This window comes from Acinetobacter legionensis, assembly GCF_048551735.1.
In the GTDB taxonomy this organism is placed as follows: domain Bacteria; phylum Pseudomonadota; class Gammaproteobacteria; order Pseudomonadales; family Moraxellaceae; genus Acinetobacter.
In genome coordinates this window covers 1-115,343 of record NZ_JBIMBV010000008.1, presented here as the reverse complement: position 1 = coordinate 115,343, position 115,343 = coordinate 1, and the positions used below count along the sequence as shown (strand labels likewise).

The 115,343-nt window shown below is 39.2% G+C and carries 105 protein-coding genes and 2 pseudogenes (1 of these 107 running past the window's edge); 60 read left to right on the top strand and 47 right to left on the bottom strand.

The window, feature by feature from the left end:
- Positions 1-483 carry the end of a TonB-dependent receptor gene (locus ACG9ZL_RS09240; protein WP_419359781.1) on the top strand. The gene continues 1,845 nt to the left of window position 1, outside the view, so the window shows 483 of its 2,328 coding nt (coding positions 1,846-2,328); the start codon falls outside the window, past its left edge; it ends in the stop codon at positions 481-483.
- A gap of 225 nt (positions 484-708) precedes the next feature.
- Here the strand turns inward: ACG9ZL_RS09240 and ACG9ZL_RS09235 are convergent, their stop codons facing one another.
- Positions 709-1,092, bottom strand: a complete 384-nt coding sequence (locus ACG9ZL_RS09235; RefSeq protein ID WP_336951924.1) for a hypothetical protein — start codon at positions 1,090-1,092, stop codon at positions 709-711.
- 364 nt (positions 1,093-1,456) lie between these two features.
- Here ACG9ZL_RS09235 and ACG9ZL_RS09230 point away from each other — a divergent pair, with 364 nt between their 5' ends.
- Complete coding sequence (locus ACG9ZL_RS09230; protein ID WP_336951923.1) at positions 1,457-2,464, top strand: T6SS immunity protein Tli4 family protein; 1,008 nt, start codon at positions 1,457-1,459, stop codon at positions 2,462-2,464.
- Between the two features lie 2 nt (positions 2,465-2,466).
- On the top strand, positions 2,467-4,374 hold the full coding sequence (locus ACG9ZL_RS09225; protein WP_336951922.1) for a Tle4 family T6SS lipase effector: 1,908 nt from the start codon (positions 2,467-2,469) through the stop codon (positions 4,372-4,374).
- Between the two features lie 130 nt (positions 4,375-4,504).
- Here ACG9ZL_RS09225 and ACG9ZL_RS09220 read toward each other — a convergent pair whose 3' ends face one another.
- From ACG9ZL_RS09220 to betI, 6 genes are all read right to left on the bottom strand, one after another.
- A complete protein-coding gene (locus tag ACG9ZL_RS09220) occupies positions 4,505-5,713 on the bottom strand; it encodes an MFS transporter (RefSeq protein WP_336951921.1) in 1,209 nt (402 codons plus the stop codon).
- A gap of 190 nt (positions 5,714-5,903) precedes the next feature.
- The gene (locus tag ACG9ZL_RS09215) at positions 5,904-6,491 is read right to left on the bottom strand and encodes a TetR/AcrR family transcriptional regulator (protein ID WP_336951919.1); all 588 of its coding nucleotides are present in this window, start codon (positions 6,489-6,491) and stop codon (positions 5,904-5,906) included.
- Positions 6,492-7,070: 579 nt separating this feature from the next.
- Complete coding sequence (locus ACG9ZL_RS09210) at positions 7,071-7,865, bottom strand: TorF family putative porin (protein ID WP_419359780.1); 795 nt, start codon at positions 7,863-7,865, stop codon at positions 7,071-7,073.
- 67 nt (positions 7,866-7,932) lie between these two features.
- Entirely contained in the window at positions 7,933-9,627 is a 1,695-nt protein-coding gene (gene betA / locus ACG9ZL_RS09205; RefSeq protein WP_336951917.1) for a choline dehydrogenase, read from the bottom strand.
- 89 nt (positions 9,628-9,716) lie between these two features.
- Complete coding sequence (gene betB / locus ACG9ZL_RS09200) at positions 9,717-11,189, bottom strand: betaine-aldehyde dehydrogenase (RefSeq protein WP_336951916.1); 1,473 nt, start codon at positions 11,187-11,189, stop codon at positions 9,717-9,719.
- Positions 11,182-11,805 (bottom strand): transcriptional regulator BetI, encoded by a 624-nt coding sequence (gene betI / locus ACG9ZL_RS09195; protein ID WP_336951915.1) that lies wholly within the window; start codon positions 11,803-11,805, stop codon positions 11,182-11,184. The genes betB and betI overlap by 8 nt, the downstream gene beginning before the upstream one ends.
- A gap of 263 nt (positions 11,806-12,068) precedes the next feature.
- Here betI and ACG9ZL_RS09190 point away from each other — a divergent pair, with 263 nt between their 5' ends.
- Positions 12,069-13,661, top strand: a complete 1,593-nt coding sequence (locus ACG9ZL_RS09190) for a BCCT family transporter (protein WP_336951914.1) — start codon at positions 12,069-12,071, stop codon at positions 13,659-13,661.
- 305 nt (positions 13,662-13,966) lie between these two features.
- Here ACG9ZL_RS09190 and ACG9ZL_RS09185 read toward each other — a convergent pair whose 3' ends face one another.
- The 4 genes from ACG9ZL_RS09185 to lipA all read right to left on the bottom strand — a co-directional run bounded on the left by ACG9ZL_RS09185 (position 13,967) and on the right by lipA (position 20,755).
- Positions 13,967-16,135, bottom strand: coding sequence for a TonB-dependent siderophore receptor (locus tag ACG9ZL_RS09185; RefSeq protein ID WP_336951912.1), 2,169 nt, complete (start codon positions 16,133-16,135; stop codon positions 13,967-13,969).
- Positions 16,136-16,648: 513 nt separating this feature from the next.
- Positions 16,649-17,566 carry a siderophore-interacting protein gene (locus ACG9ZL_RS09180; protein WP_419359832.1) on the bottom strand — a complete coding sequence of 306 codons (918 nt, stop codon included), beginning with the start codon at positions 17,564-17,566 and terminating at the stop codon, positions 16,649-16,651.
- A gap of 807 nt (positions 17,567-18,373) precedes the next feature.
- Complete coding sequence (locus ACG9ZL_RS09175; protein ID WP_419359779.1) at positions 18,374-19,471, bottom strand: transcriptional regulator; 1,098 nt, start codon at positions 19,469-19,471, stop codon at positions 18,374-18,376.
- Positions 19,472-19,762: 291 nt separating this feature from the next.
- On the bottom strand, positions 19,763-20,755 hold the full coding sequence (gene lipA / locus ACG9ZL_RS09170) for a lipoyl synthase (protein ID WP_336951910.1): 993 nt from the start codon (positions 20,753-20,755) through the stop codon (positions 19,763-19,765).
- Between the two features lie 362 nt (positions 20,756-21,117).
- Between lipA and ACG9ZL_RS09165 the strand changes: the two genes are divergently transcribed.
- The 15 genes and pseudogenes from ACG9ZL_RS09165 (at position 21,118) to ACG9ZL_RS09095 (ending at position 38,479) form a co-directional block, all read left to right on the top strand.
- A complete protein-coding gene (locus ACG9ZL_RS09165) occupies positions 21,118-22,080 on the top strand; it encodes a thiamine pyrophosphate-dependent dehydrogenase E1 component subunit alpha (protein WP_336951909.1) in 963 nt (320 codons plus the stop codon).
- Positions 22,081-22,095: 15 nt separating this feature from the next.
- On the top strand, positions 22,096-23,115 hold the full coding sequence (locus ACG9ZL_RS09160) for an alpha-ketoacid dehydrogenase subunit beta (protein WP_004717558.1): 1,020 nt from the start codon (positions 22,096-22,098) through the stop codon (positions 23,113-23,115).
- A gap of 1 nt (position 23,116) precedes the next feature.
- Positions 23,117-24,652, top strand: a complete 1,536-nt coding sequence (locus tag ACG9ZL_RS09155; protein WP_336951908.1) for a dihydrolipoamide acetyltransferase family protein — start codon at positions 23,117-23,119, stop codon at positions 24,650-24,652.
- Positions 24,653-24,662: 10 nt separating this feature from the next.
- Positions 24,663-26,063 (top strand): dihydrolipoyl dehydrogenase, encoded by a 1,401-nt coding sequence (gene lpdA, locus ACG9ZL_RS09150; RefSeq protein ID WP_419359778.1) that lies wholly within the window; start codon positions 24,663-24,665, stop codon positions 26,061-26,063.
- An 11-nt stretch (positions 26,064-26,074) separates the two neighbouring features.
- Positions 26,075-26,860, top strand: coding sequence for an acetoin reductase (locus ACG9ZL_RS09145; protein ID WP_336951906.1), 786 nt, complete (start codon positions 26,075-26,077; stop codon positions 26,858-26,860).
- A 22-nt stretch (positions 26,861-26,882) separates the two neighbouring features.
- Positions 26,883-27,941: a 2,3-butanediol dehydrogenase gene (locus ACG9ZL_RS09140; RefSeq protein ID WP_336951905.1), complete on the top strand. Its 1,059-nt coding sequence runs from the start codon at positions 26,883-26,885 to the stop codon at positions 27,939-27,941.
- Between the two features lie 104 nt (positions 27,942-28,045).
- Positions 28,046-28,477: pseudogene (locus ACG9ZL_RS09135) on the top strand (TonB-dependent siderophore receptor); the annotation flags it as partial.
- A gap of 286 nt (positions 28,478-28,763) precedes the next feature.
- Complete coding sequence (locus ACG9ZL_RS09130; RefSeq protein WP_336951904.1) at positions 28,764-29,822, top strand: ABC transporter substrate-binding protein; 1,059 nt, start codon at positions 28,764-28,766, stop codon at positions 29,820-29,822.
- Positions 29,823-29,837: 15 nt separating this feature from the next.
- On the top strand, positions 29,838-30,548 hold the full coding sequence (locus ACG9ZL_RS09125) for a class II aldolase/adducin family protein (protein WP_336951903.1): 711 nt from the start codon (positions 29,838-29,840) through the stop codon (positions 30,546-30,548).
- A 33-nt stretch (positions 30,549-30,581) separates the two neighbouring features.
- The gene (locus tag ACG9ZL_RS09120) at positions 30,582-31,775 is read left to right on the top strand and encodes an LLM class flavin-dependent oxidoreductase (protein ID WP_336951902.1); all 1,194 of its coding nucleotides are present in this window, start codon (positions 30,582-30,584) and stop codon (positions 31,773-31,775) included.
- Positions 31,776-31,787: 12 nt separating this feature from the next.
- Positions 31,788-33,365: an ABC transporter substrate-binding protein gene (locus ACG9ZL_RS09115; protein ID WP_336951901.1), complete on the top strand. Its 1,578-nt coding sequence runs from the start codon at positions 31,788-31,790 to the stop codon at positions 33,363-33,365.
- Positions 33,366-33,367: 2 nt separating this feature from the next.
- On the top strand, positions 33,368-34,519 hold the full coding sequence (locus ACG9ZL_RS09110) for an ABC transporter permease (protein WP_419359830.1): 1,152 nt from the start codon (positions 33,368-33,370) through the stop codon (positions 34,517-34,519).
- Positions 34,516-35,370, top strand: coding sequence for an ABC transporter permease (locus ACG9ZL_RS09105; protein ID WP_336951900.1), 855 nt, complete (start codon positions 34,516-34,518; stop codon positions 35,368-35,370). The genes ACG9ZL_RS09110 and ACG9ZL_RS09105 overlap by 4 nt, the downstream gene beginning before the upstream one ends.
- Positions 35,367-37,184: a dipeptide ABC transporter ATP-binding protein gene (locus ACG9ZL_RS09100; protein WP_419359777.1), complete on the top strand. Its 1,818-nt coding sequence runs from the start codon at positions 35,367-35,369 to the stop codon at positions 37,182-37,184. Before ACG9ZL_RS09105 ends, ACG9ZL_RS09100 begins: the two co-directional genes overlap by 4 nt.
- A gap of 26 nt (positions 37,185-37,210) precedes the next feature.
- Positions 37,211-38,479 (top strand): acyl-CoA dehydrogenase family protein, encoded by a 1,269-nt coding sequence (locus ACG9ZL_RS09095; protein WP_419359776.1) that lies wholly within the window; start codon positions 37,211-37,213, stop codon positions 38,477-38,479.
- Positions 38,480-38,874: 395 nt separating this feature from the next.
- Here ACG9ZL_RS09095 and ACG9ZL_RS09090 read toward each other — a convergent pair whose 3' ends face one another.
- Positions 38,875-39,930 carry an ABC transporter substrate-binding protein gene (locus ACG9ZL_RS09090; protein WP_336951896.1) on the bottom strand — a complete coding sequence of 352 codons (1,056 nt, stop codon included), beginning with the start codon at positions 39,928-39,930 and terminating at the stop codon, positions 38,875-38,877.
- Positions 39,931-40,216: 286 nt separating this feature from the next.
- On the opposite strand from ACG9ZL_RS09090, the gene ACG9ZL_RS09085 reads away from it, so the two are divergent.
- The 4 genes from ACG9ZL_RS09085 (at position 40,217) to ACG9ZL_RS09070 (ending at position 47,844) form a co-directional block, all read left to right on the top strand.
- Positions 40,217-42,040, top strand: a complete 1,824-nt coding sequence (locus ACG9ZL_RS09085) for an ABC transporter ATP-binding protein (protein WP_419359775.1) — start codon at positions 40,217-40,219, stop codon at positions 42,038-42,040.
- Positions 42,037-43,869, top strand: coding sequence for an ABC transporter ATP-binding protein (locus ACG9ZL_RS09080; RefSeq protein WP_419359774.1), 1,833 nt, complete (start codon positions 42,037-42,039; stop codon positions 43,867-43,869). The genes ACG9ZL_RS09085 and ACG9ZL_RS09080 overlap by 4 nt, the downstream gene beginning before the upstream one ends.
- Before the next feature lie 166 nt (positions 43,870-44,035).
- Positions 44,036-46,528 (top strand): TonB-dependent receptor plug domain-containing protein, encoded by a 2,493-nt coding sequence (locus tag ACG9ZL_RS09075; protein ID WP_419359773.1) that lies wholly within the window; start codon positions 44,036-44,038, stop codon positions 46,526-46,528.
- A 53-nt stretch (positions 46,529-46,581) separates the two neighbouring features.
- Positions 46,582-47,844, top strand: coding sequence for a lipase family protein (locus ACG9ZL_RS09070; RefSeq protein ID WP_419327115.1), 1,263 nt, complete (start codon positions 46,582-46,584; stop codon positions 47,842-47,844).
- 128 nt (positions 47,845-47,972) lie between these two features.
- Here ACG9ZL_RS09070 and ACG9ZL_RS09065 read toward each other — a convergent pair whose 3' ends face one another.
- The gene (locus ACG9ZL_RS09065) at positions 47,973-49,064 is read right to left on the bottom strand and encodes an LLM class flavin-dependent oxidoreductase (RefSeq protein ID WP_419327116.1); all 1,092 of its coding nucleotides are present in this window, start codon (positions 49,062-49,064) and stop codon (positions 47,973-47,975) included.
- Between the two features lie 317 nt (positions 49,065-49,381).
- Between ACG9ZL_RS09065 and ACG9ZL_RS09060 the strand changes: the two genes are divergently transcribed.
- Positions 49,382-50,452: a sigma-54 interaction domain-containing protein gene (locus tag ACG9ZL_RS09060; protein WP_419327117.1), complete on the top strand. Its 1,071-nt coding sequence runs from the start codon at positions 49,382-49,384 to the stop codon at positions 50,450-50,452.
- A 42-nt stretch (positions 50,453-50,494) separates the two neighbouring features.
- Here the strand turns inward: ACG9ZL_RS09060 and tatC are convergent, their stop codons facing one another.
- The 7 genes from tatC to ACG9ZL_RS09025 all read right to left on the bottom strand — a co-directional run bounded on the left by tatC (position 50,495) and on the right by ACG9ZL_RS09025 (position 55,461).
- Complete coding sequence (gene tatC, locus ACG9ZL_RS09055; protein ID WP_419359772.1) at positions 50,495-51,232, bottom strand: twin-arginine translocase subunit TatC; 738 nt, start codon at positions 51,230-51,232, stop codon at positions 50,495-50,497.
- Positions 51,229-51,645 carry a twin-arginine translocase TatA/TatE family subunit gene (locus ACG9ZL_RS09050; RefSeq protein WP_004717498.1) on the bottom strand — a complete coding sequence of 139 codons (417 nt, stop codon included), beginning with the start codon at positions 51,643-51,645 and terminating at the stop codon, positions 51,229-51,231. Before ACG9ZL_RS09050 ends, tatC begins: the two co-directional genes overlap by 4 nt.
- Positions 51,646-51,658: 13 nt before the next feature.
- Positions 51,659-51,874, bottom strand: a complete 216-nt coding sequence (locus ACG9ZL_RS09045; protein WP_004823388.1) for a Sec-independent protein translocase subunit TatA — start codon at positions 51,872-51,874, stop codon at positions 51,659-51,661.
- Positions 51,875-51,970: 96 nt separating this feature from the next.
- Positions 51,971-52,726 carry an ABC transporter ATP-binding protein gene (locus ACG9ZL_RS09040; RefSeq protein ID WP_004717493.1) on the bottom strand — a complete coding sequence of 252 codons (756 nt, stop codon included), beginning with the start codon at positions 52,724-52,726 and terminating at the stop codon, positions 51,971-51,973.
- A gap of 30 nt (positions 52,727-52,756) precedes the next feature.
- Positions 52,757-53,545 (bottom strand): ABC transporter permease, encoded by a 789-nt coding sequence (locus tag ACG9ZL_RS09035; protein ID WP_004717492.1) that lies wholly within the window; start codon positions 53,543-53,545, stop codon positions 52,757-52,759.
- Positions 53,545-54,384 carry an ABC transporter permease gene (locus tag ACG9ZL_RS09030; RefSeq protein WP_419359771.1) on the bottom strand — a complete coding sequence of 280 codons (840 nt, stop codon included), beginning with the start codon at positions 54,382-54,384 and terminating at the stop codon, positions 53,545-53,547. The genes ACG9ZL_RS09035 and ACG9ZL_RS09030 overlap by 1 nt, the downstream gene beginning before the upstream one ends.
- A gap of 3 nt (positions 54,385-54,387) precedes the next feature.
- Positions 54,388-55,461 carry an ABC transporter substrate-binding protein gene (locus ACG9ZL_RS09025; protein WP_336951889.1) on the bottom strand — a complete coding sequence of 358 codons (1,074 nt, stop codon included), beginning with the start codon at positions 55,459-55,461 and terminating at the stop codon, positions 54,388-54,390.
- A gap of 316 nt (positions 55,462-55,777) precedes the next feature.
- On the opposite strand from ACG9ZL_RS09025, the gene ACG9ZL_RS09020 reads away from it, so the two are divergent.
- From ACG9ZL_RS09020 to ACG9ZL_RS09005, 4 genes are all read left to right on the top strand, one after another.
- Positions 55,778-56,911, top strand: a complete 1,134-nt coding sequence (locus tag ACG9ZL_RS09020) for an LLM class flavin-dependent oxidoreductase (RefSeq protein WP_419359770.1) — start codon at positions 55,778-55,780, stop codon at positions 56,909-56,911.
- Positions 56,912-57,102: 191 nt separating this feature from the next.
- Positions 57,103-57,930 (top strand): energy transducer TonB, encoded by an 828-nt coding sequence (locus tag ACG9ZL_RS09015; protein ID WP_419359769.1) that lies wholly within the window; start codon positions 57,103-57,105, stop codon positions 57,928-57,930.
- Between the two features lie 27 nt (positions 57,931-57,957).
- Entirely contained in the window at positions 57,958-58,698 is a 741-nt protein-coding gene (locus ACG9ZL_RS09010) for a MotA/TolQ/ExbB proton channel family protein (protein ID WP_096734860.1), read from the top strand.
- Positions 58,698-59,102: an ExbD/TolR family protein gene (locus tag ACG9ZL_RS09005; RefSeq protein ID WP_419359768.1), complete on the top strand. Its 405-nt coding sequence runs from the start codon at positions 58,698-58,700 to the stop codon at positions 59,100-59,102. Before ACG9ZL_RS09010 ends, ACG9ZL_RS09005 begins: the two co-directional genes overlap by 1 nt.
- A gap of 309 nt (positions 59,103-59,411) precedes the next feature.
- Here ACG9ZL_RS09005 and ACG9ZL_RS09000 read toward each other — a convergent pair whose 3' ends face one another.
- Complete coding sequence (locus ACG9ZL_RS09000; protein ID WP_419359767.1) at positions 59,412-61,001, bottom strand: ABC transporter substrate-binding protein; 1,590 nt, start codon at positions 60,999-61,001, stop codon at positions 59,412-59,414.
- Positions 61,002-61,284: 283 nt separating this feature from the next.
- Here ACG9ZL_RS09000 and ACG9ZL_RS08995 point away from each other — a divergent pair, with 283 nt between their 5' ends.
- From ACG9ZL_RS08995 to ACG9ZL_RS08975, 5 genes are all read left to right on the top strand, one after another.
- Complete coding sequence (locus ACG9ZL_RS08995) at positions 61,285-63,897, top strand: TonB-dependent receptor (protein ID WP_419359766.1); 2,613 nt, start codon at positions 61,285-61,287, stop codon at positions 63,895-63,897.
- Between the two features lie 263 nt (positions 63,898-64,160).
- Positions 64,161-66,488, top strand: coding sequence for a TonB-dependent receptor (locus tag ACG9ZL_RS08990; RefSeq protein ID WP_419359765.1), 2,328 nt, complete (start codon positions 64,161-64,163; stop codon positions 66,486-66,488).
- Positions 66,489-66,505: 17 nt separating this feature from the next.
- Positions 66,506-67,699 carry an LLM class flavin-dependent oxidoreductase gene (locus tag ACG9ZL_RS08985; RefSeq protein ID WP_151956364.1) on the top strand — a complete coding sequence of 398 codons (1,194 nt, stop codon included), beginning with the start codon at positions 66,506-66,508 and terminating at the stop codon, positions 67,697-67,699.
- 401 nt (positions 67,700-68,100) lie between these two features.
- The gene (locus ACG9ZL_RS08980; protein WP_419359764.1) at positions 68,101-68,931 is read left to right on the top strand and encodes an alpha/beta fold hydrolase; all 831 of its coding nucleotides are present in this window, start codon (positions 68,101-68,103) and stop codon (positions 68,929-68,931) included.
- Between the two features lie 209 nt (positions 68,932-69,140).
- Positions 69,141-70,379, top strand: a complete 1,239-nt coding sequence (locus tag ACG9ZL_RS08975) for an NADH:flavin oxidoreductase/NADH oxidase family protein (protein ID WP_419327125.1) — start codon at positions 69,141-69,143, stop codon at positions 70,377-70,379.
- Positions 70,380-70,630: 251 nt separating this feature from the next.
- Here ACG9ZL_RS08975 and ACG9ZL_RS08970 read toward each other — a convergent pair.
- Positions 70,631-71,044 (bottom strand): annotated as a pseudogene (locus tag ACG9ZL_RS08970) (MerR family transcriptional regulator).
- A 91-nt stretch (positions 71,045-71,135) separates the two neighbouring features.
- Between ACG9ZL_RS08970 and ACG9ZL_RS08965 the strand changes: the two are divergent.
- The gene (locus tag ACG9ZL_RS08965) at positions 71,136-71,834 is read left to right on the top strand and encodes a type 1 glutamine amidotransferase domain-containing protein (protein WP_336951880.1); all 699 of its coding nucleotides are present in this window, start codon (positions 71,136-71,138) and stop codon (positions 71,832-71,834) included.
- 74 nt (positions 71,835-71,908) lie between these two features.
- On the opposite strand, the gene ACG9ZL_RS08960 is transcribed toward ACG9ZL_RS08965, so the two are convergent.
- From ACG9ZL_RS08960 to folE2, 3 genes are read right to left on the bottom strand one after another with little or no spacing between them, the layout of a single operon-like run.
- Entirely contained in the window at positions 71,909-73,264 is a 1,356-nt protein-coding gene (locus tag ACG9ZL_RS08960) for a dihydroorotase (protein WP_419327126.1), read from the bottom strand.
- Positions 73,254-73,814 (bottom strand): gamma carbonic anhydrase family protein, encoded by a 561-nt coding sequence (locus ACG9ZL_RS08955; protein ID WP_336951878.1) that lies wholly within the window; start codon positions 73,812-73,814, stop codon positions 73,254-73,256. The genes ACG9ZL_RS08960 and ACG9ZL_RS08955 overlap by 11 nt, the downstream gene beginning before the upstream one ends.
- Positions 73,815-73,864: 50 nt before the next feature.
- Positions 73,865-74,767: a GTP cyclohydrolase FolE2 gene (gene folE2, locus ACG9ZL_RS08950; protein WP_419359763.1), complete on the bottom strand. Its 903-nt coding sequence runs from the start codon at positions 74,765-74,767 to the stop codon at positions 73,865-73,867.
- Positions 74,768-74,877: 110 nt separating this feature from the next.
- Here folE2 and ACG9ZL_RS08945 point away from each other — a divergent pair, with 110 nt between their 5' ends.
- Together ACG9ZL_RS08945 and zigA are read left to right on the top strand one after the other, a co-directional pair.
- Positions 74,878-75,636 (top strand): D-Ala-D-Ala carboxypeptidase family metallohydrolase, encoded by a 759-nt coding sequence (locus ACG9ZL_RS08945; RefSeq protein ID WP_336951876.1) that lies wholly within the window; start codon positions 74,878-74,880, stop codon positions 75,634-75,636.
- 305 nt (positions 75,637-75,941) lie between these two features.
- Positions 75,942-77,168 carry a zinc metallochaperone GTPase ZigA gene (zigA, locus tag ACG9ZL_RS08940; RefSeq protein WP_336952135.1) on the top strand — a complete coding sequence of 409 codons (1,227 nt, stop codon included), beginning with the start codon at positions 75,942-75,944 and terminating at the stop codon, positions 77,166-77,168.
- Between the two features lie 97 nt (positions 77,169-77,265).
- Here zigA and ACG9ZL_RS08935 read toward each other — a convergent pair whose 3' ends face one another.
- The 3 genes from ACG9ZL_RS08935 to ACG9ZL_RS08925 form a co-directional block, all read right to left on the bottom strand.
- The gene (locus tag ACG9ZL_RS08935) at positions 77,266-79,506 is read right to left on the bottom strand and encodes a TonB-dependent siderophore receptor (protein WP_419359828.1); all 2,241 of its coding nucleotides are present in this window, start codon (positions 79,504-79,506) and stop codon (positions 77,266-77,268) included.
- 280 nt (positions 79,507-79,786) lie between these two features.
- Positions 79,787-79,975 (bottom strand): hypothetical protein, encoded by a 189-nt coding sequence (locus ACG9ZL_RS08930; RefSeq protein WP_262086650.1) that lies wholly within the window; start codon positions 79,973-79,975, stop codon positions 79,787-79,789.
- Positions 79,976-80,171: 196 nt separating this feature from the next.
- The gene (locus ACG9ZL_RS08925) at positions 80,172-80,750 is read right to left on the bottom strand and encodes a DJ-1/PfpI family protein (RefSeq protein WP_336951875.1); all 579 of its coding nucleotides are present in this window, start codon (positions 80,748-80,750) and stop codon (positions 80,172-80,174) included.
- Positions 80,751-80,899: 149 nt separating this feature from the next.
- Here ACG9ZL_RS08925 and ACG9ZL_RS08920 point away from each other — a divergent pair, with 149 nt between their 5' ends.
- Positions 80,900-81,373, top strand: a complete 474-nt coding sequence (locus ACG9ZL_RS08920) for a hypothetical protein (RefSeq protein WP_419359762.1) — start codon at positions 80,900-80,902, stop codon at positions 81,371-81,373.
- A 160-nt stretch (positions 81,374-81,533) separates the two neighbouring features.
- On the opposite strand, the gene ACG9ZL_RS08915 is transcribed toward ACG9ZL_RS08920, so the two are convergent.
- Together ACG9ZL_RS08915 and ACG9ZL_RS08910 are read right to left on the bottom strand one after the other, a co-directional pair.
- Complete coding sequence (locus ACG9ZL_RS08915; RefSeq protein WP_004823357.1) at positions 81,534-82,052, bottom strand: chromate transporter; 519 nt, start codon at positions 82,050-82,052, stop codon at positions 81,534-81,536.
- 6 nt (positions 82,053-82,058) lie between these two features.
- Complete coding sequence (locus ACG9ZL_RS08910) at positions 82,059-82,640, bottom strand: chromate transporter (protein ID WP_336951873.1); 582 nt, start codon at positions 82,638-82,640, stop codon at positions 82,059-82,061.
- Between the two features lie 163 nt (positions 82,641-82,803).
- Here ACG9ZL_RS08910 and ACG9ZL_RS08905 point away from each other — a divergent pair, with 163 nt between their 5' ends.
- From ACG9ZL_RS08905 to ACG9ZL_RS08895, 3 genes are all read left to right on the top strand, one after another.
- On the top strand, positions 82,804-83,688 hold the full coding sequence (locus ACG9ZL_RS08905) for a LysR family transcriptional regulator (protein WP_336951872.1): 885 nt from the start codon (positions 82,804-82,806) through the stop codon (positions 83,686-83,688).
- Positions 83,689-83,935: 247 nt separating this feature from the next.
- On the top strand, positions 83,936-86,008 hold the full coding sequence (locus ACG9ZL_RS08900; RefSeq protein ID WP_336951871.1) for a M13 family metallopeptidase: 2,073 nt from the start codon (positions 83,936-83,938) through the stop codon (positions 86,006-86,008).
- 267 nt (positions 86,009-86,275) lie between these two features.
- Positions 86,276-87,307, top strand: a complete 1,032-nt coding sequence (locus tag ACG9ZL_RS08895) for a hypothetical protein (RefSeq protein WP_419359761.1) — start codon at positions 86,276-86,278, stop codon at positions 87,305-87,307.
- A gap of 54 nt (positions 87,308-87,361) precedes the next feature.
- Here the strand turns inward: ACG9ZL_RS08895 and ACG9ZL_RS08890 are convergent, their stop codons facing one another.
- On the bottom strand, positions 87,362-88,354 hold the full coding sequence (locus ACG9ZL_RS08890; protein ID WP_336951869.1) for a putative solute-binding protein: 993 nt from the start codon (positions 88,352-88,354) through the stop codon (positions 87,362-87,364).
- Between the two features lie 372 nt (positions 88,355-88,726).
- Between ACG9ZL_RS08890 and ACG9ZL_RS08885 the strand changes: the two genes are divergently transcribed.
- The 5 genes from ACG9ZL_RS08885 (at position 88,727) to ACG9ZL_RS08865 (ending at position 92,004) form a co-directional block, all read left to right on the top strand.
- The gene (locus ACG9ZL_RS08885) at positions 88,727-89,248 is read left to right on the top strand and encodes a hypothetical protein (protein WP_336951868.1); all 522 of its coding nucleotides are present in this window, start codon (positions 88,727-88,729) and stop codon (positions 89,246-89,248) included.
- A 276-nt stretch (positions 89,249-89,524) separates the two neighbouring features.
- A complete protein-coding gene (locus tag ACG9ZL_RS08880) occupies positions 89,525-90,019 on the top strand; it encodes a DinB family protein (RefSeq protein ID WP_336951867.1) in 495 nt (164 codons plus the stop codon).
- Between the two features lie 151 nt (positions 90,020-90,170).
- Positions 90,171-90,917, top strand: coding sequence for a hypothetical protein (locus tag ACG9ZL_RS08875; protein ID WP_419359760.1), 747 nt, complete (start codon positions 90,171-90,173; stop codon positions 90,915-90,917).
- A 431-nt stretch (positions 90,918-91,348) separates the two neighbouring features.
- Positions 91,349-91,600 (top strand): DUF6364 family protein, encoded by a 252-nt coding sequence (locus tag ACG9ZL_RS08870; RefSeq protein WP_336951866.1) that lies wholly within the window; start codon positions 91,349-91,351, stop codon positions 91,598-91,600.
- Positions 91,597-92,004 (top strand): PIN domain-containing protein, encoded by a 408-nt coding sequence (locus ACG9ZL_RS08865; protein WP_336951865.1) that lies wholly within the window; start codon positions 91,597-91,599, stop codon positions 92,002-92,004. Before ACG9ZL_RS08870 ends, ACG9ZL_RS08865 begins: the two co-directional genes overlap by 4 nt.
- Positions 92,005-92,140: 136 nt before the next feature.
- Here the strand turns inward: ACG9ZL_RS08865 and gatB are convergent, their stop codons facing one another.
- The 3 genes from gatB to gatC are packed head-to-tail and all read right to left on the bottom strand — an operon-like array spanning position 92,141 to position 95,467.
- Positions 92,141-93,622, bottom strand: coding sequence for an Asp-tRNA(Asn)/Glu-tRNA(Gln) amidotransferase subunit GatB (gene gatB / locus ACG9ZL_RS08860; RefSeq protein ID WP_419359759.1), 1,482 nt, complete (start codon positions 93,620-93,622; stop codon positions 92,141-92,143).
- On the bottom strand, positions 93,622-95,100 hold the full coding sequence (gene gatA / locus ACG9ZL_RS08855; RefSeq protein WP_336951863.1) for an Asp-tRNA(Asn)/Glu-tRNA(Gln) amidotransferase subunit GatA: 1,479 nt from the start codon (positions 95,098-95,100) through the stop codon (positions 93,622-93,624). The genes gatB and gatA overlap by 1 nt, the downstream gene beginning before the upstream one ends.
- Before the next feature lie 52 nt (positions 95,101-95,152).
- Positions 95,153-95,467: an Asp-tRNA(Asn)/Glu-tRNA(Gln) amidotransferase subunit GatC gene (gatC, locus tag ACG9ZL_RS08850; protein ID WP_336951862.1), complete on the bottom strand. Its 315-nt coding sequence runs from the start codon at positions 95,465-95,467 to the stop codon at positions 95,153-95,155.
- A 134-nt stretch (positions 95,468-95,601) separates the two neighbouring features.
- On the opposite strand from gatC, the gene ACG9ZL_RS08845 reads away from it, so the two are divergent.
- The 6 genes from ACG9ZL_RS08845 to ACG9ZL_RS08820 all read left to right on the top strand — a co-directional run bounded on the left by ACG9ZL_RS08845 (position 95,602) and on the right by ACG9ZL_RS08820 (position 100,381).
- Positions 95,602-96,642, top strand: a complete 1,041-nt coding sequence (locus ACG9ZL_RS08845) for a rod shape-determining protein (protein WP_004717418.1) — start codon at positions 95,602-95,604, stop codon at positions 96,640-96,642.
- 31 nt (positions 96,643-96,673) lie between these two features.
- Complete coding sequence (mreC, locus tag ACG9ZL_RS08840) at positions 96,674-97,531, top strand: rod shape-determining protein MreC (protein WP_004717416.1); 858 nt, start codon at positions 96,674-96,676, stop codon at positions 97,529-97,531.
- Positions 97,518-98,015, top strand: coding sequence for a rod shape-determining protein MreD (mreD, locus tag ACG9ZL_RS08835; protein ID WP_336951861.1), 498 nt, complete (start codon positions 97,518-97,520; stop codon positions 98,013-98,015). The genes mreC and mreD overlap by 14 nt, the downstream gene beginning before the upstream one ends.
- Entirely contained in the window at positions 98,003-98,569 is a 567-nt protein-coding gene (locus tag ACG9ZL_RS08830) for a Maf family nucleotide pyrophosphatase (protein WP_336951859.1), read from the top strand. The genes mreD and ACG9ZL_RS08830 overlap by 13 nt, the downstream gene beginning before the upstream one ends.
- 51 nt (positions 98,570-98,620) lie before the next feature.
- Positions 98,621-100,075: a ribonuclease G gene (gene rng / locus ACG9ZL_RS08825; RefSeq protein ID WP_336951858.1), complete on the top strand. Its 1,455-nt coding sequence runs from the start codon at positions 98,621-98,623 to the stop codon at positions 100,073-100,075.
- A gap of 132 nt (positions 100,076-100,207) precedes the next feature.
- On the top strand, positions 100,208-100,381 hold the full coding sequence (locus tag ACG9ZL_RS08820; RefSeq protein WP_004717412.1) for a PA1571 family protein: 174 nt from the start codon (positions 100,208-100,210) through the stop codon (positions 100,379-100,381).
- An 83-nt stretch (positions 100,382-100,464) separates the two neighbouring features.
- Here the strand turns inward: ACG9ZL_RS08820 and ACG9ZL_RS08815 are convergent, their stop codons facing one another.
- Together ACG9ZL_RS08815 and ACG9ZL_RS08810 are read right to left on the bottom strand one after the other, a co-directional pair.
- The gene (locus tag ACG9ZL_RS08815; protein ID WP_336951856.1) at positions 100,465-101,916 is read right to left on the bottom strand and encodes a WS/DGAT/MGAT family O-acyltransferase; all 1,452 of its coding nucleotides are present in this window, start codon (positions 101,914-101,916) and stop codon (positions 100,465-100,467) included.
- Positions 101,917-102,322: 406 nt separating this feature from the next.
- Complete coding sequence (locus ACG9ZL_RS08810; RefSeq protein WP_336951854.1) at positions 102,323-103,057, bottom strand: phosphoadenylyl-sulfate reductase; 735 nt, start codon at positions 103,055-103,057, stop codon at positions 102,323-102,325.
- 321 nt (positions 103,058-103,378) lie between these two features.
- Between ACG9ZL_RS08810 and thrH the strand changes: the two genes are divergently transcribed.
- Entirely contained in the window at positions 103,379-103,996 is a 618-nt protein-coding gene (thrH, locus tag ACG9ZL_RS08805; protein WP_004717409.1) for a bifunctional phosphoserine phosphatase/homoserine phosphotransferase ThrH, read from the top strand.
- A gap of 186 nt (positions 103,997-104,182) precedes the next feature.
- The gene (locus ACG9ZL_RS08800; protein WP_004823334.1) at positions 104,183-105,133 is read left to right on the top strand and encodes a tyrosine-type recombinase/integrase; all 951 of its coding nucleotides are present in this window, start codon (positions 104,183-104,185) and stop codon (positions 105,131-105,133) included.
- On the opposite strand, the gene ACG9ZL_RS08795 is transcribed toward ACG9ZL_RS08800, so the two are convergent.
- The 11 genes from ACG9ZL_RS08795 to ACG9ZL_RS08745 all read right to left on the bottom strand — a co-directional run bounded on the left by ACG9ZL_RS08795 (position 105,108) and on the right by ACG9ZL_RS08745 (position 110,253).
- Complete coding sequence (locus ACG9ZL_RS08795; protein WP_004823333.1) at positions 105,108-105,359, bottom strand: hypothetical protein; 252 nt, start codon at positions 105,357-105,359, stop codon at positions 105,108-105,110. The two genes, ACG9ZL_RS08800 and ACG9ZL_RS08795, sit on opposite strands and share 26 nt — an antisense overlap.
- Complete coding sequence (locus ACG9ZL_RS08790) at positions 105,356-105,592, bottom strand: hypothetical protein (RefSeq protein WP_004823330.1); 237 nt, start codon at positions 105,590-105,592, stop codon at positions 105,356-105,358. Before ACG9ZL_RS08790 ends, ACG9ZL_RS08795 begins: the two co-directional genes overlap by 4 nt.
- Positions 105,589-106,311, bottom strand: coding sequence for a phage antirepressor KilAC domain-containing protein (locus ACG9ZL_RS08785; protein WP_004823329.1), 723 nt, complete (start codon positions 106,309-106,311; stop codon positions 105,589-105,591). The genes ACG9ZL_RS08790 and ACG9ZL_RS08785 overlap by 4 nt, the downstream gene beginning before the upstream one ends.
- Entirely contained in the window at positions 106,308-106,736 is a 429-nt protein-coding gene (locus ACG9ZL_RS08780) for a hypothetical protein (RefSeq protein WP_004823328.1), read from the bottom strand. The genes ACG9ZL_RS08785 and ACG9ZL_RS08780 overlap by 4 nt, the downstream gene beginning before the upstream one ends.
- A 10-nt stretch (positions 106,737-106,746) precedes the next feature.
- Positions 106,747-107,295: a beta clamp domain-containing protein gene (locus tag ACG9ZL_RS08775; RefSeq protein WP_004823326.1), complete on the bottom strand. Its 549-nt coding sequence runs from the start codon at positions 107,293-107,295 to the stop codon at positions 106,747-106,749.
- Positions 107,295-107,876, bottom strand: coding sequence for a hypothetical protein (locus tag ACG9ZL_RS08770; RefSeq protein ID WP_004823323.1), 582 nt, complete (start codon positions 107,874-107,876; stop codon positions 107,295-107,297). Before ACG9ZL_RS08770 ends, ACG9ZL_RS08775 begins: the two co-directional genes overlap by 1 nt.
- The gene (locus tag ACG9ZL_RS08765; RefSeq protein WP_035371059.1) at positions 107,873-108,106 is read right to left on the bottom strand and encodes a hypothetical protein; all 234 of its coding nucleotides are present in this window, start codon (positions 108,104-108,106) and stop codon (positions 107,873-107,875) included. Before ACG9ZL_RS08765 ends, ACG9ZL_RS08770 begins: the two co-directional genes overlap by 4 nt.
- A complete protein-coding gene (locus tag ACG9ZL_RS08760) occupies positions 108,099-108,440 on the bottom strand; it encodes a hypothetical protein (protein WP_244013615.1) in 342 nt (113 codons plus the stop codon). The genes ACG9ZL_RS08765 and ACG9ZL_RS08760 overlap by 8 nt, the downstream gene beginning before the upstream one ends.
- The gene (locus tag ACG9ZL_RS08755; RefSeq protein ID WP_244013613.1) at positions 108,437-108,730 is read right to left on the bottom strand and encodes a hypothetical protein; all 294 of its coding nucleotides are present in this window, start codon (positions 108,728-108,730) and stop codon (positions 108,437-108,439) included. Before ACG9ZL_RS08755 ends, ACG9ZL_RS08760 begins: the two co-directional genes overlap by 4 nt.
- A complete protein-coding gene (locus ACG9ZL_RS08750) occupies positions 108,723-109,202 on the bottom strand; it encodes a hypothetical protein (RefSeq protein ID WP_244013611.1) in 480 nt (159 codons plus the stop codon). The genes ACG9ZL_RS08755 and ACG9ZL_RS08750 overlap by 8 nt, the downstream gene beginning before the upstream one ends.
- A 268-nt stretch (positions 109,203-109,470) precedes the next feature.
- Positions 109,471-110,253 (bottom strand): XRE family transcriptional regulator, encoded by a 783-nt coding sequence (locus ACG9ZL_RS08745; protein ID WP_244013610.1) that lies wholly within the window; start codon positions 110,251-110,253, stop codon positions 109,471-109,473.
- Positions 110,254-110,351: 98 nt separating this feature from the next.
- Between ACG9ZL_RS08745 and ACG9ZL_RS08740 the strand changes: the two genes are divergently transcribed.
- From ACG9ZL_RS08740 to ACG9ZL_RS08710, 7 genes are all read left to right on the top strand, one after another.
- Entirely contained in the window at positions 110,352-110,534 is a 183-nt protein-coding gene (locus tag ACG9ZL_RS08740) for a helix-turn-helix domain-containing protein (protein ID WP_244013608.1), read from the top strand.
- Between the two features lie 54 nt (positions 110,535-110,588).
- A complete protein-coding gene (locus ACG9ZL_RS08735; RefSeq protein ID WP_244013607.1) occupies positions 110,589-110,864 on the top strand; it encodes a hypothetical protein in 276 nt (91 codons plus the stop codon).
- On the top strand, positions 110,861-111,970 hold the full coding sequence (locus tag ACG9ZL_RS08730; protein ID WP_244013605.1) for a DUF1376 domain-containing protein: 1,110 nt from the start codon (positions 110,861-110,863) through the stop codon (positions 111,968-111,970). The genes ACG9ZL_RS08735 and ACG9ZL_RS08730 overlap by 4 nt, the downstream gene beginning before the upstream one ends.
- Entirely contained in the window at positions 111,960-113,336 is a 1,377-nt protein-coding gene (locus ACG9ZL_RS08725; protein ID WP_244013603.1) for a replicative DNA helicase, read from the top strand. The genes ACG9ZL_RS08730 and ACG9ZL_RS08725 overlap by 11 nt, the downstream gene beginning before the upstream one ends.
- A gap of 109 nt (positions 113,337-113,445) precedes the next feature.
- Positions 113,446-113,898, top strand: a complete 453-nt coding sequence (locus tag ACG9ZL_RS08720) for a hypothetical protein (RefSeq protein WP_004823310.1) — start codon at positions 113,446-113,448, stop codon at positions 113,896-113,898.
- Between the two features lie 332 nt (positions 113,899-114,230).
- On the top strand, positions 114,231-114,407 hold the full coding sequence (locus ACG9ZL_RS08715) for a hypothetical protein (RefSeq protein ID WP_004823309.1): 177 nt from the start codon (positions 114,231-114,233) through the stop codon (positions 114,405-114,407).
- Between the two features lie 104 nt (positions 114,408-114,511).
- Positions 114,512-114,745, top strand: a complete 234-nt coding sequence (locus ACG9ZL_RS08710; RefSeq protein ID WP_004823308.1) for a hypothetical protein — start codon at positions 114,512-114,514, stop codon at positions 114,743-114,745.
- The last annotated feature ends 598 nt before the right edge of the window (positions 114,746-115,343 follow it).

Here is a 115,343-nt window from a genome sequence, read left to right as displayed (position 1 = left end):
TGGACCCAGACAGATGCTGAAATTACTGGATTTGAAATTGATTTAAAACAAAAGTTTGAACTCAATCAGTATGGTAATCTTTTGATCTCTGCTTTTGCTGATTTGGTGAAAAATAAAAACTTGAATCCAAACAAAACCAGTTTAGCAAATGATGGAAATTACTTACCTAATATGCCAACGAACCGTTATGGGCTAAATCTTGAATGGAATAAAAATGATTGGTTAGCACGCTTATCCAATATTTACTATGATCAAGCTCAGTATTTAGGCAAAAATGTGTCTAAAGAAATTCCATTGCCGTCTTATAACTTGCTGGATCTACAAATTCAGAAACACTTCAAATTACAAAATGCCAATTTTGATGTTTTCCTCAATGGATCTAATTTGTTAAATGAAGATGCACGACCACAGAACTCGCCATTAAAATACATTGCACCTCTTCCTGGGCGTGGGGTACAGCTGGGTATAAGTATGAAAATTTAATCGCTTAACTTTTGTTGGCTAAATTTTATATGCGAGATCTTAACTTAAGATTTATTATCGGGGGCAATAAGTTGCTGTTGTCTAGAAGACTTCAAGCAACATGTTGGCCCCTTTATTTTGATAGATTGAGAGTAACAAATTGATGTGATTAAATTAAAAAATAGCTGTTAAAAATAGTCTATTCGATTCAATCATTACAGCTTGATTTATTACAGCGTGAATTGTTTAACATGCGATTGCTGCTTCACGTTCAAAAATAGATTCAACACTTTCAAATACCAAATGACAAGTTTGGTTTTGATATTGTCGCGCATAGCTGTTTACTGCATTTTCAAGCACTTGTAAAAAATCATTATAATTCTGTTCAAAGTCTAATAAGTCGAGTAAATCTGATTTTTTGCTGTTATGGCAGTTATATTTTTGAATAAAATCAAGCATTATTTTTTGAATAGGGGCGTGAGTAAAATAAATTAAATAAGTCGCTGCCGAACCACAATGCAAACAACCTTGTTCAAGATAAATTTCTTCACTGTTTAACCAGCAACATTGTAAGGTAAAAAATGCTCGAATCGCTTCAGTCGCTAGAGTAGGCTGTTCCAAAGTGTTCACCAATCTTTAGATAATGAAATTGATAATCATTATCAATTATATTTTGCAAAAAGTCTATTTGATAATCATTAAATTTCTTAAATGGTGTGCTGAAAGCTATATTGTGAAATTTAAAAAGCTTTTATAAGAAAAAATCGATTTAACAAAGACTGCAACTACAGAGTCCAAATATGCCAATTATTTTTAATAGCTTAATAATTAAATGATATTTATTGTTTTTTTGAGATTATTTACATTTTGTGTTAAGTTTTGCTTATTAATTTTAGGCTATAAGAATAAATAAATGTTGAACAATATTTTTACTTTCTTCAATAGCTAAGAATACTTATACATCTGATAACGCTTATCTAAAAAGGAAATATTAATGAATAAACTATTTTCTTCTTTATTACTCACCACTTGCATGATCACGACAAGTTGCGCATTTGCACAATCAGCAATAAAAAATACTGGAAATAATATGATCAATTTAGAAAAAACTAAAACTTATTGTATTGGGCGTTATGTGGTGGATATTCCTGCTGAGGCTAATCCATTAGAACGTTATGATAAATATGATTCTTTTACTATTAAGGTTCAAACTAAAGCAACACGTCAAGATTTTGATGAAGCAGTTCAAAAAGTGAGAAAAGAATATTCTGAAGACGGTTGGTTTATCACTGATGATCCTCAAGAACAAAAAATTGATAGTCGAGTCACTAAAATTATCAAAGGTAAGACATCAAAACATAAAGGCGATCCTTTAGATGTCTTTGGCTTTGTACTTGATAAAAATACTTTATATTTAATTGAAGGAGGACATAGTGACTCCCCTGAAAGAACCAAGAGAAGTAACGAGGCGATTCATAATTTAGTGAAAAACTTACGCTATCGTAATGAACATGAGATTCCTAAGGAAGCAGGACAATGTATTTACCAAGGCTTTATCAAAGATCAAACCAAACAGTACCGCTATAGTATCCAAAAGCTTGGTTTTAGATTTAAGGACTATCCAACAGTGGTGTTACGTTTTGAGGCAGAAACAAATGATGAATATGTCTTGCCAATGATTCCACGGATAGAAAAAAAGTTTAAAGAGGTCGGGCAAAGCCAGCGTCAAATTGATAAAGGCAATATTCGTAAAGGTGAAAAAAATACTGGGCATTTAACGGGACAAGAATGGATTTCAGTAGAAAAAATGAAAGGAAAAAATGGCATTAGTGCCTTATGGGAACATACAGGCAGTGCCAATAATAACCAAGATCCATTGATTAGTTTTGAGGTAGATACGGCACGTTCTTCACCTCTTACACAGAGCAGTAGCCTAGAACAATATGATGCCTTAAAACTATATGAATCGATTCTAAAAACCATCCGTAAATTCGGAGAATAATAATGTCAAATAATGTCCATCGTCATGAAGCCTATGAAATACTTTACGAATCTGGAAGTGTGTCTTATGTTTCATATACCACACCAGAGAGTGTTAATTCCGAGTGTGTAATTCCTGCACCTGTCAAATATGTCGTGCCGATTATTTTTATTCCAGGGATTATGGGGTCAAATATTAAAGATACCGCTGATGATAAAGAGGTTTGGTATCCCCGAATATCACTGTCTACAATTATTGAATACAGTAAACGAGATGCACGAGAACGACAGATTGCCCTGAACCCAGCAACAACTCAGGTTGGGTACGATGGCGATGTAAAAATAAGTAAAAAAGCAATTCCACATATGACCAAAGACTTGGCTTTGGCACGCGGTTGGGGTTCAGTGATTACCATGGGTTATGCAAATTTACTGATTTATTTGGAGAGTAATTTAAATCAACCCTTCAAGAAATTAAAAGATCAAGAGAAGGATAAGTTTAATGGTACAGCTGAATGGGAAAAAATTGTCCAACCCGGCAATGCAGATACGGAAAAAATACTTAAAAATTGGTCGTCGCAAAAAACTGTTGAATTATTAGGTCTAGAACAGCATGAGGAATTGGCAGATTATGCTTTTCCAGTGTTTGCCTGTGGCTATAACTGGTTACAAAGTAATATGAAGTCAGCAGATCATGTTGCAGACCGACTGAATAATCAAGTTATGGCGCAAGTTAAAAAAGAATTTCCTACAGCAAAATTTAAAAAATTTATTATCGTTAGCCACTCTATGGGGGGCTTAGTGACTCGCGCCCTGATCCAAAATGCTAAGGTTAAAGATAAGATTGCTGGTGTGATACATGGTGCGATGCCTGCCAGTGGTGCGCCAGCAGTATATCAACGCCTCACTGTAGGCTGGGATGGTTGGAAAGCCTCAACAGGACTTTTCAAAAGTGCTGTAGCTTGGGCAACCAAATTTATGTTTGGGAATACTTCTGAACGTCTCACCGCAACATTGGCAAATGCGCCCGGTGGCTTAGAGTTATTGCCTTTTTCAAATTATTCCAATGTTGGGGATTTTCCCAAAAATTCTCAAGCATGGTTGGTCATTAAAGCGAAAACGCCTACAGGTGAAATGACTGCCACATTGCCAAAAAGCAATGATCCTTATAATGATCTCTATAAAAGAAAAGACTGTTGGTGGGCGATGATCAATCCTGATTTTATCGATCCTGCTGGATTGGTTGCAAAAACGGTAGATAAAGAAGGATATGATAGTATTTTTGATGTTTATAGTAAGAATATAAATATAGTCAAAAAATTGCATGATCATATAAAAGATACCTATCATGCCAATACTTATGCAAGCTATGGTGCTGACGAAGGGTTTAAAGCATTTGGTCAAGTGGTGTGGCGTTGTAAAGAAGAGTTAAATATTAGCAGTGAAAATGAACTAATTGAATTAATGAACTTATATGGCAAGAAAAATTTAATTGAACTTCCAGATATAAAAGATCGAAGTGATATAAAAGAAGACGATGTAAAACATGTTCAGGAAGATGATGCTGAATTAAGTATAAAAGGTTCGAAAATCCATAATTTACTAGACAATGCCTATAAAAAAGATGGCATAAGGGAAGTCTTGCTAGATGAAAAGTCCAAAATTTCTAAAACCAATAAAGCCACATTTTATTTAGATATTAAGCCAACTTCAAAGGGAGACGGAACGGTTTGTTATCAGTCTGGACAGGATGTGCGTGCTGATGGTCGTAGTCCAATTGAAACATTTATTATCAATGGTTATGAACATGCAAGTAGTTATGATAATGCGCATGTTCAATTAAATACCATCTACTGTATCGCAAATATTGTTGACATTATGAAGCAAGCTTCAGCAGCAGAAGTGTGTAAAAGTGAAATAAACAGACCATAAGCTAACTTTAGTAAACCAAACCATAGCTGTTGTTTAAGAAATTGATCAAACAGCACAGTCAACGATGATGGCGCTGTTTAATCCAATAGATTTTGTCATAAGAACATGCAGTTAAATGACGGTTTTAAACTTATTTGCTGTTTAAACGATGCCCTGATTTAAAACCATTTTCACTTGCTAAAAATACAATACATAACCCCAATAATGATAAGGCGATGATACAAACAAAAAATGAGTCTATTCCTACATTTTGCAGTAGGATGCCGCCAAAAATACCGCCCCCTGCAACAGCAAGATTGAACACTGTCACCAGCATTGATTGGGCAATATCTACATTTTCACCTGCAACATCTGCCAGCGCAGTTTGTAGTAGGGTTGGTGCACCACCAAAAGTCATTCCCCAAAGTACGATACCTAGCATCGCAAGCCAGATGTGATGACCGCTCAAGCCCATCAAAAGAGCAGCGATTGCAAAACCTGTTAAACTGATCAGGATTAATTTGCGTAATGATCTATCTATCCAAATCGCTGTAATCCAAATGCCGAATATTGAAGAAAGACCAAAAATAAGCAGGATAAGATCAATATGCTCACTCAGCTGGACAGCTGATAAATAAGGAGAAATAAAGGTATAAAGTATGTTATGTGCCAAAATCCAAACAAAAATAACTGTCAAAATTGCGCCTATACCAGGGTGAACCAAGACTTTGAGGATAGACTGTTGCTTACTCGGGGGTTGTCCAGCCAAATGAGGAAGGCTTACTTTAATCCAGATGATTAGGATTAAGGCAAGCCCTGAAATCATCCAGAAAACCCCACGCCAGCCAAACAGATTGCCCAACCAAATGGCTAAAGGCACACCCATACATAATGCGATGGGTTGACCAACCCCAACGATTGCCATCGCTCTGCCTTGTAGATGGGCAGGAACCAGATTTCGAGCATAACCAGCCAAGATACCCCAGATAATTCCAGCAGACATTCCGGCAATAAATCGTGAAATCAGGATGACGATATAGCTAGAAGATAGCGCTGTTAGACTATTGAAGATAAACAAGCCGGCGATTGCCAATAATAATAAAGGTTTTCTTGACCAACTTCGTGTTGCAGCAACCACAGGGATCGCCGCAATGACCGATCCTAAGGCATAAACTGAAATCATTTGCCCTGCTAAAGCTTGAGAAACTTCTAAGTCATGACTGATTAATGCCAATAAGCCAGCTGGTATGATTTCCGTCATAATGGTAATAAAACCTGCAACCGTAAAGGCCAATAATTTCCAAATTGGTAAGCTTGACGCAGATCGATTCAGCTCTGGTCTGTTGTTGAGCTGATTCATGCGTTATACCTCTGTGTATGATTGACAGAAAGATCATCTCGGTTAAGGAATATAGGCATCACAAAATATTGAAGATAAATATCCATACTAAACACCATGTTGTCATTATAACGGAACGATCGTTCCATTTTAGGGTAAATAAAATCCTCAGCATTGCAAATTGGACAGTCTGCTAAGGGGTAACTCGAAATTAATACAAGATATTCAATGCTACTTCAGCAACATTCTCTAGATATTGCTGACGATTTTCTGGGCTACAGCCTTTGCTTAAAACGCGAATGCCTTGAATGGTATTCACAAAAAAAAGAGCTAAAGCTTGTGGCGAACTATGTAGGATGATTTCACCAGATTGCTTTCCTCTGATTATGAGCTGTTCTAGTGCAAGTTGTAATCGTTCAAAATTATACGTGACAGATTCAGCTGTCTTTTGATCATGTCCTGCTAACTCCAAACAGGCATTGGCCATTAGGCAGCCCCGTTGTTGCGGATCGTTTAATTCATCTTCAATGATACGAGATAGTAATTGTTGGATGATACTTTTGACTGATCCATCACTGGATAATAAGTCGATATTTGATTTACTAATCAGGCGTTGATAGCGAGATAAGGCTTGTTGGTATAGCTGCTCTTTATTGTTAAAGGAACTATATAAACTGCTGCGTGAAAGTCCAGTTTCCTCAACCAAATCTTGAATGGATGTCGCTGCAAACCCTTTACGCCAGAAAACTTGCATAACGGCATTTTCAACTTCTTCTGGATCAAACGCTTTAGTGCGCATAATGTTAATTCATACTGGAACAATCGTTCCTGATACTTTATACAAACAATCAATGGCTGTCTAATGATAATTCAACAGTATGGGGAGATTTGAGTTTGCTTTATTGAATTAAGCCAAGATATAAGTCAACCTGTCAAAAAAGCTCAGACATAATAATATAATTTTTTTTAATGAATATTTTTAATTAAATCAATTGCATGAGAAAATAAATTATTTAATTATAAAAAGCTTGCAATGCCACACCTTACATTCAAAGTTTAAATAGCTTTGCGTAGGCGATGCCTCACTTTCGTAAGAGGTGCCAAACCTTGCGCTTCAAACAAAGCAGTGCTTTGTTTTTGCTCATGTTGGGCGAGGGGTAGGATCACCATCTATAATTCAAAAGTAAAAAAATGAATTGATAACCAACAGTTTCTAAAAGCACATACAAAAACATAAGTTCATTTCTGATCAATGACTTGATAGAAATCACTTGTATGAATAATTAGGGGGGTGACTATAGACATTAAAAAACCACGCTCTTGGAGGGCATAGTTTTTGGTTAATCTATAACAGGTTACTAAATATCTAAACTTTAGCTTAAAACTTTTTAGTGAGTGAAAAAGTGAGGGTGGAATCAATTGGATTTGAAACATTGGCATTGGGATTGCCATTGCTGTATTTTTGATAATATCCGTTTTTGTCCCATGCTTTGCTATAACTTAAACTGGAAGATAAGCCATAAGGTAGCACTTTATTAATGGCAAAACTGGCATCTTGAAAGCTTGCGGCAGAAAAGTTTTTTATACGTTGATTGCCATAATGCATATTCACCGACCAGCCTTGAGCGATGGGTTGTAACCAATTTACATCTAAATAGCCTGAACCTCGAGAGTGCTTATTGGAACCAATTGCTAAAGTGTCAGAATTATTGCCAAAATAATCTTGGGTATAGGTGATTGCATATTTAACACTCAGCGGACCATAGCTGATTTCTGGAATAATTTCACCATAATCAAAACGGGTATGACCTGTTTCAGCAGTGGTTTTTGCCCCAGGATAGTAGTAATAAGCGACTTTAGTAGCCAGATTTAACTGACCGAAACTACGGCTATAACCAGTATAGACATCCCATTCAACATTGGCATCACGGATGAAGTCATCACTCACAGTAGAAGCCCAAGTTCCTGCATAAAAACCATTGGGATGTGCATAATCAAATCCGCCTTGTATAGCAGGGTTGCCCCAGGTCTGTTGAAAACCACGTGAGATATATTGGCTGGCCACTGTCAAATTTGCACTATAAGGAGATGGTGTTTCTACACCTGATTCATTGGCATGTATGGTTTGAAAAAATAGACTCAAAGGGATGGTCAATAATAATTTTTTTCTCATTTTATTCGTCCTTGCAAGATGCGACACACTCAGTCAAAACTCAGGTGTCGCTAAAATATGAATACTTTTACACGATCGGACGTAAAGGTGCTTTGCGCACGGGTGCAGTGCCAGCTTTGTAATAACCCGCTTCAGAACGTGGCAATTTTTGACCACGAATTTGATCTGCGATTTTTTCAGCGATCATGATCGTTGTGGCATTTAAATTTCCAGTAATGATCAGTGGCATTATCGAAGCATCAACAACCCGCAAGCCTTGTAGACCGTGTACACGACCTTGACCGTCAACCACTGCCATTTCGTCTTCACCCATCTTGCAACTACATGAAGGATGGTATGCCGTTTCAGCATGGTTGCGCACGAAGTCATCCAGTTCCGCATCAGTTTGCACCTGTTTTCCAGGACTGATTTCCTCGCCACGATATGCATCCAGTGCAGGCTGTTGCATGATTTCACGTGTGATACGAATGGCATCACGGAATTCACGCCAGTCTTGCTCAGTCGACATATAGTTGAACAGGATGCTTGGATGCTCAAAAGGATCTTTTGATTTCAGCTTAATTCTACCACGTGAAGGTGAGCGCATAGAACCGACATGGGCTTGGAAGCCATGTTCTTTGACGGGATTACTGCCGTTATAGTTAATCGCAACAGGTAAGAAGTGATATTGAATATTTGGCCAGTCAAATTCATCTGAGCTGCGGATAAAACCACCTGCTTCAAACTGATTACTTGCGCCAATACCAGTCCCATTAAATAACCATTCAGCGCCAATCGCAGGCTGGTTAAACCATTTTAAAGCGGGGTAGAGTGAAACAGGTTGCTTACATTTGTATTGTAAGTACATTTCCAAATGGTCTTGTAAGTTTTCACCGACACCCGGTAAATCATGTACCACGTCGATGTCCATCGATTTAAGGAAATTACTTTCGCCAACACCCGAACGTTGTAAAATTTGTGGGGATGCAATCGCGCCTGCACAAAGCAAGACTTCACGGTTTGCGCGTGCTTGTGTGAGATTGGCTTGATCTGCACCAATAATATATTCCACACCAATGGCATGTTTTTGATTAAATAAAATTTTATTGGTGGTGGCATGGGTCACGATAGTTAAATTAGGGCGACCCTTTGCCATGTCTAAATAACCACGCGCAGTACTAGAGCGACGGCCTTTTGGTGTCACAGTACGATCCATTGGACCGAAACCTTCTTGTTGATAACCATTCAAGTCATCTGTACGTGGATAGCCTGCTTGTACACCTGCTTCAACCATGGCATGGAACAAGACATTATTGCCATTTTTAGGGGTTGCCACAGATACAGGGCCATCGCCACCGTGGTAGTCATTGCCACCAATATCGCGGGTTTCAGCTTTTTTATAATACGGTAAGCAGTCTGCATAGCTCCAGTCTTCTAGCCCTTTGAGCGTCGACCAGTGATCTAAGTCCATCGCATTACCGCGGATATAACACATCCCGTTAATCAATGATGAACCACCTAAACCTTTACCACGGCCACATTCCATACGGCGATTATTCATATGTGGTTCAGGATCAGTGAGATATGCCCAGTTGTAACGGCGTCCTTGTAGTGGATAAGCCAACGCTGCTGGCATTTGAGTACGGAAATCTAAACGGTAGTCTGGGCCACCTGCTTCCAAGAGTAAAACTGTAATGTCTTTGTCTTCAGTTAAACGTGTTGCGAGCACATTTCCGGCAGATCCTGCGCCGATGATAATGTAGTCATATGCTAGAGTATTCATAATTATCCTTTTTGTATTTTTAAAAGTGCCAATGCAATCAGGTGATGACATGGCACATAGGATTGATATACGGAGAAAGCCTGAGTGCATTAAAAAATGCTTTGATACTCACCTAACTCAACTTGAACTGACTTGATACGGGTGTAATGTCCAAGTGTGGTTAAACCATTTTCACGGCCGACACCTGATTGTTTATAGCCACCCACTGGCATTTCAGCAGGGGATTCGCCCCAAGTGTTGATCCAGCAAATACCTGCTTCGATTTGATGAATAATACGATGTGCTTTGGTGATGTCTTGTGTGACAACACCTGCCGCTAAACCAAAAGTGGTGTCATTGGCACGACGAATGACTTCTTCTTCAGTTTCATAACTGAGAATGCTCATGACAGGGCCAAAGATTTCTTCTTCAACGATGCGCATATCATCTTGGCAGTCACTGAAAACTGTCGGCAACACATAAGCACCTTGCGCCAATTCAGCTTCTGTCGCACGACCACCGCCAATCAACAGTTTGGCACCTTGTTGTTTACCTGACTCAATGAACGACAAGACTTTTTCCATATGTGGGAAGCTGGTGAGTGGACCAAAGTTGGTTTGCTCAGCCATTGGATCACCAATACGGATCCGTTTTACCCGTTCTACAATAGCGGCTTCAAAATCTGCCAACAGGGCTTTTGGAACAAAAACACGTGTACCATTGGTACATACTTGACCTGAACTAAAGAAGTTAGCCATCACCGCAATGTCTGCTGCTCGATTGAGGTCAGCATCATCACAAATAATTAAAGGGGATTTACCGCCGAGTTCCATGGTCACTTCTTTGAGTGTAGAGCCTGCGGCACTTGCCATAACTTTCTTGCCTGTTTCAACACCACCAGTGAAAGAAATTTTTTCAATAACAGGATGTTCAGTTAACCATTGTCCAATCTCACGGCCTGCACCTTGTACCACGTTAAATACGCCATCTGGTAGTCCCGCTTCAGTATAGATTTCAGCAAGTTTGAATACGCTCAGCGGTGTGGTTTCACTTGGTTTAAAGATCATGGCGTTCCCAGCAGCTAGAGCAGGGGCAGATTTCCATAATGCGATTTGAATTGGATAGTTCCAAGCACCGATTCCCGCGACAACACCAAGTGGTTCACGACGGGTATAGAAAAAGCTTGATTCACGAAGCGGAACTTGCTCTCCCTGAATTGCAGTCGCGAGACCTGCGTAATATTCGAGGACATCAGCACCTGTGACAATATCAACGGTCGATGTTTCGCTAAAGGCTTTACCTGTATCGAGGGTTTCTAAGCGAGCGAGTTCATCATTACGCTCACGTAAGATGTCGACAGCGCGACGTAAAATACGAGAACGTTCCATCGCTGTCATTGCGGCCCAAATTTTTTGACCTTGTTGTGCGCTTTGAACAGCCGCTTCGATGTCTTGTTGTGATGCTTGTTGAAGGGTTGCAATCACTTCACCATTGGCAGGGTTAATACTGGTAAAGGTCTTACCACTGGTCGCTGCTACATAGCGACCATGGATGTACAATTGATGAACTTGTGAATCACTCATTCTGTCTCTCCTGCAAAGGCTTTTCCGCAAATTGTAATTGCGTTTTTACATAATCGTAAGCAATGGAACGTGCCAGTTGGCTGTCAAATTCATCATGACTGCTTAGACTGCCACGTAACCATAATCCGTCAATCAATGCCGCTAAACCACGAGCGGCAATGCTTGCCTGTTCTTTGTCCAATAACTTGAGAAAGTGAAACTTCAAGTTTGAGTACAGGCGTTGATCATTAATTTGTTGCAAGCGCCCAAGTTCGGGTAGATGCATGCTTGCAGACCAAAAGTCTAACCAGATGCGCATGGCTTGTTTATTGACCTGACTAATATCAAAGTTAGAATCAATAATCGCTTTAAGTTGGCTTTCTGGATGCTCGTCTGCTTCAGTTTTATTTTGGTCGGTTTTGCGACGTAAAACATTCAACATTTCTTGCATGCAGGTATTTATTAATCCCTGTTTATCACCAAAATAGTGACTCACAATACCTGTGGATAGCTCGGCTTTCTTTGCGATTTGTGCAATGGTCATATTGGATAAACCCACTTCATAAATCACATCAAATGCGGCGTTAATAATTTCTTCACGTCGCACATGCTCTGGTTTGACTCTACGTTTTGTCATGTATATCCACTTAAAGTGCTGAAAAGGCACTTTTTATTTAACATTACTCAATGTAGAACATCTTAGCATTTTTTTATAATACTTTTTATTGATTGAACGTTCAATCAATAAAAAGTATAATCTACAAAAATCAATAATTTTTTGATGAGTAATAAGAAATGTAAGTGTATACATCAACATTCTGATCCATCAGAATGTTCAGTAAAAAGAGTACATATCCTATTATTTTTTAAGAAAATACACCAATTGCAAGGAGCAATAGCATGGTGTCAAATAGCCATAAAGGATATTCATCCGAACGGATTCGGTTAAATTTATTTGTGTTTGGAAGTTCTGCAATCAGTATCGGTATTTTTGGTCTATTGTTTGTTTTATTTCCAAAAAAAAGTCAGTTTTGGCTAACCTATGTACAAGAGCAGGCCAATCAACTCTTTGGTTGGTATTACATGCTGGTGATTGTGGCATGTCTAGGTTTTGTTGGATGGTTGGCTTTTTCTCGTGCTGGACAACTTCCACTTGGAAAAGATGGCGATAAACCTGAGTTTGGTTACTTGGCTTGGGTATCTATGCTGTTTTCCGCAGGTATCGGTATTGCCTTACTGTATTATGGTGTTGCTGAACCTGTCGATCATTTTTTAAGACCACCTGAAGGCGAGGGTGGCACAATCCAAGCTGCCAGAGATGCCATGATGTATAGCTTCTTACATTGGGGTATACATGGCTGGGTGCTCTATGCCTTGTTAGGTGTCACTTTGGGCTATTTTGCTTTTCGCTTAGATTTACCCCTAGCTTTACGTTCTGCACTTTATCCAATTTTTGGCGATCGGATCTATGGTTTGATCGGTGACTTCGTAGATGGTTTTGGGATTTTAGCCACGGTGATATCTTTGGTCACCAATCTAGGTATAGGTGCTTTGGTATTGGTTTCGGGCATCAGTTATTTAGTCCCAGCCATTCCAGACAACAATGTTACTCTGATCGCAGTGGTATTGGTGATGATGTCTGTTGCGACCATCACCACAGTGGTGGGGATTGAAAAAGGACTGGCTTGGCTTTCACGGATTAACTTACGTTTACTCTATGGCTTATTGTTATTTGTATTCTTAACAGGCCCAACCAATCATTTGCTCAATGGTTTGGTACAGAACGTGGGTGACTATCTCAACCATTTTGTCGCGAAAAGTTTTGATGTGTATTTATACAATTCACAAGCGAAAGGCTGGCTCGGTTCTTGGACGGTGTTTTATTGGGCTTGGTGGATTGCTTGGGCACCTTTCGTTGGGATGTTTATTGCGCGTATTTCAAAAGGGCGCACCATTCGTGAAGTAGTCTTGGGTGTGTGTCTAATCCCTTTAGGCTTTACTTTGGCTTGGATTTCCATTTTCGGTAATACTGCAATTGAATTAATTTTGAATCAAAAACAAAAAGTTTTGGGCGATATGGTTCTCACCGATCCAGCTTTATCTTTGTTTAAGTTACTAGAATATTTACCTTTTAATCCTTATGTGGCTGGGATTGTTGTGGTGATATGTTTTGTGCTGTTTTTGACTCCAGTGGGTTCTGGCACGCTGATGATTGCAAATCTGTCTACAAAAGGCGGAAGTAATGAAAGTGATTCACCGATTTGGTTGCGAATTTTCTGGTCGGTGGTGATTACTATTGTCAGTATTGGTTTATTGTTAGCAGGTAGTTTCCATTCGATGCAAAGTGCTGTGGTATTATGTGGGTTACCATTCTCGGTGATTATTTTGCTTTATATGTTTGGTTTAACCAAAGCAATTAATCAGGACTTAGCTGATCAAGCCCCCAAAAAAGTCATCAACAAACCCATTGAATCCTCAGATCGGAACAAATAAAAATCAGAAATACTATAGTTTTATGATTCTTCTTTGTGCTTGGTTTAGCTTTGCCTTTTCCTCCACTAGACAGTGAAAAGGCATAGCTAAAGATAGGGCTTGAGTTTTAAAAAATTCAATGCTCAAAATAAATAATAAAATCCGCAGATCAACCGGGTGATTTAAGACCAAATTAGGTTGATGTTAGCGTAGGATGAAATGAGATCAGTGATTTTGGAACAATAGTAAAAGCTGACTGAATAGTTGAAACTTCCCCATGCAGTATGATGTTTGTCTATTACCTAGAGGAAGTCAGTTAAACCTGATTAAAACTTATATTTAAGTCCTAAATTATAATTACGACCTTCGCCCCATGTATACGTGCTATACCAGCTAAAAATCGTATAATATTTTTCATCTAGAAGATTGTTTACATTAAAAGAAACAGATAGTTGATCATTTACTTCATAGTTTGCCATTGCATCAAATAACCAATAATCAGACACCACATGTTTAACAGGATCTTTATACAGTGGATTGGTGACATCGCCCCAAGTCTTATCTTGCCAACGTGCACCACCACCAACAGTTAAACCATCCACCCATTGATTGAGCTTATAGCTGGTATAAAGGCTAAATTCATTTTCAGGAGTCAAAGTGCTCTGTTTTATCCCATCTTGTTTAGAGATTTTATGATTAAAGCCAGCATGTAAATTCCAACCAGGACGAATTTCACCAGTAACTTCGAGTTCAGCCCCTTTGGTTTTGACACCTTGGAGCGCTTCAGATGCGACACCACCAGATGGTGTAAGAACGTTTGGAATCTCTTTCGCAAAATTGTCTTGTTTGAGTTGGTAATATGCCAAACTTGCATTTAAGCGACCATCAAAAAATTCACCTTTGATTCCAGCTTCGTAGTTTTCTCCCTCAAGCGGATCAAGTGTTTTACCGTTTGGATTTTGTGCAGATTGAGGTTTAAATATGGTGCTGTAGCTTGCATAAACTGAGTATTGGTCATTTAAATCATAAACCGCACCGACATAAGGTATAAAGATACCTGACTCTTTAGTCTCTTCTGACTTATAGTTTGCAATACGTCCACCCAAAATGACTTTTAAATCATCATGTAAATTCAAACGTGAGGTGAGATAAAATCCATTCTGCTTGGTGGTTTCATTGTTTGACCAATGATTACCTTTTTGCCAATCAGGCTCCGCAACGTTCCCATTCCATTGATAATATTGATCTACACTGGTTTTATAACCAGTTGGTGCACTATAACCATTATTTTTCCAAGTGCTCTCAGAAATGCTTGCGCCTACAACCAGCTCGTGTTCACGGCCAAAAAGTTGAAATGGACCTGTTGCATAGATGTCTGCAGCATCACTTTTGGTTTCGCCCTTATAGTTTCCAGCCCACATTGAAACACCAGTTCCCGTCGATGGATTTGGATGACCACCTGCCGCTGCGCCTAATTGTGCATCATAGCCATTGATTTGATGATTTAACTGGATTTTTGCGACCCAATCATTATCAAACTTATGCTCTAAAGTTGAGAAAATAGTTCGAGTATATTGTTCCCAATTACTCCAATTTGCACCATTGTTAAAGCCACGCGACATTTTATTAAATTGACCCGCTGAATTATAAATTGGGATACCGCCCCACGTTGAGCCCTTAGGTTTATTGTCTTGATAATCTGCGCCTATAGTCAGTAGGGTATTCTCAGTTAAATCTGCTTCTAATATGCCGTAGAACACAGGAGTCTTGCGTTCATAGCGATCTAATTGAGATTCTTTGTCTTGATACGCAGCAACGCCACGTCCACGAATACTGCCCGTTTGGTTAAGTGGACCGCTTAAATCAATTTGGCCGCGGTAGTTATTCCATGTGCCTAGACCCAGAGAAACATTCCCTTGAAAATCTTTGGTTGGTTTTTTACGAATCAAGTTAATCGTTGCACCAGGATCACCCACCCCAGTTAAAAGCCCCGTTGCTCCTTTTAAAACTTCGATACGATCATAAATCGCCATATCACTTAGGGTATTTCCTGCTGAGTAGGCCGAATCACGATTCATCGGGATCCCATCGTACTGGAAGTTTTGTATTGCAAAACCACGGGAGTAATATTCTGTCCGTTCACTGTCATAGGTCACCACACTAACACCCGGGGTATGCCGCATAACATCATCGATAGAGTTGAGATTAAAATCATCCATTTCTTGGCGAGTAATCACACTAATCGTTTGTGGGGTTTCTTTGGGTTTTAAAACCAAACGCGTTGCTGTGGCAATTGAACCCGGAGTATAGACACCACTGTTTTCTGTAATTTCACCCAATTGGTTTGCTGTAAACTTGAGCGTTGGCAATGCAAGAGGTTCTGCATTATTTTGAGTTATCTCTTCAGTAGCATGCAAAAGGGTAGAAGCAACTACAGAAGTGAGACCTAACATGATCATTTGAATCATTTTTGACAGGTATTTTTTGTCTGCCATTTGTATTCTTGTTGATGACATCGAAAGCGGCCTTATAAGATGTGAGGAGTATGCTTATAATGTCGTTTGAGATTTAAAAAAGGATCAAATAAATTTATCCCTGTCATTTTGAGATTGCATGGGCCTATCTGTGAACGAGGGAAGATTGATTTTAAGCTTTGCACATGGCTAGAGAAAAATAAGCTTGGCAATCATGTTTTCAGCAATTACATCACCATGTTTTCGCCGTTGTTATAATTAGCCATCATGTAAAAATGTTGTAGTGGATTCGCTTTGGATCTTTAAGCAGACCATGATGTAAAGATATGCAACACAGGCTGTGCAATGAATAATATAAAGACTTGGATCGTAAGATCCAAGTCGAGTGCTGTTAATTGTGTTGGGTCATCATTGAGCTAGGACATAATAACGCCAGAGTATCAACCTCAAAGATTGATTTACATTCCAAATACTCCCTCTAAATAATCGTCTTAAGAAAACTGAGATGGGGGGCAAATAGGTCAATGATTTCATTTAAACAGGCATATCTAGATCATCAAATGTTTCTAGCGTTTTACCTTGTTCTAGGTGTTTTTGATAATATGCGACTCTGCTTAGATCTAATGTTGAGCTGGACATGCCGACATTCCAATAGCCGGCCACACGAATATCATCTTTACTCAAATGACCGTGTTGGGTAAACAGCTTCCGTATCGCTCTTGCTTCATTACGTTCACAGGCTGCCCAAATGCTAATATCTTCACGATCTTTAAAATGTTCGGCAACTTTAAGTAGTAAGCCCAATTTATCCGCTTGCTGTGATTTTCCCCGATGAAGTAAATGAATATTTACGCCATGATATTTTGGTAAATCATCAATAATATTGGCGTCACAACTTTCAATATAAATCTCTCCCTGAATTCCCATTTGCCATTGCTGTAAAATTGAATAGACGGCTGGAATGGCGGTTTCATCGGCAAACATCACCACGCGTTTAGCTGGGGTAAAATTGGGGAGAAAGTGCGGTCTTGGACCCGTAAGTTGAATTTTAGTGCCAATTTTTGCTGAATCTAGCCAAAGCATTGCTGGACTTGGGTCAGCATGTAGAACAAAGTCAATTTCAATTTGATGAGTACTTGGATCAAAGCAACGCACGGTATATACACGTGATATAGGTAAGCTGTCTGCTTGTTGATGCACTTCTAAACGAATAGCAAGGTTAGGTGTTGTCCATAAGTCTGGCTGTGTTGTATTGATTTCGCCCCGAATACGTACAATTGATGGAAAAGGATGAGAAATCGCCGTTATCGTCATCTCAATGACTTCCAGATTCCGCATATGATCATCTTGTTTCAGTATCGCTTTTTGATCTGATACTGTTTTTTTGTCTGAAACCTTTTTTTGGTCTGGTACTATTTTTTGATCTAATGTCGTTTGTTGTTGGCTATTCATCATTAAGTCTACCTATCTTTATTGAGCAATAAACCACAATTGCCTTTCTTTCAGTGCTGAGCGGATCGAGAAAATCTGCATGGTGTTAAATGTAAAATATAATCATTATCATTTAAAGGGCATTTATGTTTAAATTACTTGTATTTTAATTTTAGCAATCGATTTATTGCGGAGAGAGGTAAGATTGTGAGACGTTGTAGTATTGATCAGGCTCATGGTTTATTTTAATTGCGTGAAAAAAATATTAATTTTAATCTTATAATTTTCTATATAGTCAAATCACCTAATTATTTCATACAAGTGATTTGCATCAAGTCATTGAGCATAAATGAAGCTTATGTTTTTGTATGAACTATTAAAAATTGTTGGTTATCAATTCATTTTTGTACTTTTGAATCATAGCTGGTGATCCTACCCCTCGCTCAACATGAGCAAAAACAAAGCACTGCTTTGTTTGAAGCGCAAGGTTTGGCACCTCCTACGAAAGTGAGGCATCGCCTACGCAAAGGGATTTAAACTTTGAATGTAAGATGTGGCAGTGTAAGCTTTTATATAATTAAACAATACTATTTCATCATATTATTGATTTAATTAAAAATATTAATTAAGAGAAATTATATTATTGTGTCTGATTTTTTTTGACAGGTTGACTATATTTACCGTGCATTTTCTGTCGTTGGCTTTAAAAATTAGTCTTAGATTGATTCACTTATTATTTTTATACAGAGCAACTTTATAGCCTTAAACATCAGGGCAAAACAGTGCTGTGCTATCAGTTGTGCAATAAAATATCTAAGTTCATTGAGCCTAAAGTAATTTTAAAAAATACGGACGATGCTGACTTTGTTCAGGCAATAATTCCAGTACCCGTTGTATTGCATCATTACGTTCAGGAAGACGACTAATAATTTTTAAAAGCGGGTCAATATCCTGAATTTGATAAATCAGATGACTTAAACGCGCATCGAAACAATCACGCCATGTGGTCAAGAAAGGGCTTTCTGATTTCGCCAAAAAACTTCCTTTGTAGAGTGAAAATGTACTGGCGAGAAAACCTGTATTGAGGGATTGTTCAGCTCTGGTAAAGTCGGTTTGAATCTCACAAACTAGCTTATACGGGCGCGATAAAATACAGTTGGGGAGCAAGGTGCGTAATTGTGACATTTCTGCTTTTAAGGTTTTTTCACTAATGTCCCGATCACCGTATAAGGCATAGTGCAGTTCATCTAGGTTAATACCCTCAGGGTGTAACACAAGAATGCATAAAATTTCAATTTGTCGATGGGTCAATGTTAAAAGCTGTTGGTTAAATTGAACTTTGGGTGTACCAAATACTTTGAGATAAAGCATGTTTTTTTGTTCAAATTGAATCGCACGTTGAACCAACTCTGCACAGCGTTCTACAGCCAATACACCCAGTGAAGTATGCTTCTTGTACTTGGTCGATAAATTAATCACACCGTGAAATTGTCCAGATACAGGGTCAACGATCGGCGCGGCATAACAAACCCAATCCTGTACACTGTTCATCTGATTTTCATGTGAATAAACACAGCTAGAGAGATGATTATTTAAGGCCAAACCAATCGCATTTGTACCGACAGCCTGTGTTGACCAATGTCCACCTTCGACAAAATGCACTTGCTCAGCAGAGGAGAGCATAGCACGGCTACTCCATGTCCAAAGTAAGGTGCCATGATGATCTGTGATTCCAATTGCCATTTCAGAATCATCTGCAATTTTTAGTAAATCCGCATAATTATGTTGAAGAGAACGACGAAACAGAGAGGGTTCTGGTTCGGGAGGTAAAGCGAGAAGTGGCGCAGCAGTGACGGATTCGATATTGACAAAATGTGTGGTCTGTAAACGAAGCGCTTGCGGCTGTAGTTGATTCAATAGCTTCATATCATATTCCTTTATGATGAATGGTTATGCCATTAATACTTTGTATTCTTTATCGCTGTATCTGGTGATTTTATTTGATGACACCAAATTTTAATCTATATTCAAACAAATAGTGTTCTGAAAATAATCATCTTTATTAGGTTCTCACTTTAGAAGTTAATGTTTTGCTTTAAAATGAGTTTTCTGCTCACAAATGTTAAATAAAGTTACCAATAAAAAGACAGCGTATTCTTTTTGGTACTCATTGTTTAATGTTTAGGTGTACATATTCACTTTGAACACTGAATCATCCTAAATTTCTGTGGCAATGTTTTCACGTGTAAACGGCTTAGGTACAGGCTCGCCCTTGTATTGACGATCAGCAAAATAGCTAGAACGAACCATTGGCGCACTCCATATATTTTTAAACCCTAATAACTCACCATGCGCTTGATAATGTTCAAACTCTTTCAATGAAACAAAACGATGTATTGGGGCATGAGATTTAGATGGCTGTAAGTATTGACCAATGGTGACATAGTCCACTTGATAGTCACTGAGGTCATTCAGCAACACAATAACTTCTGCTTCGACTTCACCTAATCCCACCATCAAGCCACATTTCGTTGCGATGTCTGGGCGTAAATGCTTAAACCGTTTTAACAGTTCCAGTGAATGTTGATAATCTGAACCTGGACGCATTGCACGGTACAAACGAGGGACCGTTTCAATATTATGATTAAATACATCTGGCGGGGTTTCGCTCAGAATGTTGAGCGCAACTTCTAATCTGCCTCGAAAATCAGGGACTAAAATCTCAATCAGCGTATCTGGACTACTTTTACGGATTTCTCGAATACATGCAGCAAAGTGTTCTGCTCCACCGTCAATAAGATCATCACGGTCTACTGAGGTAATCACCACATAGTTTAAATTTAGATTTTTAACAGTTTCTGCTAAATGTTTCGGTTCATCAGCATCTAAAATATTTGGACGTCCATGCGCCACATCACAAAATGGGCATCGACGGGTACAAATATCTCCCATAATCATAAAGGTCGCTGTTCCACCACCAAAGCATTGTGGCAAATTGGGGCACGCGGCTTCTTCACATACTGTATGTAGTTTTTGTTGACGTAATAAATTTTTAATACGTTGCACTTCTTCAGGCTGGCTGATCTTGGCACGAATCCATTCAGGCTTTTGAGGGATCTGTTCTGTACTGATAATTTTTACTGGAATACGTGCCAATTTATCTGCACCACGTAGTTTTTGTCCTGTGGTGACTGAAACTTTTAAATCCATTTTAAATAGTCCATTAAATAATATAACTTAATATAAGATGACATTTTTATTTTCGATGTCAATTATATTTAAAATTTTTTTAAATATAATAAAATAGTGAAAAATATTAATATTATAAAATAAAGGTTGGTTAAAGGTTTGATTTTTTAAGTTTTTGAAAATTATAAAAATTTACAAATATTTTTTGCTTTGTAAGGTGCTGTTTTTAATATTTTTATTGTGTTTTATAAAGAGATATTTTTTTAGTCTAATATTAATTTTTAATGAAATAATTTTATATAAATATACGGGTTTTAAATACCAATATTTATTTTTAAATATATGGTTTTTACTTTTAACTGTGAGCATGAAGGAATAAGTATATGCAATTAACGGAAGAGCAATTGCTAGCAGCATACAGACGGATGCGAGATATTCGTGAGTTTGAGGATCGACTTCACGATGAAAATAATACAGGTGATATTCCCGGATTTATCCATCTTTACAGTGGTGAAGAAGCGGTAGCCGTTGGAATTTGTGAAAATTTGACTGACAAAGATTTTATTACCTCAACCCATCGTGGTCACGGTCACTGCATTGCCAAAGGATGTGATATTCACGGCATGATGTTGGAAATTTTTGGTAAAGATGATGGTTTGTGCCGTGGCAAAGGCGGTTCAATGCATATTGCTGATCTAGACAAAGGTATGCTGGGAGCCAACGGAATTGTTGGTGGTGGGCCACCTTTGGCAATTGGTGCAGCGTTAACCGCAAAAACCTTAAAGACGGGTGGAGTTGGTTTGTCATTTACTGGGGATGGTGGTTCTAACCAAGGTCTGACCTTTGAAGCCATGAATATGGCTGTGGTTTTAAAACTTCCCGTGATTTTTGTTTTTGAAAATAATGGTTTTGGTGAAGGTACTGCGCATGATTATGCAGTCGGAAGCAAAGACATTGCAGGTCGTGCTGCGGCTTTTGGGATGCCTGCTGAAAAAGTAGATGGGACAGATTTCTTTGCTGTGTATGAGGTCGCCCAAAAAGCCATTGAACGTGCACGGCGTGGCGAAGGCCCAAGTGTGATTGAAACCATTACCAATCGTTTTTATGGACACTTTGAAGGTGACCCAGGACTGATTCGTTCCAAAGAAGAACTCGATTATGTCAAAGAGCATAAAGATCCGTTGAAAATTTTCCGTGAAAAAGTCAAAGGCAAGATTGCTGAAGCCACGCTGGATGCAATTGATGTTGAATCAAAAGCCAATGTCGATGCTGCTGTCGCAAATGCACGTGCTGCCAATTATCCAGAACTTTCTCAACTTCTTACTGACGTTTATGTCTCTTACTAAAGGAATAGTAAAACAATGCCAAATAAAAGTTATCGAAACGCGATTAAAGAAGCGATTGAATCAGAAATGCGCCGTGACCCAAGTGTGATTGTTGTCGGTGAAGATGTGCGTGGCGGGCATGGCGGTAAAAATACAGATGACAATAAACTCGAAGGCTTTGGGGGCGTACTTGGTGTCACCAAAGGGCTATGGACAGAGTTTGGCTCTGAGCGTGTGATTGATACCCCGATCACTGAATCTGCAATTATTGGAATGGCGGCAGGGGCTGCTGCAACAGGTTTACGACCTGTGGCTGACCTGATGTTTATGGACTTCTATGGCGTATGTCATGACATGTTGTATAACCAAGCGGCCAAATTTCGTTATATGTTTGGTGGAAAAGCCAAAGCGCCTTTGGTGGTTCGAGGCATGATCGGCGCAGGCTTTTCTGCTGCCGCACAACATTCACAATCCCCGTATAACGTGTTTGCTGCTGTACCCGGTTTAAAAGTCGTGGTGCCGTCCAGTGCATATGATGTAAAAGGCTTATTGATCCAAGCCATCCGTGATGATGACCCAGTGGTTTTTTGTGAACATAAATTGCTTTATGACATCAAAGGTGAAGTGCCAGATGAACCATATACCATTCCTTTTGGTGTAGCAAATTACACCCGTGAAGGAACCGATGTCACGATTATTGCCTTAAGTTTAATGGTGCATCGTGCTAATGAAGTCGCGGATAAGCTTGCTAAGGAGGGAATTTCTGTCGAAGTTGTCGATCCACGAACGATTTCTCCATTGGATGAAGAAGGCATTTTAGAATCTGTAGCGTCAACAGGGCGTGTGGTGATTGTTGATGAGTCTGCTGCCCGTTGTGGTTTTGGGCATGATGTGGCCGCACTGATTGCACAAAAAGGCTTTCATTATCTCAAAGCACCCATTGAACTGGTGACACCACCGCATTCACCTGTGCCATTTTCACCCGTATTAGAAAAACAATGGCTACCAAGTGTAGAACGTATCGAACAGGCTGTACGTAAAACGTTGGAGGCTTAGGATGAGCGAAATTAAAACTTTAGAAATCCCAAAATGGGGTTTGTCGATGGAAGAGGGCACCATTGCCCAATGGTTGATTCAAGCAGGCGAGCAGTTTAGTAAAGGACAAGAAATTTGTGAAATTGAGACCACAAAAATCGTCAATGTCCTTGAAGCACCGTTTGATAGTACCTTGCGTAAAATCATTGCCAATAATGGCGATACTTTAGTGGTGGGCGGGATCATTGCAATTTGTGCAGATGCGCAAGTTTCCGATGCTGAAATTGATGCCTTTGCTCAATCTTTGGCTGGCGCACCTATTCTCAATGAAAGCAAAGCTGTTGAAGTGGTTACTGAAAAGCTGACGGCAACGCAGCCTGAAACCAAGCCACAAACTGCGCCTAAACAGAATCGTATTGAGCAGGTATCAAAAGCTGTTGCCCAAAATGGTTATGTAATTCCTGCTGCATTACAAGGTTATCAACATGTTGAGGATGTTTTTGCAACACCGCATGCCTTGAAATTGGCTGAAAAGCATCAAGTGAATTTGGCGCTGGTTTCAGGCTCAGGGCGTGGAGGTCGTATCAGTGTGCAAGACATTCAAAACGCAGTTCAAGCTGCGGGTGGATCATGGCCCGATATTCGGCAGCAACCGAGTGGTAAAGTGGCGAAATCTAAAGCTGATGATAGCCAAGTGTTGGCAACACCAGTTGCACGTCGTTTAGCCAAACAATGGGGCATTAATTTACATGACTGTCGTGCCTCAGGATCAAGAGGGCGTATTTGTAAGGAAGATGTTGAAGCAGTTCATCAGCGTGAAAACCCTGCACTTGCCCAAAATAGCGCTGATGTAATGCGAACTGAAACTGCCAAGGTGACCACCATTGCGATGAATGGTATGCGTAAAGCCATTGCTTCACGCTTACAGGCAGCAAAACGTAATGCACCACACTTCCGTTTAACCGTAAATTTAAATGTGGATGCTATTCAGGGACTACGTCAACAGATTAATGCCACTGTGCCGCAAGTGAAATTGTCAATCAATGACATGTTGATTAAAGCGGCAGCAGCTGCATTGATCAAAGTGCCACAGGTCAATGTTCAGTTTGATGAAGAGAATCAGCAGATTTTGCAGTTTGATCAGGCGGATATCTCTGTTGCTGTAGCGATTGAGAATGGCCTCATCACTCCAATCATTAAAGCTGCCAATACCAAGTCTTTGGCACAAATTTCCAATGATATGCGTGATCTTGCAACACGTGCCAAAACTGGCAAATTGGCGCCTGATGAATTTCAGGGCGGTAGTTTCAGTATTTCGAATTTAGGTATGCTCGGCGTTCAACAGTTTGACGCGATTATTAACCCACCCCAAGGTGCGATTTTAGCTTTAGGTGCAGCAGAAAAACGGGCAATTGTTGAAAATGAGAGCATCGTGATTCGACAGATGGTCACCGCGACCTTGTCTTGTGATCATCGGGTGATTGATGGGGCGTTAGGTGCACAGTTCTTGGCAGCATTTAAGCAGTTTGTTGAAAATCCTGCATTGATTTTGGTGTAGGAGTATGAGCATGTCAGACACACAATTTGATCTCATTGTGATTGGCGCTGGTCCAGGTGGCTATGTGGCTGCGATACGTGCAGCCCAACTGGGTTTAAAAACCGCCATTGTAGAAGAAAAGCATTTGGGTGGAATTTGCCTGAATTGGGGCTGTATTCCAACCAAAGCTTTATTGAGTGGAGCGGCACTTGCACAGCAATTTAAACATTCACAACAGTTTGGTTTTTCTTTAGGTTCTATCGATTTTGATATCCAACAACTGGTTCGTCATAGCCGTCAGGTTTCTGAACAGTTGGTACAAGGGATTGGGCAATTACTGAAAAAGAATCAAGTTACTGTATTTAATGCAAGCGCTCAATTTATCGAGAAAGAAAGCTTAGAACTGACTGATGCAAAGGGTCAAAAACAGCAGATTTCTGCACCGCATATTATTGTGGCTACGGGCGCCAGAGCCGCCAATTTAGCGCATGTCCCTGTCGATGGACAGCATGTCTGGAGTTATAAAGAAGCTTTAGTCCCAGAACACTTGCCGAAATCACTTTTGGTAATTGGTTCAGGGGCCATTGGCAGTGAGTTTGCCAGTTTATATCAGGACTTAGGTTGCCAAGTGACTTTGGTTGATATTGCCAAACAGATCCTACCTAGTGAAGACATTGAAGTTGCCAAATATGTGCAAAAGCAATTTGAACAGCATGGTATGACGGTTTTGACTGAAGCTGCTGTACAAAACATCGAAATAGATAAGGACCAAGTACATTGCCATGTTGAAACCGCAACAGGTGTACAAATCATTACTGTTGAAAAAGTCCTTTCCGCAATTGGTGTACAACCTAATACTCAAAATTTGGGTTTAGAAAAATTGGGTATTGAGTTTGAGCATAATTTTATCAAAGTTGATCCGTGGTGTAAGACCAATGTAGTTGGAGTTTATGCCATTGGTGATGTCGCTGGTGCGCCGTGCTTGGCGCATAAAGCCAGTCATGAAGCAATTTTATGTGTAGAAAAAATTGCAGGGCTGACGCATGTACATGCTTTAGATCGTAGCCAAATTCCAGGGTGTATTTTTACCCATCCGCAGGTGGCAAGTATTGGTCTAAGCGAGCAAAAAGCCAAAGCAGCTGGTTTTACAATCAATGTGGGTAGATTCCCTTTACAAGCCAATGGTAAAGCTTTGGCTTTAAGCGAGACCACAGGATTTGTAAAAACTATTTTTAATCAAGAAACAGGGGAATTATTGGGGGCACACATGGTGGGTCATGAGGTCACTGAACATATTCAGGGCTTTGCCATCGCTAAATATTTAGAAGCCACTGATGAAAGCCTAGCACAGGTTATTTTCCCACATCCTACGTTATCTGAGGCGATGCATGAGTCGGTTTTATCGGCAATGCAACGTGCAATCCATATTTAAGGAGTCGCAACATGCCTAGAGGTCTAAACAATAAAGTCGCATTAATTACTGGTGCCGCACAGGGCATAGGACGCGGTATTGCTTTACGCTTGGCACAAGAGGGCGTACATATTGCCTTGGTTGATCTTCACCAAGAAAAGTTAACTGCTGTTCAGCAAGAGATTCAAGCATTTGGGGTTAAAGCCACCACATTTATTGCAGATGTTGCTGATCCTGTACAAATCAGCAGTGCGATTGACCATGCAGAATCAACATTAAATGGCTTTGATATCATTATTAATAATGCAGGGATTGCCCAAGTCCAAGCCTTGGCAGAGGTCAGTCCAGATGAATTTAATCGGATTATGAATATCAATGTGGGTGGTGTGCTGTGGGGGATTCAGGCCGCTGCCGATAAATTTAAACAGCGCCGAAATTCTGGCAAAATTATCAATGCATGTTCGATTGCTGGGCATGAAGGTTTTGCTTTGCTTGGTGTCTATTCAGCTACTAAATTTGCCGTTCGTGCTTTGACTCAAACAGCAGCAAAAGAATATGCCAGTGCTGGTATCACTGTAAATAGTTACTGTCCCGGTGTAGTTGGTACAGATATGTGGGTGGAAATAGATCAACGTTTCGCTGATATCACTGGTGCACCCGTTGGTGAAACATATCAGAAATATGTGGATGGAATTGCTTTAGGACGTGCCGAAACCCCAGATGATGTTGCCGCATTGGTTGCTTTTCTAGCCAGTGAGGACGCTGATTATATTACTGGACAGTCAATTTTGACCGATGGCGGAATGGTTTATCGTTAATATTGGAATGAGGAATGCATCTATGAAAGCAGCTCGTTTTTATGATAAAGGGGATATCCGAATAGAGGATATTCCAGAACCACAGGTACAACCAGGAACAGTTGGCATTCAAGTCGCATGGTGTGGTATTTGTGGCACAGATTTACATGAATTTATCGATGGTCCAATTTTTATTCCTCCGTGTGGTCATCCGCACCCGATTTCGGGTGAAGCTGCACCTGTAACCATGGGGCATGAGTTTTCAGGTGTGGTGTACGCTGTAGGGGATGGCGTTGATGATATTCAGGTGGGGCAACATGTTGTGGTTGAGCCTTATATCATTGCGGATGATGTTCCGACTGGACCGCATGACAATTATCACTTGTCAAAAAATATGAATTTTATTGGTCTAGGTGGTCGCGGTGGTGGGCTATCTGAAAAAATTGCGGTACAACGCCGTTGGGTACATCCCATTTCTGCCCAAATTCCGTTGGATCAAGCCGCATTGATTGAGCCTTTATCTGTCGGGCATCATGCCTTTGTAAGAAGTGGAGCACAGTCAGGTGATATTGCCTTGGTGGGTGGAGCGGGCCCGATTGGATTGTTATTGTCTGCAATTTTAAAGGCCAAAGGCTTAACCGTCATCATTACCGAGCTCAGTGCAAAACGTAAAGAAAAAGCCTTAGAAGCGGGTGTTGCCGACTATGTGCTAGATCCGTCTCAAGTGGATGTTGTGGCTGAAGTCATGAAAATCACCCAAGACCGTGGGGTAGACGTGGCTTTTGAATGCAGTAGTGTCAATAAGGTCATGGATACACTGGTGGCAGCTATGAAACCAACTGGTGTGGTAGTGATAGTTTCGATCTGGAGTCATCCTGCAACGATTAATGTGCATAGTGTGGTGATGAAAGAGCTGGATATTCGCGGTACGATAGCCTATGTTAATGACCATCAAGAAACCATTCGCTTGGTTGAGCAAGGTAAAATCAATTTAGAACCTTTTATTACCCAAAGAATTGCTTTAGATGATTTGGTTTCGCAAGGCTTTGAAACCTTGATTCATAACAACGAATCTGCGGTCAAGATTATTGTGCATCCCTAGAAATCATACTACTCAATAAGGCATGTTATTGGTTAATGAATCGTGTGTGGGAGGGCTTCACAATTACTGATCAATAATCAATAACAAGTTTTAGCTGAAGTGAAATTGAATGGAGCTTCTTTGGAGCACCTATTGCGAATCTTGGTGTAATCGGTGGTGTTGCCTATATTGATCCTGAATTAACCCAAACTGCAGGTGGTAAAAATCAAGGCAATATTGCGACTGGGGTTGCCAAGCAACAGGCGAAATTAGGTATGGAGTGGGATATTTCGATTTTGCAGGGTTTAATCTAGACTGGAAATGCCACAGCAGTTTCAAAGCAATATATCAATCAGGAACATACACTACATGCTTCTGAACGAACACTGTTTGATGTTGAGGCGAGATATAAGACCAATGTTTCAAGTTTTCCACTAAACTTAGCTGCGAGTATCAATAACGTGACCAATAAGGCGTATTGGGGCATGCCACAATTGTCCAGTTTAGCCTTGGGTGCACCTCGAACTTTTATGCTGTCGGCTTCTATCGATTTTTAATTTAAGCGATACAGCACTATATTTTTATATGGTGCTGTATGTTGATTCAATGAGGGGCTTTAAATCTGTTCAATCAAAAAATAATGCGGATGGGATTTTTGTCTCAGGGCAGGCTTGCTTAAAGCGCTGTTGATAAAACAACACTAAATCTAAAACAAGTGATGAAATCTAAACATTTATTAAAATTAGATTTTGTATAAGATATTGAAAATTATAAAAATAAATATTGGCATAAAAGCTGCTCAATACAAGTGATATGAAATTGGAAGTATCTTAAGGAATACCTATGTCACTTGTCATCGATAAAAAAGAAAATTCTAAAGAGTTTGTAAAAAGTACTTTATCTGAAATTTGGGTCACACGATGTCCTGTACCCACTGCAACAGGAATCTCATTAAAACGCGGCACCTTAGTCGAAAAATTTGAGCGACATGGTATTGATGTTGCGGTATTGCAAGATGCGCGTAAAGGCTTGTCTGTGCATCATTTTGATCATCAGCTCCCGGCTTTATTCCGTGAAGGAGGTAATGTACCTGCTTTGGCTGCGCGTTCAGAAGGTGCCCCAAGTCGTCTGATTGGATTAACTTGGATTGATGAATGGCAAGTGATTATTGTTCGACCAGATTCAGCAATTCGTCAGCCTGAAGATTTAAAAAATACCAAAGTGGCTTTACCTGAATATGCCGATAAACGTGCAGGCAGTATTTTTAGAGCCATGTCATTACAAGGTATTCGAGGGGCTTTACAACTTGCAAATTTAAGTTTCCGTGATGTTGATTTTATTGAAGTTCCTGAGCGAGCTGAATCGAAACAAGATCGTGATGCCAGTGCCTATTGGTCAGGCCTTGATGCCTTGATTACAGGTGAGGTGGATGCCGTGTATGTCAAAGGGGCATCGGCTGTTGAGGCAGCCACCAAACGTGGTTTAAAAGTCGGTATCGATTTAGATCAATTTACAGATGTGACTTCGCGTGTGAACAACGGGACACCTCGACCTATCACGGTACATGAAGATTTATTGGAACATCACTTTGATGTCGTCGTTGACTTTTTGGAAGAGCTTTTTGATACCGCAGATTGGGCAGAAGATCATTTAGATGAAGTGCTGGTTATTCTACAAGATGAAACCATTGCGGGTGCTGAAAGTGTGGCTACAGCGTATCGTAATAATTTTCATAAATCTTTACATCCTTCATTAAGTGCAGAACGCCTTGAGCTTTTAAAACAACAAAAAGATTTCCTTTGGTTACATGGCTTCCTTGAAAAAGACGTCGATCTTGATACATGGGTCGATCATCGCCCATTACTCGAAGTTTTAAAGCGTCGCCAAAATAAACAACGTTAAAACAGGATATTTATCATGACTACACTGATTCAATCGCCACTTTCCCCTGAACTTAATGATTTTATTGAACGCAACCGTCAAAAAGCTGAATTTGCATTTGAGGTGTTCCGTGAGACGGGCACCATCACTGCCAATGGCACAGTCAATTTTGTTGAACGCGCCCCTGAAAATACCTTGGTGACCTTTAACTATGCAGGTCCTTGGTCACGAGATAAAAAAAGCAAAGTATTGGTAGAGAAACTTGATGGTGAAGTTTTATTGGGACGAAAAGGTGCGGGTGGCCGTTATAACAAACTATTTTGTGAACATGCAGATGTCACCACAATCTCTCATGTACATGCACCGAATTTAGGTGCTTGGGCCCAAACACACCGAACCCTACCGATTCGTTATGTGCCTGTTCAGCGTTTTCATTTATTTAATGAACTGCCGATTTATATCGATCGCCGTCAAGCAGAAGTCGATTTTATTTTAGATCAACTCAAGATTGATATTGAGCATCGGGCTATTTTGGAAGCCAATGGCGGTGCCACAGTTTGGGGGCGTCAAGGTCTACAAGAAACTGCTGAATTTATTTTATTGCTTGAAGAAGGTGCTCAAATTCAACTGTTAGCAGAACTGGTTGGGGGAAGTCGTGAATATGGGCAAGGGGTGCTACAGCAACAGTGGAAAATGAGTGGATTGACTGAAAAAGCAAAATCACTGGGATTACTTCCACTCCATTAGAAACATGATTTAAAAACAAATATAGAGAATATTATGGCTGTAAAACTTTTATGGTATCTCACCTCTCCTGATGGTCCCTATCCTTGGTTGGAGTCGGGACGCTGGGATACCGATTATGAACATTTACAACAAATTGCAATTACCGCAGATCGTCTAGGGTTTTACGGTTCACTCATGGGTACAAGTGAGTATGAAACACTGGCAGTTGCTGCGAGTTTAATTCCTTTTACTGAGCGCCTGAAGTTTTTGGTGGCGCAGCATCCAGGTGAAGTTCAACCCGCAGTTTTAGCCAAATATGCACAAACTTTTGACTCTTTCTCTCAGGGACGTTTGTTGTTTAATGTGGTCAATGGCAATGATCAGGGACTTGCCGCATTGGGTATTCATTATTCACATGATGAACGCTATGACTTTAGTAAAGAATACTGGAGCACATTTCAACAGAATTATTTAGGCGATAAATCTGGCTTTCAGGGTGAGTTTATTCAAGTTGCTCCACGTCAAGAGGGGGCTTCACCGATGTCAAAATGGCATGGGGCAACCCAAAAACAAGGCGTACCGCTGTGGGGAGCTGGCACATCAGCCAAAGGGGTACAACATTCAGTGGAATTGCTGGATGTGTATTTAAGCTTTGCCAACACACCGCCGCTGCTGGGAGAAAAATTCAGTAAAGTTGCAAAAGAAGCCGCTAAAGTTGGACGAACTTTGCAGTATGGAACTCGCTTACAAATTATCGTTCGTGAAACCGAAGAAGAAGCGTGGCAATACGCGCAGTCTCTACTCGATAAAATTGATGTGAATTATGCGATTGAAGCTGTAAAACGTCAGCTTCCACCCAATGAAACTTTCGAAAGCTATCAGAGTAGTAACCCGATTGTTCAAAAAAATTTAGAACGCTTACGTCAGGGGATATTACCTCAAGCTAAAGACTTTGAAATTTATCCAAATATTTGGACAGGGCCATCACTGTTTGGTTTTGATATCTTAAATCCCGCTGCGGGGACCGCATTGGTCGGGAGCGCTGAAAATATTGCTCAACGTATCCAAGAATATGAAAGCTACGGTACATCTGCATTTATTTTGTCAGGTTTTCCTTTAATTACGGAAGTTTATCGTGTTGCAGACTTGTTGTTTCCTTTACTTGAGCTCGATCATGGTTTTGAGTTACCGAAGTTAAAAAAATGCTCGTCTGTAGATTCTCTGTTGAATCAAGAAACTGTGGTTTAAAAGGAGAATCCTATGAGTAAAATTACGCGCAGAGTATTAATTAAAAATACGGGTTTAGGTCTAGGTACGATTGCAGCAGCAAGCCTGATTGGGTGTTCTCGTTCCGATTCCTCAGCATCAAATGAAGCTGCTGCACATACAAGCCAGCATACCACACCGCAAAAAGGTGGAGTGATCAAAATTGGGGTGATTAATGGTAATCAAGCTGGAAATTTAGATGCCCATAAGCCGATTGGGATGTCGAGTGCCTTTAGAGGTTGGCCGTTATATGCCAAATTATGGGAATGGGGGCGAGATATTCAACCTAAATTGGCGCTTGCTGAATTTGCAGAACCCAATGAGGATGGCACTAAATGGACGATTCGGCTAAAGAAAGGGCTTGAGTTTCATCATGGTAAAACCATTACAGCCGATGATGTCATTTTCTCTTTACGTCGTTTGACCGATCCTAAACTGGCGTCTCCCTTTGCGGCTTATCTGTATTCACTACAGCGCGATGCGATTAAAAAGCGGGATGATTACACCGTTGAAATTCCATTTGCTCAAGGCAAAGGCTTAGTAGCCCTACCTGAAGCATGGATGAGTTGGGGCGGTATTGTTCCAACAGATTATGACCCAATCAAGAATGTCGTCGGAGCAGGCCCGTTTAAGCTAGAAAGTTTTACCCCAGGTCAACGTTCCCGTTTCGTACGTTTTGAAAATTATTGGAAAGACAATCAGCCTTATGCAGATGCCATTGAAATTATAGATTTTAAAGAGCAAACCGGGCGTCTTGCTGCTTTGCAATCAGGGCAAATTGATATTGCATCAGGTATTAGTGCCGAGCATTTATCTTTGATTCAAGCCAATAAACGACTGAGTGTTGTTTCATCTGAAACAGATGCTTGGCAATCCTTCGATATGAATACCACTAAAGCACCGTTTAATGATCCTCGTGTCAGACAAGCATTTCGTTTGATTGCCAATCGGGATGATTTAGTGAAACGGGCATTGGCGGGTCAAGGACGAATTGCCAACGATCTGTATTCATTTAGTGATCCTGTTTATAACCATGAAATTCCACAGCGTAAGCAAGATTTAGCCAAAGCTAAAACACTATTAAAAGCTGCTGGTTTTGATCAAAACTTAAAAGTTGATTTATATACAGGACCAGATAGCAATGCCGCCTTGGTGTTTGCGCAACATGCAGCGCAAGCTGGCGTGATTGTAAACGTTAAACAAGTTGAAGCTGCAACATTTGCAGATGCAGTCAAACAAGATTGGGCATTGAGTACAGGTTCAAATGTTTCTCGTCCATTTTTATTGACGGTATTGCAGATTGATGGACCCGGTGCAGCCAATAACAAAACCCGTTTTAATCAAGCCCGTTTTACGGAGCTGGTGCATCACGCATTGCAACAGCCTGATCTGGAAAAACGCAAAGTTCTGGTGCATGAGGCACAGCAAATTCAACATGAACAAGGTGGCTTACTGATTTGGGGTTTTAACAATGTTTTAGATGCACATTCTCATCAGATTGGTGGTGTAACACCTGATCGAACCGGTTTTGCAGCATGGCGAACTGATGAGTTTTGGCGTAAAGGGGAGTAATGATGACGACTCAAGCCAGCAAAATTGAAAGCTCGATTCAACATCCAGCTATCGCCAAGTCGTTTGAATTTCCTGCATGGTTACCTTGGTTTTTGACCCGTATCGTGTCAGGAATTTTAGTGATTTTTGTGATTAGTTTAATTGTATTTATCGCGACTCAAGCGCTTCCATCTGACCCTGCGCGGGTCATTTTAGGGCCAGAAGCACCAGAAGCTACGGTTCAAATACTGCGTGAACAATTGGGGCTGACTCAACCGATATTGGTGCAATACTGGAATTGGCTGACTCAATTATTACAAGGTAATTTTGGACGCTCAATTGATTCTAATGTATCTGTGTTACAGATTATTCAAAACTATTTTGGTAATACGCTTGCTTTGAGTAGCTTGGTAGTGGCAATCACTGTGCCGATTTCAGTTTTACTTGGGGTTTGGTTATCGCTACGTCGTGATAGCAAACTAGACCGAATCATTGTATCTAGCTCCATTATTTTTAAAGCAGTGCCCGGATTTGTCATTGCCATTTGGCTGATGATGTTGTTTTCAACTTCGATCATGCATGTATTACCTGCTGCATCATTGTTGATTCCTGGGCAGTCTCCGTTTAGCCAGCTAGAGTTTTTAATTTTACCCATTTTAACTTTAGCTTTATCGCTTATTCCTTATCTCATGCGTCTTGTGCGAGGCTCAATGATCGATGCCTTAGAGTCCGATTATGTCACTTCAGCACGATTACGTGGTATTCCAGAGCGTCGCATTATCTGGAAGCATGTTTTACCTAATGCTTTAGTGCCCGTGGTACAAGGCACGGCATTGACTATTCGGGTTTTACTCAGTGGGGCTTTAATTATTGAGGTTGTATTTAGTTATCCCGGAATTGGAAATGCATTGAATGCAGCAATTGAAATGCGGGATATTCCTACCATTCAAGCGATTGTGTTATTGCTGACCATCTGTGTGGTGGTGGTCAATTTAATTGCAGACTTAATTACGACTTTACTCACACCGAAAATACGCACTGCAAAAAAACATAAAGCCCGCTCACCTGGTTTACGTCAGGCATTACGTTTATGGAAATCTGGCCGACCGATTACGGTAAAGCCTGTGGATCGCCGTAATGCCTTGAAGAATATCAATTCGGGAGAGGGAAAATGAGCACACTTCATTGGTATCAACGTAAGTTTTTTAAAGCCTTGATTTCTGAGCGACAAGTTCGTTTTGGTTTTGTAGTGACAAGCTTAGTTTTGATATTTGCGCTTATTGGCCCAGTGCTGGTTCCTTTTGAACCAACTGCCTTAGTGGGCATGACCTATGGTGCGCCTGAAGCACAGGCTTTTCTTGGCTATGACTATATTGGGCATGATGTTTGGTCTCGTGTATTAGCGGGTGGTGCTTCAATTATTTGGATGACCCTCGCTGCCAGTCTGGTGGCTTTAATTATTGGTTCCAGTTTAGGCATATTGGCTGCTTTTGCACGAGATAAAGTTGACCAGTTTGTGACTTGGCTGACGGATGTCTTTATGGCATTTCCTGATCTGATTTTAGTGCTATTAATCGTTTCGATGCTAGGGCGTGAGCCATGGCTGATTGTGCTCACTGTTTCGATTGCTTTTATTCCTGGGGTAGTACGTCTTGCACGAAGTGTTGCGCTAAATTTGGTTGAGCAAGAGTATGTAGAGGCCGCCAAAATTTTAGGTTATTCGAAAAGCTATATTTTATTCCGTGAAATCCTACCCAATATGCTGACACCCTTATTAATTCATCTTGGGGTGATGTTGACGTGGGCTGTTGGCATGTTATCTGGTCTGGCTTTTCTTGGTTATGGTATCGCACCTCCTGCAGCCGATTGGGGCCTGATGATTAATGAAAATCGTGCTGGGTTATTGGTTCAACCGTGGGCAGTATTTGCACCGGTGATTTTAATTGCTTTGTTTGCGCTGGGAACCAATGTGTTGGCTGAAGGTGTAGGGCGTGCCGCAGCGCGGATTGAGGAAAAATCACCATGACAGAGATTTTAAAGAATACGGTACTACAGGTAAAAGACTTAACGGTGGCGTTGGTCAACACAGGCAATCATGTGGTTTCGAATATTTCTTTTCATTTAAACGAGGGCGAAGTCCTTGGATTGGTGGGAGAAAGTGGTTCAGGTAAAACCACATTGTCGAGTGCGTTATTGGGCTATGCACGACATGGTGCCAAAATTATTCAAGGCACAATTGCGCTGGATGGACAAGATATCCTCAGTCTTGACGACCACGCTTTGCGTCAAATTCGAGGTTATAAAATCAGTCACGTTGCCCAAGATCCGGGAACGGCACTAAATCCAGCATTAACCATTGGACAGCATCTACTTGAGTTATTAGAAGTCCATCAATCACGCTTATCCAGTAGTGAAAGAAATCATAGAGTTGCTAAAATTTTAGATGAAGTGGGATTGCCTCAGGATGATGTGTTTTTAAAACGCTATCCTCATCAGCTTTCCGGCGGGCAACAACAACGGATTTTATTAGCATTGGCATTTTTGTTACAGCCTCGCTTAATTGTCTTGGATGAACCGACAACAGCATTGGATGTTACAACCCAAACTTTAGTGCTAAATATTATTCGTAAATTATGTCGCGAATATAATGTTGCAGCAATTTATGTATCACATGATTTGACTGTGGTGAAAGATATTGCAAATCGCGTAATCGTCCTGTATTCAGGCCAGATTGCAGAAGATGCTGCATTAAGCCAGTTATTTGAAACGCCAAAACATCCTTATACTCAAGGTTTACTCAATGCCATCCCCGATGTGTCGATTCGTAAATATTTATCCCCCATCGAAGGACATGCACCCTCACCGAATGACCGTCCAACAGGATGTGCCTTTGCCGCAAGATGTACTTTCGCTAGCGAATTATGTCATCAACAGCAACCGAAATTAACCCTGTTATCTCAAGCATTTGATCCACATTTTGTTGCTTGTCATCATTGGGATGAAGTGGGTGTGATCAATTTTCAAGAGCTTGATCCGCATCTGATTGAATTAAAAACAGATCAACAGGCACTGCTTAAAGTAGAACATATCAATGCTTGGTATGGCCAGCAACAAGCACTTTTCGATGTTTCTTTTCAAATACAGCGTGGAGAATGTTTGGCCTTAGTCGGGGAGTCTGGTTCAGGTAAAACCACACTGTCTAGAGTGATTGCAGGACTGAATGAAAATGCAGAAGGTCAGGTAATTTTAGCAGATGAAGTATTGTCCTTGCAGGGACAAAAACGTCAGTTAACACAACGACATAAACTGCAATATATCTTTCAAAATCCATATAAAGCCTTGAATCCAGCACATACCATAGGACAGACACTCACTAAAGTGGTTCAGCACTTTTTTGCTACATCTCAGCAAGAAACTCAACAAAAGGTCGTTCAGGTACTTCAACAAGTATCGCTTCCTCCACAGGTTCAAGAACTCTACCCAAGAGATTTATCTGGCGGAGAACGGCAACGTGTAGCGATTGCACGAGCGCTGTTATGTCAGCCTGATGTTTTGATTTGCGACGAAATTACTTCTGCTTTAGATGTCTCAGTACAAGCATCTATTTTAAAACTGTTGCAACAACTGCAAAAGCAAGGCGTAACTTTACTTTTTGTGACCCATAACCTTGGGGTAGTTAGAGCAATTGCTGATCGAGTTGCCGTTTTAAAAAATGGCCATCTGGTGGAATACGGTGAAACCGATCAAGTACTGAGTCATCCGCAACATGCGTATACCAAAACTTTGCTCACACATGCACCCAGCTTATTTAAGACTACAGCACAGCGTATCTGTGCATAAAAAACAAGAGATTTTCCGGAGTTAAAATGAACGATATTCAGCAACACAATTTTTTAGAATTGGGCAGTATAAGACATATTCAAAGTGAACAAGAAGCATTGGATATTGCCAAGGCAGTAGCAAAACAACTGACTGAATTTGCTCAAGATCCTCAATATAACAAAAGTGTTCCTTATGAACAGGCCCGCTTAATTTCAGAAGCAGGTCTGACAGCGATTATTGTTCCTCAACAATTTGGTGGTTTAGGTGCGAGTATTAGCACATTGGTCAATGTGGTAAAGATTATTTCATCTGCAGATGGTGGTGTGGGGCAACTTCTACAAATTCATTTCACCATGTTTCGAGGAATTTTAACGGGTTATGAGGATGATATTCGCGATCAATTATTGCGTGATGTATTGAGTGGTAAACGTTTAGGCAATGCACTCGCAGAAGTGGGCGGAAAAGATAAATTTCAGCATAAGACTCGTGTAGAAAGAAATTCACAAGGGCAGTTAATCTTAAATGGCAGTAAATTTTATTCCACAGGCTCTTTATTGGCCGAGTGGATCTCTTTATTTGCAGGCAGTGATGATGGACCTGTTTCGATCTTGATTCATCGTGATACGCATGGGGTAGAACTGCTCGATGATTGGGATGCAATGGGGCAAAACAATAGTGTCAGTGGCACAGTCAATTTTAAAGATGTTGTTGTCGATGAACGCTATGTTGCTAAGCGCAATACTGGTGGTTTAGGGACAGTGCTACGCACAGGTTTAACTTGGCCTCAGATTTTGCATGCAGCTATGGATACAGGTATTGCCAAAGGTGCACTTGAAGGGGGGATTGATTATTTGCAACAGAATGCTCGTCCTTGGGTGGAAAGTGGTGTCGACTCCCCGACACAGGAACCGCATATCATTAAGCAAATTGGTGAGTTTGCAGTTTTGGTCCGTTCAGCAGAAGCACTTTTAGATCGCTCAGCAGCGATTTTTGAGCAGCATTTAACCAATCTGGAAGATGAAGCCTTACAAACTGAATTGATTTTATCTGTGGCTGCCACACGGAGTCAGTCCGACCATGCATCTTTGAAAATTTCCAGTGAAATTTTTGGCTTACTTGGAGCAAGCTCTACTTTGTCAAAATGGAATTTAGATCGTTTCTGGCGTAATGCTCGTACACATACCACACATGATCCGATTCGTTGGCGTTTATATCATGTTGGAAATTATTATTTAAATAATATTCCACCTGGTGAATATAACTCTGTGCTTTTAAAGAAACAGGCTGAAAATGTGACCAAATTTAAGTCATAATTTGAGTTCGACAAAAATATGCTATTCGGAAACCTCATCCACAACTGTTTGAGGCAGTACTTAATCGCATATTTTTTGCGATTGATTAAACGAGCTGATGGTGGGCAGTGAGTTTTACGGTGAGAAGCAGCACTCTGCAAGATGCTTTTCTTGCAAAGTTTGGAGTCTCATTTTCCCGGAACAAAAGTAGCGTGAGCCGTTGACTGATTCTGAGGCTAGGTAAGAGCTGGTTAAGAACTTCAGTAAGACGCCATTAAGATAATTGTTATTCATGAGCATAGCAGTGCTTTATGCGTTGAGAATAGTCAGAAGCTTTTGTATAGGGGGATGTCTTAAATTTGAAAGCTGAAAAATAAAAGGTTGTCATTACGACAACCTTTTATTTTTTCGTATTGTTAAGCCACTTGTGCATGAATAGCAATGTCTTGTGCTAGCCATTCACGAACATTAATTTGAGCTGGAATAAACTTCCAGCGATAGAGAAAGTCACTGAGGTCTTGTAAGGCAATAATCGATGTTTCATCAAAATTGGTATTCAGTTTGAGATGTGCATCTGCGCCATAAGCTGCATGAACCCATTGTTCACTGCTATTACATTCTTTAGCCAGATAGCGGTGAGTTTCATCTGCATGCACATGCGCCCATTGTTCAGCTTGTAAAACCGCATCGACAATGGATTGAGCTTGTTGTGGATATTGCGATAGAAAATCTTCATCCACAGTTAGTGTTCGAGGGGTACCATTATTTGAACGTAGGATAGGGTCGGGATGTGAACCAATATCAATAATGGTATGCAGGGCAAAATCATGGGCAATTTGTGCTGCATGTGCGCCTTTTAAAAAGATGGCATCGACATCCCCTTTGATTAAAGCCACAATCTCTGCACTTGCGCTCAGTTTATTACGATTGCTAAAGAAACTCGAATCATTTTCTTCGGTATGATTTTGCTGTTGCGCCACTAATATATCAGCACGCAGACAATCCACCAGTTCCAGATCACTGACCTTAAGATTTACTGTTTTTAATGCATTTTCTAAACCGCGAATGGCTTGAGCACGAGAGAAATCGATGATGGCATCTTGATTGAGTGGGAGTCCAAAGCGTTTACCTTTTAAATCCTCAACCGTCTTAATTTGGGAATCATATCGAGTCAGCAGTAATTGGACTTCATCTGCCCAAGATAAACCGATGACTTTGGTTTTTTGTCCAGAAGCATATGCCCAAATTGCAGGAATACTGCCACCATGCCGAACTGAATTGGCAAGGGTATGGTTAAAATGTGAGTTACGAACCTCTTTTGAGTTCGATTCACGAATTGATTTAATTTCAATTTGTTGCTCAATAAATTTTTCTTTTAGCCAGCCTTTTTGAATCGAGATTCCAAGCCCTGTAGGAACTGGACAGCGTGTATACCAAAGTGTATTCAATGGTTGCATTTGAAGTGTTGTCATTGTGACATCCTGTTGTGATTTGAATGCTTTAAAGCAATATTGATGCCATTGTTTAACTTTTTGATATTTAAAATATATTTTTAATATCTATTTTTATGATGTTGATATATCAAATATTGTTGCAATAACAACAGATAACAAGTGTGGATGTTTTAAATCAAACATCTCATCAAACATGTTTTTTAAAAAAATAATATAAAACAGTGGATTAAAATATTTATGCCTTTGAAAAATTTGGCATAGATCTCGCAGTGAGCTATAGATCTTTAGTTGTTGTTTTATTTTTATGTTTAAAAATTATCCACTGCTGCGAAGTTTGGCCTTATATCGTTTTATGCCATTTCGCTTTGTATTGACGGCAACATTATTTGTCCTTGCCAATTTTGGCTTAGCACTACAGCAATATTCAATCGGACATGCGATTGATACGCTAAAACACAGCCAACCTGAAAGTTTATTTCAGCATGCTTTTACAGATCCGTTAAATCCGTGGTTTTGGTTTATTCTACTGACGAGTATCGCTTTACTTCGTGCCATTATTCAATATTTAGCGGGTTTAAGTGCCTTGACGATTGGACAGCAATTGTTAAGTATTTTAAGAGAAAGAATCTTTAGTCAGGTCCAGCATTTAGATGTTTCATGGCACTGGAAACACGGATTAGGTGAAGTTTTATCAAGAACCACCCGAGATTCAGATAAATTAAAAGAAGCTTTGATTAATTTTTGGCGACAAGTGTTTGAATCCAGTCTAGTGGTCGCCGCAACAGTCGGATTGTTGTGTTGGTATCATCCTTGGTTGGGGATCGTCCCGCTTATTTTTATTTTTCTAGGCCTAGCAGTGCTGTTTAAACTGACCAATCAGTTGGTGGTGCTGGATCATCAAGTTGCCTATGCCTATGAAAAAGTCAGTGATACTTTGGCTGAAAGCGTCAATGGCATTCGAGTGGTCAAAGCCTTTCAACTTGAGGAAAAGCTCTTACAACGTTTTGATGCTGCGGTTGATAGCTTTATTCGTCATTCCATTCAAACCATTCGCACCAGTGCACAACGCTTACCGATTCCTCAAATGATTATTGCCTGTTCCTACTTATGGGTGATTGGGTTTGGTGGCTACTTAATTGGACAAAATCAATTACAGATTGGGCAATTTGTGGCTGCTGTACTTATGGCAAATTTATTGGTGTTTCGTATTGAAAGTATTGGACAGGTCTTACATATTTTTGCAGATGCACGTTCATCGGCAACTCGAATATGGCAAATGCTAGATGAGAAATCGGCAATTGTAGATGCTGCACATGCTTTGCCACTACAAGGGGATGCTGAAGGGGATGAAGGTTTAAATATTCGACTGGAAAATGTCAGTTTTCAGGATCGAAACACAGAAAAGTATATTTTAAAACAGTGTAATGTTGAATTCCGAGCAGGTGAAATCGTCACCATTGTGGGGAAAACTGGAGCGGGTAAAACCACACTGATGAACTTGCTCAATCGTTTTATCGATCCAACCGCAGGGCAGGTCTGGATTGGTTCAGATCAACGCGGTTGGCTCAATCTTAAAGATCTTAGTTTGGTTAACTTACGTCATATGGTTCAGATTATTCCGCAAGATAATTTCTTTTTCTCAGGAACCTTGGCGGATAACTTAAAAATAGCCAAACAGGATGCGACTGAACAGGAGATGCGAGACGCGTTGCATTTGGCTTCAGCATCTGAACTGTTACAGCGACTCGATGCTGGTCTGGAGACACCAATAGGGGACAAGGGAGTCACCTTATCTGGAGGGCAAAAACAACGGATTGCACTGGCACGGTCAATTTTAAAAAACTCGCCAATCTTGGCGCTTGATGATTCAACCAGTGCTTTAGATTCCACTACAGAAAAACAGGTGTTACAGCGTTTATCAGGCTTGGCTGACAATAAAAATCAGCTCAAAAGAACCATCCTGATCAATTCAAATAAACAGACCACGATTTCTTTATCAGATCGCATTATCGTATTAGATCAGGGACAAATTCTTGCTCAAGGGAGCCACACAGAATTGCTCCAGCATTGCGAATTTTATCGGGAGTTGATGGGATTTCAGAAAGCGCAACAGGAGATTCAAGCATGAATACCACGGTTAAAAATTTCCAACCGCTGACGAAAATCTATGATCTGCAGATCGAAGAAAACTTAGCAAAAACCGCGCTACATCGCGGAATGTTAAAAAAACTCATTCCTTTGCTTTATCCGATTCGTTATTTAATTCTAGCCATGATCTCAGTAGAGATCTTACAAGTGCTGAGCATCTTTGTACGTCCATGGGCAGTCAAGTACATTTTAGATTCTGGATTTCAGCAAGTGGCTGGGAAACTGGTGTTGTATCAGCCAGTACTTTTTATAGCAATTGCTATTCTGGCATTCAGCTGGGTGTGTCGTTTTGGATTAGCGGGTATATCAAAATACTTGTCTGGAAAAGCGGCTTTAAGTGTCATTAATGATCTAAGACGTTCATTATTTCAACATATTCAAGCTTTAAATATTGGTTATTTTGATCGAACTAAAGCCGGCCGAATTATTTCACGAGCGGATCGTGATGTCGATACTTTAGAACCAGTATTGATACAAGGACCACCTGAACTACTTTCTGCGATTTTACGTTGCGGATTAGCATCTGTGCTTTTGTGGCATATTTATCCCCCATTTTTCTGGTGTTTATTTGCAACTTTGCCGATTTTATTGACAATGACTGCAATATTTAAAAAGTCATCACAACGGCATTGGGGACGGGTTGCCGAAGAACGCAGTCGATTTACTGCACATTTGGTTGAAACGGTAAATGGCGCCAAAATTATTCAGCAATTGAATTATAGTGAAACCAATCAACAGCGCTATCAGCAGCTCTTAAAAGATTTTAATGATTCTATTATTTATGGAAGTAAGCGGACCAGCTGGTTTGCCCCATTTACTGGATTGCTTTCGACAGTGGCAACCGCAGTTTTTATTGTGATTGGAAGTTATGCTTATAGTGAAGGTGTCATCAGTATTGGACAGTTTGCCGAAAGTATTTTTTATGTGTTTTTATTCTTGGCACCTTTACAGGAATTGACCGATTTATTTGAGCGTTATGCCAATGGTGCAGCGTGTGCACAACGGATATTTCTACTTTTAGATACCCAATCTAGCATTCAAGATGCACCACATGCGTTGAAATTAGGGCAACTTAACGGGCATATTCGTTTTCAGTCTGTACATTTTGCTTATACCACCAAAGCTGTTTTACAAAATTTTGATTTAGAGATCGACGCTGGAACGGTGGTTGCGATCGTGGGGCCTACAGGTCATGGTAAAAGCACGATCGTTCAGTTACTGACACGGTTTTATGAGCCTCAGCAGGGTGGGATTTTCTTAGACCGTTATCCGATACAGGATATTCATCTGGACAGTTTAAGACAAAATGTCAGTATTGTTTTACAGGACAATGTCTTGTTTAGCGGCACAATTTTAGACAATTTACGTTTAATTCAACCCGAAGCTACAGATCAACAACTGATTCAGGCGATTGAAGAACTTGGTGCAGATGATATTCTAGGACAGCTTCCTCATGGTTATTTTACTGAAGTTGGAACACTCGGAAAAAATTTAAGTCATGGGCAACGCCAACTTGTTTGTCTCGCACGTGCATATTTGGCTGATCCTAAAATTTTAATTTTAGATGAAGCGACCTCTGCGATTGATATTTATACGGAACAGAAAATCCAATATGCCCTTCGACGCTTATGTAAAAATAGAACCTGTATTGTGATCGCACATCGCTTAAGTACCATTCAAGAAGCAGACAAAATTGTGGTGATTGAGAATGGGGCTGTAGTGGAACAAGGTTCTCATGAACAACTGATTCAACAGCAACAATCTTACTATCAGTTGTATCAATCTTATTTACACAATCAACTTGTATAAGCTTATGCGCCACGAGTAAATCTGTGGTTTTATAAACATTTTTTCGAATCATTGTTTAAATATAAACAATGATTTTTTTATTTTTAATGACAAGTTTTTGATATTCAATAATAAAAATTTTGGCATTGGCTTTGCTATATCGGTGCAGATCGTTAAGGAAGCTTATATGCGTACATATTTTTCTCAATTCATTCTTCATTCTTCTGTTTTTGCGTTCAGTACACTTACCGCCTCAATCACTTTGGCAAATGAACAAAGGCCTGTATCAGAAAAAGAGGATGTCGTGACATTGCAATCAGTTGTTGTAACGGGTTCTCGGCGAGCTATCAATAGTGCTTTAGAGGCTCCTGCTCCAGTAGACATTGTGACAGCCAAAGAACTACAAGAAACAGGGGCAGGTGATCTTGCAGCTGCATTAACACGCTTATCGCCGTCAGTGAGTTTACCAACATCACCTGCGGGTGGTTTCGGTGCATCGGTGCCGCCGAGTATTGCATTGCGAGGTTTATCTGCAGATCAAACCTTAATTTTGATCAATGGTAAACGTCGCCATACAGCGGCTTACTTCACTCGACAAGCGTATGCTGGGGGGAGAGGTGCTGCGGTAACAGATTTAAGCCTAATCCCGATTAGTGCCATTGAACGTATAGAGATTTTACGAGATGGTGCCGCAGCTCAATATGGTTCTGACGCGATCGCGGGCGTGGTTAACATTATATTGAAATCACGTGATCATGGTGGTGGCGTGAGTTATCAAACTGGAGGCTATACACAAGGGGATGGTGAACAGCATAAAATCAATCTTTGGAAAGGCTTTGAATTACCCAATGATGGTGCTTTAACTGTTGCCGTAGATTTAGGAAAGCGTGAAGCTGCAAGTAATACTGCACCAGATACGCGAACATTTTATGATGGTTCAACCCAAGCCCAATATACCGAGCAGAACACACCATTTAGAACTTGGAAATTTGGTTCTCCTGAACAAAAAGACCAAATCAATATCACTGCGAATTTAGATTTACCTTTAACTGATGAAATTGCCTTGTATGGTTTTAGTAGTTATGGGCATCGTAAGACCATCGGGGAAAATTTTTATGAGCCTCCAACCACAAAAACAGTACTGAATCAATCCAGTTATTTTAAGCAACGTTATCCTGATGGACGCTCACCTTTGAGTTTAGTCAGTGTAGATGATTTTGCGACCACGTTTGGGGTTAAACAAGGCAACCAGACTTCAGGAAAATATGACCTGTATGCCACTTATGGACAAAACAAAGTCAGCACTGAACAAGGCAATGGCATTAACCCAAGTTATGGTGCAGATTCACCTTCTCATTATGATTTAGGGGAAAACATTTTTGCCCAACTCAATACAGGACTGGACTATAGTCGTGATTTTGCAATTGATGGTTTAGCCAGTCCATTGACTGTTTCGACGGGAGCGCTATACCGTTGGGAACAATATAAACAAAATGCAGGCGACCCCATTGCTTATACCCGTGGACCCTATTTTAATCCAAGTACGGCTTTAGGTACGGGTATCCCAGGTATATACGCGGGTATTACAGATCAAGACCAACGCAAAATTAGTCGAGATGTGTACGGCATTTATTTGGATCTCGAAGCCGATATTGTAAAAGATTTAAATGTTGGTGCTGCTATTCGAACAGAAAAATATTCAGACTTTGGTTCGACAACCAACGGCAAACTCTTTGCCAAATATGATATCTCTCCGCAGTTGACCCTTCGTGGATCTGTCAATACAGGTTATCGCGCACCGTCATTAGCCCAGCAAGGATACTCCGCTTATAGTGTACAAACGGTGCAAACTACGACAGGTTGGCAAGATGTACAGCAAAGGACTTTAGTTGCGGGAAGTGAAGCGGCTTTACTGATTGGTGGAACTTCACTTAAGCCTGAGAAATCCACCAATTATTCTTTAGGTTTGGTACTCAAACCATTTATCAATACCTCTGCAACTTTAGATCTTTATCAAATCGATATTCGAAATCGTATTTTACTTTCTGACAATATTACTGGCAGCGTGATCAATAATGCTTTTGCAAATACGCCGTATGTAAATATTGCCAATGTGGCGTTTTTTAATAATTTATTAGATACGCAAACGCGTGGTTTGGAGTTCGCGTTAAAACATGATCTTGATCTTGAACAATATGGCAAGTTAAAGCTGAATTTAGGCTTGGCTTATCATAAAAATAAAATCACTGACAGCCGAGACTCAATCACTGCAAAAGGTGAGCGAATTCCAGTCTCTAGTATTGCTGGTCGAAATACCCAAAGCCTAATTGAATCTACAGCGCCAAAAACCAAATTAGCATTGGGTGCACTTTGGTCAAATCAAGTGTGGAGTATCAATGCCGCAGTCCGTCGTTATGATAAATGGACCACCTTAAATAATACCAATACTTCATTGGATCAGACCTTTGATCCGCAATGGATTGCTGATTTGGACTTTGGCTACAAAGCAGATGCGTGGGTAAAGGGGCTAAAATTCAATCTGGGCGCAAATAATTTATTTAACAGTTACCCAGACAAAGCCAAAGACTCATCTGTAGGGAACATCGTCAAATACAGTTTTAATGCGCCAGAAGGTGCCTTTGGAACGTATTTATATGGCCGTGTAAGTTACGACTTTTAAATTAAAAAATAAATTTTTAAAACAGTTTTTAAATAGGTTTCAAGGTCATGAAAATGCAAAATACTTTTATATCTAATGTGGTTAAATCCGTTTTTGTCGCAAGCATACTCACGTCTGCTGGAATGGCAAATGCCCAGCAAGCCCCACAGCCTGAAGATCGTTATGGGGATGGACGTGTTTCAGCATTTTATACATGGAAAGCTGCGATTCCAGAACAAGCTGGAAAACTCTTAAAGACAGAGGACATCAGCAACCCTTATATCCGTTTGGACAATGATAGTACGGCCATTCGTATTTTATATAGTTCAACAAGTGGAAGGGATAGTAAGACCCCCATTGTGGTTTCTGGGACAGTACATCTTCCTAAAGGTACGCCACCGAAAGAAGGTTGGCCTGTTGTGTTATGGGCACATGGTACGGTTGGTCTAGCAGATGCCTGCGCACCTTCTTGGAATGGACGATCTTATCGAGATGTACAATATTTAAACCGATGGTTAAAAGAAGGATTCGCTGTAGTAGCAACTGACTATGAAGGACTTGGTGTGGCTGGCCCACACTTGCTGATCAATAATCCAATGCTTGCTTATAGTATTTTAGACAGCGGTCGAGCTGCGCTTAAAACGAAATTACCTCTAGCAAATCGTTTTGTTATTGTGGGGCAATCTCAAGGTGGGGCAGGGGCTGTTTCAGCTTCAGCTTATTCAGCAACCTATGCACCAGAGTTAAATATTAAAGGATCTATTGGCACAGGGGTGATTTATCAGGACCCCGAGGCAACAGCTGAAAAGAATCAGTTAAAGTTAAATCCTTATGAAGTCAGTCCATCCTTAGCATATGGTATTTATAGTTTTCTAGTGACGCAAAGCTTATTTCCTGAAATCAAAACTGAAGATATTTTTACCGCTGAAGCAGTGCCTTTGGTGGAACAAGCAAGAAATGCCTGTTTGACCAGTTTTATGGGAGATATTCAAACAGCAGGACTTTCACCTGCGCAAGCCTATAAGGTGAATCCACCATCGATCTATAAAAAATTACAGGAAAAACAATCCAATGATTATGGCTATTACCCGACCTTAAAAATCAATCATCCATTATTTATTGGCACTGGGGCAAATGATCGTACACCAGATGCACGTAATCAAATGAAGTTGGTGGCGGATGCATGTAAGGCAGGTACAGTCGTTGAAGGGCATTTGTATCATGGATTGGGACATAGTGAGACAGTGAATGCTTCCCTACAAGATTCTATTCCATTTGCCAAAAAGGTGATTGCAGGGGAGAAGATTCAGTCCATTTGCAAACCAGATTTACAATAGAAAATCAGAAGAAAATAACCATCCCTCATAATGATGCTCATGGTTATGACAAGACCTTAAATTAGCAAGCAAGAAAAAACCGCTCATTCAATCCGATTAAATGAGCGGTTTTTATTTAGCTTGAGGACTTAGGCAATCTGTTTGTTTCGCTTGGCCGCCTCATCTCGTACCGCAGGAATAATATAACGACCATAGTCCACAGTATCGTAAATTGGATCATAACCACGATTTAAAAAGGTGGTGACGCCCAGATCTACATAATCAAGTAATGCGGCAATAATCGTATCAGGCGTTCCGACAAGGGCGGTGGTATCACCATAGGCCCCAACTGCGCTTGCAGTTGGCATCCATAAGGCTCGGTCATGGCGATCACCTTGTTGTGCTGCTGCCAGTAACCGTTGTGAACCTACGCCTTTAATTTTATGTCCCGAAAGTGAGCCATTATTTTGGAACGTTGGATTTTGCTGAATATCAGCTAAAATTTGTTGTGCTCGTTGCCATGCGAGTTGTTCTGTTGGCCCAATAATAAGACGTACTGATAAACTGACCTGCGGCTGGGGTTTATTGGCTGCTTCTGCTGCCTTTTTAAGTTTATTTATCTGCTCTTTCACGCCCGCTAAAGGCTCACCCCAAAGAGAATAAAGATCTGCATGACGCACTGCGATATCGTAGGCAATATCCGAAGAACCACCGAATGAAATCGGAATAGAAGTTCCATTGACCGGTTTTAAAGGGCAGAAAGCATTTTCCAATTTAAAGTATTTGCCTTCATAGTGAATCGGTTGCTCACTTTTCCAAAGCTTTTGGATGATATCTAGATATTCACCTGTGCGTTCATAACGTTGAATTTTATCAACAATATCATCACCTTCTTGGGGTTCAGCGGTAATTCCCGTAATGGCATGTAAACGAATGCGTCCTCCCCCAGTGGTATGGTCCAGTGTGGCAAAGGAGCGTGCAGCCAGATTAGGCGTCATCAGCGCAGGGCGATGTGCAATCATAAATCCCAGTCGTTCAGTCTGTTGTGCCAGATAAGCTGCGATTTGAGTACTATCAGGGCTACTTGGTCCATTGGCGATTAAAACTTTATCAAAACCTGCATATTCATGTGCACGAGCATGATAGCGTAAATATTCGAGATCAATTTTATGACCAACTCGGGTCCCTTTGGTTTCAGACCATTGATTTGGAAAAACCATACCCACAAACTCTATGCTCATCATTTAACCTATACTGTAAATTTTAAATAAAAGAGCAAAATAGATGCCAAATAGAGAGGAGAGATAAAATATATAATTTTTTCAAAAATATTTTTGTAAGCTGTTTATATATGATCAATTGATAGACATATTGTTTAAAAAGCAACATTGCATAAAAATAGAAATATATTGATTATAAATGGATAATAAAAAACGTCTATAAAATCATTCAATATATAAATTTAGGATTAAATATCTGTAATTATTATTTATCAGCTTTGTAATAGAATTGTACTATTCTATTTTAATATCCTCCTCAGCTATTTAAAGGGTTAATTATGAAATCCTATTTGGATAATGATTATAAAGTAATTACCTTGCCTGATAATGGTGTGCCAATTAAGCCAATAAGAGCAAAAGCGATTATATTTTCTGATCAAAACTCTCGTAAGCTATTAAGCCAAGTTGAAACCATTGCACCAAGTTCTGCCAGTGTGATCATCCAAGGTGAATCAGGTACAGGTAAAGAATTAATCGCACGTGAAATTCATTTGAAAAGTGATCGCCAAAATAAGCCGTTTCTTGCCGTCAATTGTGGTGCTTTAGTTGAAACACTTGCAGAATCTGAATTGTTTGGTTATGAAGCAGGCGCATTTACGGGTGCGCATAAGACACGTCCTGGTATTTTTGAAACAGCCGACGGCGGAACTTTGTTCTTGGATGAAGTGGGTGAGTTGCCGTTGTCTTTGCAAGTAAAACTGTTACGTGTATTGCAAGAAAAGGAAGTTGTTCGGGTCGGTGGACGTAAACCGATCCCGATTAATGTACGCATCTTGTCTGGTACACATGTTGATTTGCGTAAAGCTGTTGCAGAAAATAAATTCCGTTTAGATTTATACTATCGCCTAAATGTGGTTGTGCTAAATATTTTACCATTGCGAGAGCGTAAGGGTGACATTTTGCCTTTGGTGGATTTTTTCTTAAACTCCTATTCACAAAAGATGATTACGCCAAAACCCAACATCAGTGATCGCGCCAGAAATGCGCTACTCAACTATAGTTGGCCGGGAAATATCCGTGAGCTTGAAAATAATATCCATTATGCACTGCTCATCAGTGGTGGCAAAACCATTGATATTGAACATCTAAGGTTTTCAGAGGAGGGTGGCTCAAGCGTTTTACCAGATAATGATTTGATTCAAGAGTTTGAGGATGTACTCAAGCGTTTATTTCAAGAATATGAGGGTGAAGCATGGCACATCATTGAAGATAAAATCGTCAATACCGCTTTTTCAAGTTGCTGGAATAATCAGGTTAAGACTGCAAAAATGTTAGGACTGTCGCGCAATGTTTTACGTAATTTGTTATCAAGATATAATTTATTACCAAATAAAAATGAAATTGTTTAATTGGGCTGTGCAATAGAAACATCCATTTTAACCATGGATGTTTTATTTTGGGCTGGTCATTTTTGTGATCCATAAACCCAGTTCAAACAAAAGCCACATCGGTACTGCCAGTGCAAGCATGCTAAAAATATCAGGGGGTGTAATAAACATTGCGATAAAGAAAAACAAAACAATGATGTGTTTACGGGAATGTTCCAATTGTTGAATAGACAGAATACCAATAAAAATAAGAATGTAGGTGAGTACAGGGATTTGAAAGGCGATACCAAAAGCCAGAAAAAGCTTGAGACAGAAATCAAGATAACTATTGATATCAGTCATCGGTAAAACATTATCTGGTGAAGCTAAGACAAAGAAGTTTAACGCCAAAGGCAGAATCAAATAATAGGCAAATAATAGGCCAAGATAAAATAAACCGATGCTGGAGAGTACAAGCGCCACGCCAAATTTTCTTTCACTTTGATATAGAGCAGGTGCAATAAAGCGCCAGAATTGATAAAGAATAAAGGGAATCGCCAATAAAATTGCAAAATAAATATTGAGTTTAAAGGGCGCTAAAAATGTACTCATCACATCTGTAGCTATCATGGTTGAATTTTTAGGCAATCGGGATATTAAGGGTTGAGCCAAAAAATGATAATTGTGTTGTGCAAGGGGCAATAAGAGTAAAAAAATAGTTAAGACTGTAGCAATGCTATAGATCAAACGCTTTCTAAGCTCTTTTAAATGTTCGCTATATTTCATTTCAGTGAGTGTTTCACTGAGTATTTGTTCGGTCATGCAGCTTGATCCTCACGCAAGATATTGGATGATGTTGTGTAAATTAAAAAGGGTACTTTTAATTCACGCGCAGAGATTTGATAAACATAATCATGTGTGGGATAAGGGGGCGCTTGATGTGCTATAGCAACAGCGCTATGTACACTTTGGATTTCGTGTTGCATTTGTGCAAGCTGCTGTTTGAGCAGCTCTTCGTTTTGTTTTATTTTGAGCAGCTCTTCTTGCATGATCCTTTTTAGTTCAAGCAATTCCAGTTCATTTTCTAACTCTAGCTGGATTTTGTTAAGGTTATTTTTAAGGGCTCTGTATTTAAGTAATCCCACCCTGAATGTTTGAGGGAGCTTTTCAGGTCCCAATATAATCAGTGCAATAACAGCAAAAGCCAAGAGTTCACCAAAACTGATATTGAACATAATGATTTAGTACTCACCGGTTAGTGTTTTTTTCTTTATTTAAATCGAGATGATGAATTTCTTTAGGCTGATTTGTTTCAGACAGTTTTTGATCATCAGAATGAACCGAGTCTTTAAAATCTTTAATTGCACCACCTAAATCCTTACCTAAGTTTTTAAGTTTTGATGTACCAAATAATAAAATAACGATCACGGCAAATAATAATATATGCCAAATTGATAAACCCATTTCATATTTCCTTAATAATTTAAAACGAGTTGGTATAAATATCATGCTTGAATATATTTTCTAAATAATATTTATATCGATGGATATTCGATTTCATTATGCGCTATGGTCCAGCATATTGAGTGCTTGATTACGATAGTTAAATAATAATTCGCTGTCCTTATGTCTTGGATGGGTCAAAGGAACTTGAATGATTTCTTTAATTTTTCCTGGTCGAGCAGACATTACGATCACGCGATCCCCCAAATAAACCGCTTCTTCTATATCATGTGTAACTAGAATCATGGTGATCTTTTGATCTTGCCAAATACGTTGTAATTCAGTTTGCAGATGGCTACGTGTAATTGCATCTAAAGCACCAAAGGGTTCATCTAAAAGTAAAATATCAGGCTGATTAACCAAGCCTCGTGCAATCGCTACCCGCTGCGCCATACCCCCCGATAGCTCATGTGGATAAGCATTTTCAAAACCTTTTAAACCCACCATTGTAAGATGTTCTGCCACACGGGCATTTTTTTCGGCACGGCTTAAGTCGGTTTCTTCGAGCGCTAAATGAATATTTTCGGAAACACTGAGCCAAGGCAATAGACGGTGCTCCTGAAAAATTAAACCTCGTTTTAAATCTGTCCCTTGTATTGGTGTTTGATTCAGTAAAATCTCACCTTGATAGTCTTTATCTAATCCTGCAATTAAGCGCAACAAGGTCGATTTACCACAGCCACTGCTTCCGACAATAGAAATAAATTCTCCTTGTTGAATATCGAGATGAATACCATCTAATACGGTGAAAGTTTGTTGATCTCGATAAAATGATTTATTGAGTTTTTTAATCGAGAGTAAGGAAAAGCTCATATCAATATCCTGAGAAGATGGGTGATTCAGTTAAACACGCCATTGCAGTAGTCGTTTAGAAATCAAGTGAATGCAAAGCGTCATGCCAATACCGCTGAGGGTGACCGTGATTGCACACACCAACAAAATATCCATTTCGGCATTGATTTCAGCTTTCATCATTAAATTGCCTAAGCCTGCACCAGCATTGAATAACAGCTCACTGGCAGTTGTGGTAATCCATGTAAAAGGCACCGCTAAATTCAACCCCGTTAAAATATATGGGAGAGCTTGAGGGAAACGGATTTTTTTAAATTCCTGCCAAAAAGATAATTTGTAAATACGAGCGACTTCACTGTATTTCTGATCATAATGACTTAGCCCTTGAAAGCTGTTAATCACCATCGGGAAAAAAGAAGCAAGCGCAATAATAAAGATTTTTGCCTGCTCACCATTGCCAAACCACAGTGCAATCAATGGGGTTAAACCAAGTAAGGGTACTTGGCGAATGCTATTAAATAATGGTGAAACCAAGGCATTTAAAATTTTTGAATAGGCAAGTAAGGCACCGAGTAGTAGCCCTGTTGTCGAGCCAAGTAAAAACCCCAGTCCAGCTTTTTTAAGACTTCCCCATGTGTTTAACCATAATTCACCTGTTTCAAGCAGCTGAATAAAAGCAAAATACACCTTCTGTAAAGGCACAAATGCATAGGCATGACTGGCGCCTAAACTTGAATTGTATTGCCATAAAGCCAGTAAAAGGAGCGGTAGCAGCAGACCTTTGATCAAGATCAGTGGTTGCGCAAAAGCACTTTTTAAGTTCAGTGGATGCTGTGACATTATTTCCCCCTTGAACTCAATGCAGGTGATACAAGATATTGTTCGAGCTGACGTAAAGTTTTATCTAAAGCAAAACCGATGATTCCTGTAATAAAAACTCCGACCATGACAACGTCTAAACGTAACATTTGTCGTCCGAGCTCCATCATTTGACCAATGCCAGTGCCTGCAGCAAGTAATTCAACGGCCACCAAAATCAACCAAGCACGACCTAGAGCAATCCGCAGTCCACCGATTAATGCTGGGAGGATGCAAGGGATGATGATGTATCTCAACCATGCTGGAGTTTTTAGTTTGTAGATCTGGCCCAATTCAATATATTTTTTAGGAATATTTCTAACAGCATCCGCTGTTGTGAGTGCGATTGGAAAAAAACAGGCTTTAATAATCAGTAAAATTTTAAATAGTTCACCAATTCCAAAAACCAAAATAAAAATAGGAATAAGCACAAAGATTGGAATTTGATAAAGGATATTGAACAAAATATAAGTGTAATTTCGGAAAGAGGTGAGAGATGCATAGGCAATGCCAAACAAAATCGCACAGGTGGCCGCAATTGAAAAACCCATCAGCAGTCGAGAAAGGCTATCTTTTAAATGCAGTTGTAGTTCACCACTTTGCAACAAGGCAAGAAATGTCTGCCATACCGTTATCGGTGGCACTAAAATTTGGGTTGGAAAAATCTGTAAATAGCTAATCAATTGCCAAACCAGTAACGCCAAGATGGGTGAAAGAAATGAGAGCAAGCGATAGACCTGCTCAGAAGACAATCGCCTCCATAATGGTGCTTTGATCGCCACGATTTTTTTTTCGATAAGCGGATTTACGAGGATTTTCATAACCTAGTTTCCTTGCTTATGTTGAATATCAAGTGGTTGTAAATTTTGAATGGCTTGACTGGTAAACTGAGCATTGAGCAACTCTTCAGCTTTGATTGGCGTTTGAATCAATTGGTTTTTTACAGCATGGTCGATGACTTTTGCATAATGCTGTTTAAGAAAATCCACTTGGTACTCAGGTGACCAATCTTGTTGCCAGTTACTGCTGGTATTTTGACTTTCGCGTTGAATCACACTTAGAGGCTGACCAAATTTGGTTTGGCTTTGTTGGAATTCATCTTGATGCTGTGAAATCCACTGCATTGCCCGTACTGTCGCATCAGCAAGCAGTTGGGTTGTGTCTGGATGTTGATCCAGATAAGTCTTGCGTCCCCATAGTTCAGCACGCATTTTCCAGTCAGCGGGTAGACTTTGCGATGACCAAATAATTTTGCCAAGATGGCGATCTTGTAAAGTGAGCGCATCACTTAAGGTAAAAAATGCATCGACGCTTTTAGCGGATAAAGCAGCAGCTCCCGCCTGTGGATTGAGATTGATGATTTGAAAATCTTTAAGCTTTAAACCTTTGCTCTGTATCAATTGAGCAAAATTAATTTCCCAAGGACGACCACGATGTAAGGCAATCTTTTTACCTTTGAGGTCCTCAATGGTTTTGATGGGTGAATCCGCTGGAACCACCAAATAAACATTATTACCGACTCCGCCAGGGACGACAATTTGTGTTCTAACACCAGTGGCATTGAGTACTACCGCAGGAAGATTGCCATAAAAAGCAAAATCAATTTTATTGTTGATAAAGCTTTCATTGACTAAGGTGGCCACAGCCGCAGTGGTTACAGGTTCCCACTTTAATTCAATATTTTTCTGCTTTAATGCTTTTAGAAAAATGGGGTCCTGTGCAATAAGTTGTGGTACACCAATAAAGTCCAGACCGCCAGAAGTTCCATTGGCCACAACCGCAATACGAAGCTGTTGTTGACTGGTTTTACTTTGGTTTGGATCTTCGGTTTTTTGTACGCCACAAGCAACCAATCCTAAAAGACTAAAACTTAAAAAAAGACCAGAAAAAATACGCATATCATCATAAAAATCTAGAAATATAAGGGGGATAGAGCAAGAACCAAGCCAAAATAATTATTTTATATAAATCAGTTTGTTATGTTTTTATGATTGGTGCTATTTGAATGGATTAAACAGGTTATGTTGTGAAACCGACAGTATTGGATGGATAAGTGTTGAAATTTCAACACCATGTTTAGCTGGGTTTTTATAATATTTAGATAAAACAACAATATAGATGAATTCAATATTGCATAAAAAACGGCATGGTTTCTGCTCATGAGTTGTATCACTCACGATAGCGTGTAAAACCTTTAAATTATTGAGAAGTATTATGTCTGTTGAATTTTTATGGAGAATCCCTGTACATGGGGATGGTCGTCGAGCACATCAGTTACATACACGAGGTGAATGGAACCAGTTGGGCCCAGCAGTACAATCCCCTCAACGTGTGGCACCTCAACATCAAGATGAATTGTTTGCCTACTATGATTATGTACAACAGGTAGCAAAAGCCGCAGATATCGTGGGTTTTCACGGCGCATTGATTCCTGCTTTTCCACATACTGAAGAACCGTGGGTGCTGGCATCGGCATTGGCAAGAGAAACCAAAAGACTCCGACTATTGATTGCGATTCAACCTTGGTTTATTCATCCTGCATACGCAAGCCAAATGGCAGCAAGTTTGCAACGTCTCAGTCAGGGACGGGTCGAATGGAACGTGATTTCAGGTGGCGGTGGGGCACAGCAACGTGCCTATGGTGATTTTATTGAACATGATCAGCGCTATGCGCGAACCAATGAATTTTTAGAGTTTGTAAAAGGGTATTCGCATCAGGCACCTTTTGACTATGATGGAAAGTTTTTCCATGTTGAACAAGGTGGTTTGAAATACCCAATGAATCAATATGACGTTCCTCGTTTGTGGTTAGCGGGAGCAAGTCCAGCGGCACTGCAAGTTGCAGGTCAGCATGCCGATATCCATTTAACTTGGGGTGAACCCGTTGAAGAGCAAAAAAAAGTGATTGAACAGGCGCGAACCTTTCTTGCACAAAATACCCCAGACCATAAGGTAAAGTTTGGTATGCGTATTGATATTTTGGCACGCCCCACACAGGAACAAGCATTTCAAGAGCTTAAACAGATGTATGAAACCATTGCTGTTGATGGCAATGCATTTGAACGTAAAGATACTGAGTCGGTTGGTGCAAAACGTCAGCAGGCTTTAGCACAAGGCAATCGTTTTGAAGACTTATTTGTCAGTCCAAATGTTTGGGCTGGTATGTCAAATGTAAGGGGTGGGCCAAACTGTATTTTAGTGGGGAGCTATGAACAAGTGGCACAGCGCTTACAAGAATATATCGACATTGGTGTTGGGCATTTTATTCTCGCCAGTAACCCACATTTGGAAGAAGCATATCGGGTTGCTGAAGAAGTCTTACCCTTGGTTGGATATAAATTAAAATAATAAGTTTAGATCCCTTTGAGATATCAGAGGGATCTTGTTGTTTCAACAGCATAGAACTGTCTTAAAACCAACAGCTTTGCTGACAAATCGAAGAGTGTTTTTAATTAAATTTATAAAAATTAGTAGCTTATATTGTTGGCATGACTTGTGCAATTTTCAATACAGTATTTTATTTTTTAGTTTAAATTGCCATGAGTGAACGAATATTTAATCCCCATCAGCGGGCGTTGCTATTTGGGCAATATGCATCTGCTTCAACTGCAACTGGCATATCAGACCCATTTACACGACATCATTTGGATGTGAGTCAATCACCTCCAGCAAAATTGAATAAATTGTGGATCGCGATCATTACGGTTGCAGCAGCACATTTGGGTATTTGGTATATCGCAAAAGAATTACCGACACCAGCTTTGGACATTGCAAAGCCAGAACCCGTGGTGATTGAAATTGTTAAACCAGTGGAACCACCTAAAGTCATTGAACCTAAAATTCCACCAGTGACGCAAAAACCCAAAATTCCGCCTGTGGTCGAAAAACCAAAACCGATTGCGAAACCTATTGAACAGCCGAAACCTGTTCAAAAAACTGTGGAGCAAGCCAAACCGATTGTAAAACCCATTGCGCAAGACACAGTTCAAAAAACTGAGGAACCTGTTGTAAGCAAAAAACTGAGCGCTGAACCTGCTCCAAAAACAGCAGAACCAGTGAAGCCTGCTGATGACAATTTACCTGTGACAGAAGCCAAGGGGTATGCAGGTTATCTAAGCAACCCTGCAGCAGAGTACCCTGAACAGGCCTTAGAACGTGGTTGGGAAGGCTCGGTGATTTTAAGGGTCAAAGTATTGCCAAACGGTAGCCCAGATAGCGTAACGGTTAAACAAAGTAGCGGCAAAAAACTTTTAGACAGCGCGGCTGTAAGAACAGTAAAGCAATGGAAATTTTCACCGGCCTTAAAAGGTAAAACACCTGTCGAAGGTTGGGTTGATGTTCCAATTCATTATCAATTACCGAAATAAACTATTTTAAATTAAGAGGATATCTACATGACAGACATAAATTCATTAATCCATGACGGCACAATCTGGTTATTGGTTGCTTTCTCCATCGTCACATGGGTGTTGATCGTGGTTAAAGTGGTACAGACACAGAAAGCCAGCAAGCAAAGTAAGGTTTTTGTCGAAGCCTTTTGGAAAGCCAAAAATTTGCCTGAGGCAGTGACTCAATCACAACAAGGTGAAGGCCCTACAGCCCGTGTTGCAAATGCAGGTTTTCAAACCTTGATTGAGGCAGATGAAAAGACTCATCAAGATTTGCAAAACAGTTGGAGTCGTCAGGATTTATTAGAGCGTCATTTACGCAAGCAAATTTTAACTGAACGTCGTCAATTGGAAAAAGGTTCTGCATTATTGGCTTCGATTGGTAATAACGCACCGTTCATTGGACTATTTGGAACCGTGTTTGGGATTATTCATGCTTTACAGGCCATTGCACATTCAGGTAATGCAAGTATGGATGTGGTTGCAGGGCCAATTGGTGAGGCCTTGATTGCTACAGGTATTGGTATTGCTGTGGCGGTACCCGCTGTGTTGGCTTACAACTATTTCATACGTAAAGTTAAAACCATCGGTGCAGACCTCGATGATTTTGCTACTGATTTTGTCAGTTTAAATCAAAAAGCGGGTTTTCAATTACCTGTCGCTAAGCCAAAAAATACCACTGGAAATACTGTAGTCAATCATGATGCATCCAGTAAAGAAGTCAAAGAAAAAGGAGTGTTTGCATAATGGCCGTTTCAACCTCCCAAGAAGATGATGTGGTGAGTGAAATTAACATTACGCCATTGGTTGATGTGATGCTGGTTTTACTCATCGTGTTTATCGTTACAGCACCCCTGTTAACCAATACCGTGAAAGTAAATTTACCCAAGGCTGCACCGACGCAGTCAACGGATCAGAATAAAGCGGTTGTCATTAGTGTTAATCCGCAAGGAGAAATCTTCCTTGAAAAGGATAAAGTAACTTTGGCAAGTTTTGAAAAAGAGATTCAGTCACGTAAAAACAGTAACCCTAAATTGGCTTTGAATTTAAATGCCGATGAGACCATTCCTTATGGAACAGTTGCAAAATTACTTGCCAGTATTGAGCGAGTAGGGGTAGAAAAATTATCTGTAATTACCGTACCCAAGTAGTCTTTGGATGCTGAATGAAATAGCTGCTACGGCAGCTTTTTTATTGCCTAAAAATATGAGTAGTTAAAATAAAAACAGCGTTCAAATTTTATTGCTTTGTATAAGCATGATTTATATACACTGAATGTGTCTAAAATGAATGTGTTAATTACGATTTTGATCAGCAACATAAAGGTCGTTGTGTTGGGCAGCAATAGACGGGATGTACCATCAGAGCCCCATACTGGATTGACTTTTCGTCCTTGAAAAGTCAGAAGATCGCTGACTACAGCAGATGCTTGCTGGTGTTAAGGCTCTGCAAATTTTATTTTAGGCTTGATTGTTCCATAATTTCTCAAAACGCCACGTTGGGAAAATAGTGTGTTCTGCCGCTAATCCTCCGATCTGTTTCGATGCAGCATCTATGCTATGGCTAAAACCCCAAATCAGCATTCCACCGCGTTCATGTTGAATTTTTTGTGCCTGAGCCAAATACACTTTACGCTTGGCTAAATCGGGTTCAGCCAGTGCTTTATAAAACAGCTCACTATATTCTGGGTCTTTAAAGTTGACACGATTGGTTGTTGAAATTGGCGCATCATTCACTACAGCAGTGGATAAATACGGTGTACCCACGTTGGTTGCATTACTGGAGAATTGCCATTTACTTCGATCAGGTCCATTAAATGTGGCTAAATCAACTTGTTTGACCCGAATACTGACATTGGCTTTCTTTGCTTGTTCTGCAAATATCAGGGCAGGTTGGGCGTTGCCAACGGGGGTAATCAGTTCAACGCTTAAGCCATCTTTAAAGCCCGCTTGAGCCAATAAGTTCTTGGCTTCTGTAATGTCTTGTTGACGTTGTGGCAAATTTAGAAATGCTGGATCCTGTGGAGAATATAGATCATTGGCGATGCGTCCCTGACCGTTTAAACCCCGTTGTATCAGCTCTTGACGATCGGCGATTAAACGAAATGCTTGGCGGACTTTGGGATCATTAAATGGTGCCTGTTGAGTATTAAAGTCAAAACTATTGTGGGTATTGGTTTGAGAACGAACCGTTTGAATATGTTTTGCTTGCTCTAAAATTTTAATGTATTCAGGTGAAATCGCATTTGCAAGATCAATTTGTCCTGCCAATAATGCATTTAGTCGAGAAACTTGATCTTTAAAGTCAATTACTTCAAAACGATCTGCATAAGGCCGATCTGCTTTAAAATAGTTTTCAAACCGAGTAAAGACTGAACGTTGACCGGGGATAAATTCTTTGACTTTATAAGGACCTGCGCCCACAGGGTTATGAATGGGATCAAAATCAGTGGGGACAATACCGCCAAAATTGACCCAAGTTTCAGGCAGCGCCACAAAGCCAGCAATTGAACTAATAAAAGGAATGCGTACTGTATATTGATCTAATTTTTGGATACGATCACGATCAATCCATTGCACAAGATTCCGAAAAGGTGAGGCAAGCTTTGGATCTGTTAATCGTTGCAATGAAAAAATGACATCATCTGCGCTGACGGTTTTACCATGATGAAACTCTAAACCTTTACGCAGTCGTATGGTCCATTCGCTGGCATTATGATTAGGTTCTGCAAATTCAGCCAAAGCAAGACGAGGAAGCATGTTTTCGTCCCATTCCCAGAGCTTATTATAAATCGCAAATCCACGGGTAATCCCACTTCCTGAAGCTGAAAGGTGAGGGTCAAGGCTACCTGATTGTTGTCCCCCAATCAGCCCTAATCGAATTGTTCCACCATGCTTAGGGGTACTGGAAAGTGAACTTTGGGAGTTAGCGCTAGGTTGTGGAGATTGTCCACAAGCAGATAAACCACTGATTAAAGAAACGCCACCTAGTGCAGTTAGACTTTGGGTTAAAAATTTTCGACGTGAGAGTAACAAGGTTTCATGTGTCATTAAAAATACTCAGTTAGAACTTATCCAGAGGAGATTGCACAATGAATGCCAATTCTTTTTTATATTTTTCTAATATTTATCAATTAATTATAAGCGTTGTGTTTTTTGTCACTGTTGCTTTTTCAGCATTTCTGTTGAAAAAATAAACATGCATAAAAGTTGTATATCAATGAAGATTATTTAAAAGTAATAAAAATCAATGTTTTATATTTGAGTTTTGCCTATTTAAAGATTGGCATAGGCTTTGCGTAACGCAGTGTAAATTTATTTTACTGAGTGTGATATGAAACAGAACTTTCAATTAAAGCCACTGGTGATTGCGCTAGGGCTATTTGGGGCAATTTTTCCATGTGCTATTTTTGCTGAAGAAACCTCAGAGCAAGCCAAGGATTCTGATGGTGATGTAATTACCTTAGCTGATGTTGTGGTGACAGGAGCAAATAAAAAAACCACCATTCTCCCCAAGCGTAAAGTCACTTCGATTTATGGGACGGATAGTTCTGTATTAGATACCCCACGTGTCGTTTCACAAGTATCAGAACAACAGTTTCGTGAAGATGTTATTCGTAGTGCAGATGATTTGGTTAAGTATGCTCCAAGTATCACCAGAGGAGGTGGGCAAAATGCCAATTTCGCGCCACAGATACGAGGGCAAAACTCCGAAGTTTTTCAAGATAGCCAACGAATATACAGTACCCGACATCCGACCAATTTAAATGCCTATGAAGCTGCTGATATTGTTGCAGGACCAACAGGGGTAATTTTTGCACCGACGTCAGGTTCAGGGGGATATATTAATTATCTCACCAAAAAACCGAATTTTAATAAAGCAGAAACCACGATTTCGGGATCAGTGGGTTCAATTTATGCAGGGCAAGGTGCTGAGCCTAATTTCTCAGTCAGTATTGATCATACTGCACCTATTTCTAAAGAATTGGCATTTCGAGTCAGTGCAACAGCACAACGAACAGATGACTATTATGACAATGTAAAAAATAATTTTAATGCATTTTATGGTGCTTTGGCTTGGCGTCCAGATGACAGTCTACGGGTTGACTGGAATATCAGTTATGACGATTATTCAGATTTTAATGTGACGCATGGTTGGAACAGAGCGACACAACAATCCGTTGATCAAGGGCTTTACTATAAAGGCAGAGCGACCCCGATTATTCAAAACGGTTCAAACTTTTGGTCTCCAGTCTTTGAGTCTGGTGCAGCTCACTCTAAAGTGATTGGTTGGCAAACTCGGCAGAAGAATGACAAAAATCAATATATTGCTGTAGGTCCAGTACAGACTTCTCCTTTGCCAAGTTCCACTGCTGATCAAGCGGGTACAATTCGAGGCTGGGTCTATGATCCATCAATCGCAGGCAATGGCTTAGTCAAATTAGATGATGATGTTTCTGGTCGGAGCGAAGATAAAAACAGTGCAAAGCGCTTTAGCACACAATTTAAACTGGTCAAAGATATCAATGAAAATTGGTCTGTGGCCAATAGTACGCTATATCAAAAGAGTCGTGATTTGGGTGATTCTGTTGGGAGTTTCTTTACCGATTTGGACCATGAATTATTGGATAACCGCTTAGAGTTTTTAGGCGATCATGACTTTGAGCTATTGGGTGTCAAAATCAACAATAAAAGCAGTACAGGTGGCGCTTATCGGCATGAGAAATTTACCTCTCTCGCAGCAAACAATAGTTTTAATATCAATCCTTATGATTTAACCAATGATCCATCACAGAAAAACCCGGGGGATTTATTGGGGTTGGTCAATCATGGCGGTTCGACTGGAAGCTGGATTGGGCAGGCTGGTGTTCCACAGTATTCGCAGTATTTTGGCTATTTAAATCTACCTCGAATGTACCCTGTGGGTCATGGCTTATATGCTGAAAAAGGCGGTTTTCCTCCCAATGGAGGTGGTGCAGTTTATACAGGAACAGGCTTTTGGGACACTTACAGCGTATTTACACAGCAAAATTTTACCTTTAATGATGGTTTTGGGATTAATCTGGGAATTAACCACAGTTCAATAAAAGCAAAATTAGAGAATCCACTGGTTTTAGTCCCTACAGATGCCCGCTCAGATTCCAATAAATATAGTTTGCTCAGCTATCAAGCCAGTACCTTTATTAAACCTACTGAAAAAAGTACCCTATATTTTACTTATGATAAAAGTACAGCATTGAATACGGGTGTATTTGGTCCATTTTTAATTTGGGGCGCTGGAAATCAGCTAAATCCTTTGGCTTTTGACAGCCAAAGTGAATTAAAAGAAGTGGGAGTGAAATACGAGCCGATCACTGATCAACTTCTGTTAACGCTCAGTGGTTTTGAACAGAAGCGCGATTTATCACCTGATATCAATGGCAATATGGCGCGTTTTGAAATCAAAGGCCTTGAATCATCATTACGTTGGCAGCTACAAAAAAATATCGCGATCGGGGCAAACTTAACCTATCTCAATGCTGAATATTCTTCCATTATTCCGGCTGGTTTTTCACCTTTTGGTTTCCATGCAGACAATGCGACGGTATGGGGCGATAGCAATGCTTTAAACCAACGCAAAGCAGGACGTTATGATGCAGCAGGCATTCCTAAATATTCTGCAAGTGCTTATGTGGACTATCAGCACCAGTCAGGTTTTGGACTAAACTTATCGGGCTGGTGGACAAGTAACTGGTATACCAATCTAAGTCAGACCGTAAAGGTACCCAATAATTATAATTTAGATTTGGGACTTTATTATCGTCAACCGCAGTGGACAGTAGGCTTAAATATTCTTAATTTGACCAATGAGCGTAATTTCGTAAATGGTTTAGCTGGTGCAAATAGCGAGTTTTTACAGCCAATGCGTCCATTGACGGTACAAGGACAATTTAGCTATAAATTCTAAATTAAACAGATTTTTATTTTTGATTGCATTAGCCATACTTTTGTATGGCTTTTTTATAAATTTATTCTTAGTAGATATCATTAAAAATAAAAAACAGCAAAATGTTGAAATAACAACAATACGACAATTAAAAATGTCTATCTATCAGCAAAAATAAATATTTTTTTTATGATTTTTTATATAACACTTTGAAAATATTTAAATAAATAGAATGGCACAAAAGTTGCCAATAACAAGAATAGATTTATTTAAATGGAGTCAGCATGTTTAAGGTTACAAAAATTAGGCAGAGTATTTTAACTGCTATGTGGGGCGTAACGGCGAGTGTTTCAACACTGGCTATTGCAAATGAAGAGATCGAGACTACACCAGCACAACAAGCACAGGTTGAAAAAGCCAAAGATGTCAAAAAATTAAGTGATGTGATCGTCACTGCACAATATCGGGCGCAAAATATTCAAAAAGTTCCAACTGCAATTACTGCTGTTTCGGGCAAGGACTTGGCTGCGAAAGGCTCTACTTTTATTGGGGATGTTTTAACCTATACACCAAATGCTGCAGCTGAAAACCCAGATGGGGATAGTCGTCCACGTTGGTATATTCGTGGTCTAGGTACGGGAGATGTGGCTGCATCGACAGTATTTCCTGTTGGCGTTTATGCAGATGGGGTTTATTTAAATGCGCCAGTTGCAGGTGCAGGTGACTTGTTTGATTTAGAGCGTATAGAAGTTTTACGTGGTCCACAAGGCACGCTCTATGGGAAAAACACCACAGCGGGTGCAGTCAATTATATTTCTAAAAAGCCTAATTTTTTACATAAACCCAATGGATATGCAACCATTGGTTTAGGGGACCATAACCTACGAACATTTGAAGGTGCAGCAAACGGCAAAATTTCGGAAAATGTTGCGGTGCGTGGGGCTTTTTACTCTGAAGATCGTGACGGATATGCAAAGAATATTGCCAATGGTGAAGATTATGGCAACGTGGATAAAAAATCTTTTCGCTTCCAAGTGCTAGGCAAAATCAATGATGAATGGGATGCTTTGGTCAATCTACACAGCCAAACTTATAATGGTTTAGGCAGTAATGGTTCCTTAAGTGTTGGTAAATATTGGGGTATTTATGAAAGACCTAAAGGGCGAGACACCAATTTAGATTTAGACGAAAACAATAAGATTCAGCATGATGGTGCTTCATTAACTTTAACTGGGGATTTGGGGGGCGGATATAGCTTTACTTCGATTACTGCCTTTGATAAAACCACACAAAAGTCGATTTCAGATGGTGATTACACTCCTTATGATGTTGCACGAAGCTATAGTGATAATGAATGGCGTCAATATAGCCAAGAGTTCCGCATCGCTTCTGATGCTGAAAAACGCTTAAGCTGGATTGCAGGCTTTCATTATTTCAATGAGGATTTAGATTCCACTGGAGTCAGTGCACGTATCAATAAAACATTGCCAAATGGCGCTGCTTCTCAAACTGCATCTACGCCAGCATTTAGAGATATAACCTATAATCAAGCCACTCAAAGTTTTGCATTTTTTGGTAACAGTACCTATAAATTTACAGATAAATTTAAAGTGACAGGTGGTTTACGTTGGACCAGTGAAGAAAAAGATATTGATCTCAATCTGACCCAGATCACAACAGGAGACTATACAAAAGGCAGCTGGTGGAAAAAAGATGGTTACAGCCATGCTGTTTATAACCCAACTCCAAATGCAAATGGATCAACAAGTCGCAATAAAACTTGGAATGAGTTGACCTATGACATCACCCCAGAATATGAAATTAATCCTAATTTAAATACTTATTTTAGATTCGCACGCGGTTTCCGCTCAGGTGGATTTAACACAGGTTTATCCAGCAGCTTAACCCAACTTGCCGACGTGAATCCTGAATACTTAAATAGTTATGAACTCGGTTTAAAGTCTACGTTATTGGACGGAGATTTAATCGCAAATGCCAATATCTTTTACTATGACTATAAAGATATTCAAACCAATTTACTGGTTGCAACAGAGGGACAAGGTGGCGGTGTGACCTCGGTTCTCGCCAATGGACCAAAAGCTGAAGTTAAAGGCGCTGAATTAGAGTTAGATTATTCAGTGACAGAAAATCTACGTTTACGTTTTGCTGGTGCTTATCTTGACAGCGAATATACCGATTTCGTCGATAAAAACCCAGTAACCAATGTGGTTAATGCAGATAATACAGGCAACAGTCTAGTCCGTTCGCCAAAATACACCGTCGGTCTGGGGGGAGAATATACTTTTAATCTCAATGACGGTGCTCGTGTTGTTGTAGGTACAGATGCCAGCTACCGTGATCGTGAATTTTTCCTCGTAAACCGTCAAGACTATTCGGTAGATCCAATCTTAAGCCAAAAAGCATATACCTTATGGAATGCCAATGTTGGCTACCATAGTGCTAATAATAAATACCAAATCAATGCCTATGTTAAAAACCTATTGAATGAAGAATATCAAGTACATGGTCGTCCCAATGGACCCGCTGGACAATATGTTCTAACTTATGGAAACCCACGCCAAGTTGGTGTTTCTCTTACTGCTAAATTCTAAGTTATACGGAGAACCTCATGGGAATTGAATTTTTTACCCGTCTACCACTACACGGTGAAGCAGAGTACTTAGCAGGCGATCCAAGGAATCGTGGTGATTGGTCACGTGTGGCGGGTGTAGAGAATACTGGTGCGACATCAAACTACCAAGTTGGTGATGACTTTACCTATATCGACTATCTTAGCCAAGTGGCTCGAGCGGCTGAAATCAACGGTTTTGCAGGTGCGCTGATGGTGAATGCACCTACAGGTGAAGAACCATGGACAGTGTGTTCCTTATTGGCAAGAGAAACCAAACGCTTAAACTTTGTGACTGCATTCCAGCCTTATCATTTTAGTCCTTATAATGCAGTACAAAGTGCAGCAACGTATCAGCGCGCGACTGGGAATCGTTTGGTCTGGAATATTATCAATGGCGGCTCTGAGGTCATTCAGCGCCAAGTTGGAGATGTTACCCCACACGATGACCGTTATATCCGTGCGACTGAATTTTTAGATGTGGTGAAAGGGTATTGGTATAACGAATCATTCCATTACCAGGGCAAATATTATTCTGCAGAAGGTGGCGGTTTAAAATATCCTTTGAATAAAGCTGAACTACCGATCATTTGTACGGCAGGATCATCTGAAGCTGCCCGTGAGTTTGGTGCAAAGCATGCTGATTATTATTTAATGCGTGCTGAAAAACCCAGTGAAATTGCCGAATTGATTGCAGATGTGCGTAAACGTGCCGCAAGATATGGGCGAGATAATATTAAATTTGGCTTATCCATTGATACGATTGCACGCCGTAGCGAACAAGAAGCTTTGGCAGAGGCACAACGCTATTTGGATGAAGCTGCTGAAAAACAACGCTTACATGCGTCTGCTGCACATGCAGGTTTGAGATCGGCGCGTGTATTGAGTTTTGAAAAAGAATACAGTGAAAAAGCAGGCAGTAAAAACGTTGATGATTTCTTTATCCATCCCAATGTTTGGTCAGGCTTTGGCTATATTGGCATTCCACCCGGTGTTGCTTTAGTGGGAAGTTATTCGCAGATTATCGAGCGGATTCAAGAATATAATAGTATTGGGATTGATCTGTTTTTCTTGGCGGGCTATCCACATTTAGAAGAAGCTTATCGCCTTGGCGAACATGTTTTACCTTATTTCAAAAAACAGCGTCAGGCATTACAGCGTATTTCTGAAGAGGCAAAATATCGTATCGCCTAACTTCCATTGCAAGATGTTAAAGCCAAGATTTTTAAGCCAGTCTTGGCTTTTTTATATTCATTTTTATACCGATAAAAAATACTGTGGGTTGTCGTTGAAACTTTGAACAGAAAATTTGTAATGGTTTAAATTATGTAACGACATAAAGCCTCAACAATCTTGAATAAAAAATAAAGCTGTTTTCTTTCAATGATAAATACTGATATTTGCGTGTTTTTATTTTTTATAGATTTACATTTCTGCTATCAGAAAATCACCAAAAGCATTGACCTTAAAGTTAACTTTAATCCTAGTATAGAATGACGGTCCATACGAATCGTATCAAACATTGTAATTTATTGACATTAATGAGAACAGCAATAAGTTATTCAAAGTGTAAATCATACACAGGAGAAATTAACATGGCATATGTTACGACAAAAGATGGTGTTGATATTTTTTATAAAGATTGGGGACCGAAAGATGCCCCAGTATTATTTTTTCATCATGGATGGCCATTAAGCTCAGACGACTGGGATTCTCAGTTATTGTTTTTTTTAAATGAAGGTTTTCGTGTAGTTGCACATGATCGTCGCGGACATGGACGTTCAAGTCAAGTATGGGATGGTCATGATATGGACCACTATGCCGATGATGTTGCAGAAGTGGTCAGACACTTGGGTATTAAAAATGCAGTGCATATTGGACATTCTACTGGTGGTGGTGAGGTTGCTCACTACATCGCACGTCATGGTGAGGAAAATGTATCAAAGGCCGTATTGGTCAGTGCTGTACCTCCAATTATGGTGAAAACGGAAAAAAATCCGCAAGGCTTAGCCAAAGAAGTCTTTGATGACTTACAGAATCAGCTCTTTAAAAATCGTGCTCAGTTTTATCATGATCTACCAGCGGGGCCATTCTATGGCTTTAACCGACCAGATGCTCAACCTTCGGAACCCATCGTATTGAATTGGTGGCGTCAGGGCATGATGGGTGGAGCAAAAGCGCATTATGATGGAATTGTTGCATTTTCACAGACTGACTTTACCGAAGATTTGAAAAAAATCTCAGTGCCTGTTTTAGTCATGCATGGAGATGATGATCAAATTGTACGTTATGAAAACTCAGGGGTACTTTCTGCCAAACTGGTTCAAAATGGCCGATTAAAAACCTATAAAGGATATTCACATGGTATGTTAACCATTAATGCAGATGTGATTAATCCAGATTTGTTGGCGTTTATTCGCGAGTGAACAGTTGTCGTTTGATTTAAAAACAGAATATTAATAGGGGCTTTGCGGCCTCTATTTTTTTGCTATTAAAGCATTGAACCATTTTATTCTGATGTAAGTCTTTAAATAAAATTAGTTCTTAAAATAATAAAAATTAAATGCAAAAAAAGGATTGACATTAAAGTGAGCTTTAATCTTAAAGTAAGTCCATACTCTATGAGGCTATAAAAATGAACGTCTTTGAAAAATTAGTTTTACCTAATGGTACTCAGATTCCAAATCGTATTGCAAAAGCTGCGATGGAAGAGAATATGGCAGATCTCAATCATGCACCATCAGAAGAGCTTATGCGTTTGTATCAGGCATGGGCAGATGGTGGGGTCGGTTTAATCATTACCGGTAATGTGATGGTGGATCGTCGTGCGATGACAGGACCGGGTGGGGTGGTCTTGGAAGATGAACAGCATTTAGCGCACTTCAAACGTTGGGCTCAAATCGCACGTTCTCAAGGCGCGCAAGCATGGTTGCAGATCAACCATCCAGGTCGCCAAATGCAGTCAAATTTAGGTCAGTCAACGTGGGCACCTTCTGCTGTGGCTTTAGATTTAGGTAAAATGTCAGATCGTTTTAATACTCCAATTGAAATGACTCAGGCCATGATTGACGAAGTGATTCAACGTTTTGCCCATACCGCATATTTGGGTGAAAAAGCGGGATTTACCGGTGTAGAAATTCATGCAGCTCATGGCTATCTACTCAGTCAGTTCCTTTCGCCTTTAAGCAACCAACGTCAAGATCAATGGGGCGGTTCATTGGAAAATCGTGCGCGTATTTTGATTGAGATCGTCAAAGCAGTACGTGCGGTGGTGTCATCAACATTTACAGTTGCTGTTAAACTGAATTCTGCAGATTTCCAACGTGGTGGTTTTAGTGCTGAAGATGCTCAGCAAGTAGTTAAAATGTTAAATGATCTGTCGGTTGATTTGGTTGAATTGTCAGGGGGGAGTTATGAAGCACCTGCTATGCAAGGCCAAGCCAGAGATGGACGGACTTTGGCACGTGAAGCTTATTTCTTAGAATTTGCTCAAGAGATTGGCAAGGTTGCCCATATGCCGATTATGGTGACTGGTGGTATTCGCCGTAAACCCGTTGCAGAACAAGTCCTTGACAGTGGGATCGATATGGTAGGAATTGCAACAGGCTTGGCAATCGAACCTAACTTACCCAACAAATGGAGACAAGGTCAGAATATCGCACCTGAATTGAAACCGATTCGCTGGGAAAATAAAACATTAGCTTCACTTGCCAATATGGCAACAGTTAAATTCCAGTTACGGAAACTCAGCCATGGGAAAACACCGAATCCTAAAGTTTCACCTTTATGGGCCTTGATATTACAACAAACAGAAACGACATGCCGCACACGTCAGTATAAAAAACGTATGCATCAGTATTCACCTTCAGCTTAAGTACAGTGCTTTGTTTAGATATTGGATTTGATCTGACAGACTGTACTACAGCTGTGGCTCGAAGAGGATTTACCAGATGTTTAGGTATGATCACTCATTAAAAGTAATGATGAGAATACTGATCAAACAGTTTTGCAGACTTCAATATTTGAAAATCATAGATCACATATCAATGACCTATGCACAATCCTGAGCTTAAAGTGAGATTTAAGCTCAATCGCTTTTATGACTTTCCGATAACATGGAAATTTTTAACATTTATCATTGGCATAATAGAGATTCAGTAAACGGTTGGCGTTTTCTTCACAGGCGATTTCGTCAGGCTTACTATTGATTGCAGTGATCATGCTGCCTAGGTTTTGCTTATTGATCAACAACTTTTGTTCTAGATCTTCAATGTCTTTGATTTTACTTTCGAGTAATCCAATTAGAATATCCTGATTCCATTTGCCTACATTTGAAGGCAGGTAAGCTTTGATTTTAGTCAATGAAAATTCAACTTGTTGAGTTTGCTAAATTAGAAATAATTGTTTTAGGTCATTGTCGCTATATTTATATTAAGCATTAGATTTACGTTTTGCTTTAGGAAATATTTTGATTTGTTCATAATAACGAACCGTTGGGGTACTCAAATCACTCTGTTTGGATAACTCGCTAAGATTCATTTTACTGATTTCCACTTGACATTAAAGTTAACTTTAGGCTTATAGTAAGCTAAAAGAAAGATCAGAAATAACTTAAAAGCTGAGGCTAATCATGTCGAAACGTATATTACACATTGTGACGAACATCGCTGAATATAATCAGATAAAGCGACCTACAGGATTATGGTTAGGTGAATTAACCCATGCTTATGATGAGTTCGAAAAGTACAATTATATTCAAGATATTGTTAGTCCTTTAGGTGGAAACTCTCCTATTGAGCCAAAATCGTTAGAACGTTTTGTTACCGATGAATCGGTATTAAAACGGAAAAATGATCCAGGATTTATGCGGCTTCTTGAGAATACCAAAAAGCCTTCAGAGATCAATTGGCAAGATTATGATGTGATTTACTATACTGGTGGTCATGGGGTGATGTGGGACTTCTTAGACAATCCTGAGCTACAAGAAATCACTAAAAATATTTATGAAAAAGGCGCTATTGTTTCCAGTGTATGCCATGGCTATTGTGGGCTGCTCAATGTACGACTTTCAAATGGTCAATATCTGATTGATGGTAAGAAGTTGACGGGTTTTGCATGGCTTGAGGAAGTCGTTGCAGGAGTTGCAAAAATTGTTCCTTATAATGCAGAAAATTTGGCCAAAGAACATGGTGCAAATTATGATAAGAGAGTTATTCCCTTCGCACCTTATGTGGTAAGAGATAAAAACTTAATCACAGGACAAAATCCATTTTCTGCACGTCGTACGGCTTTAGCCATCATCGATGCTTTAGAAAATCAAGCAACTTAAACACTTAATAAGTCCAGACAATTGGGCATCCTTAACTTAGATAAAAACCACGTCAGTAATTTTTATTTGCTAATTTAACGGTCAATTTCTAGTTGCTGTCCCTGACAATTCAAAAACAGTTGTTGTTGATGCCAAGCAAGTTGTCCAGAAACAATTGTAGTGCTGACTTCATAAGCAAGTGTTTTATGTATAAATGGTGTCCAATTGCATTTCATATAGTTTTTTTGATCTTTCACTGCAATGTGCTGTTGATTTTCTTTAAGAATCACTAAATCAGCCCAGTAACCTTCTCGAATATAACCACGGTCTTTGATCCTAAATAAGTCTGCCACTTGATGAGCAGTTTTTTGAACCAGTGTTTCAATACTCAGGTTACCTGCTGCAACTAGCTCCATCAGTGCAGGCAACGCATGTTGTACTAAAGGTAGGCCAGAAGGGGCATAAAAATATGATTGATGTTTTTCATCCCAAGTATGTGGTGCGTGGTCAGTACCAATAATATCCAACCGATTACTGTTGGCAAGGGCATTAATCAAAGCATCTTTATCTTGCTGGGTTTTAATGGCGGGATTACATTTAATTAAGTGACCCAAAGTAGCATAATCGGCATCATCAAAACTGAGATGATGGATACACACTTCTGCTGTGATATGTTTTCGATTTAAAGGCAGATTTTTAAACAAACACAGTTCTTTCGCGGTGGTGATATGTAAAACATGCAACTGTGTGGCATATTTCTCGGCCAAAGATACCGCTAATTTTGAGCTTTCAAAGCAAACATGTTTATTTCTAATCTGAGCATGAATTTCAGCTGGAATATTTTCCCCATATTTTTGAAAATAGAAATTTTCTTCCGCTTTAATGGCAGGGGTAAACTCGCAATGGGTCAATAAAACTGTTGGAACATTTGCAAATAAACGTTCCAAAACTTTAGGGTCATCGACGAGCATATCACCCGTAGAAGCACCCATAAAAACTTTAACACCACTGATTGATTTAGGATCAAGTTGTTCAATAATATCTAAATTATGCGCACTGACTCCAAAATGGAAAGCATAATTGGCCCGACTATGTTGTTTTGCAATCTGCTTTTTCTGGGTCAAAGCGTCTAGAGTTAAGGTGGCTGGATTGGTGTTTGGCATATCCATGTAGCTAGTAATTCCACCAATCGTTGCTGCCGTTGATTCCGAAGCAATATTGCCTTTATGCGCTGCGCCGGGATCTCTAAAATGAACTTGGTCATCAATCATGCCGGGAATTAGCCACGAACCTTCAGCCTCTATATTTTTCGCAGGATAAGCCCCTGTAATATTAGGATGAATCTTTTCAATCCGTCCATGTCGAATCAGTACATCGGAATAATACTGCTTGCCTTCATTGACAATATTGGCATTACGAATAATAAGATTGGGCGAATTTTTAAAACTCATTGTGCAATGCCTTATAGCCTTGAACCAGTTTGATATTGGTGCTGACAACGCTTTCTGAAAACTCACTGATTGAAATATCAATGGGTGGAAATTGCTTTAAATCAGTTTTAGGGTTGATATAACTCATTGCAGGTACATAAAAATGATCGGGTAAATCACGACCATCAACCACGGCATTGTGACGAATCGCGCTGTGGTGACCCACTTTGCAGTTAAATAACACACTGTTAAAGCCAACAAAAACATGATGTCCAATTTCACAGGGACCATGAATAATAGAGCGATGTGCGATTGAAGAATTTTCACCAATGCTCACTGCTGCCCCGGCTTTGGAGTGAATCACGACACCATCTTGAATATTGGAATTTGCACCAATAATGATGGGTTCCATATCACCTGCGTCATTGGTTTCATCTGCTCTGATCACTGCATAAGGACCAATAAAGACATTGGCATGGATAATGACTTTTCCACAAATAATTGCGGTTTGGTCAACATAGGCTGATTGATTTATAACAGGGAGATCACCAGATGGGTTTTTTCTAAGCATGACTAGACCATTTTAAATAAGTTAAACAATGAGGGAGGGAAGATAAGGCATTACCATTGCCAGGCACCCTGAGCAACTGCATCATGGGCATGTAAACTTTCCGCATGAATCACCTTAAAGTTAAAGCCTAGAATACTGGGATGATGGATAAATGTGGTATACAAGCGTCTTAAGGCATCTTCACAAAACATCAGGTTTTGACCATTTGCAATAGCAAAGGCTTGTTCATCAATACGTTTTACCGCCGTTTGTACGGGTGTCATCAAGGCTTGCTCAGCCTGATTAATAAATAAAATCAGTGGAATATACTGAATGTTCTGATCTAATTTGAAATTTAACTGAGCAAAACTTCTTTGGCTGTGAGGCGTTGCTGCAATTGCATCTGTGCTATTTAGCCAACTGAGGATTTCTTGCGGGTCTAACTGAATTTCATGATTTTCCAATGCGGTTGAAAATCTTTGTTGGATGATATTTCTGGCAAGTGCTGCAGAACAAGGACAAGTAGATGAATAGGGAATTTCGATTTTTAATTCAGCATAAAAATCATCTTTTAAAAGCTGACAGGACAACACAAAAGGATAGCTTTTCCAGCCAGACAATTGGCTGACTAAGGCAGGGCGCTCGATATAAAGCTCACTATGAATTTCGATTTTGGCATGTGCTGATAAATCTTTATGGCTGGCTAAGAAATCCAATAAAGCATCTTTAATATCAAGTAGAGCTAGATTTTTGATCGTGCTCAATTTCAAAAGTCGCGTATACAAGCGCGACATATGAATACCTTTGGCAAACACATCATCCAAACTGACATAAGCATTCACTTGGCTTTGACAAAGACTATTTTCTAGATAAAGCGGAAGCGCGATTTTTTCCATACCGACCCAATCGAGCGGGTAGTGATAGCTTCTTGTGAGTGAGGATTCAGCAGAAACATCTGGAAGAACAAGATTCATAGGGGGAATAGCTTAAGTTGAAATAGATATTGTTATGTTATAACATAACAATATTAATCAACACTACTCATCTGAGTTAAATTTACGCTATGAGATCATTGCAAATTGAGATGAACAAAAAATATTTGATCGGATTCATACTCTGCCTTTCTGCATGTAGTCAAAATAACTCAAATACAATGCATGCTATGCGTACAGTTCAGCAAACGTCACCACAAGTGCCATTAAAAGCAGACTTTCCTCAGCAGCAAGGTATTTTAAAACAAGAGAAAAATCTGCCGCCTGCTTATTTAAAATGGCTCAGTGAGCCGACAAATGCTGAAAGTGTTCAGGCTTATCAGCGCTTTTTAAAGCAACAAGGTATTTCTGCTTATGTTCCTATTTTTGAATTTTTACAAACAGCCAGAGATTGGCAACAATGTGATGCATCTGAATTTGAAGTTCCGCCACAAGAGCTGTGGGGCAATATTGTGCCAACATTAAAAATTTTAAATCGTCTTGTGGATGAAAAAATTTTAACCCAGTTTAGCGTGACTTCTGTCTATCGAAATTTCAAGCTTAATCAGTGTGCAAAAGGCGCTGCTTCCTCCAAACATATTTTTAATGCCGCATTAGATTTTCGTATCGGTGATGAAAATCCGGACTTAAACCAACAGCTGATGATTCAAGAGCGCAAAGCAAAATTATGTCAATTTTGGCTGGATTCTGGTGAGGAACTTCACATGGGCTTAGGCGTCTATGCATCAGGACAGATTCATATTGATAGTGCAGGTTTTCGTACTTGGGGTGCAGACCATCGCTATAGCTCATCACCATGTATCAATAACGCTTTAATTGGCAAAAATAAAAAAGTGAGTGAATCGCCATGAAGTCAAATTTCATCCGTGACATCAGACAACTTTTAATACGAGAAATTCAAGCGACACATGTTTATCCGCTATTAAATAATCTTAATCCTGATGTTTTTCAATCCTCAGCTTAGATTTATAGGATCTGGAAAAACGCTGTAATCATCACCGAATGATTAAAACCGAATCATCAAATTGCAGTGTTGAAAATGTATGTGCAAGCACAGCTAAAATTTAACTCTAAAGCGATCTGTTTGGAGTTATTCAGTCAGTATTTTCATGTCGATCTAGATATGAAAACACAAAAATATAAAGTGAGAATGCCAATGAATACTCTTTTAGCCACTCCGCAAAAACTTCCCGTCACCGTGCTTTCTGGATTCTTAGGGGCTGGAAAGACCACCTTACTCAATCATATCTTAAACAATCGTGAAGACCGAAAAATTGCAGTGATTGTGAATGATATGTCGGAGGTCAATATTGATGCCGCTTTAGTTCGAGAGGGCGGTGCTGAGCTTTCAAGAACGGATGAAAAGTTAGTTGAAATGAGTAATGGTTGTATTTGTTGTACTTTAAGAGAAGACCTACTGGTTGAAGTACGTCGTTTAGCACAGGATCAGCGCTTTGATCAATTGGTGATTGAATCTACAGGGATCTCTGAACCACTCCCTGTTGCAGAGACGTTTACCTTTGAAGATGAAAATGGGATTTCTCTCAATGAGTTTGCCCGCTTAGATACAATGGTGACTGTGGTCGATGCTTATAACTTTTTAAAAGATTATAGTTCGCTGGATAGCTTACAAGCGCGCGGTGAATCATTAGGTGAACAAGATGAGCGAAATGTTGTTGATCTACTGATTGATCAAATTGAGTTTTGTGACGTGATTGTATTGAATAAAACAGATTTGATTGATCAAGACGAGCTGGAAAAATTATTTGGAATTTTGCAGTCTTTAAACCCAAGAGCAAAAATTGAAGTTTCTGCGTTTGGCAAGGTGAATCTTGATCGGGTGTTAAATACCCAGCTATTTGATTTTAACGAAGCGGCACAAGCTCCGGGTTGGTTAAAGGAATTAAGAGGTGAGCATACGCCTGAAACAGAGCAATATGGAATCAATAATTTTGTTTATCGAGCGCGCAGACCTTTTCACCCACAACGGTTTTTTGATTTTATCAACTCCGAATGGAAAGGCGTAATCCGTTCCAAAGGCTTTTTTTGGTTAGCCTCAAATCCCGAGTTTGCTGGATCTTGGTCTCAAGCAGGGGCGATGGCACGCCATGGTGTTGCTGGATATTGGTGGGCAGCAGTGCCAGACGAACATTGGCCAACGGATCAACAAAGTCGAGATGCAATTCAACAAAGCTGGGATGCTCAAACAGGTGATGCACGACAAGAAATCGTGTTGATTGGGATGCAGATGGATCAATCTGAACTTATTCGTCAATTTGATAATTGTTTATTAAACGATGATGAAATGGCGTTAGGCGCAGAAAAATGGCAAGAGTTTGAAAATCCTTTTAGTGGGTGGACTGATTCTATTATTAGCCATTAATTCATTATGATCCGTTCAATTCAGCTAAAGCATTGCTGAGAATACTTGCAAGCATGAGCGCTTTTAATCATATGCTCATGCTTGGCTTTATATTTTATTAAAATTTCGCTCTTAAGGTGAAAGTCACATTCCGTGGTTCTCCCCAATAAACACCATTATAGAAACCTACATTTAAATAGTATTTTTCATCAAATAAGTTGTTGATATTCACACTTGCAGTCAGCTCATCACTTAACTTATAACTGGCAAAAGCATTGGCCAATACATAGGCCTTTTGTGTGACTACACCACCGTTATAGGCATTTACAGGAGCTCCCCCCCATTTTTGTGAGATTTCACTTTGCCAATTCAATCCACCACCTAATGTTAGCTTTTCTGAACCTGTCCAAAGATTTTCTAGAAGAGTAATACTACTAAATAACTTTACTTGGTTTTGAGGAATATTGCTTAGAGCATTGGCGTTTGCAGAACTTACACTATTGACATAGGTATAGCCGAAACTAAGATTCCAATTTTCCTGTATCTTTCCTATGGCTTCTAACTCAAACCCATTAACTTTCAGTCCTTTGCCCGATGATATATATGCAGTATCCATCTCATCTACTTTTGGAATAGTGCCATTTTTTACACCTTCACGATATTCAACATCTTCTACCGCAAGGTCTTTGACACTTGACCAAAATAAAGCAGCACTGGTCAATAACTTACCATCCAATAGATCTGCTTTAATCCCTAGCTCAGTGGTGCTTCCCATTTCAGGGTCTAGATAATCGCCGAAACGATCTCGTCTAGTGGATGGATTAAATACATTGGTGTAGCTGGTGTAGGCCGTATAAGTATCATTAATATCGTACAAAATCCCTGCATAAGGCACCAATTGATCAAAGTTACGTGGCTTTGTAGGAGAAACTGGGGCATTAGGATCCCACTTGTTAACTTTATAGTCATATGAGCTATAACGTGCGCCCAAAATTAACTTAAGCGGGTCAGCTAGATTTAAACGTAAAGTCGAATATACCCCGTAAAGCTCTGTGGTATTGGTACTTCCAGCTCCGGTTTTCTCATAGGTTGGTTTTGCAATATTACCTGTCCAATTACGATAATCAGGTATAGCTGCTGGATACTCGACATTGCTTTTTACACTCAATGAGGTACTTTCACTTTTAAAACCACTATAGCCAATAATTAAATCATGTTGGCGATTTAACAACTGAAATGGTCCTGTGGCATACAAATCGATATTGAGCTTTTTACTTTCAGCATAAGGGCTAACACTGGTCCATAAACTTAAGCCTTTCCCTGTCTTTGGGTCTGGAAAGCCACTACCACCATAAGCCACCATCCAACTATTATCTGAGGTACTGTGGGCAATCGCTGCTTTAACCAGCCAGTCATTGGCAAAATTATGTTCAAGATCGGCAAAAACGGTTTTATCAGTATTGGCAATTGAACTCCAGTCCGCAGATAAACTAAAGTTTCGCGGAAAATTTGCTTTGCTTCCATCAGCATTGAAATATGGTACTGTTCCCCACGTTGAGCCTTTAGGATCGTTGTCTTGATATTGAAATCCTACTGAGGCTGTTGTTGTTGGGGTTAAATCTGCACTGATGATTCCCATTGCGGCTGTTGACTTGAGCTTATAACGATCCATATAGGATTCTTTATCGGTATACGCTGCCATGAATCGACTTCGGACACTGCCATCTTGAGTCAGTGGAATGGATACATCTGCTTCAACACGGGTATTGTCCCATGAGCCATAAGTTGAGCTGACATTGCCCTTAAACTCTTTTTCAGGACGCTTACGCACCATATTGATGGTTGCAGAAGGGCTGCCTGTTGAACCAGTTAAGCCAGAAGCACCTTTGATCACTTCAACTCGGTCAAAGAAAAAACTATCAAAGCGGGGAGCATTGTCTCCTACAGGCATACCATCAATTTGCCTATTGGTAATTTGAAAACCACGGGAATAGTAGTTAGAACGTTCACTGTCATTTTTAGTGGCGGTAACACCTGGTGTTGCGGCAAGAACATCATCCAGAATGGTCAGCCCGCGTTGTTCAATTTGTTCACGGGTGACCACGCTTACAGATTGTGGTGTTTCTTTTAAAGATAATTTTAATTTTGATGAGCTTTTTGAGGACTTTGCTTTAAAACTTCCGCTTCCCTCAGTTTTTTCATCCTGAGCATCTGCTTTAACTGTAATGGTTGGGAGTACAGAAGTATTCGCTTCATCACTTTTTTGCTCTTGTGCAAAAGCACTATGGGAAATAGCGCTGCAAATAAGAATTGATTTTATTGCAATGTTTAATGCCGTTTGTTTACGTAGATTGTCCATAAGAATAGAAATTAGTAAATAAGAATCATTATTATTATCAATTAACATACAGAAAGATACAAATAAAACATAATTTTTAAACTTTTTTATGGATGATATAAATGCAAAATTTAGATGGGGTTTTGAATTGAAGTGTATGATTTTGATTTATAAATTATCAAATATTGGTTGTGTTTGAGTGTAATTTTACACTAATAAATTGTAAAATATGAAACCTATATTTTATTTATCACAGTGATTAATTATGGACTGAGCCTTATCCTGATTCCGAATTGAAAGCTTATATCTTTTTCCATTGTCGATTTTCTTCTGAGAAATTAACTAGAAACGAAACACCTGACTCATCACCAACAAGATATGAGGATGGATTCACCATCAGTACCTTTAATAAAGTCCCTGTTTTAATGGTAATTGGTTCTAAATTATCTTTATTTAAGGTAACGGGTTGGAGTAATTCAATGATTTCCACTTTTATACTAACCTATTGTTTGAACATAAAATTCTATAAATAATTATTGCACAGCGCAAAGCGCTTTGCTGAGATACAGCGTTAAAAAACGCAACATTGATAGGTCTTTATGTAGCCTAAACATTTTTAAAGTTTCACTGTTGTATAAGGCTAAGTTTTCTCTCAGCGGAAATCTTAGCTTAGACAGTTTTAAATTTTATAAAGTAATCGTTGCACCAAGCGCTTTAACAAATTGGGCTAACCAAGCAGGATGTGCTGGCCATGCTGGCGCTGTTACCAGGTGTCCATCTGTGACTGCTTCAGTGACTGCAATATCTGCATATTGCCCGCCTGCAAGTTTAACTTCTGAGGCACATGCAGGATAAGCGGAACATAAGCGTCCTTTTAATACATCGGCTGCGGCAAGCAGTTGTGCGCCATGGCAAACAGCGGCAATTGGTTTTTTAATCGCATCAAATTCACGAACAATTTCAATTACTCGGTCATTCATACGTAAATATTCAGGTGCACGGCCACCCGGAATCACTAATCCTACGTAGTTGTCGCTGTTGACTTGGTTAAAGTCATAGTTAATTGCAAAGTTGTGACCACGTTTTTCGCTATAGGTTTGCTCACCTTCAAAATCATGAATCGCTGTTGCAATTGTATCGCCAGCTTTTTTATCAGGGCAGACTGCATGAACACTATAGCCTAATCCAGTGAGGAACTGAAAAGGAACCATGGTTTCATAATCTTCTACATAATCACCCACTAACATTAGAATTTGTTTAGACATTTTTACACCTTTTGTTTAAATTTTATGATTTATTTCATGTAAAATAGCATGCTCTAGTTGCAGTTTTAAGTTGAATTTATACGGCTTTAGTCTTAATTTAACAGACTTAACTGTAATAAAAATTGTATTCAGTGATGAATGAGAAAAATATGAAAAAGTATCTATTGGGTTTAGTGATCGCGACTGCTGCTATGAGCAACTATGCTGCAGTAGAAGAAACAGTGTATAGAGGAATGGGCGAGGCATCTGCACAGTTTCCAAGCTTTAAAAAGATGCAAAAGCAGGGGATAATCAATAAAAAACCGGATATTTCAAGAAATGACTATAATGATGTATATAAATTAAAAAAACCGCTTCAATTTATGGGGCAAACAGTTGCACTCCTATCAGACGAATATATGACACAGTATGCTGGTTGTTGTGTCAGTGAGGGCTGGGGAGCTGTTTTAGCTAAAAAGAGTGATATGAAACTCTTGACTCAATTTGCCAAAACTAATCAGTGTTCGTTAAGCAAAGTAGAGTCAGATGCCAGTAATTATTATGGTTTTAAACTGAAAGCATTACCAACGGCAGAATATTATGAGCTTTCTTGTCGTGAACGTGATTTAGAAAACCAGCAGTAAAATAGATAAATTAAGCTATATAGAGCAGTCGCGATTTAAATCTCATATTATATTATAAATTTTCTCCCTCTTTGCTTTGTGTGATGCACTGCTTAGAGGGAGGAAGATGTCTTGTCTGAATTTTTATGAATGAACCTGTATAGGCGGTCTTAATCAATATCTATAGAATTAAAGCACCTGTACCAGCACCAATCACCATTAACCAAACTGGGTGAACGTTCTTAAACAGACTTAGGCAAATGGTGATGGCGACGATTGCAATCAGTAAAATATTTTGAGCAGAGGCTTGGGCAATAATCCAAGCACTGACTAAAACCAAACCGACTGTAATCGGTTTTAACGCCTTTTCAAATTTCGCCCGCAGTGGATGACTTTTAAAATTATTCCAAAATTTAAGTGCATAAATGGTGATGATTGAAGACGGACCAAACTTCGCAAAAGACGTCACGATCAGTCCCATTGGCCCAGCGACATGCCATCCCACTAAAGGAACAATCATCATGTTGGGACCGGGTGCAGCTTGCGCCATTGCAAACATAGAGCTGAATTGCTCAGCAGTCATCCATTGGTGAATCACAACCACCTGATGTTGCATTTCAGGTAAGATGGCATTCCCGCCACCAAAGGCCAATAAAGACAGTTGAGTAAACACTAAAGTCAGTGCGATGAGAACATACATCTTATTTTACTCCTGAGTCACTTTAGTTTGATTAAATGCTAAAACTGCCATATTCACGGTGACTAAAATCAACAGCGTCAGTGCCAAGGGCAATTTAATCAACAGCATAAAAATAATGGTCAAGATAATGGTGAAATAGGTCAGCTTACTTTTCATGATTGGTTTTAACATCTTAAAACCTGTAGCAAACAGTAGACCTGCAGCAGCGGCAGCTAAACCTTGAATCATGTGCTGTACCATTTGAATATCTTGAAAGCTGCTATATAACTGGTACAAAGAGATGACAATAATGGTCGGGGCCAGCATAAGACCCAATACCGCACTCATCGCACCTTTTACTCCAGCAAAGTCATAACCAATCGCCACTGCCATATTTACAATATTTCCACCAGGTAAGATTTGGCAGACACCCAACAAGTCGGTAAATTTTTCAGATGTTAACCATTTCTGATCTTCTACAATTAAACGATGTGCGAGAGGAAGTACCCCACCAAATCCCATGAGGCCAAGTTTCATAAAACCTAAAAATAATGCTTTGCAATTGGGTATGGTCATGGATTGTTCCATTGGGATTGCTTCAGTATTCATTTAGACCTCTTCAATTTGCTGTGATGTACTTGGCTTGAATGTGATTATCTGCTTGTTGAGTCATAAAGAAAAATGCTATTTTTGCTGTTATCCATACCTAAAAAGTATGCTTTGAACGTGGATTAGCACGAAAAAATGAAAAGATCGATATTGAGGCGAAAAGATGATTGATATTCATAAGCTTAATGCGTTTATCGCTGTGGTTGAGGAAAGTAATATTTCTCGGGCAGCGGTACGTTTGAATATGCAGCAACCGCCTTTAACACGAATTATCAAAAACTTAGAAGATGAATTAGATACGGATTTATTGAAGCGTTTACCGCGTGGCGTAGAGGCAACTGAAGCGGGTAAGGCCTTATACCAAGAAGCACTTACCATACTTGCACACGCTCAGGCTATCCCCAAACGCGTGCAAAATATTTCTAAAGGTTTGGAAGGGCAAATCAATATTGGTTTTACCAACTCAGTTGGCTTACATTCCTTTTTACCTGCTTTACTGCGTAATTTTCGTGAAGTATTTTCAGCGGTGTCTATTCATTTGGAAGAAGATGGCAGTAGCTCCCTGATTGATTCGATCATCAATGAAAAGAATGACATCGTTTTTTTGCGTAAGCCTGCACCGATTGGTTTGGGACTCACCAGTTTGCATGTACTTGATGAGCCCTTAATTGTGGCATTGCCCAATAATCATCCCTTAGCTGAACATCCAGATGCCATCCAGTTACTTGATTTAGAGCCTTATGATTTTGTGCTGTATCGCCGTTTAGCAGGACAAGACTTGTTTGATAATATTTTGGCCAGCTGTTATCAGGCTGGATTTAGTCCAAAGATTGTTCAAGAAGCCCCACGTTTAACGTCGAGTTTAAATCTGATTGCAGCTGGAATTGGTTTGTCGATTGTTCCAGAGGCCATTCGAGATTTTTGGAACAAGCAAATTATTTACAAAGCGCTTAAAGCGGATACGCCGTGTATTGCACCAATTTATGCAGTCTATAAGCAGGCTGCTGAAAATATCCGTTTAAAACATATTTTAAATTTGCTCGCTTAATTTATAGGTTGACTTACTAAAGCTCCAGCTAAATAAGTGGATTTATATATTTTGAATGTTGATGCTGTTCACAGTGATTAAAGATTTAGGCTTAAATTGAGTTTTTTGGAATAATCTATGCTGTGAAATTCTATCTTGAAAACAAAATCAGTGAATCATTGCATTTTTGCTACACATAAAGTCTGAGCTCAAGATTACTATTATTGTTTTAAATTCAAACCTTAGAAATAAAATTGAGGATATCGCTTTGAAATTTGGATTTGTAAAAAGTGTTTTAGCATCTGCAATCATGTTGTCATCTGCACCAGTATGGGCTGAAACAACAGGGCAAATCACTCAAACCACTTCAGCTATTGTGAAAGATCAAAAAAAATCGGGGATTGATCATCAATATTTTGATCAAAATATAAAAGGAAATGATGACTTTTATCAACATGTAAATGGAGGATGGTTGAAAAATACTGAAATTCCTGCAGATAAATCACGGTGGGGAACTTTTGATATTTTGCATGAAGAATCATTAAAACAATTGCATGACATTGTCGATGAGCTTTCAAAACAGCAATTGGTGGAAGGAAGTTCTGAGCAAAAAGTGGCAAGTCTATATGCTAATTTTATGGATGAAAAAAGTATTGAAGCATTGGGGATCCAGCCGATTCAAGCGGAAATTACCAATGTTGATGCATTGAAAAGCAAAAAAGATATTGCGCAATTGGCCGCACATTTTTCACGTATTGGTGTAACCAGCCCTTTTGATGTGGGCATTGACCAAGATATGAAAAATTCAACTGAAATGGTGGCAATGCTTGGACAGAGTGGTTTAGGGTTACCTGATCGTGATTATTATTTAAAAAATGATGCCAAATTTAAGAAAATCCGTTCGCAATATTTAAAGTATATTGAAAAAACTTTAAGCCTAGCTGGAGACAAGCAAGCCGCCCAGCATGCGCAAGGGATTTTAAAATTAGAAACTCAAATCGCCAAGATACAATGGAGTAATGTCCAAAACCGTGATGTAACAAAACTCTATAATATTTATAAAACGCAAGACTTAGCCAAACTTAGTCCAAAAATTGATTGGCAAACTTATCTAGAAAAACAAGAATTGTCCGATAAGATTAAAACCATACAAGTCATTCAACCGAGTTACTTCAAAGGTTTAGGCCCAATTGTTGACAATACCTCATTAGAGGTTTGGAAAGCTTATTTTAAATTTCATTTAGTCAGTGATTTTTCATCACTGCTTAGTCAAGCTTTCGTAGACAATAGCTTTGATTTTTATAGCAAACAGCTCAGAGAAATCAAGGAACAGAAACCACGTTGGAAGCGTGGTGTGCAATTGGTTGAAGGAACTTTAGGTGAAAGTCTGGGCCAGATTTATGTGAAAAAGTATTTTTCTGCTGAGAAAAAACAACGCATGGAAGTCTTGGTGCAAAACTTAATGAAAGCATACTCTCAAAGCATAGACAAACTGGATTGGATGAGTCCAACAACGAAAGTTCAAGCGCAGAAAAAGTTAGCAAGTTTTGCGGTGAAAATTGGTTATCCAAACAAATGGCGTGATTATTCAGCTTTAGAAATCAAAAATAATGACTTGATTGGAAATGTGATCCGTTCACGTGAATTTGAACATCAATATGCCTTAAATAAATTGGGCAAGCCTGTTGATCGTGATGAATGGGGCATGACACCGCAAACCATCAATGCGTATTACAATGCCTCTTTAAATGAAATTGTCTTTCCAGCAGCGATTTTACAACCCCCATTCTTTGATATGGATGCCGATGATGCAGTGAACTATGGGGCGATTGGTGCAATTATCGGACATGAAATCAGTCATGGTTTTGATGATCAAGGCAGTCAATTTGACGAATTGGGCAATATGAAAAATTGGTGGACGGCAGAAGACCATCGAAAATTTAAAGAAAAAACCAATACATTGGTTGCTCAATACAACGCTTATGAGCCAATCAAAGGCTATCATGTCAATGGTGAGTTAACTTTAGGCGAAAATATTGCAGATAACTCTGGATTGGCAATTGCTTACAAAGCTTATCAACTGTCTTTAAATGGCAAGGCTGCGCCAGTATTGGATAATTTAACAGGTGAACAACGCTTTTATATTGGATGGGCACAAGCATGGCGTTCTAAAATTACTGATGCAATGCAAGTTGAATTCTTAAAAAGAGATCCGCATTCACCTGATAAAGTTCGTGGCAATGCTACCTTGCTAAATCAAGCGCCATTTTATGATGCTTTTCATATTCAGCAGGGCGATAAAATGTATTTACCTGCCAATAAACGCGTGACCATTTGGTAATAATCTGACCTAAAAGCCTGCCAAGCTGTATCAACACTTGGCAGCTTTTTAACATTTTTTTCACATGTTGTATAAATAAATCGCAATGGAATAGATGTCTAGATAGAGCTTTTTAAGTTTTAACTTAATTGATTATCTCTAATCATTTTTTTTGTGACTTTTTTATCACTTTATTTCGATAAATAGTTAATAAATTCAATGTAATAAGTTTGTTGTTTTGAGTATTTTAAGATATTTTTATGCATAAATATAATTGAGAAATGTCAGGTGAATTTAAAAATATTCTTATTGTTGAGTGGGGTAGGTTTTGTATTGCAGGGTTGTACAACCATGAATACATCAACATCAGACGCTTTTAAACAATATGCTTCTGCTCAAGAACTCATTGAGAAGTACAATATTAATGAAAACAATAGCGCATCTAAAGAATATGTTTATGATTGGGGATCAAAGCAAAGTGATCAGCAGGTGCAGTCTTTAACACCCAAAAGTTACTTAAACCGTTATTGTAGTGCCAAAGGTGGTCATTTTTCTCAAGTGCAAAAAAGCACAATGAGTTCGGTTAAGGATATTTGGGCAAAAAAATTATTAAATACTTATAGCAGTGTTAAACAGGGGATCGGTGCATACCAATGTACTGAAAGTAATGGTCAGCAATGGTATGTATCTATCGAACCTTTATCTGAGCGTAAACTTGATCAAACTGGAACTCGAGTTGTAAATTTGCAAACCAAAGTTTTATCTTTGGATGAGCTTAACAAATTCTATAACAACAAAAGTAATATGGCGACAGTTACCCAAGAAAAGAAATCTAAAAATAGTCATTCAAAAAGCAGTGATGCAAAAAGCACTGATATAAAAACGAACAATTCAAAAAATATTGCTATCAACAACGTAGCAAAAACTGTCCCTGTTAAAGTCGTGGAAGAAAAAAAGCCAGTCGCCACAATTGCAGATGAAGTAAAAGAAAGACTTCAGCCTGAAAAAATCGTGACTACACCGCAATCACAACAGATGCAATTATATACATCAGCGCGTAAGGATTTAGGGCGGGGGCAAAATCAGATCAATGCCTGTAACAATGCAGAACGCGCCTATAATTATGGACGCTTGCATGGGGCAAGTGGAATCAATGTCTATGCCGAATCAGGTGTAATGGTGGCAAGATGTTTAACCAATGTGCCGGGTTACAGTCAGCGTTTTTCTAATCCGCAAGATCGAGCCAAACGTATTTTACAGAATCTGGCGGCTAATCAAAATCATGCTGTTGCCAAACATATGTTAAAGCAGATTAAGTAATGGAATGGGGTATTTCATCTCAATGGAGTGAAATACCCGAATAAACAAAAAGCTTTATTCATCATTTAATGAGCATTCAAAACTACTCGGATTCTCTTTACAACGAACTTTTTTGAGGAAATTCATCATTTGTGGATCATAAATACCTGATTTAGTCAGTGCAATACGAGATTCACGCATCATTTTGATATAGTTTAGTTGTTCATTGGCTGGGATATTCATCCAATATTTTGCGGGAATTTCTTTTTCATATTTTGCTACGATGTTAAATGTTCTGCCCAATTGACTCGCGACCCAAGTTCGAGATTTTTGTCCAAAGCCTTGAGGGAATTTGTCTTTGCGAATAATAAAATTGGCCGAAATTTGAGTCAGTGGAAATTTTACAATTCCGCCTTTTTCTCCTAGGCCCTTATAGAGCTCAAAAGGTTTAAATGCAACAACAGGTGCAGGAAGAATATCAATTTCATGATTGTTAAATTTAGCGCCTGCACTGGTGACATCAACAGAAACAGCTTGTGCGCCCACTTGTTGAACCAATTTTGGTTGCGCTTCGTCATAACGGAACACCCCAATTTTTTTACCGGCAGCTTTTGCTAAAGTATTGATATTTTTGTCATTTACAAAAAGATATGCTGGGCCAATTGTACCTAATCCTGCAATTTCATAAGGACCATTGACCATTTTCTCCGCTGCTCGAGGTAAAGACAATAATTTATAGGCTGAAATGGCTGTTTTCATATCCGTTAATGCACCGATCGCATCTAAGGAGCCAATATATTTATTAAATTGGCGCCCACGTAAACCACTGATAATGGCACCATCACATTTACCCACTTTTAAGTCTTCTGCGGCGAGCCTTTCGTCAGTAACGGCTCTTAAATCTATATCAGCACCCCAATTTTTTGCTTCAAGTGCATAATCTTTAGCTAGGGCATATGCATCACCTGCTTTACCAACCGGATCAAAAACACATACAACTTGCTTTGCAAAAGCAGGTATTGAAAGTGCGAATAAAGTAGTTATTGTGAGAGTTTGAACCATTTTCATATATATTTCCCTATAAACAGTTATGGCATATCTTATTAAAACGTATGTGCTATTGATGAACTAATGACCATGAGGATTGTTTTTTATGTCAAAAAATCCAACAAATGTAGGTTTTTGAATATAGATTATCGATTGAGATCTGAGATATTGGTCTTTTAGATCTTTAATCAGTTTAAGTTAGATGATGGATTAAGAAAGTATTTTATTTTTGAAATTTGAGATGCTTTCTATTTTTAAATACAACCTAAATATTGAATCGAGTTTAGCACAGCAAACAAGATTATTTTCATTAGTGGTTGTTTACAGAGTCATAACAGGCGAATAGGTAGCGCTTGTGATACAAAGGATTTAATTTCGAATTGGACTTTGTTTATGTCACGCCAAATTTTCTCCTCAATGTATTCTAAATTTTCCCATATGGGTCGTTCTGTATTTATGGCGACGGCATTAATGGGAACAGCACAATTTGCTGTCGCAGGACCAACCGTTGATCAACTTAGCGATTGTTTGGTAAAAGCAACCACAGCAACAGATAAAACTACAGTATTACAGTGGACCTTTGCTGCGTTATCTACACACCCTGATCTAAAAGCATTGAGTAATGTTAGTGATGCACAAAGAACACAACTCGATCAAAAGTTTGCTCAGGTTTTACAACGGGTGATTGTAGAGCAGTGTGCCGCACAGACCAAAGCAGTGATTGCCGCTGAAGGTGTGCAAGCAGTAGGTGACAGTTTCCAAGAGCTAGGTCGTACGACAGGTGAAGATATTATTAAAAACCCTGAAGTGAAAAAACAGTTACAGGGTGTATTGCGTTATATCGACTTAAATAAATTGGTGATGACTTTTTTAACCCCTGATATTTGGAATAAGTTGGGTGTGATTCGTCCATAAATCACTTTACCTTTACAGAGCAAGACTTCTTATCTGTTTAAAGGAGTGGGAGTCTTGATGATTCAATTGAAATAATTATAGAAATTTCAACGAAGCTCTTCTTATTATTGAAAGGGTTTGGGGAGTGGAATAAATGCATCAAGAAAGCTTATTAAAGCTAAATTGAGTCTTTGTGTGTAAAAACGTGGCATTTGAGGATATTTAAAAGATTGGTTTTTTTCAGTGATTGCATGCTATCTTGATGATTTGATTCAAAGAAAGCTTTAGGTCAATTTAATGAATTTTGAAAAACTCTTTTTATATAAACAATGGTCGGATCAGCGGTTATTTAAAGCCGTAGATCAGATCAATCAAGTGCAATATTTAGAAGATTATAATTTTGCCAAGCAACAATTCAATCATATGATCATTGTCGAAGAGCTATTTAGATCTCGACTAGAAAACAAAAAAGCATTGCACACCCAAACCAATACAGAATTTTTACCCTCCTTAGATGAACTTAAGCATCGAATTGCTGAATCACATTTATGGTTTATTGAATTTGTCCAAAATATTCCATCGAATCAACTTGCTGAAATTATTCATTTTCAATTTATAGATAAAAAAACGGGCAGTCTTTCAATAGAAGAGATCTTCTTTCATATCATCAATCATGGAACATACCATAGAGGCAATATCGCACATGCTTTACATCATGCTCAGGTGGTTCATCCTGCCGATACATATACAGTCTTTATTCATCAGTATGAACCTGAACGTAGAGTGGGATAAATCATTATCATGATATATGTAAGATGTTGAATTAAAAAATTAAGTGAATAGATAAATAAACATGGACAAGAAAGCAGTCAAAATTTTACTTAAAACCATTAAAAGCTCGCAGGATCAAAATTTAGAGAGCTGGTTTTATTGGGATACATACATGCAATTCATTACTGAAGATGAGTTTGAATATGCAAAAAGCCATTCCGTTATGTTTGAACAAGAAAAAATAAGTCACAATGAAATCTGTCGAAGAATAAAAACAGCAGTTAATCAAATTGAAAAGCAATCTGTGGTGGATGCATTTATTTACAGTCTAAGTACAAGACGATTGGAGTATCGATCTTTTTTATCAAGTTACTGTATTGGTAAAAGTTTGATTGAACATCACTTTGTTTCCAGTCCAGAACCAAACTCAAATATATGTGCAGTTTGTGGGCTATATACGTATGAGTTTGAAAGACTCATTGAGTTTAATACACTCAATTTCTTTAAATACAAACATGGAAGCTGTACCGATAATTTGATTTCTGTTTTATTTGATTTGGAACAATTTCTTAAATTTCCTGTCGTTGAACCAAGCGATGAAGATTACAACATTCTCAATGAACTCAAAACGATAATAGAGACAGCTCAACCCAATGACAGAATAGCTCAACTTAAAAAGAGTATTTCTAAAGTACTCAAGTCCAATGACGATGAGCGTTTGGGGCTTTTAGAGATTTTTGGAGTGATTAGTATTTTGCATGATGACAAGCATTTTGGCTATGCTGAAAAATATGTGACATATCCAGAAAGAGAGCACCGACCGATTAGAAATGATGATGTGAACTATCCAACACGATGGTGGCAAGGACAGTTTGGCGTTGATCGTGAGAAATGGGATTATTGGTTTAATAATAAATGATCAGTAGCGCTCCTCATCTCGTAAACGGAGGGAGAACATTCATTATTGGATGAATAGCATTATTAAGATCATATGAAGCTCCCTCTGGGAGAGGGTTGGGTACCTTCTCACAAAAAAATGACATTGAAAAGAAATAATCTATTTGGATATCTGGGAGAGATTTTAAAAACTAAGGGTATATATTTTATGAACTATAAGATCGCTCTTGAATAGTATCATCTTGCCGATACATATACGGTCTTTATTTATCAGTATGAACCTGAACGTAGAGCGCTTTGATAGTTTAAAAATAGCAGATGATTTTTGCTTTCTGATATTAGAAATAAGTTAGGTATGCGAAATCAATCGTTGTGTCATTTGGTTAAAATTTAATTGTTAAAAATTAACCAATACGTATAATTAATTAAATGATACGTATGAGGTGAAATCTTATGCAAGCGAAATTGACTTTATCTATAGATAAAAAAGTGATTGAACGGGCGAAACTTTTTGCTCAGGAACATGAGCAGAGTGTTTCGAGTTTGGTTGAAGCTTATTTAGATCGTATTTCAGCACACACTGAAATTTCGAGTGATGTTCAAGCTCCTATTACTGGACGTTTGACAGGGATGTTTGCCATTCAAGACCAAGGGCAAGATTATAAGGCATTGCTTTCTGAGGCTCGTATGGAAAAACATAAATGAGCGAGCGGATATTTATTGATTCTGATGTAATTTTGGATGTGGCTTTAGCGCGTCAGCCTTTTGTTGAGGCAAGTCAAACTGTTGTAGCGTTGTGTGAGAAAGGGCATTTTACAGGGTGCATTTCTTCGAACAGTGTTGCCAATATTTATTATATTTTGCGTAAATTGGGCGGTGATGAGAAAGCGCGTCTTTTTATTCAACAACTTTTAAAAATTTTGGTGATTATCCCTGTTGATCATGTTGGGATTTCTCAAGCACTGGTGTCTAAGTTTTCTGATTTTGAAAATGCAATTCAATATTTTTCTGCGTTGAGTTTTGGTTGTAGCAAAATCGTGACGAGAAATATTCAAGACTATAAATTTGCTGAAATAGGTGTTGTTTTACCGAGTACTTTTGTAGGCTGAAGGTATGTTCCCAGATACAAAATTTTGAGAAAATAATAGATTTAAATGTCTCCCAAATTTTAAAAACTAAACATATAAATACTTTAAACAAAGAAAACCCGCTCTAAAGCGGGTTTTCTTTTAAAATTAAATCAGCTTAACCAATCAATTTCTTCATCAATTCATTGACTTGAGCAGGGTTGGCTTTACCACGAGAGGCTTTCATTACTTGACCAACGAGACCGTTGAATGCTTTCTCTTTACCAGATTTATACTCTTCAACCATCTTCTCATTGGCAGCAAGCACTTCTTTGATAATGGCTTCAATGGCACCTGTATCAGTTTCCTGTTTCAAGCCTTTTTCAGCAATAATGTCATCTGCAGTTTTGCCTTCTTCCCACATAAAGCCAAACACTTGCTTAGCAATCTTACCGCTAATGGTATTGTCAACAATACGTGCGATCATCCCACCCAGTTGTTCTGCTGAAACAGGAGAGTCTTGAAGTTCAAGGCTGGCTTTATTTAAAGCACCAGAGAACTCACCCATCACCCAGTTGGCAGCAACTTTACCTTGAGCCGCGCCGCCAGAAGCAGTAACAACCGCTTCATAGAAGTCAGCCAATTCACGAGATAGAGTCAGTACATGTGCATCATATTCAGTCACAGCAAAGTCTTCGATAAAACGCGCACGACGCGCTTTAGGTAACTCAGGAAGTGCAGCACGAGCAGCTTCGATTTGCTCATTGGCAATGATCACTGGAAGCAAGTCAGGGTCAGGGAAGTAACGGTAATCGTTGGCTTCTTCCTTAGAACGCATTGAACGTGTTTCCATTTTGTTCGGATCGAACAAACGGGTTTCTTGATCAATACGACCGCCATCTTCCAAGATGTCCATTTGACGTTGAATTTCAACATTGATGGCTTGTTCGATAAAACGGAATGAGTTGAGGTTTTTTAACTCACAACGGGTACCAAATGGTTGCCCAGGACGACGTAACGATACGTTACAGTCAGCACGGAATGAACCTTCAGCCATATTACCGTCAGAAATCCCTAACCAACGCACCAAAGTGTGAATCGATTTGATATAAGCAACAACTTCTTCAACTGAACGCATATCAGGTTCAGACACGATTTCAAGTAAAGGTGTGCCAGCACGGTTTAAGTCGATACCAGACATGCCTTCGAATTGATCGTGAATTGATTTACCTGCATCTTCTTCCAAATGCGCACGGGTCACGCCTATACGCTTCACTGTGCCATCTTCAAGCTGGATGTCGATATGACCTAGCCCGACGATAGGATTGTCCATCTGGCTGATCTGGTAGCCTTTTGGCGAGTCTGGGTAAAAGTAGTTCTTACGCGCAAATACAGAGGCTTGATCGATATAGGCATCAATCCCCAAACCAAAACGAATCGCAAGATCAACCACTTCTTGGTTTAGCACAGGAAGTACACCCGGCATTGCCAAGTCAACAAGGCTGGCTTGAGTATTCGGATCTTGACCAAATTCAGTTGATGAACCTGAAAAGATTTTAGACTGAGTTGCAAGCTGTGTGTGAATCTCAATACCAATAACGACTTCCCAACCGTCAATCAGCTTTGACACGGACGGTGCTAACTTTTGAGCTTCGGTCATTATGCATTCTCCTCAGCAATTGCCGCACGTTTAGTATGCCAATCTGTATTTTGTTGATATTGATGCACAATTGAAAGCAATTGTGATTCTGACCAATAGTTACCAATTAACTGTAAACCTACTGGGAGATTATTCGTATCAAAACCAACAGGTGCGTTAATGGCTGGTAAGCCCGCTAAGTTCACCGCAAGTGTATAGATATCGCCTAAATACATTTCGGTTGGACTCAAGTTCGCACCGATTTTGTATGCTGTCGTTGGTGCAGATGGTGCTGCAATGACATCGACATTCTCAAAAGCTTTTAAGAAATCCTGTTGGATTAAACGACGAACTTTTTGTGCTTTCACATAATAAGCATCGTAATAACCAGCAGAAAGCGCATAAGTACCAATCAAGATACGACGTTGTACTTCTGCACCAAATGCTTCTGAACGAGAGCGTTTATAGAGATCTAAAATATCTGTTGGGTTTTCACAACGGTAGCCATAGCGAACACCATCATAACGTGACAAGTTAGAAGATGCTTCCGCAGGTGCGATCAAATAATAAGTTGGTACATAGGCTTCAGTCATGTTGAGGTCAATTTCAACCAACGTTGCGCCCATGTCTTGCAATTTTTTCAACGATTCTTCAACACGTGTCTTAACTTCTGTATCGAGGCCTTGAACATTGAAGTATTGTTTTGGAATACCAATACGTAAACCTTTCACAGCTGTTGCATTTAAGTTTGCAACATAGTCATCCACTTCTTTGTTGATAGAGGTTGAATCTTTGAGGTCATGTCCAGCAATGGTGTTCATCAAAAAAGCACAGTCTTCAGCAGAACGTGCCATTGGGCCACCTTGATCCAGTGATGATGCAAACGCAATCATCCCGAAACGAGAGACACGGCCATAAGTCGGTTTAAGACCAGTTAAGCCACAGAAAGAAGCTGGCTGGCGAATTGACCCACCTGTGTCGGTACCTGTTGCCAGCGGTGCAAGATCAGCCGCGACAACAGCAGCCGAACCACCAGAAGAGCCTCCAGGAACATGTTCTAAATTCCATGGGTTTTTAGTCGCACCGTAGAATGAACTTTCAGAGGTTGAACCCATTGCGAATTCATCCATGTTCACTTTACCTAAAGTCACTAGGCCAGCTGCTTTGGTTTTTGCCACTACAGTTGCATCATAAGGTGAAATGAAATTGTCCAGCATTTTTGAACCCGCAGTGGTTTTAATCCCTTGGGTACAAAAAATATCTTTATGCGCCAGTGGAACACCAGTCAATACGCCAGCTGTTCCAGATTTTAGTAAGTTGTCAGCAGCATCAGCTTGTGCCAACGCTTGTTCGGGAGTGACCGTTACATACGATTTGACACGATCATCAATTTTCGCAATACGATCCAAATAATGCTGAGTCAATTCACGAGATGAAAATTGGGCAGATTTTAAGCCTTCTGTCATTTCACGAATCGATAAACGGTGTAAATCAGTCATGAGTACAATTCTTTACGATTAATTTTTTAAAATAAGTTCATTTGATCAAATATTATTCAATCACTCTCGGAACAAGGTACAAACCATCCTGAGTTGCAGGAGCAATGGCTTGATATTCTTCACGATGATTCACTTCAGTCACAACATCTGGACGAAGTGGTTGCGGATTATCAAATGGACTCTTAAGTGGCTCAACACCATCGGTATTGATCGCTTTTAAGGTCTCCATCATTCCTAAGATTTTATTTAAACTTTGAGCATATTCAGCAGATTGCGTATCATTCAGCGACAATCGAGCAAGATTGGCGATTTGCGATACAGTTTGTGCATTTAATTCTGCAGAATGCTGAACATCTGAACTTGACATGATGTCTCACCTAATCAGTTTTAAAAAAATTCAAAATATCGTGCGTTATAATAAGCGATTGACTTGTTCAAATCATCACATTTAGTTAAAGTTGCCATCTTGCGTCCATATAAAGTTTAAACTGAGAACGACCCGTGATTCTAAAACGACTAATTGGCTTGTTTTCGCCAGATCTAGCCATTGATTTAGGTACTGCAAATACACTTATTTATGCACCAGGAAGGGGCATTATATTAAACGAACCGACAGTTGTGGCAATTCGTCACAGTGGTTCGCAGAAAATTGTTGCAGCTGTAGGTTTAGATGCTAAGCAAATGCTTGGTCGTACCCCAGCCAATATTTCTGCAATCCGTCCGATGAAAGATGGTGTTATTGCAGATTTCGAAGTTACTGAAACCATGTTAAATCAATTTATTGGTAAAGTGCATGAAAAACGTTTATTTCCACCTGCACCTCGTGTAGTGGTATGTGTACCATGTAAATCAACATTGGTAGAACGCCGTGCGATTCGTGAAGCTGTGTTTAACGCAGGTGCACGTGATGTACGTTTGATTGAAGAGCCTATGGCTGCTGCGATTGGGGCGGGTATGCCTGTTGAGCAAGCGTGTGGTTCTATGGTCGTAGATGTGGGTGGTGGTACAACTGAAATTGCCATCATTTCCTTACAAGGTTGTGTGTACGCAGATTCTTTACGTATTGGTGGTGATGTTTTTGATGAACAAATTATTAACTATGTACGTAAAGCACATGGTTGTGTAATTGGTGAAACAACGGCTGAAACTATCAAAAAAGAAGTGGGTATGGCTGTTGCTGACGGCACAACTTTAGAAATTGAAGTTCGTGGTCGTAACCTTGCTGAAGGTGTACCGCGTGCGATTACGGTTACCTCAGATGAGATTACCCAAGCGATTTCTGATCCATTACAAAGTATTGTTTCTGCTGTGAAATCGGCACTTGAGCAAACTCCACCTGAGTTATCTTCAGATATCGCTGAGCGTGGTATTGTGCTGACAGGTGGTGGTGCATTACTGCGTAACCTAGATAAGTTGCTTGCTCAAGAAACAGGTCTACCTGTTGTTGTAGCAGAAGATCCTTTAACTTGTGTAACACGTGGTGGCGGTAAAGTCTTAGAATTCTTTGACAATCCAAACCATGATATGCTTTTTGTAGGCTAAACTATACTCGATTAAGTTTAAGGATGAGGCGGTGCAACCGAATCTCTTTTCAAGACAACCGCCATCTTTTCGCTCGTTCATCATTGCGGTCATCACTTGTTTGGTAGTGCTGTTTTTTAACTGGCGCATGCCACAAGTGATTCAACCGGCAAGAGATGTCTTGTATGCGGCATATAATCCAATTTATGCCTTAGCAAGTTATCCTGTATTGTCGAAAGAATGGCTAAATCAACAAACTAAATCTGAGGCTCAGTTACGTCGTGAAAATACTGCGATGCAAGCTGAATTGCTTCAGGCTCAAGTACGTCTGCAAAAACTCTCTGAACTTTCTGCTGAAAATACCCGTTTACGTGGTTTGCTTGATACGCCATTGATTATCGATGGGCGTATGGAAATTGCAGAAGTGATTGGAACCGATGCTGACCCATTGCGCCATATCATTATCATCAACCGCGGTGAAGCTAATCATTTAAAAGTCGGGCAAACAGTTTTAGATGATAAAGGAATCATGGGGCAAATCATCAACGTCTATCCCCATAGTAGTCGCGTTATGTTACTTTCCGATAAAGAACATTCTTTATCTGTACGTTTAGAAAGCTCAGGTATGCGCGCCATCGTGACGGGTACTGGTGATTTAGGACATTTGAAAATGGAATATGTTCCAACAAGTGCCAATATCAAAGTGGGTGATAAGGTCTATAGTTCAGGCTTAGGTCAACATTTTCCAGCCGGTTATTTGGTCGGTTCAGTATCTAAAGTTATGCGTCACAACACGGGTGAGTTTGCGCAAATTGATGTGGTTCCAGCTGCACAATTAGCAGGCGGTCATCATGTTGTGGTACTTTTCTCAGATTCTTTAGCGATGGAGCAGCCAAATGTTGATCGCTAAAAGATTACCTTCTGAAAAGCAACGTAAAGATCCATTATGGATCATTGTTGTATCCATTATTATTGGTTCAATTTTAGTGGTGTATCCGATGTCCTATGCGATAGCAGGATGGCGACCACTATATATGTTTTTGATCATGCTGTTTTGGGTGTTGTGTCAACCTACATGGTGTGGAATTTGGTTTGCATTTACCATGGGTCTATTTACCGATCTATTATTAGATGCACCTTTGGGGATGAATGCGTTGAGCTATGTGCTGATTGCATTTTTAACTCGTTATTTTATTCGAGAAAGACGTGTGCTGACATTTAGTAATCTTTGGATTATTAGTATGTTTGCAATCCTAGCACATTTGGTATTTACCTTTATGGCACAAGTGATGGCAGGTACGCATTTTTCGATTACCCGTCATTGGCAGACATTGGTTTCGAGTATTTTTTGCTGGCCAGTTCTTTATTATTTATTAAGAAGATGGCGCATTTAATTCTGGCCTCAGGCTCGCCAAGGCGTAAAGAGCTGCTTTTACAAGTGGGCTTGGATTTTAGCATCCACAGCCCAGATATTGATGAATCTGTCTTAGAGCATGAACAGATTGAGCAGTATGTACAACGTTTGGCTGAAAGCAAAGCCAAAGTGGTATTGAAATTGTACCCGCAAAGCACTGTCATTGCAGCAGATACAAGCTTGGTTTTTGCCAATCAAATTATTGGTAAGCCAACATCTAAGCAGCATGCTTTTGAAATATGGACATTATTGTCAGGTCAAAAACATGAAGTATTGACAGGTGTTTGCGTTGCAAATGCACATCAATTATTGAGTGTCGTGGTTCGCACGCAAGTTGAGTTCCAACAATTCAGTCTGAATGATATGGAAGAATATTGGGCTACAGGTGAACCTTTGGGGAAAGCTGGCGCATATGCAATTCAAGGCATTGCGGCAAAGTATGTGATAGGTATAAATGGTAGTTATAGCAATGTGGTTGGGCTACCGTTACATGAAACGATACAGTTACTTGATCGTATAGATCAGCGCAGTTGAGGCACTAAATTAACTGCTGAAAAGAATTTTTATAATGTTTTGAGTTTAGTTATGTCTGACGAGTTATTGATTAACGTCACACCTATGGAATGTCGTGTGGCGCTAATTCAAAATGGTACGGTTAACGAACTGTTTGTTGAGCGGACTGTTAAACGCGGGTTAGTCGGGAATATTTATAAAGGAAAAGTTGTCCGTGTACTTCCAGGGATGCAAGCAGCCTTTGTGGATATTGGCTTATCACGTACTGCATTCTTACATATCAATGATATGATTTGGTCGCGTAATCAACCTACGCCGAATGTCTTTGAGTTATTACAACCCGGTCAAATTCTGACAGTTCAAGTGATGAAAGATATGTTGGGTACTAAAGGTGCACGACTGAGTACAGATCTTTCTATCCCATCTCGTTATCTTGTTTTGATGCCATATGGCAGCCATATTGGGGTATCACAGCGGATTGAGTCTGAAGAAGAGCGTGACCGTTTACGTTCAATGATTGAAAGGATTCAAAGTGAGCATAAGTTGCCTGGTTCGGTCATTGTACGTACAGCTGCTGAAGGCATTGAAGAGGCTTCAATTGCTCAAGATATGGCGTATTTAGCCAAGCTTTGGGAATTTATTCAGAAAAAACAAAAAATTATTGCAGTTCCTTCGTTGATTTTTGAAGAGCTTCCTTTACCACAACGTGTTATTCGCGACTTAGCCAATGATGATACGGCAACGATTTATGTCGATTCAAGAGAAATACATGCCAAGTTGCAAGAGTTCGTTTGTGAATTTGTACCGAGTATGGAAAGCCGTTTGCAGCATTATCCTGGTGAACGTCCACTTTTTGATTTGTACAATGTCGAAGAAGATATTCAAAAAGCATTACAAACCCGAGTTGCATTGAAGTCGGGTGGTTATCTGATGATTGATCAGACTGAGGCGATGACTACAATTGATGTCAATACAGGTTCCTATGTCGGTGGTCGTACACTAGAAGACACTGTGTTTAAAACCAATATGGAAGCAACTCAAGTGATTGCACGCCAATTACGTTTACGTAATTTGGGTGGCATTATTATTATCGACTTCATTGATATGCAGGAAGCTGTACATCGTGAAGAGGTCATGAATCAATTTGATAAAATGCTTGAACGTGACCATGCAAAAACTAAAATTACTCAAGTTTCCGAACTTGGCTTAGTTGAAATGACACGTAAACGTACACGTGAATCTTTGGAGCATTTGTTGTGTGAATCATGCCCAACATGTCAAGGGCGCGGATTTGTGAAAACAGCTGAGACAGTATGTTACGAAATTTTTCGAGAAATCTTAAGATATACCCGTGCTTATGAGTCTAAGAGTGGCTTTACTGTTATAGGTCATCCATCTGTAATTGATCGCCTGCTCACTGCGGAAGCCCCAGCAGTCGCGGATTTAGAGCATTTTATTAATCGTGTGATTAAATTCCAAGTAGAAAATTTATACACGCAAGAGCAATACGATATCATTTTAAGTTGAAATTGTAACAGGATATCGTTAAACAGTTGTTACATCTGAAATTTTACTTTTAGGACTGATTTCACAATACTAGATTACAAAGGTAGCCAAAGACTTTCTCCCTTCCACAGTCTTAGCAAGTGAGGTCAAAAAATGAGTGTAAGTGAACAATTAATCAGTCGTAGTATAAAACATGTATTGGAAAGCCAACCTAAAAATACATGTGTCATGTTAGATGACAATGGTCAAGAAGTGAAAATTACCAAAGACATGGTTGTAAATGTCTGTCATCAACTGTTAAACAAGTGTCGTAATGTTAAAGATTAAGGGGCATTAATTAGCCCCTTAATTTTGAATCAATTTATGTTTTATATTTAAATTAACCCTAAAATAAAATCAATTATAAAATCTTATACTGACTTTCGTTCGGCAATAGATTCTTTCAGTTTGGCTTGAGTATCTGCTTTTGTTTGAGCATTTGGCTTTTTATCGGCAAGTTCAACTGCATTTTTCTCAGCAATAATGTGCTCAAATTTTTGGATTTCATTTTCTAAATGAGTCAGAAGATTTTGCAATTTAGGCAGAGATTTACGGCAACCGGTTAAACCCACTTCTAATTTGTCTAAATAACTAGTCATGGTGATATTCAGTGCTTGACCATCCAAAACAATTGAAACAGGGTATAGGGCATCTAATTTAGCGCCATTCCAATACAAAGGTTCACGTGGTCCAGGTACATTGGAAATAATCACATTAAATGCCTGACGCTTTGGCATAAGTCCTGATGCAATATTGATGCCTGCTGCACCAAAAACGAAAGCACTATAGTTTAAGATTTGATCGGAACTCATACGTTTAAAACGATTTTTTGCATTTTGTACACTGCGCTTAATGATGTCTAAACGTTCTAACGGACTCTCTTTATGGGTTCCTAAATTTGCCAAAATCATGGTGATACGATTACTCATATCTGAGTCATCATCACGTAATGAGGCAGGAACCATTGCAATCAGTGGCTTTTTCGGTAAAGCCTCTTGTGTGATTAAATAATCACGTAACGCGCCCGCACAGACAGCCAGTACTACATCATTAATCGTGACGCCAAGAGCTTTGGAAATATCTCTGAAACGGTCAAGTTCAAAGGACTGGGCAGCGAAACGACGTGATGAACTTACGCGTTGGTTAAATAAACTACTGGGTGCTTGAAAGCTTGAAACATAATCGGGGTTTTTCCCCATTTCTTTAAATACAGTTTGGAATAGCTCTTGGGTGACCTTGGGGGCTGCTTCAACTTGTCCTTTTAGTGCAGAGAATATTTTTTTAGCTTTATCCAGTTTGGTTTCCTTTAAACGTTTTGCACGTTTACCTTCGACACACCAAGGAGGAATAATGGTTTTGGAATCAGCATCTTTTGAAAATGATTTTTCTAAAAGACGCATACCTGCTACACCATCAATCATGGCATGGTGGATTTTAAAGTACATGGCAAAACGATTGCCTTCAATGCCTTCAATAATATGACAAGTCCAAAGTGGCTTTGCTCGGTCAATCAGTGAACTGTGTTCTTGTGAAATATAAATCAATAATTCACGGATACGTCCTGGATGAGGTAATGCGATATGACGGAAATGATGATCAATATCAAATTCTTCATCTTCATCCCAAAACATACCACTTAAGCGATTGTTAAAAGGTGGGACCGGGATAGATTTTGAGTTACGAATATCCGCAACGAGATCTTGAATGAATGTAGAAGGCGCATGTTCGGGTATTTCAAATAAGAATAACCCACCAACATGCATGGGTTGTTGACGTTTTTCTAAATTTAAAAAAATAAAATCAATGGGGTGTAATGGGCGCATAGTCTTGGATTGCCTCACTGCAATTTCTACCACAACTCATTTATGAGTTGGTGAATTGTTAGAATTATAGAACCGTGTAACTTGGGTCTGTTGATCATTCATCCATGGTTACAACGATGACATGTTGGAAAACAATTTGTACATCGCTGCGTCTTGTGGTGCCGACAAAGCAGTGCTTTGTAGATACTCAGTGTATAGCTAAAATTATCTCAGTCTGTGTGATGAAACTTGAAAATAGTATTGCTATTTTTACATGTCGTTACCTACTCAACTCTAGCCCACAACGCAAGCTATAGGGGAAATATCAACAAATCTTAGTATAAAACTTTTCTAAGCGTAAAATCCAAGCATTTCGATGAACGATAAGTTAATAAGAAGCCATGAGTTTTCATGACTTTTTCTACTATTACTTTTTTAAGTTACCTGCATGTAAGCCACATTCTTTATGCGTTGCTTCTTCCCACCACCAACGGCCTTCGCGTTCATGTTGATTTGGCAATACTGGACGGGTACATGGTTCACAGCCAATTGAGATAAAACCCTTTTCATGTAATGGATTATAAGGAATCTCCATCATACGAATATAGTTCCATACATCCGCACTGGACCAATTTGCCAATGGATTATATTTAATTAGTTGTTTCCCTTCACCAGAAAAACCACTATCCACTTGAATAACTGGTATTTCTGTACGTGTGCCTGGACTTTGATCTTTGCGTTGTCCTGTGATCCAGCCATCTAAAGTGGCTAATTTTTTACGTAAGGGCTGAACTTTACGAATACCACAGCATTCTTTATGATCATCTTGATAGAAACTAAATAAGCCTTTTTCATTAACCAATTGTTGAACGGCATCAGCTTCAGGAAAGCAAATTTCAATTTTAATCCCATAGTGCTTACGAACTGTTTCAAGAAATTGATAGGTTTCAGGATGTAAACGGCCTGTATCTAAACTAAAAACACGAAATGGTTTGCCTAAATTATGTGCCATATCGATAAGAACAACGTCTTCTGCGCCAGAAAATGAAATTGCAATTTCACCTTCCTGAGAAAGCGCAAGTTCTAAAATTTCAGAAGGTGATTTGTCGGCATACTCAGTCGCAAGTGCGTCCACAAGATCTATGGTTGGAATGGCGGTCATATCTGCTCCTGGCAGTTAGCTTGAAGCTACATTTTTCGTAAACATATTCAAAAGATATTTGAATTTAAGCATTTTGGCAAAAATTAGCTCAATTCAACTTCTGTGAATTGCTGCTTTTGACAATCAAGATATTTTAAAGTAAATGAAATATGCCACTTAGCAGATTAATTAAAATGCTTATGAATAAAACAGATTTGTAAACATTTACAAGCCTTATGCATAACCAAATGAAATAGATTTGCTGTAAAAACTTTCAGCATTCTTTTTAAACTTTAGTGCTATGATAAGCCCAAAATTTTTAACTGACATTTGGGAGAACCCATGGAAATCGTATGTCTTGATCTTGAGGGTGTATTGGTACCAGAAATCTGGATCAATTTTGCTAAAAAAACAGGAATCAAAGAATTAGAAGCAACAACTCGTGATATCCCTGACTACGATGTGTTGATGACTCAACGCTTAAATATTCTTAAACAGCATGGTCTAGGCTTAAATGACATTCAAGCTGTGATTGCAGACATGGGGCCATTTCCGGGTGCAAAAGAGTTTGTAGAATGGTTACGTACCCATTTTCAGTTGATTATTCTTTCAGATACATTTTATGAGTTTGCACATCCGTTGATGCAACAGTTAGGTTGGCCAACAATTTTCTGTCATAAATTAGAAACTGATGAAAATGGTATGATCACTGCGTATAAATTGCGTCAACCTGATCAAAAGCGTGAAGCTGTAAAAGCATTACATGGTCTAAATTACCGTGTCATCGCAGCAGGCGATTCGTATAACGATACAACAATGTTGGGTGAAGCTGATCATGGTTTCTTATTTGATGCGCCTGAAAATGTGATTCGTGAATTTCCACAGTTCCCACCAATTCATGGCTATGACGCCCTTAAAGAAGCAATTCGCAAAGCATCTATCCGTGATATTCCTGCTTAATCTAAGATTTAAATCCAAAGGCGCTCAATGCGCCTTTTGTTTTTAATGGTATTTAATTTAAAATTATAAAATAAATAAAAATCATATCTTTACTGAATTGATTTAAATTTCATTGTACTAATTATTCGATATTATTTAAAATCAAATGCAACAAACGTGCAACATTGCAACTGGATTGAATTTAAAATGGCAACATATCAAAAAAGGAAGAAAGGGGTTACGGCTACCGTAAGAATCAAACCTCATCCGTCACAATCCCAAACGTTTACCACTATGCGTGATGCTAAAGCATGGGCCCAAGCATTAGAGATCCAGTTACGCAATGAAAGAAAAAATGATTACTGCCACATAACCTTAAGAGATGCGCTTGAGCAATATAGAGATAATGTTTCTATTAATAAAAAAGGTGCTGATCGAGAGCGAAACCGAATAAATCAATTTCTTAGAATCATGAAGGTAGATATCCCTATTGATAGTGTGGATAAGGAGTATTTAGTTTTATATCGGGAATCCAGACTTGAAGAGGTTGCTTCTGCAACAGTACGCCGCGAAATGCAGATATTATCAGCAATGTTTACGTGGTGTATCGATACAAAATTGTGGCTAAAAAAATCCCCTATGTTTGAGGTTAAATTACCTGCAGCTTCAGCACATCGTGAAAAAGTAATCTCAGAATATGAAGTAGAAACATTACTCCCATACCTAGATGACGAGTTACGAACAATCTTTCTGATTGCACTTGAAACAGGCATGCGACAAGCGGAGATATGTGGGCTTGAATGGGAACGCATATTTATTGATAAACAATACTTGTATTTAAAAACCACTAAGAACGGGCGCCCACGAGAGGTCCCATTAAGCAATACTGCGATTGAGTTGATTACTGGTATTGGCGTAAAGAAGTCCGGGAAGGTGTTTAATTATTCCCCTGGGATGGCGAGCTACAATTTTATGTGTGCAAGGATTAAAGCAAACTTGCTTGATATCGTTTTTCATGACACCAGACATACAGCAGCAACCCGAATTGCTCTAAAGTTGCCACTGCTTGATTTATGTAAGATGTTTGGATGGGTAGACCCTAAAAGGGCAATGATCTATTACAACCCAACAGCTACTCAGATCGCATCGCGTCTTTAACTGCTTTTAGTGAGTATTTACCATTAATACTCACTAGATTTTTTTCTTTGGCCAAGTTCTTAAACGTGTACCAAGACAAACCAGAAATACGATCGCAAATTTGTTTAATATTTAAAAACTCATCTTCCTGTTCTGCAAATGCCTCTCGGATTGCTTTTCGACAAACACGATCAAGTAATGATTCAAGTTCGTTTTCAGGGATACTGATCATTTTAGTTTCACTCATTCCACACCTTCCAACACTTTAACCGTATTCAGTTCATCCAGCACTACATTTGTTAATTGCCGCAATGTAATTTTGTTGCCTATCTGCTGATCACCCTCAGTGCAGACAGAGCATTCAACATCTGAAATATCTATGTCTTGAGACTCAATTAATGCAATAAGGCTACAAATTACACTAGTCGCCAATTCAGCTACGCCTTGAGCATGGTCCAATTGTTCCTTTAATGTATTCATTCCACACCATCCTCACTAAAAAAATTATTTACCAATTCAGCGATTTTTGTTAATCCATAAGCAGTTATGCGCATATGTAAATGAACTTGTTCTTCACCTGTATACTTGTTAGTAACAACGGGTGAAGGTCGATTTATAAAAATACCTTCAGCACGTTTGGTGGCATATGGCTGTAAACGACCACTTTCCTCGCGATAGATCCATTTCTTTTTAAGTAGTAAATCGACTAACTTGCGTTCACCTATACCAATTGTTTTGGCACATTCACGAATGTTGTATGTACCCTCGGTATTAGCGATGGTATCGAGCGCTTTTGCCTTAGGTTCAAGAATTTCAACTTTTTCGTGTAGAACTTGGTTCTCTTGCTCGGCATGCAAAGCAATCTGCAATATTTCTAATCGAGTTAATTCTCTTGGTTTTTGGTTTTCCAATTCATACCAGCGTTTGACTAAAGCTGCAGTAAACTCAGGACAGAGTTGAGCGACTACAGTGATTGAGTCTAGCTTGCCTTGTTCTCCCTCAAAAATATAAACACCGACTTGAATTGAAAATCCTAAGTTATTGATTTTTTCGACATTCGTCATTGGCGTATGTCGGATTACGCCTTTTTCCATCAATCTTTCAATTGATATTTTTACATTGCGGTGCTCAGTTTTAACCAATTCTGCAATATCTAAACTTGAGACTGAAACAGTATTTAAATTCACTAATGCGTTCATGCTTTGATCTCCTTGTTACTTCCAAGGTTGCTTTGCTTTGTGGTGTCTAAATAGATGTGCTCAAAACTGAGCGCATCTATTTCAAACTCGGCAAATACAATTTCATTTGCCGATTTAATCCCATCCTCAATTTGAGGTTGGATACTTACACCTTTTTCAGTCCAGAAAATTAATGATAGAGTATTTTTACCAATTTGAACTGAACCGATATTATCGGTGTAGATATGAGCAAATTTGCTCATATCTAAATTCAGCTCAGCAAACATCACTTCGCAATCACGTTTACCTTGCTCACCTGTGAACTCAAATACATTTGTAAGTTTATTTGAGCTAAGTGATTGTTTATTTTTAACTTTCACCATTGGGGGGAGTTGAATAACTCCTTTCTTAGCTCGGATAATGTCACCGATTTTGAATTTAGACATAGATTCACCCTTAAACCCTGAGAGGTATTAAAATGCCGTGCACATCATTTGTGATTTCTACATATGCGCTATGGTTTTCAGTTGTTGGGTAGAAAGATGGGAAAGCCTGTTTATAAACTTTCGCTACTTTCTGAAAAATACTCAAATATTCAAGATTGAACTTAGGGTAAAACTTAAATTGGATCTCTGTAGGTTTAGGAATATCAACACGCTTAATATCTGGATATTTACCCTCAATAAGCCTAAACATTTCAAAATTTCCGCCGTGGTTTAAGCACCAAAATTCATCATCAATCTGATGCAAAAGAGTGGTTTTGATTTTGCTTTTATTGCCAACTTTACGAATTAACGAATCAATTGCATCACCTGGTATGATTACGTCCATACCAACTGTATCGGGTTCAATACAGATCAAAGCCATGTGCCCATTAGTAGCAGCCACAAAACCATCACCCACATAAACACCAGTAAGATAAAAACGCACATCATGTTTAGACTTGCACAGTACAGTAGCTTTAAGATTGTCGTACTGAAGCTCAATTGTTTTCTTAAATTTCATTACGCTTCACCCCGTCCATTAATCGGCATGATCAAACCCTTGGCACCTGAATAATCATTGCCATAAAAATAAACATGGGCAGGGGTGTCTATACCTGTTGGTTTTAGATATGTGTCATCTGGATTGGTTGCACCCAATAGCTTGTTGATCTTCTGAAAATCAACCATATGGCGCCATTGAAAATGAGGTGATGCGCCCTTGTATTGCATTCCATCATCTTGAGGAATCATTGCTTGCCATTCAGCAGGGAATATCGATTCAACAGGGGTAAATATCTCTGGATCAATATCATTTACATTCAAAGCCAAACCATCGGTATGATGCACAACTTCAACAAAACAATTTGAGTGTGTTTTATCTAGTTTTTTCTCAAGGTTTTTAATTGCCTTGAGTGGAATAGTTAAAGGCTTTTTAAGTTTTGGTAATTCATCATATTTGCAGTAAAAAACACGTTCTGCATCTGTAGCCACAACATGGCCATCAATTAAAGTGACACCATTTAAGTATTTACGATGATCATTTTTAGCTGAACAAATTGAAGCTGATTGCAATAAGATCCATGGCAAAATTAATCTTTTCATTCTGGTGCTCCTAGATGTTCTAAAAATTCTGCGTAAAGTTGTTGTGCTGGTTTATTGAATTTCCAGTTAGGAGCGATTTTCACGTTCCTAGGGAATCTTTTATTTATAACGTGGCATTGAAACTCGAAAGTTCCACATGGGCGAATAACGCCTTTATAGCCAATCTTGTGTAGCCACAAAACAAAAGCCAGTTGTTTAGTTTTGATTGGTAGGTTAGAAAGGTCAGTCATTGGAATCACCATTCTTTTCAAGTGTAGCAACACGCTCTAAATGCTTTTTAATCCAAGCATTCCAGTATTTATTTTCATTTTTTGCTTCTACTGCTATGCTTGCATATATTCCACCTTCAACTCGCATAAAAGTTTTATCTGGAAATTGTTTTTGCAATTCCTCTTTGAATAGAAATGCTTCTTCTGCGGTGTAAAAAGGAGCATTCCATTTACCCATTGGATACAAGTCACCCTCAAAGGCAACAGCAAAATAATGAAAGTACTGCTTACTTTTTAGAACACTTGCAAGCCAATCTTGTGAGTGTTTAGGCAGGTTGTAGGTTGTCTTACTCATTCCGATGCTCCTTTGTTCAAAGCATCAATCTCTATTCCAATTTCTTCCACTTCCTGATCGTAGTAATCACAACGGTTTTTCATTGTGAATTCATTAATATCAAGGAAAGTTTCAAGGTTATTGAACGTGTAAGGATGTACACCTTTTTCCACACAATCAGCTTTAATTACTTTGATTTTGTGCTTAATATCCTCAAGGATATTAACAACCCACTGTAAGTCTTTATGAGCAACAACATTTGCAAATTGCAAATCGTCAATTGTGACGGTTTTTAAAGGAGACTTAGACATTTGCATTCCCCTCTACATTTGCTTTAAGGAGGTCTGGAATACTTTCTACAAGCTTAATAAGATCTTCACTAATAAGATAAATTCCACGTGCGAAAGCAGCTGCAAATCTGTCCACCATTGTTGTTGCTTCCAGAGCATTCAAAGCAAAAGATAGATCATGGACAATGGTCATTATCGACTCAATATCTTCATTATTAAGCTCAGATTCACTCAACTCAGCAACAAACAGATCAACTTTGAAAAGTAGCAAGGACGCAATATTAATAAGGCTTAATCGGGTTGGTTTGCGTACACCATCAGGAAGATGAGTGCAATCAGGATCAAATAGGCTTTCAATTTCTTTAAGTGTTGCTGAAAACGAAAGAGCTTTTAAAGGAATCTCTTGCTCATCGTAAGTTTCATCAAATTTCTTTGCGAGTAAAGCAAGTGAGTTTGAATCACGAACTTGACTAATATTGGTTTTTTGGTTCATAATAAATCACCAGTTATAACAATGCATCTCTGGAATTTTGGTAGGTAACAGAGAAAAGCATTAAGTTTTAAAATTAGCTCCACAGTGTGGGGCTTTTTGTGTTTCTGTGAAATAAAGGTAATCTAACTTACTTTTCTTGTCAATAATAAAAGTAATTAAAATTACTTTTTTAGTTTAAAGCTTACTTGATGTGATTAAACAAACAAAAGAAAACCCTGCATATAGCAGGGTTAAATAGATTCAACTTAGTTAAAAGGTTTTCATTATATTATCGTCTAATTTTTCGAACTTCTTGCTTCCACCATAATTGACCCACAATACGAACATTCTCTGATTCTATTAGGGCAGGTGAGTAATACTCATCAGGAAAGCGAACTTTGTCAAAGTTTCTAGAAACAGCCCTAAAACCACCTTGACCCTCTTCACCCCAATTAAAAAGAATCTTAATTTTGAGTTCGCTTCCTCTAGTAAAAGCGTAAATTTCACCGTCATAAATTTTTGTAGCTGACATATCAATTGATACTTTTTGATCTGGATAGAGATCAGGCATCATGCTTTCACCGTCTACGTTGATGATCTTGCAGTGTGGTGCATTAGCGCCAGCATGTAAGAGTTCAGCATCACCAATGAATAGTTTATATGGGCTGCTTTCTTCAAGGTTTATGTAGCCATTCCCGGCACTAGCTTTGACCTCAGGAAAGTAGTCTATTGCAGTGTACCCTTCAGGAACTGGATCTCCATAGTTGTAAAACCTAATACCATTGTCATTTTCAATATCTTCAACTACAGCTTTAGGCTCACCAAATTTCTTTTTAATTTCATCAAAGCTTAATGGCTTGAAAGAATTCGATTCTTTACCTGTTAGTAACCAGTCAGTACTAGTATCTAAAAGTTTTGCTAAAGCAGTCAAACTCTCATGTTTAGGTATGTTTTCGTCCTTTTCCCAGTAAATCACAGATGTCTTAGATACACCTAATGCATCAGCGATATTCAGTTGAGTAAGTTTTTTATTCTTTCTTAGTTCTTTGAGACGAGTTCCAAGCGTTTCCATATCGATTCAACCATTAGTTTGTAAGTTATCTTACCAATTGACGAGGTAAGTTTTATGTAGTTTAATATGGTAAGTAAAGTTACTCAAGGGTAATATAAGTGACCAAAACAGAAGCGCTGTCTCTTGTGAAAATGTCTGTGACTGAATTAGCAGATAAATTAGGGATTACACACAATGCTATTAGCGGATGGGATGAAGAAAGAATTCCTTTGGCTCGAGAATATCAAATTCTTGATTTAGCAAAGGGAAACGAACCAATTAAGAGAAAATCCAAAAATTAAAAACCTCCTTCGGCTCGAAAAGAAGGAGGTTGTTTGTATCACAGGAACGACTCTATGAATAGATCGATATTAGCACAAGATTTAGAAAGTTCAAATGATGACCAATGGTGGATTGATCATGAGGCTTATTCAGATGCACTTGAGGAATACAAAAAGGTTGAGACTGAATTAGAGGATGCATTAGGCGTTATTCGAATCTGTAAGCCTGAAGAATCAAAATCAATTGCAGATACTTGCGAAGAGTTGCGTATCAACATGTACAAATTTGGATTAATCCATCGCTTTGAGTCGGCTTATAGAAAAATGTTCGAGGCTAAAGGTAAATTATGATGAGTGAAACTGAAAATAACTCACAACTTCCAAAACCTCTAGTTCTTGAAAATGTAGACCTTAGAGATTTTGAGTATATGCCATTAGATGTGGTTCGCTTTCGAGATAGTGATTTTACAGCACTCGTTGAAGCTGAAGCATTTCGCGCAGGATTTTTGTTGATGTGTGCTTCATGGCATCAATTGCCAGCTGGAAGTATCCCTAACGATGATCGAGTGTTATCTAACCTAGCTGGATTTGGCCGTGTAGTTAAGGAATGGGAAAAATTCAAGGAAGAGGCTTTGCATGGCTGGATACTGTGTGACGATAATCGCTATTACCATCCTGTGGTTTCTGAAAAGGCTTTAGAGAGCTGGAAATCAAAACGAGAGTACAGTTATAAAAAGTTTGCTGATCGTATTCGCAAGGCAAATAAACAAATTCCTGAGCATGAACAAATCATCATTCCATCACTTGATGTTTGGATATTTGCTGGAATGCCTAGTGATTGGAGTAATGATTCCACACGAAAAATATCGGAAAACCAAGTTGCTTCCAATAACTTTCCAAAAGAACAGGTTAGCGATTCCGAAATCATTCCAAAAGAATCACAGAATGATTCCGCTGGAATTCCGTTGGAAAATGCTCTTAAGGGAACAGAACATAATATAAGGGAACATAATATAAATAATAAAAACATATGTCCACCTAGCGGTGAACCTGAGCCAGCCAAAAATCAAAACTTTAAAAACGAGATTCAAGAAATTTTTGAGTTTTGGAAAGCGACATTTGGTAAATCCAATCAAACCGTGTTGGATGACAAACGCAAAAGCAAGATTCTCTCAAGGCTGAAGCAGGGTTATTCAGTTGAGCAAATCAAGCAAGGGATTATTGGGTGTTCTAAATCCGATTATCACGTTGAACGTAAACACACAGATATTGAATTAATTTGCCGTGAAGCAAGTAAGTTAGATCGGTTCATTGAAATGGTACCCCCTGTGGAGCAGCAAACCCAACAGCCTCATTATGATGACCTCCAAAACAAACCACCTGAACAACAAGTTCAATTCACGATGGTTGAGACAGATTACTTAGCGATGGGAATGGAGATGCTTAATGGAAAATAATCTTTACTCATTGCAAATCGAACAAGCCGTTTTGTCGTCTCTCATGGGTTCACATGGGAATGTTGACGAGTTTGTTGATGATCTCTCTGAAAACAATTTTTATGCGCCAAAACATAAAATCATATTTTCTGAAATCAAAGCATTACACGCTCAAGGGAAACAGTTTGATGTGATTATGGTGTGGGACCAAATTAGGTTAGACCTTCAAAAATCAAAGATGGTCACTGAGCAATATATTCAAGAAGTTATAGCAATTGTTTGCTTACCATCACAACTTGAAGGGCACATTGTTAGGTTAAGAGAATTAACTGTATGGCGTAAAATTCATGAAGCTGGTGAAAGAATTCAGCTAGTAACTCGCAATATTGAGCAAAGTCCAGATCAAGCGCTTTCATTAGCTCAAAATATCCTCAATGAGATTGATTCGGATGATGAGGGTGATACCTTGCAGGATGCTTCATACTTTTCAAAAATTGCATTGCAAGAGTGTGTAGCTCGCCATGAAGCTTGGCATAACAATAAGCCGATTGTTAAGGGTGTCACTACAGGTTTTCGTGATTTGGATGACATGTTGGGGGAGCTTGAAAACGGTGATCTGATTTGTATTGGTGCTCGTGCATCAATGGGTAAAACAACACTTCTTCAAAACATTGCCCAAGACATTGCATTACGTCAGAAGAAGCCTGCTTTGTTTATTTCAGCGGAAATGAAAGGCGCACCAATTTCTCAACGGTTGATTAGTTCAATTGCAAAAGTAAATTTCAAGGTAGTTAAAACTGGTGTTACGACCGATGGTGAAGTTTTTAGTCGAATGGCTAATGCTCAAGTAATTATTGATAGCATTTCACTTAAAATCGATGAGAAACCAGGTGCATCACTTTCTGATATTCGAAGATCTGCAAGACGTGTAAAAGCGCAATATGGTGAAGTTGGAGCTATCTTGGTTGATTACCTTCAAAAACTCGAGTCACCGATTAAAGCGCCCAACCGTAAAGATTTAGAAATAGCTGCAATTTCTGATGGATTAAAAAAAATCGCCATTGAGTTTAATTGCCCTGTGATTTCACTCGTGCAGATCGGCCGTGGTGTCGAAAAGAATGGAGATAAACGCCCTAAAAACTCTGATATACGTGATTCAGGTGCAATCGAGCAAGATGCGGATGTAATCATGATGATTTATCGAGATGATTACTACAACAAGGATAGTAAAGAGAAAGGGATTGCAGAAATCATTATTACAAAATGTCGTAATGGTGAAGTTGGAACAGTCAGGTTGGCAACGGATTTAGCTCATTGTCGATTTGTCACACTCGATATAAATCACCACTTATTGAAAGCTGAAGATGAGGAAAGGTTGCCGTTTTGAAAATTAACATGACAAATAATGACCAAAATTTAAATGCTGAAGCTGAACATTTAAAACGTGGTGTAAGTACAGCTCGTTGCGATTTCCAACAAATTCCAGTGGTGAGTAAATGAATTCTAAGATTGAAATTATGGACTGGCCTAAGCTTACCCTTGAAGATTGGTTTAAGCAGTATGGCGCATGGATCTCGATTAACCGTATGCGTGGAGGGCATGAACCTGATCAATTAGAAATCAATCAAATATACTGGTTAGCACGTGAAAAAGAAGCAAAAATAAGACCTAACTCAAAACAGGTAATTATTGAGATCAGTGATTTTGAAGCGCTGCAGGTTGAGAAAATGATCTATGAGTTAAAGCACTCAAAGACAATATGCAAGTTTGCAAGGCCAGCAATTAACTTGTTCATTGAAAAATGGGTATGTGGTTTAAGCCTTGATCAGATGGCAGAAAGATTTAAATTGAGTCGCAGTTCAATCAACAGCATGCTTTATGCAGGTGAATTTTATTTGGCAGGGCATGACAAGAGACTTAAATTAAATAAAAAGTTTGCGTTTAAATGAAAAGTATGAAATATTGGTTATAGTTGAAAACTATGCGTAAATAGCTAGTTGGATTCTAAACCCACTTAGACCACCTCTTAAGTGGGTATTTTTTTACTAAGCTTATTTTCTAGTAACTCATAGTACTAATAACTTATTCTTGGAGGGATTTGAATGAGCATCAATTGGTTTTTCATGATTGCTTTTGTCCTTCTGTTGATCATTATTGTATTATTTTTTACGCGTAATAATTGATTTCCATACCCATCTATTCCAATACGTGGGTATTTTTTTGTCTGGACATTTTTAGAAACCGTTTAGTGCTACACTCCCACCGATAAATAGGAAAACACATGAATATTTGCATCGGTGGCGAACAGAACGGTCAGGTTGTAGAGAAAAGCCCGAATGATTACTTTCAGCAGTCAATCGTAATTGGTGAAAAGACATATAAGTTTTGGTTTTCAGATAAATTAAGTTTTCATGATGCGTTTGTCGAGGCTGAAAAGCTGGCAAGGCAGATCAAATAAGGGATTATCCCTTATTTGGAAAGATTGAATAGGCTCATCGAAAGGTGGGCTTTTTTGTCTCTATGTGATAAAAATCTCCAGATGAAAAAAATTGGAGAATAGCTTTGAAAAAAATATTGTGTGTTGGCGGTAGTGAGATGGGTAAGTGGGTTGAGAATATTGGAAAATTTGAAGTAGACCCACATGATAATCCATTAAGATCTGAAGTTTATGAATTGATGGAACTTATGAACCCTAAATCAAATAAGGTAGAAGTATTTTATGTATACAAAGGCTTATTTGAGCATAGACGTGAAGTAGCTTTGTTGCATGCTTTAAATAATCAACAAGAAATCTAATCTTAATATTTTTTATAAAGGCGCTTAGGCGTCTTTTTTTACGTCTAAATTTTATAAAGGTGCTTGTGACATGCACAAGTAATCTATTGAGGGTCTGCTCATGAAAGATCGTTAGCTTTAGAAGCAACTTGGATTTGTGACGCTGTACAATTTGTTCAGCTATAAGCGCAAACGGTGGGATGCAGAAACCAGCCGTATAAATCGGTTTGAATCCAATGTGATTTCGTCACACATTGAGTTAGCCTCAGAGCCTTAAAGCGTCGGTGACTCCCCGACCAATGGAATTGAAAGACACAGAGCGGATCAATAGCTAACTTTGAGATGTTTGTTGTGTTGAGTAGCGGTAGATCAGTTGCCGAGCTGATCAGTATCGTAAACTAAGGCAAGGATGTGGCAGATCACCACGTCCTTTTTAATTCCAAGGAGAACAACATGCTCCGAATCAAACAAATCTTCTGTCGTCACGTTTGGGAATATTCAGATTTCTTCACGGTGAGAGAATGTCGGAAGTGTGGGAAGGTGCGGTCAGTATAACAATAAATATAAATTAAACTAAAATTTGATTTAAAGTTATGAAATATATTGATTTAATTTAATT

Excerpts from the sequence above, each read along its gene's own strand:
- ACG9ZL_RS09230 (WP_336951923.1), top strand. The coding sequence starts at position 1,457 with ATGAATAAACTATTTTCTTCTTTATTACTCACCACTTGCATGATCACG.
- ACG9ZL_RS09225 (WP_336951922.1), top strand. The coding sequence starts at position 2,467 with ATGTCAAATAATGTCCATCGTCATGAAGCCTATGAAATACTTTACGAA.
- ACG9ZL_RS09220 (WP_336951921.1), bottom strand. The coding sequence starts at position 5,713 with ATGAATCAGCTCAACAACAGACCAGAGCTGAATCGATCTGCGTCAAGC.
- ACG9ZL_RS09215 (WP_336951919.1), bottom strand. The coding sequence starts at position 6,491 with ATGCGCACTAAAGCGTTTGATCCAGAAGAAGTTGAAAATGCCGTTATG.
- ACG9ZL_RS09210 (WP_419359780.1), bottom strand. The coding sequence starts at position 7,865 with ATGAGAAAAAAATTATTATTGACCATCCCTTTGAGTCTATTTTTTCAA.
- betA (WP_336951917.1), bottom strand. The coding sequence starts at position 9,627 with ATGAATACTCTAGCATATGACTACATTATCATCGGCGCAGGATCTGCC.
- betB (WP_336951916.1), bottom strand. The coding sequence starts at position 11,189 with ATGAGTGATTCACAAGTTCATCAATTGTACATCCATGGTCGCTATGTA.
- betI (WP_336951915.1), bottom strand. The coding sequence starts at position 11,805 with ATGACAAAACGTAGAGTCAAACCAGAGCATGTGCGACGTGAAGAAATT.
- ACG9ZL_RS09190 (WP_336951914.1), top strand. The coding sequence starts at position 12,069 with ATGGTGTCAAATAGCCATAAAGGATATTCATCCGAACGGATTCGGTTA.
- ACG9ZL_RS09185 (WP_336951912.1), bottom strand. The coding sequence starts at position 16,135 with ATGGCAGACAAAAAATACCTGTCAAAAATGATTCAAATGATCATGTTA.
- ACG9ZL_RS09180 (WP_419359832.1), bottom strand. The coding sequence starts at position 17,566 with ATGAATAGCCAACAACAAACGACATTAGATCAAAAAATAGTACCAGAC.
- ACG9ZL_RS09175 (WP_419359779.1), bottom strand. The coding sequence starts at position 19,471 with ATGAAGCTATTGAATCAACTACAGCCGCAAGCGCTTCGTTTACAGACC.
- lipA (WP_336951910.1), bottom strand. The coding sequence starts at position 20,755 with ATGGATTTAAAAGTTTCAGTCACCACAGGACAAAAACTACGTGGTGCA.
- ACG9ZL_RS09165 (WP_336951909.1), top strand. The coding sequence starts at position 21,118 with ATGCAATTAACGGAAGAGCAATTGCTAGCAGCATACAGACGGATGCGA.
- ACG9ZL_RS09160 (WP_004717558.1), top strand. The coding sequence starts at position 22,096 with ATGCCAAATAAAAGTTATCGAAACGCGATTAAAGAAGCGATTGAATCA.
- ACG9ZL_RS09155 (WP_336951908.1), top strand. The coding sequence starts at position 23,117 with ATGAGCGAAATTAAAACTTTAGAAATCCCAAAATGGGGTTTGTCGATG.
- lpdA (WP_419359778.1), top strand. The coding sequence starts at position 24,663 with ATGTCAGACACACAATTTGATCTCATTGTGATTGGCGCTGGTCCAGGT.
- ACG9ZL_RS09145 (WP_336951906.1), top strand. The coding sequence starts at position 26,075 with ATGCCTAGAGGTCTAAACAATAAAGTCGCATTAATTACTGGTGCCGCA.
- ACG9ZL_RS09140 (WP_336951905.1), top strand. The coding sequence starts at position 26,883 with ATGAAAGCAGCTCGTTTTTATGATAAAGGGGATATCCGAATAGAGGAT.
- ACG9ZL_RS09130 (WP_336951904.1), top strand. The coding sequence starts at position 28,764 with ATGTCACTTGTCATCGATAAAAAAGAAAATTCTAAAGAGTTTGTAAAA.
- ACG9ZL_RS09125 (WP_336951903.1), top strand. The coding sequence starts at position 29,838 with ATGACTACACTGATTCAATCGCCACTTTCCCCTGAACTTAATGATTTT.
- ACG9ZL_RS09120 (WP_336951902.1), top strand. The coding sequence starts at position 30,582 with ATGGCTGTAAAACTTTTATGGTATCTCACCTCTCCTGATGGTCCCTAT.
- ACG9ZL_RS09115 (WP_336951901.1), top strand. The coding sequence starts at position 31,788 with ATGAGTAAAATTACGCGCAGAGTATTAATTAAAAATACGGGTTTAGGT.
- ACG9ZL_RS09110 (WP_419359830.1), top strand. The coding sequence starts at position 33,368 with ATGACGACTCAAGCCAGCAAAATTGAAAGCTCGATTCAACATCCAGCT.
- ACG9ZL_RS09105 (WP_336951900.1), top strand. The coding sequence starts at position 34,516 with ATGAGCACACTTCATTGGTATCAACGTAAGTTTTTTAAAGCCTTGATT.
- ACG9ZL_RS09100 (WP_419359777.1), top strand. The coding sequence starts at position 35,367 with ATGACAGAGATTTTAAAGAATACGGTACTACAGGTAAAAGACTTAACG.
- ACG9ZL_RS09095 (WP_419359776.1), top strand. The coding sequence starts at position 37,211 with ATGAACGATATTCAGCAACACAATTTTTTAGAATTGGGCAGTATAAGA.
- ACG9ZL_RS09090 (WP_336951896.1), bottom strand. The coding sequence starts at position 39,930 with ATGACAACACTTCAAATGCAACCATTGAATACACTTTGGTATACACGC.
- ACG9ZL_RS09085 (WP_419359775.1), top strand. The coding sequence starts at position 40,217 with ATGTTTAAAAATTATCCACTGCTGCGAAGTTTGGCCTTATATCGTTTT.
- ACG9ZL_RS09080 (WP_419359774.1), top strand. The coding sequence starts at position 42,037 with ATGAATACCACGGTTAAAAATTTCCAACCGCTGACGAAAATCTATGAT.
- ACG9ZL_RS09075 (WP_419359773.1), top strand. The coding sequence starts at position 44,036 with ATGCGTACATATTTTTCTCAATTCATTCTTCATTCTTCTGTTTTTGCG.
- ACG9ZL_RS09070 (WP_419327115.1), top strand. The coding sequence starts at position 46,582 with ATGCAAAATACTTTTATATCTAATGTGGTTAAATCCGTTTTTGTCGCA.
- ACG9ZL_RS09065 (WP_419327116.1), bottom strand. The coding sequence starts at position 49,064 with ATGAGCATAGAGTTTGTGGGTATGGTTTTTCCAAATCAATGGTCTGAA.
- ACG9ZL_RS09060 (WP_419327117.1), top strand. The coding sequence starts at position 49,382 with ATGAAATCCTATTTGGATAATGATTATAAAGTAATTACCTTGCCTGAT.
- tatC (WP_419359772.1), bottom strand. The coding sequence starts at position 51,232 with ATGACCGAACAAATACTCAGTGAAACACTCACTGAAATGAAATATAGC.
- ACG9ZL_RS09050 (WP_004717498.1), bottom strand. The coding sequence starts at position 51,645 with ATGTTCAATATCAGTTTTGGTGAACTCTTGGCTTTTGCTGTTATTGCA.
- ACG9ZL_RS09045 (WP_004823388.1), bottom strand. The coding sequence starts at position 51,874 with ATGGGTTTATCAATTTGGCATATATTATTATTTGCCGTGATCGTTATT.
- ACG9ZL_RS09040 (WP_004717493.1), bottom strand. The coding sequence starts at position 52,726 with ATGAGCTTTTCCTTACTCTCGATTAAAAAACTCAATAAATCATTTTAT.
- ACG9ZL_RS09035 (WP_004717492.1), bottom strand. The coding sequence starts at position 53,545 with ATGTCACAGCATCCACTGAACTTAAAAAGTGCTTTTGCGCAACCACTG.
- ACG9ZL_RS09030 (WP_419359771.1), bottom strand. The coding sequence starts at position 54,384 with ATGAAAATCCTCGTAAATCCGCTTATCGAAAAAAAAATCGTGGCGATC.
- ACG9ZL_RS09025 (WP_336951889.1), bottom strand. The coding sequence starts at position 55,461 with ATGCGTATTTTTTCTGGTCTTTTTTTAAGTTTTAGTCTTTTAGGATTG.
- ACG9ZL_RS09020 (WP_419359770.1), top strand. The coding sequence starts at position 55,778 with ATGTCTGTTGAATTTTTATGGAGAATCCCTGTACATGGGGATGGTCGT.
- ACG9ZL_RS09015 (WP_419359769.1), top strand. The coding sequence starts at position 57,103 with ATGAGTGAACGAATATTTAATCCCCATCAGCGGGCGTTGCTATTTGGG.
- ACG9ZL_RS09010 (WP_096734860.1), top strand. The coding sequence starts at position 57,958 with ATGACAGACATAAATTCATTAATCCATGACGGCACAATCTGGTTATTG.
- ACG9ZL_RS09005 (WP_419359768.1), top strand. The coding sequence starts at position 58,698 with ATGGCCGTTTCAACCTCCCAAGAAGATGATGTGGTGAGTGAAATTAAC.
- ACG9ZL_RS09000 (WP_419359767.1), bottom strand. The coding sequence starts at position 61,001 with ATGACACATGAAACCTTGTTACTCTCACGTCGAAAATTTTTAACCCAA.
- ACG9ZL_RS08995 (WP_419359766.1), top strand. The coding sequence starts at position 61,285 with ATGAAACAGAACTTTCAATTAAAGCCACTGGTGATTGCGCTAGGGCTA.
- ACG9ZL_RS08990 (WP_419359765.1), top strand. The coding sequence starts at position 64,161 with ATGTTTAAGGTTACAAAAATTAGGCAGAGTATTTTAACTGCTATGTGG.
- ACG9ZL_RS08985 (WP_151956364.1), top strand. The coding sequence starts at position 66,506 with ATGGGAATTGAATTTTTTACCCGTCTACCACTACACGGTGAAGCAGAG.
- ACG9ZL_RS08980 (WP_419359764.1), top strand. The coding sequence starts at position 68,101 with ATGGCATATGTTACGACAAAAGATGGTGTTGATATTTTTTATAAAGAT.
- ACG9ZL_RS08975 (WP_419327125.1), top strand. The coding sequence starts at position 69,141 with ATGAACGTCTTTGAAAAATTAGTTTTACCTAATGGTACTCAGATTCCA.
- ACG9ZL_RS08965 (WP_336951880.1), top strand. The coding sequence starts at position 71,136 with ATGTCGAAACGTATATTACACATTGTGACGAACATCGCTGAATATAAT.
- ACG9ZL_RS08960 (WP_419327126.1), bottom strand. The coding sequence starts at position 73,264 with ATGAGTTTTAAAAATTCGCCCAATCTTATTATTCGTAATGCCAATATT.
- ACG9ZL_RS08955 (WP_336951878.1), bottom strand. The coding sequence starts at position 73,814 with ATGCTTAGAAAAAACCCATCTGGTGATCTCCCTGTTATAAATCAATCA.
- folE2 (WP_419359763.1), bottom strand. The coding sequence starts at position 74,767 with ATGAATCTTGTTCTTCCAGATGTTTCTGCTGAATCCTCACTCACAAGA.
- ACG9ZL_RS08945 (WP_336951876.1), top strand. The coding sequence starts at position 74,878 with ATGAACAAAAAATATTTGATCGGATTCATACTCTGCCTTTCTGCATGT.
- zigA (WP_336952135.1), top strand. The coding sequence starts at position 75,942 with ATGAATACTCTTTTAGCCACTCCGCAAAAACTTCCCGTCACCGTGCTT.
- ACG9ZL_RS08935 (WP_419359828.1), bottom strand. The coding sequence starts at position 79,506 with ATGGACAATCTACGTAAACAAACGGCATTAAACATTGCAATAAAATCA.
- ACG9ZL_RS08925 (WP_336951875.1), bottom strand. The coding sequence starts at position 80,750 with ATGTCTAAACAAATTCTAATGTTAGTGGGTGATTATGTAGAAGATTAT.
- ACG9ZL_RS08920 (WP_419359762.1), top strand. The coding sequence starts at position 80,900 with ATGAAAAAGTATCTATTGGGTTTAGTGATCGCGACTGCTGCTATGAGC.
- ACG9ZL_RS08915 (WP_004823357.1), bottom strand. The coding sequence starts at position 82,052 with ATGTATGTTCTCATCGCACTGACTTTAGTGTTTACTCAACTGTCTTTA.
- ACG9ZL_RS08910 (WP_336951873.1), bottom strand. The coding sequence starts at position 82,640 with ATGAATACTGAAGCAATCCCAATGGAACAATCCATGACCATACCCAAT.
- ACG9ZL_RS08905 (WP_336951872.1), top strand. The coding sequence starts at position 82,804 with ATGATTGATATTCATAAGCTTAATGCGTTTATCGCTGTGGTTGAGGAA.
- ACG9ZL_RS08890 (WP_336951869.1), bottom strand. The coding sequence starts at position 88,354 with ATGAAAATGGTTCAAACTCTCACAATAACTACTTTATTCGCACTTTCA.
- ACG9ZL_RS08885 (WP_336951868.1), top strand. The coding sequence starts at position 88,727 with ATGTCACGCCAAATTTTCTCCTCAATGTATTCTAAATTTTCCCATATG.
- ACG9ZL_RS08880 (WP_336951867.1), top strand. The coding sequence starts at position 89,525 with ATGAATTTTGAAAAACTCTTTTTATATAAACAATGGTCGGATCAGCGG.
- ACG9ZL_RS08875 (WP_419359760.1), top strand. The coding sequence starts at position 90,171 with ATGCAATTCATTACTGAAGATGAGTTTGAATATGCAAAAAGCCATTCC.
- ACG9ZL_RS08870 (WP_336951866.1), top strand. The coding sequence starts at position 91,349 with ATGCAAGCGAAATTGACTTTATCTATAGATAAAAAAGTGATTGAACGG.
- ACG9ZL_RS08865 (WP_336951865.1), top strand. The coding sequence starts at position 91,597 with ATGAGCGAGCGGATATTTATTGATTCTGATGTAATTTTGGATGTGGCT.
- gatB (WP_419359759.1), bottom strand. The coding sequence starts at position 93,622 with ATGACCGAAGCTCAAAAGTTAGCACCGTCCGTGTCAAAGCTGATTGAC.
- gatA (WP_336951863.1), bottom strand. The coding sequence starts at position 95,100 with ATGACTGATTTACACCGTTTATCGATTCGTGAAATGACAGAAGGCTTA.
- gatC (WP_336951862.1), bottom strand. The coding sequence starts at position 95,467 with ATGTCAAGTTCAGATGTTCAGCATTCTGCAGAATTAAATGCACAAACT.
- mreD (WP_336951861.1), top strand. The coding sequence starts at position 97,518 with ATGTTGATCGCTAAAAGATTACCTTCTGAAAAGCAACGTAAAGATCCA.
- ACG9ZL_RS08830 (WP_336951859.1), top strand. The coding sequence starts at position 98,003 with ATGGCGCATTTAATTCTGGCCTCAGGCTCGCCAAGGCGTAAAGAGCTG.
- rng (WP_336951858.1), top strand. The coding sequence starts at position 98,621 with ATGTCTGACGAGTTATTGATTAACGTCACACCTATGGAATGTCGTGTG.
- ACG9ZL_RS08820 (WP_004717412.1), top strand. The coding sequence starts at position 100,208 with ATGAGTGTAAGTGAACAATTAATCAGTCGTAGTATAAAACATGTATTG.
- ACG9ZL_RS08815 (WP_336951856.1), bottom strand. The coding sequence starts at position 101,916 with ATGCGCCCATTACACCCCATTGATTTTATTTTTTTAAATTTAGAAAAA.
- ACG9ZL_RS08810 (WP_336951854.1), bottom strand. The coding sequence starts at position 103,057 with ATGACCGCCATTCCAACCATAGATCTTGTGGACGCACTTGCGACTGAG.
- thrH (WP_004717409.1), top strand. The coding sequence starts at position 103,379 with ATGGAAATCGTATGTCTTGATCTTGAGGGTGTATTGGTACCAGAAATC.
- ACG9ZL_RS08800 (WP_004823334.1), top strand. The coding sequence starts at position 104,183 with ATGGCAACATATCAAAAAAGGAAGAAAGGGGTTACGGCTACCGTAAGA.
- ACG9ZL_RS08795 (WP_004823333.1), bottom strand. The coding sequence starts at position 105,359 with ATGAGTGAAACTAAAATGATCAGTATCCCTGAAAACGAACTTGAATCA.
- ACG9ZL_RS08790 (WP_004823330.1), bottom strand. The coding sequence starts at position 105,592 with ATGAATACATTAAAGGAACAATTGGACCATGCTCAAGGCGTAGCTGAA.
- ACG9ZL_RS08785 (WP_004823329.1), bottom strand. The coding sequence starts at position 106,311 with ATGAACGCATTAGTGAATTTAAATACTGTTTCAGTCTCAAGTTTAGAT.
- ACG9ZL_RS08780 (WP_004823328.1), bottom strand. The coding sequence starts at position 106,736 with ATGTCTAAATTCAAAATCGGTGACATTATCCGAGCTAAGAAAGGAGTT.
- ACG9ZL_RS08775 (WP_004823326.1), bottom strand. The coding sequence starts at position 107,295 with ATGAAATTTAAGAAAACAATTGAGCTTCAGTACGACAATCTTAAAGCT.
- ACG9ZL_RS08770 (WP_004823323.1), bottom strand. The coding sequence starts at position 107,876 with ATGAAAAGATTAATTTTGCCATGGATCTTATTGCAATCAGCTTCAATT.
- ACG9ZL_RS08765 (WP_035371059.1), bottom strand. The coding sequence starts at position 108,106 with ATGACTGACCTTTCTAACCTACCAATCAAAACTAAACAACTGGCTTTT.
- ACG9ZL_RS08760 (WP_244013615.1), bottom strand. The coding sequence starts at position 108,440 with ATGAGTAAGACAACCTACAACCTGCCTAAACACTCACAAGATTGGCTT.
- ACG9ZL_RS08755 (WP_244013613.1), bottom strand. The coding sequence starts at position 108,730 with ATGTCTAAGTCTCCTTTAAAAACCGTCACAATTGACGATTTGCAATTT.
- ACG9ZL_RS08750 (WP_244013611.1), bottom strand. The coding sequence starts at position 109,202 with ATGAACCAAAAAACCAATATTAGTCAAGTTCGTGATTCAAACTCACTT.
- ACG9ZL_RS08745 (WP_244013610.1), bottom strand. The coding sequence starts at position 110,253 with ATGGAAACGCTTGGAACTCGTCTCAAAGAACTAAGAAAGAATAAAAAA.
- ACG9ZL_RS08735 (WP_244013607.1), top strand. The coding sequence starts at position 110,589 with ATGAATAGATCGATATTAGCACAAGATTTAGAAAGTTCAAATGATGAC.
- ACG9ZL_RS08730 (WP_244013605.1), top strand. The coding sequence starts at position 110,861 with ATGATGAGTGAAACTGAAAATAACTCACAACTTCCAAAACCTCTAGTT.
- ACG9ZL_RS08725 (WP_244013603.1), top strand. The coding sequence starts at position 111,960 with ATGGAAAATAATCTTTACTCATTGCAAATCGAACAAGCCGTTTTGTCG.
- ACG9ZL_RS08720 (WP_004823310.1), top strand. The coding sequence starts at position 113,446 with ATGAATTCTAAGATTGAAATTATGGACTGGCCTAAGCTTACCCTTGAA.
- ACG9ZL_RS08715 (WP_004823309.1), top strand. The coding sequence starts at position 114,231 with ATGAATATTTGCATCGGTGGCGAACAGAACGGTCAGGTTGTAGAGAAA.